The following is a 111818-nucleotide window of genomic DNA, read 5'->3' as shown; positions in this document are numbered from 1 at the left end:
CGCGGCCAGCGCGACCTACCTCACCGAGGCCTCGGCCCGGAACCGGCGCGGCTTCGGCTCGTCCTTCCAGTACGTGTCGATGACGGCCGGTCAGCTGCTGGGCCTGGCGGTCCTGATCGTCCTCCAGCACGTGCTGACCGACGCCCAGTTGCACACGTGGGGCTGGCGCGTTCCCTTCGCCCTGGGCGCGGTCTTCGCGGTGGTGGTCTTCTGGATCCGGCGCAGCCTGGAGGAGACCGACGCCTTCGCCGAGGAGGCCGGGTCCGGGGACGACGCCCGGGGCTCGCTCCGGCTGCTGTGGGAGCACCGGCGCCAGGCGCTCCTGGTCATGGCGCTCACCCTGGGCGGCACCGTCGCCTACTACACGTACACGACCTACCTCACCAAGTACCTGATCGGCAGCGCCGGCATGGCCAAGAACACCGCCACCCTGGTGAGCTTCACCGCGCTGTCCGTCTTCGCGCTGCTCCAGCCCCTGGCGGGGGCGCTCTCCGACCGGATCGGCCGCAGGCCGCTGCTGATCACCTTCGCGGTGGGGTGCACCCTCGGCACTTACCCGATCATGACGGCGCTCGGCTCGGCCTCCTCGTACTGGCCCGCGCTCGGGCTCACGCTGGCGGCGCTCGTCATGGTCACGGGCTACACCTCGATCAACGCCGCCGTGAAGGCCGAGTTGTTCCCCACCCGGGTGCGGGCGCTGGGCGTGGCGCTGCCGTACGCGGTCGCCAACGCGCTGTTCGGCGGCACCGCCGAGTACGTGGCCCTGTGGTTCAAGGACGCGGGCCACGAGTCGGCCTTCTTCTGGTACGTGTCGGCGTGCGCGTTCGTCTCCCTCGTCACGTACGTCCTCATGCCCGACACCAGGAACGCGGCGCTCAGCCGCGCCGAGGAGACGCCCGACGACCGCGAGCCCCGGACCGCCCGCTCCCCGGCCGACGGAGTGGTGCCGCAGGCGTAGGCCGGGGCGGCGCGTCATGGTGACGCCGGTCATGCGTGCGGTGGGGTCCGGGCGGCCGCCATGCGGCGCCACGATGCCGGGGACACGCCGTAGGTCGCGCGGAAGACCCGGCTGAAGTGTGCCGGGCCGGCGAAACCCCGCCGCCGCGCGATCGTCTCCACCGTCAGTCCCGCCAGTTCGGGACGCGTGAGGTCGTCGAGGCCCGCCTCCAGCCGCTGACGGCGGATCGACCGGCCGACGGTCAGGTCCTCGTCCTGGAACAGCTTGTGCAGGTAGCGCACGGAGACGTGGTGGGCGGCCGCGATCAGGGCCGGGGAGAGATCCGGATCATTGAGGTGCGTCCTGATGTAGCCGCGGACGAGTAGCCGCAGTGTCTCCTCCGCGGTCGGCGAGACATCGGCGCCGAGCCGCCCCTCGTGCGCCCCCAGCGCGGTGAGGACGTCGACCATCCCCCGCTCCAAGTAGTGGTGCGTACCCGACAGGCAGGCGTTGGACTCCGCCGCCAGGGCGAGCCTGCTCACGAACGAGGCGAGGATGCCGCCGATGTCGTGCGTCGCCGGGTACGCCCGGCCGATGACCCGGGCCAGGTACGCGTCGGGGACGTCCAGCATCTCCAGGGGTATCGCGGCGATGTTCTGCCGGAAACCGCCGGGAAAGTCGCGGAGGAAGGGCCGTCGTGAGTCGACGAGGACGATCTCACCGGGCGTGAGGAGCGTCTCCCGGCCGTCCTGGGCCACGACGCTGTTCCCCGCTTCCTGCAGGCTCACGATGAGCGCGGCACTGGAGTCGTTGGCGATGGTCCCCCGCGTCCGGGTCATCCGCTGGGGACCGGCCTCGACGTGGCCTATGTGGACGGCGCCCACAGACGCCAGCCAGAGGGATCCGCGTACCGCCCCCTCGTCGTGGGTCCGGATCTCGAACCGGGTGAAGGCCTGCTGGACGGCGTCCCGCCAGTACTCCGCCCGCTCGTCGGGGGGAAGTGCCTCGGTGTCGAATGCCTTGTGCCATGGCGTCAGTTGGAGTGCACGGGGCCGCGGGGCCTCCTGCGCACACGACCATCGGATCATCTGATACGTCCGACATTCGCACCATAAATCCCCGCGGCACGGTCCGGGAGCCGAGGGCCGGAATATTGCGGGCTGTTTGCCCGCCGGGGCGCGCCCCGCGCCCCGCTCAGCGGCCGAGACCGCGCAGCACCATGTCCGCGTAGCGGTGCCAGACCGCCGGGTCACGTTCCTCGAGCCGCACCAACTGGAGGGCCGCGCCGCACAGGAGCACCCGCAGATCCAGAGGGGTGGCGTCCTGGCGCAGCGCCCCCGCCGCCCGGGCGGACTCCATGGCACCGGTCAGCGACTCCAGGACCGACACGGCGGCCGGCGAGGCGCCGTCCGCCAGCCGTTCGGCGAGCAGGCGGTCGTGGGCCAGCACGTCGAAAAGGGCGAGGACGTGCCGCCGGAAGCTCTCGTCGGGGCCGGGCGCGTCCTGGGCCGCCGCGGTGCGCCGCCCGAGCTCCTCCAGGCTCAGCCGGGTGACCGTCTCCAGCAGGTCCTCCTTGGTGGGGAAACTGCGGTAGACCGTCGCCTTGCCGACCTCGGCCCGGGCCGCGATCTGGGGGACGGTGGCCAGGGTGCCGCGTTCGCGGAAGACGTCCACCGCGGCGGCGACCACCCGTTCGTGGTTGCGGCGGGCGTCCGCCCGTCGTGGTGGGGCGGACGCCGGCCGGGCGGGGTCGGGGTCGGGGGAGGGGGTGGGGGTGGGCGAGGGGCTCATGGGGCGGGCGGCCTGTCTGCGGTCGGTGGGGGTTCGGTCTCCCCGCTGGGGTGCCCCATCGTAGCGGACCTCAAGGTCCGCTTTCCGGTGCGTGCGCCGAACGCTGGGTGCACCAGCGGCAGTTCCGCCGACACGGAACGTGTGCGCACGGCAGGGTCAGACCATCAGACCATGGGGCGGAGCCTGCCGCGGCGGGACGCCGCCGTGGCCACCGCGGTCATGCACGGGGTGCAGTACTCGTCGCGGCAGTCGTCGTCATCAGGGGCGGGGACGGACCTGGCGGCGAGCGCACGGCCGCACAAGGCGCTTCCGTCAAGCCGGAGAACATGCCACAACTGGGCGGATCCGGTTTCCGTCGCTATGGGTTCGGCGCGCATGTCGTACATCGGCGACCTCCCACTCGAACGCGGATGCGGTCGCGTCCAGGAGACGCCGGTCGCCCCGCAACCGCGACCAAGAGGCCGCCGAACGGGTGAATCGCGCGGAGTGACGACCGGGTGCCGGACGCGTCAGGCCGCCGGGACGGGCTCCAGGGTCTGCTCGGCCCAGATGGTCTTGCCGGCCAGGGCGTACCGGGTGCCCCAGCGGTGCGAGCACTGCGCCACCAGGAAGAGCCCGCGGCCGCCCTCGTCGGTGGTGGCCGCCCGGCGGATGTGCGGCGAGGTGCTCGCCGTGTCGCTGACCTCGCAGATGAGCGTGCGGTCCAGGATCAGCCGCAGCCGGATCGGGTCCTGCCCGTGGCGGATCGCGTTGGTGATCAGCTCGCTGACGATGAGTTCGGTGGAGAAGGCCAGGTGCTCCAGCCCCCACTGGCCGAGCTGCCGCAGCACCAGGGACCGCATGTCGCCGACGGCCGCCGGGACCGGAGGCACGGTCCAGGTGGCCAGCTTCCCCGGGTCCAGGGGGTGGGTGCGGGCGAGCAGCAGGGCCAGGCCGTCCTCCACCGTGAGGTGGGCGGCGACCAGGTCGGAGATGGCGCGGCAGATCTCCTCGATCGGGCGGCCCCGGTCGGCGACGACGGTGCTGAGCCTGGCGGCGAGCGTCTCGGAGGTGTCCGTGGGGCGCTGGAGGCTGTGGCTGGAGAACACCAGGGTGCTGCCTTCCGGCAGTTCCAGGTCCAGCGGCTCGAACACCGGGTCCCCCAGGCCGAGGGGGTTGTTGACCGGCACCTCGGGGATCAGCACGTCCCCGGTCCTTCCGACGACCGCGGGCGGCGGATGCCCGGCGCTCGCCATGACGCACCGCCGCGTGACGGGGTCGTAGACGGCGTACAGGCAGGTCGACCCCTTCAGGGCCTCCACCACCGGAGCGGACCCGGTGGCGTGTTCGCGTTCCAGGAGCCGCGGCACCATGTCGTCGATCTGGCCCAGCAACTCATCGGGCGTCAGATCCACCTGGGCGAGGGTGCGGATCGCGGAGCAGATGGTCCCCATGCACGCGGCCGCCTGGAAACCCGTGCCCGGCACCGCGCCCACCACCAGCGCCACCCTGGCCCCCGACAGCGGGATCACGTCGAACCAGTCGCCGCTGACCCCCGCGTGGACGCGCGACGGCCGGTAGTGCTGCGCCACCTCGACCGCGCTCTGGTCCGGGACGCTGCGCGGCAGCATGCTCGCGTGGAGGGTGAGCGCGGCCGTGTGCTCGTTGGTGTAGCGGCGGGCGTTGTCGAGGCACACCGCGGCACGCGCGACGATGTCCTGGGCGAGCACGAGGTCGTCCGCTTCGAAGGGCTCCGTTTCGCGTCCCCGGTACAGGTGCACCAGGCCCAGCGTCGCGTCCCGCGCGCGCAGCGGCACGAGGATCAGGGAGTCGGTCCCGTGCCCGGGCATCGCCCCGACCTCGCGGTCGGCGGTGTCCCGCAGCCAGCCGGCCTCGGGGCCCACCGCGGGGATCAGCCGCGGCCGGCCGTCGGCGAGGCTCTGCACGTGCGGCGAGTCCGTGGGGTAGTCCTGCAGTTCCCCGGGCCGCCGGAGCCCGGCGACGACGTCCGGGTCGACGGCCGTGCGGGCCAGCGACCGCAGCGCGACGGGCCCCGAGCCCATCGGTTCCGGTTCCGCGCCCTCCATGACGTCGTCGAGGAGGTCGATCGTCGCCACGTCGGCGAGCCGGGGCACGAGCACGTCCACCAGTTCCTCCGCGGTGCGCCGCACGTCCAGCGTGGTGCCGATGCGCATCCCGGCCTCGTCGAGGAGCGCGAGGCGCTCCTTGGTCCGGTGGCGGTCGGTGATGTCGATGATCAGATCGGTGACCCCGAGGACGTCGCCGTCCGGTGCCGTGAGCACGACCGAGGAGACGTGCCAGACGTGGTCCCGGTCCGGGTCGGCGGGGGTGCGACCCTGGTGGACGGCGTTGACGACCGGACGGCCGCTGTCCATGACCCCCTTCAGCCTGCGCTCGATCGCCATGGCGTCGAGCCCCGGCAGCACCTCGCTGACGGGACGGCCGAGGGCACTGTCACCGGGGAACCCGTGGATGCGTTCCAGGGCGGCGTTGATCCGTACGAAGCGCAGGTCCCGGTCGTAGACGGCGATGCCGATGGGCGCCTGGGTGAAGAGGGCCTCCAGGATCGCCTGTCCCTCGGCCGTGGCATGCGCCGCCGGGACCACGACGACCAGTGTGCCCCCGGTGTCCTGGCCGCCCGGGCCCAGCAACCGCGACAGGTCGAGGACGACGTCGGCGTGCTCCCCGTCCCGCCGGGTCAGCAGGGCGCGCCGTCCCCCGTCGTACGGCTGTGCGGCGGCGTCCCCCGTGCGTCCGGCGAAGGCCTCCGGCCACAGCGCGGCCGCCGGGCGTCCGACGACGTCCGCGGGCCCGAAGCCGAGGAGCCGCTCGGCCGCGGCACTCCACGCCGAGACGACGCCTTCGTCGTCCAGCACAAAACCGGCGACGTCCTCGTCGCCGGACGCTCCCGTGAAGTGCCGTCCGAAGGGAGCCTGTGAGGGATTGCCCATGCTCAGTCCTGTCACGCAAGGTGACGATCCCGGTCGCCCCGGGATGCCGGGGCGCCTGTGAGGCGGCTGCCGTCGCGGCGCCCGCGGCTGGACCGCCTCATGGCCGTACCACCCTTCAGGCTACCGAGACCCACAGGCTCTTGCCCGGCCTCCGCGGGCGCCCCCGTACGGACGCCGACCGCGGGAACGCGACCCGCGGGAACGAACACGACCCGCGGAGACGAAGAACCCGGCGGCGGGGCGGCGCGGGCATCGGCCGAAAGTCGTAGCGCACCGTGAAGACGTCCGACTTCCGCCCGAAGCGGGCGGCCGGGGTGGCTTCGTAGCGTCCTTGCCATGAGCTCCACGCCACGTACCGGAACCACGCGCACCCTGTGCCCCGGCCACCGGTCCTGGCCCCCGGCACCCACTCAGGCGTGGGCCGCTCCCCACTTCCGTCCCGGTGACGCCTCGTGTCCGCCCGGCCCCCGGGGGGCCGGTCCGACCGCGACACCCGAAGGGCCTCCCATGCTGTGCGCACCACTGACCGATCCCGTCGTCCGCCTCGTCGGCCCGCCCCCGCCCCCGCCACCGCCGCCGCCACCCGGCGGCACCACGGGCCCGGAGCTGGGCGTCGACCTGGCGGCGGTCGTCGCGAACACCCGCCTCCTCGCCGCCCGCGCGGCTCGACTGATGGCGGTGGTCAAGGCCGACGGCTTTGGCCACGGCGCGGCCGGCGTGGCCCGTGCCGCGCTGGGCGCGGGTGCGACCTCCCTGGGCGTCACCTCCGTCGAGGAGGCACTGTTCCTCAGGCACGCGGGATTCCGGGTCCCGATCCTGAGCTGGCTCAACCCGGTGGACGCCGCCTTCGACGAGGCCCTGCGGGCCGACGTCTCGGTGGCCGTACCCGGCCGCGAGCACCTGGCCGCGGTGGCCCGCGCCGCGTCGCGGACCGGACGGCCCGCGCGGGTGCACCTGCACCTGGACACCGGCATGGCCCGGGACGGCGCCGACCCCCGCCAGTGGCCCGACCTGTGCCTGCGGGCCCGTGAGGCGGAGCGGGCCGGCCTGGTCCGGGTGACCGGCGTCATGGGCCACCTCGGCTGCGCGGACACCCCCGGGGACCCGTGCACCGACCGCGCGCTCGACCTCTTCCGGACGGCGTCGGCGACCGCGGTACGGGCCGGGCTGCGCCCGGACGTCCGGCACCTGGCCGCCACCTCGGCGACCCTCACCGACCCGCGGACCCGCTTCGACCTCAGCCGCGTCGGCGCCGGCCTCTACGGCATCGACCCGACGCGCACCACCCGGCTCCGCCCCGCACTCACGCTCAGGGCGCCCGTCGTGTCCGTCCGCACGGTGCCGGCCGGCGCCGGAGCCGGTTACGGGCACGCGTGGACCGCCCCGCGGCCCACCCGCCTGGCCCTGCTCGCCGTCGGCTACGCGGACGGCCTGCCCCGCGCGGCGTCCGGCCGCGCGGAGGTGCTGCTCGGCGGCCGCCGCTGCCCCGTCGTCGGACGCGTCTCCATGGACCAGGCGATCGTGGACTGCGGCGAACACCCGGCCGCACCCGGCGACGTCGCCACCGTCTTCGGCACGGGCGACGCCGGCGAGCCCACCGTCCGGGACTGGGCCCGGTGGTCCGGGACCATCGAGCACGAGATCGTGACGGGGCTGGGCGCACGCCTGCGCCGCACGGCGCACGGCCCGGCGGTGGCCGCATGACCGACCACGGGAACGCCCCCCGCATCCGCGTCGCCGTGCTCGGCGGCGGCCGCAGCACCGAGCACGAGGTCTCCCTCGCCTCCGCCGCGTCCGTCGGCTCGGCGCTCGACCCGGCCGTCCACGACGTCGTCGCCCTCACCATCGGACGCGACGGGGTGTGGCGGGACGCCGCCGGGCGGCCCCTGGCGGGCTCCCCGGCGGAGAGCCTGTCCGCGGCGCTCGGCGTGCTGGCGGGCTGCGACGTCGTCTTCCCGGCCCTGCACGGCCCGCTGGGCGAGGACGGCACGCTCGCGGCGCTGCTGGACCTGGCAGGGCTCCCCTACGTCGGCGCGGGCGTCCGGGCCGGCGCCCTGGCGATGGACAAGTGGGCGACGAAACTGGTGGCCGAGGCCGTGGGCATCGCCGTCGCCCCGGGATTCCTGGTCACCGCGGACACCGCCGACCAGGTGCGCTTCGACGGCCCGGTCGTGGTCAAGCCGGTCGCCGCGGGGTCCAGCCACGGCGTGTCACTCGTCACCGACGAGACGGACCTCGCGCCGGCGATCGCCGCCGCGCTGCGGATCGACGGCAGGGTCCTGGTGGAGCACCTCGTGACCGGCCGCGAGGTGGACCTCGCCGTTCTGCGGCGCGCGGACGGCCGCCTCGTGGCCGGGCCCCCGCTGGAGATCGTCCTGGACGACGGGCGCCTCTTCGACACCGAGCGAAAGTACGACGGCGGAGCCCGGTTCCTGATCCCCGCCCCGCTCTCCGCCCGGGAGCACGACCGGCTCGTCGAGGCCTCCCTCGCCCTCTTCACGGCGCTCGGCTGCCGCGGAGTGGCGCGCTGCGACTTCTTCCTCACCCCCGACGGCCCTGTCCTCAACGAGGTGAACACCATGCCCGGCATGACCGCGCAGTCCCAGGTCCCCAAGATGTTCGAGCACCAGGGGCTGACGTACCCCGCGCTGCTCGGCGAACTCGTCCAGGGCGCCCTCGCCGACGGCCCGGCCACCGGGCAGGTGCGACGGTGACCGGGGCGCACGGTGGCGGCGACGGGCCCGTCCCGTCCACGGCGCCGCACGCCGGCACCCCCGGGGAACCCCCGATGCAGCGCCTGCTGCGCACCGCCCGCGTCTACGCCCAGGCCGTCCTCGACGTGGTGGTGCTGGGCGCGGGAACGGACGGCTCGGACGGCTCGGACGACAGGGACGCGGACCGGGGGAGGGCCGCGCGCCCCGACGGCACCGGCCCGCCCCCGGCGCGGGGAAGCGGGCCCGGGTCCTCCGCGGCGGATCGGTGACACTGGACAGGGCACCCGGAGCGGCCTCCGCCCGGTCGGTGAGCGGAAGCGGAGATGACGGGAACGTGGGGAACAGGGCTGAGGGCCTCTTCGAGCGGCTGGTCCAGGGCATCGGCTGGGTGGCCGCCCTCGTGGCGCTGCTGGTCCTGGGCACCCTGGACGTGACGGTGAACGCCGCCCACCCGCCCACCGTGCTGCTGGCCATGGTCGTCGCCGTGCTGATGCCGCGCCTGAACGCCGCGGCACTGGGCACCGCCGCCTCCGTCCTGGGAGCGGCCCTGGTGCTGGTGACCTTCGTGGCGCCGCCGGTCTCCTACCAGGTCGTGCCCTTCGGGTTCACCGTCTCCGTCGTGGGCGTCGTCCTGGTCGGACTGGCCGCGTGGCGGGCCGAACCGGTACGCGCCGGCTTCGCGGTACCGCTGCTGCTGGCGGGCCTGGTGCTCCAGCCGACACGGCTGGTGAACCAGCGAGCGGCGTTGGTCCTCGCCCTCATCCTCGCACTGGGCGGCGTCATCTTCGCTGCGGCGGGGCTCTACCTGCGCATGTTCCAGACCAGCCGGCAACGCCGGATGATCGCGGCCCAGCAGGCGCAGCGGACGGGCATCGCCTCCGATCTGCACGACTACGTCGCCCACCACGTCACGGGCATCGTCGTGCTGGCCCAGGCCGCCCGGACCGTGGCGGCGAGCAAGCCGGAGGCCGTGCTCCCCGCCCTGGAACGGATCGAGGAGGCCGGCGACGAGGCGATGACCGCCATCCGCCGCATGGTCACCCTGCTGCGCGAGCCCGACGCCCACGCCCGGCTCTCGCCCACGGGCACGATCGCCGACATCAGGTCCCTGGCCGGGCACTTCACCTCCGACAGCGGCCTGGAGGTGAGGCTGCGCATCGAGGGCGAGGTCGACGTGGTCCCCATCGACGTCCAGTCGGCCGTGCACCGGGTGGTCATGGAGGCCCTCACCAACGTGCGCAAGCACGCCGGCGACGCCCGCTCGCTCGACATCCTCGTCCGCCGTCACGGCCGGCCCGACGCGGTGACGGTCGAGGTGTCCGACGACGGCCGCGGCCGGGCCGGGCACACGGCGGGAGGCGGCTACGGCCTCAAGGGCCTGCGGGAGCGCACGGCGGCGCTCGGCGGCTCCCTCACCGCCGGCCCGAGGTCCCCCGAGGGCTGGCGCGTACAGGCGCGCATACCGACCAGGGGTGCCCGATGACGATCCGTGTCCTGCTGGCCGACGACCAGACCATGGTCCGCACCGGCTTCTCGCTGATCCTCGGCGTCGAGGACGACATCGAGGTGGTCGGTGAGGCCAAGGACGGCGTCCAGGCCCTGGAACTGGCCCGCGCGCTCGAGCCCGACGTCGTCCTCATGGACATCCGCATGCCGCGGATGGACGGCCTGCAGGCCCTGCGCGAACTCAACCGGCCCGGCGCCGGGAGCTCCCCGAAGGTGGTCGTCGTCACGACCTTCGACGACGACGAGTACGTGTACGACGCCCTGAACAGCGGCGCCTGCGGTTTCCTGCTCAAGGACTCCGGCCCGGCCCTGCTGACCGAGGCGGTGCGCGCGGCGCACTCCGGGGAGGCCCTGGTCAGTCCGGCGATCACCATCCGCCTGCTGCGGGGGCTGAGGACGCCGCGGACCGCCGCCCCGTCGGGACCGGGGCTTTCCTCACGGGAGACCGAGGTCACCCGTCTCGTCGCCGAGGGACGGACCAACGCGGAGATAGCGGCCGCACTCTTCGTGTCCCTGGGAACGGTGAAGACCCACATGGGCAACATCCAGACCAAGCTCTCCGCCCGCAACCGCGTCGAGATCGCCCTGTGGGCGTGGCGCTCCGGCCTGGCGGAACGCTAGCCGGCCGCCCCGACGCGCCGCCGGCCTACCGGGTCCCGCCCGTGTCCGGCGTCTGCCGCGCGGTGGGGAGGCGGACGGTGACGCTGAGGCCGCCGGTGGGGCGGGGGGCGAGGTGGAGGGTTCCGTGGTGGGCGCGGACGATGCTGTGGACGATGGCGAGGCCGAGCCCGACGCCGGGGTGTTCGTCGCTGCGGATGCGCTGGGTTCCGCGTTGGAACGGTTCGGTGAGGGTGGGGACGAGGCCGGGGGGCAGCGGCGGGCCGGTGTTCTCGACCCGCAGGAGGCTGGTGTGGTGGTGGGTTTCGGTGTGGACGGTGACGGTGCCGTCGGTGGGGTGGTTGTGGACGACGGCGTTCTGGACAAGGTTCGTTGTCATGCGCAGGAGGAGTTCGACGGAGCCGCGGGTGGGGGCGGTGCCGCCGGTGACGTGGAGGGTGATGCGTCGTCGTTCGGCGTGGGGGAGCAGGGTTTCGGAGGTCTCCTCGGCGAGGAGGGAGAGGTCGACGGTCTCGCGGGGGAGGTGGGCGCTGTTGCCCCGGCTGAGCAGGAGGAGCGCTTCCGTCAGGTCGATGGCGCGGGTGTTGACGGCGTGGAGGCGGTGGATGAGCTCGGTGTGGTCGCGGGTGGGGTCGGTCCGGGCGACGTCGAGGAGGGCCTTGGAGATGGCGAGGGGGGTGCGCAGTTCGTGGGAGGCGTTGGCGGCGAAGCGTTGTTGTTCGGCGACGTGGGATTCGAGTTGCTCGAGCATGGTGTCGAACGCGTCGGAGAGTTCGCGGAACTCGTCGTGGCGGCCTTCCATGCGGATGCGGTGGGACAGCGATCCGTTGCCGGCGGTTCGTGCGGCGGCGGTGATCCGGGTGAGGGGTGCGAGCATCCGGCCGGCCAGCAGCCATCCTCCGAGCAGCCCGAACAGCAGCAGGAAGACCAGTGCCGCCGCGGCGGCGGGGGCGAAGACGTGCAGGAGGACGGTCCGGTTGGGCGAGATCCCGAGCAGGCCCCTGCTGTTGTCGGGCACGTAGCGCAGCAGGAACGCCCAGACCACGGCCAGCAGCAGGCCGCCGGAGAGCAGGACGAACCCGGCATAGCTGAGGGTGAGCTTCAGCCGGGCGCTGAGCCCCGGGCGCCTGCGCAGGGGTGCCGCCGGTGCCGCCGGGCGGGGACCGTCATGGACGTTCCCGGCCGGCTCGGACTCGTCCTCCACGATCGGTGCGCGCATCCCCGAAGCCTAGGCAGCACCGCGTATCGCCCGCGTAGGGGACCGGCACTCGGCCGAAAGTCGCAGTGACCGCGGGACGGGTCGGACTTCTGCCCGAAGCGGGGTACCCCGCCGAGTTCGTAGCGTGACGTACAGGAGCCCTTCCCCGGAACGGGCCCGCGGGCAGCCCGCACCCGGGCTGCGGCGCGGTCCGCGTCCAAGGCACGACGGGCTCACCTTCCACCGTCACAGGAGGCCCGCGATGTCCACTTTCCTGCACCAGTTGCTGCGTTCCGCCCGGGTCTACGCGCGGACGGCCCTCGAAGTCGCCGTCCTCGGCGCGGACGCCGACCTGATGGACCGGGAAACCGCGGTCCCGCGGCCCACCGCCCCGATGCGGCGCGCGCCCGGCGCCGACGCCTCGGTGGAACCCGTGTGAACGGTGCGGTGCAGCGCGCCCGCGGGCGTGCCGGCGTGGTGCGCCGACCGGTGACGGAGGGCCGTGACCCGGTCCGGGACGACGGGCGGAGCAGACGGATAAGGTGATGGGCTGCCGCAGGGCGCGGTGGAGAACCCGCCACCGGAACGGCCGCCGGCCCAGGGTCCGCAGTCGCAGTGCACGATCTGCTCGGCGGCGTGCCGACGCGTGGGGCCGCGAGGACAGGGGGAACCCGGGAAATGCCGGATTTCGTGTGTGAGGGGCGGCTGTTCCGCGTGGTCAGCTTCGCGCCGTCGCACCGGGTGCTGCTGCTGCGCAGCGACGCCACCGCGGTCGACAACACGAACACCCGCGTCGAGGTGTACTTCGGCCACGTAACGCTCATGCTGCTCAAGCCCATCTACGAGAAGGGTATTCACCTTCGGCGGGCGACCGGGGCCGAGTTCGCGGTGCTGCGGGAGCGCCATCATCTCCCTGCGGACGATGCGGTCTTCACGTGGATGATCGAGTCCGACGGGGACAGCTTCGTCGTCTCCGGTAATCCCTCGTGGCGCGAGGCGGACCGCAAGTTCGAGGACCCGTCGCTGTTCGACTTCAGCCGGCCGTGGCCCCCCGACTTCCCCGTGGAGTACGGCGAAGTCGACTGACGCGGACGGCATGCCGAGTGCGGCCCCTGCCGCAGGGGGCGCCCTCAGCCGTCCAGGCCGGCCGGCCCCCCGGAGGACGCTGGTACCGCGAGTCCCAGGAAAACGGGACGACTGCCTGCCCGTCCCGTCCCGCCGCAACCTGGGGGTGTCGGAGAACGAACACCTGAGACGGGAGCCACACCATGACCACCACACTGATCACCGGGGGCAACAAGGGGCTGGGGTACGAGACCGCGCGCCGCCTGGTCGCCGAGGGCCACACCGTGTGGATCGGGGCCCGCGACCCCGAGCGGGGGAGCGCGGCCGCCGAGCGGCTGGGGGCGTCCTTCGTCCGGCTCGACGTGACGGACGACGACTCGGTCGCCGCCGCCGCCCGCACGGTCGGGGAACGGGGCAGCCTGGACGTGCTGGTCAACAACGCCGGCATCGAGGTGCGCCGGGTGGACAACAGCGTCGTCCCCACCGTGGAGACCACCGCCGACGCGATGCGGCGGACCTTCGAGACCAACGTCTTCGGTGTCGTGCGCGTGCTGCACGCTTTCCTGCCGCTGCTCCGCGGGTCCGCCGCCCCCGTCGTGGTCAACGTCGGCAGCGGCCTGGGGTCGCTGCACCACGTCACGGACCCCGACCAGCCGGCCCACCTGTTCCCGGGCCTGGACTACCCGGCGTCGAAGCTGGCGGTGAACATGATCACCGTGCAGTACGCGAAGGCGCTGCCGGGCTTCCGGATCAACTCGGTGGAGCCGGGCTTCACGAAGACCGACCTCAACGGCAACACCGGCTTCCAGACCGTCGAGCAGGGCGCCGAGATCATCGTCCGCATGGCGCTCGTCGGCGCCGACGGACCGACCGGCGGCTACTTCGACCGCGACGGCGCGCTCCCCTGGTGACGACCGGGACCGGCCGTCGGCGGACGCGCGCCGCCGGGGTTACGCGTCTCAGGCGCGGAAGCTGAACATGGGGCCGAGGGACTTCCAGGAATGGAGGTTGCCCGCGGGTTCGGTCGTCGAGGGGCCCGTGCAGTCCGTGTTCTTGTAGAACGTGACGGGGCGGTCCGTCATGTTGATGTTCGCGAGGATCCCAAACGGCGCTGTGACGCACCCGGCGTCGACCTCCCGGTAGAGCGCCGAGCGTCCCGTGAACCACTCCGTCTCGTAGACGCAGAGACTGCCCGCGGTGGCGCACCCGGAGTCCCCGGCGTCGCCCGCGGCGACCGGACCGGTCGTCGCCGACGCCGGGGCGGGGGCGGTGGCCAGCAGGATTCCGGCGGCCGCTGCCGCCACGGCCGCCGCGGCGCGCCGGTACCCGAAACGGTGCATGACTCTCCTTCGTGGTGTTCGTAGGTGCTGCGATGGCGTCTTGAGGCACCTCCAGCCTGACCGGCCCACGCGGAGGTGGTCAACGATTCAACTAGATATGGCCGGTTCCGTGCCCGCCCCCTTGACGCGGTACGGGGCGGCCGCGGTCTCCGGTGCCCGGCGGGCGACCGCCCGGCAAATCGGTGGCGCGTCCGGGCCGTCACCGGCCACCATGCGGGGCATGAGCGACCGAGCGACGCGATGGACCAGGGCGACCGTCTACCCCGACATGTGGGCCGACCCGGACGACGACCCCCGCAACAGTGACGGCCCGAGTCCGGACGGTGAACTCGCCACCCTCCAGGACTACCTGACGAGCTATCGCATGACGCTGCGGATGAAGTGCCAGGACCTGGAACCGGAGCAGCTGGCCCGCCGTTCGGTCCCGCCGTCGACGATGTCGCTGCTCGGCCTGGTCCGGCACCTCGCCGAGGTGGAGCGGGACTGGCGCAACTGGATCAGCGACGGCGAACCGCTGCCGAAGCTGTACGGCCCGCGCGACGCGGACTTCGACGGCGCCGTCGCCGACCGGGACGTGGTCGACGCCGCGTTCGCCGACCTGGAGCGCGAACAGGCCGCGACCGACGCGGCACTGGCCGCGCACCCGGACCTGGGCGCGCGCGTGGGCAAGGACGGGATCGCGGTCCGCGAGCTGCTGGTGCACCGGGTCGAGGAGTACGCCCGGCACTGCGGGCACGCGGACCTGTTGCGCGAGTGCGTCGACGGCAGAGTGGGTCAGTGACGCGGACCGGGGACCTCGCGCCCCGGCCCGCCGGCCCCGGGCGGACGCCCGCCCGGGGCCGCGCTCAGCCCACGCTCCGGTCCCGCCCCGCGAGCAGGCCGGCGGCCAGCTGGGCCACCATCAGGACGGCCAGCAGGGCGAGCGGGACACGCCAGCCGTCGGTGCGCTCGTACAGCGCGCCGACCAGGAACGGCACGGGGATCGACAGCAGGTAGCCCGCGCTCTGGGCGAAGGCGGAGAGCCGCACCACCGTCGTGCTGTCGCGGCCGCGCAGCCCGATCATCGTCAGCGCGAGCGGGAACGAGCAGTTGGCGACGCCCAGCAGTACCGCCCACACCCAGGGCGCGGCGGCCGGTGCCGCCCACAGGCCCGCGTACCCGGCCAGTCCGAACGCACCGAGCGTGACCGCGATGCCGCTCTGCTGCCGGAGCCGCCCCGCGAGGGCGGACAGGGCGTAGGACAGCGGCACCCCCAGCAGCGAGGTGACGGCGAACAGCAGACCCGCCGTCCCGGCCGACAGCCCCGCGTCCCGGAACATCTGGGGCAGCCAGCCGATCACGACGTAGGCGGCACCGGCCTGCAGCCCGAAGTACCCGGCCAGCGCCCAGGCGGTGGGGGAGCGCGTCATCCGGACCCCGGACCCGTGGCCCGGCCCCGGCCCGGCACCGGGCGGGGGCACGGGCTCCGGTTCCGGCGCCCGGTCCGCCATACGCAGGCGCGCCAGGACGAGCCACGGGGGCACGGCGAGGGCCGCGACCACGCCCCAGGAGCCCAGCCCCCACCGCCAGTCGCCGCCGAACGCCCCGGACAGCGGCACGGTGGCGGCCGCCGCGACGGCGGCACCCAGGTTGAGCGCCATGGAGTACAGGCCCGTCATCCGGCCGACCCGGTCGGGGAAGCGCTGCTTGACCACCACCGGCAGCAGCACGTTGGCCACCGCGATCCCGGCGAGCGCCACGGCGCTGAGCGCGAGGAACAGCGCGGTGCCGCCGGCCAGCGGCCGGAGCACCAGCCCCACCGCGACCACGGCCGTACCCGCCGCGACGACCGCCGACGGCCCGTGCCGCCGGGCCAGCCGGGGCGCGGCGACGCCGACCAGGGCGAAGCACAGCGCCGGCACGGAGGTGAGCAGCCCGGCCACGGCGCCGCTCATCCCCAGCGCGGACCGCGCCTCGGCCAGGACCGGCCCGAGGCTGGTGACGGCGGGGCGGAGGTTGAACGCCACCAGCAGCAGCGCCACCACCGCGAGACCGCCGGTACGGGCACGCGGCCGCGCCGGGTTCCGCCGTTCCGCGGACCTGGACCGTCCCGGGACCCTCCGGCGTATAATCATGGGATGAGTCTACGTCCCGTGTCCCGTCCTTCCGGGCTCTACGAGCAGGTGGTGTCCGGACTGCGCCGCCAGATCACCTCCGGGGCCTGGCCGGTCGGCTCGCGCATCCCGACCGAGCCGGAACTCGTGCGGCAGCTGGGCGTGGCCCGCAACACGGTCCGCGAGGCCGTACGCGCGCTGGCCCACAACGGCCTGCTGGACATACGCCACGGCTCGGGCACCTACGTCGCCGCGACCAGCGAGCTCGCCGGGGTGATGCGGCGCCGCTTCGCGGAGGCCCGGCAGCGGGACGTGACCGAGGTGCGCGGCACCTTGGAGTCGTCCGCGGCGGGACTCGCCGCGACGCGCCGCACGGACGAGGACCTCGCCCGCCTCGACACGCTGCTGGAGCGGCGGGAAGGGGCCTGGGCCTCGGGCGACCGGGACGCCTTCGTGGACGCGGACAGCGCCTTCCACCTGGCGGTCGTGGCCGCCTCGCACAACGAGGTGCTGGCCGAGCTCTACGCGGACCTCGGCCAGGTGATCAGGGACTCGCTCAAGGAGCACTTCGGCGCCCCCGTCCTGCGCCCCGAGGACCGCATGGACCACACCCGCCTGCTGGAGGCGATCCGCGCCGGGGACGCGGCCGCGGCGGCCGGGGAGGCCGCCTCCCACACCTCCGGCTGCCGGTTCGTCGGCTGAGCCCGGCGGGCCCGCGGTCCGGCGGTCACCCCGGCAGGGCGCCCGACCGTACGGCGTCCTCCCTGAGCCGCGCGGCGGTCCCGGTGACGTCGTAACCGGGTCCGACGCCGTCCACGAGGACGACGTCACCGTCCAGACGGCGGGTGCGGAGCGGAAGGATCTCCTGGTAGGCGGGCGACCGGTACCAGGCGCGCGCCCGGTCCAGGTCGGGGAACCCGATCAGGACGACCGTCCCCGGCCACCGCCCCTCCACGACCTCCACGGTCGCGCCGTGGGCGACGAAGTGTCCGCCGAAGGGGTCCAGCGTGTCCTGGATGCGCTCCATGTAGGCGAAGACCTCTTCGTGCGGCGGTCCGGGACGAAGGTGGGCGACGGCGTAGGCGGTCATGGCTGCTCCCTCGGATCGGGGTGTGCGGTGTCCGGTCCCTCCGTGCTGCCGGACGTCCTCGATCCTGCCGGGACGCGTGCGTGCGGTCGATGACGCCGGAGGTCATGGCGGGCGTGCGAGCTTCATCACATTCGGGTCATATCGCCACGCTTCGGGCATGGGTGCGCGGCCGGGCGCGGGAACCCGTTCCGGAAGGCCGCGCCGGCCCGGGCGGGGCCCGGACCGCCGGGCGGTGACGGCGCCCCGCGACCGCCGCCTCCGGTGCGCCGCCCGATCGCCAAGGTCTGCTCGGCGGGCGTGACTTGGGGTGTCCGGACTACCGCCGCGGGGGAGCGGAGCGGCCGCGCGCCGCGACCATGCGAGGGCCGCCCGAGCGTGCCCCGGTGACCCGTCGGCCCGCCCCGGGACCGTGCCGCGCCGGGCCCGGCGGAGCGCCCGCCGACCCGTCGCGACGTAGTGGACGTCACATCCCGTCCGGCCCAACCGTCCACCGACACTGGGCAGTCAGCCCGGTCGGCAGCAACCCGATGGACGGAGTGACATGGGTCATACGCGAATATCCCGGCGAGCCATGGCGGCGGCGGTCGTCGCGGGGGTGGCGGTCCCCGTGGCCGCCGGCGCCGCGACCGCGCAGGCCGCCGCCGCGACACCCCGGGTCAGCTGCAGCTCGGCGGCACCCGCACTGGCCGCGGCGCTGCAGCGGGACATCACCAAGGCCCTGGAGGGCGGCACCGCCCGTACCGCGGTGTCCGTGCACGACCGCACGACCGGCACGTCGTGCACGCTGCGCGCGGACCAGCACTTCGACTCCGCCAGCACGGTCAAGGTCACCGTCCTCGCGACCCTCCTGCGGGACGTGCGGCAGCACCACCGCCACCTCACCGACCGCGAGGCCGCGCTCGCCACCGCCATGATCACGAAGTCGGACAACGACGCCACGACCGCGCTGTGGAAGCAGCTCGGCGTCGCCAAGGTCAACGACTTCCTGGCCGCCGCCGGGATGCGCCACACCGTGCCGGACGGCGCCGGGGCCTGGGGGCTCACCCGGATCACCGCCGCGGACGAGCAGAAGCTGATGGACCTGCTCACGGCGCCGAACGGAGTGCTCGGCGACGACGCGCGCGCCTACGCCCTGAAGCTGATGGGCGAGGTCGAGCCCTCCCAGCGCTGGGGCACCCCCGCGGGCGCGCCGCGATCGGCGGGCGTCCACGTCAAGAACGGCTGGCTCTCCCGTGCCACCCACGGCTGGCGGGTGCACAGCCTCGGCGCCTTCACCGGCGGCGGGCACGACTACAGCATCACCGTCCTCACCGACGACGACCGGACGATGGCCTCCGGCATCGCCACCATCGAGGCGGTCTCCCGCGTGGTCCACCGGGACCTCGACGCGGCGTAGCGGAGCTCCCCCGGCGCCCCGGGTCCGAGTGGGCTGGACTGTGCGTCCAGTCTGGACGTACAGTCCAGCCATGGAGAAGGCGCGCGTCGACGAGAACGACCCCCGGGTACGGCAGTGGGCCCCGGTGTGCCAGGCCGTGGCCCTGCTGCTGAGCCCGTACGCCGAGGTCGTCCTGCACGACGTGGCGGACGACCGGGTGCTCGGCATCTGGAACCCGATGACCCGGCGCACCGCGGGCGATCCCTCGCTGCTCGGCGAACTGGACGGGCTGGACCCGTCGGCGCACGACGTCTACGGCCCGTACGAGAAGCTGCTCGGTGACGGGCGCAGGCTCTCCTCCGTCAGCGCCGTCCTGCGGGACGCCGGCGGCGAGCCCTCGGCGGTGCTGTGCGTCAACCTCGACCGGACGCCGCTGGAGCAGGCCGCCTCGGTGCTCGCCGCCTTCGGCGCGCCCACCGTGCCGCGCCCCGAGCCGCTCTTCGAGCAGGACTGGACCGAGCACGTCCAGCGGACCGTCGGCACCTACACCCGTGACCGGGGCTGCCCGGTGGAACGCCTCGGCCGTGAGGACCGCCTCGCGATCCTCGAGGAACTCGACCGGGCCGGGGTGTTCGCGATGCGCCGCGCCGTACCGGTCGTGGCCGGCGCGCTGCAGGCGTCCCGCTCCACCGTCTACGCCCTGCTCGCCGATCTCAAAGCACAGAGGAAGCACCCGTGAGCCGACTGCCCGACTTCCGGCTGGAAACCTACTTCTCCCGCTGGGAGTTCACCGCTCGTCACCACCTGACCGCCTCCGACGCGGAGACGATGACCCTCCCCGAGCTGCTGGAACTCGCCGGCACCGAGGACCGGCACGCCTGGGAGACGCTCTCCTTCGGCTACACGCGGACGCACGGCGACCCCGGGCTGCGCGAGGCGATCGCCGCGACGTACGAGCGGGCCGGCGCCGACGACGTCATCTGCTTCGCCGGCGCCGAGGAGGCCCTCTACCTGGCGATGCAGGTGCTCCTCGGCCCGGACGACCACGCGGTCGTCGTCACCCCCAACTACCAGGCCGCCGAGACCGTGCCCCTCTCCCTGTGCGAGGTGACGGGCGTCGCGCTCGACCCCGGGCGGGACTGGGCCCTGGACGTGGACCGGGTGGCGGCGGCGCTCCGCCCGAACACCCGCGTGGTCTCGGTCAACTTCCCCAACAACCCGACCGGCAAGGTCATCGGCGCCGCCGACTTCGCGCGCCTGGTCGAACTCTGCGACGAGCGCGGCATCCACCTGTTCAGCGACGAGGTCTACCGCGGTCTCGAACGCGACCCGGCCCGGACCCTGCCGCAGGCCGCCGACCTCTCGGAACGGGCGCTGTCGCTGAACGTCACGTCCAAGTCGCTCGGCCTGCCCGGGCTGCGGATCGGCTGGATCGCCTGCCGGGACCGGGAGTTGCGTTCCCGGCTGGAGCGCGCCAAGCACTACACCACCATCTGCAACGCCGCGCCCAGCGAGGTGCTCGCCCGGATCGCCCTCAAGGCCCGCGACCGGATCCTGGAGCGCAACCGCGCCCTGATCGCCGCCAACATCCCGCTCTTCGACGCCTTCTTCGCCGGGTTCGACAACCTGTTCACGTGGCGGGCCCCGGACGGCGGCTGCGTCGCCTACCCCCGCTACCTCGGCGCCGAGGGCGTGGAGCGCTTCTGCACCGAACTCGTCGAGCAGGCCGGGGTGCTGCTGCTGCCCGCGAGCATCTACCGCTCCGAGCTGACCGACACGCCCGCCGACCGCTTCCGCGTCGGCATCGGCCGCCGCGACCCCGCCCCCGCGCTGGACGCCCTCGCCGGCTGGCTGCGAGCACGCCGATGAGCGTCCCCGTCCTGGGCCCGGAGGAGATCGAGGCCGCCGCGCGGCCCGGGCTGGTGCTGGACGCCGTCCGCACCGCGCTGATCGCCCACGCGGCCGGCCGCACCACGGTCCCGCCACCGACGCACCTGACCTTCCCCGCCGCGGACGGCGACTGCCACGTGAAGACGGGCTGGATCGACGGCTCCGACGACTTCACCGTGAAGATCGCCTCCGGCTTCTACCGCAACCCCGACCGCGGCGAACCCGTCAACCACGGGCTGGTCTGCGTCATCAGCGCCCACACCGGCCGGGTCCGGGCCGTCCTCGACGACGGCGGACGCCTCACCGCCTGGCGCACCGCGGCCGCGGGGGCGCTCGCCGGCCACGCGCTGGCCCGCCCGGGCGCCCGCAGCGTCGGGGTGTTCGGCACCGGAGAGCAGGCGCGGCTGCAGGTGCGGTGGCTGGCGATGCTGCGTCCCGTCGGCCGGGTGCACGTCCACGGCCGCGACGCACGCCGGACCGGTGCCCTCTGCGAGCACCTCGCCGCGCACGGGCTGGACGCCGTCCCCGCCACCGCGGCGGAGGCCGCGGCCGCCGACGTCGTCGTCACCGCCACACCGGCCACCGCCCCGGTGCTGGACGCCGCCGCGGTCCGCCCCGGCGCGCACGTCACGGCCGTCGGCGCCGACATGCCGCACAAGAACGAGCTGCCGCCCGCGCTGTTCTCGCGCGCCGCCGTCATCGCCACCGACGACCACGAGCAGTGCCTCCACCACGGTGACCTCGCCCACGCCGTCCGTGCGGGCGCGGTCCGGGCGGACGCCGACGTCCCCCTCGGCGCCCTGCTCGTGACCCCGCCGGAGCGCGCTGACGCGGCCGTGACGATCGCCGACCTGACGGGCGTGGGCGCCCTCGACGCGGCCGTCGCCTCCGCGGTGGCCGCGGAACTCCTGGGCTGAGCCGAGGCCCGGGGCCGGGCGCCCCGCCGGCTCCCGGCCCCGCCGCTCACCTGCGCGGGGCCACGAACAGGCTCTGCACGCCGCGCCCGATGGGGCCCTGCTCGTCGTGGAGGGCGGTCTCCGCCATGCCCACCCCGTACGGGTCGACGGTGGTGCGGGCGTCGAGGCACACCCACTCGCCCGCCGGGTGGCGGTGGAGGTGGACGGTGAGGTCGGGGTTGACGAAGAGGTGCGTGGCGAAGTCCAGCACGTTGCTCACGCCGTTGCCGGAGTCCGCGGCGACCAGGACGCGGTCCAGGGGAGCGGTCTTCTCGCCCGCGACGAGCGGGACGCGCATCCGCAGCCAGCAGGTCGCGGGTCCGCGGTCGAGGAAGGAGCCGGCGGCGAACCGGGCCTCCACGGCCGTGTGGTAGCCGGTGTCCCACGGCACGGGGAAGAACGGCTCGGGACGGGCCTGCCGGGGCCCGGGAACCGGGGGCTCGGGCGAGGCGGCGCCGGGGTCCGCGTCGGGACCGGTGCCCGGGGCCGCGGCGGGCCCCGCGGCCGGGACGGTGCCGGGCGCGGTGCGGATGCGCAGGGCCCGCGCCCGCATGACCTCCGCGCCCCCGTCGGGAGTCAGGGCGGCCTCGACCAGTTCGACGCTGCGCCCCTCGCGCAGCACGCGGGTGGTCACGGTCAGCGGGGCGAGCGGCACGGGGCTGTGGATCTCGAAGGTGATCCGGGTCAGGCGCATGTCCTCGCGGGCGCCCGGACGCGTCTGCACCGCGCGGCCGAGCAGGGCCGCCGGCGGCCCGGCGTGCTGGCTCGCGGCGTCCCAGGGGCCGCGTGTGTACCCGGTCGGGAGGAAGCGCTCGTCCGCCACCCGCTCGAAGAAGGCCTCGACTGAACTGTGGTCCGGCACGCTCACCGCTGCTCTCCCGCCCGCTGACGACGGAACAGAGGCTACTGGCGGGTAGCCGCCGTGTCACGGGGGCGCCCGCCCGTCCCCTCAGGCGGCGGCCACCGTCAGCTCGAACCACGTCGTCTTGCCCGTCGCCGTCCGGTCGGAGCCCCAGGCGTCGCTGAGCAGGTCGAGGATCTCCATGCCGCGCCCGCCCTCCGCCTCGCTGTCGGCGACGCGCCGGACGGCGGCCCGGGGGCTGACGTCCTCGACCTCGCACCGCAGACGTGCCTCCTGGACGCGCAGGTTCAGCCGGACCGGGCCGCGCGCGTGTCGCAGCGCGTTGGTGACCAGCTCGCTGACCAGCAGCTCCACGGTGTCGGCGAGATCGCCGAGGCCCCACTCGGCGGTCCGCGCGGTGACCAGCCCGCGGGCGCGGCCGACGGAGGTCAGCTCGCGCTCCAGCGGCCAGGAGGAGCCCAGGGTGGTGGTGCGTCCCGCCGGAGCGTGCAGGGGGCGCACGGGTTCCAGGACCCGCGACCACAGCCTGAACTGCCTGGCGAGCCAGGACGCGGGGGTGCTTGCCTCGTCCGTGCCGACGGCCTCGACGGCCATGGCGATCATTCCCTTCGGTGTCGGTGTCCCTCCGGCGGCAGCGGCTCGGAGCCCGGCGGCCATTCCTGTAGCAGTCGCTACACCTACCGAATATACATGTAGCGGGTGCTACGGTAAACAAACCGGCAAAGCAGATTAAACAGACGAATCATCCACCGGAGGTCGCGATGCCACGACGGGCCGATCCCGCCAAACGGCGGGAACTCCTCGACCGCGTAAGGGAGTACGTGGTGACGCACGGTCTGGCGGACCTGTCCCTGCGGCCGATGGCCAAGGCGCTGGGCACCAGCGACCGGATGCTCCTCTACTACTTCGGCAGCAAGGAACGCCTGGTCGCCGAGGCGCTGGCGCTGGACGCCGACCGCCCGATCCTGCGCTTCCAGCGGGTCCTCGCCGTCATCGGCACCCCCCGGGACGCGACCGCCGTGCGGCGCCTGGCGGAGGCGCTGTGGCGGGACATCCGCAGCCCGGAGCGGCGGGCGCTGCTGCCGCTGTACTTCCAGGTGATGGCCTCCTCGATGCTCAACCCCGAGCGGCACGGCCCCTACCTGGGCGGTCTGGTCGCCGAGTGGACCGATCTCCTCGTCCCGGTCTTCGAGGGCCTGGGCATGGACGGGGAACACGCCCGGATCGAGGCCCGCCTGCTGGTGAACGGCTCCTTCGGCACGCTCGTCGCGCTCCTCGCCGACGGCGAAGAGGAGCGGGCGGACGTCTCCTTCCGCGCGCTCCTCGACCGCCTCGAAACCGGCTGGCGCGCCCGGGACCGTACGCCCGGGGGCGCCGCGGCTACGTGAGCCCGGGCCGGGTTCACGCCCTGGCCAGTGCCTCCTCGGCCGCCTCGAGCGCCGTCTCGCGGTCGGCCGGGACGAGACCGACGCGTGTGCGCCGGTCGAGCAGGTCGCCGGTGTCGAGCGCGCCCTCGTGGCGGACGGCCCACACCAGTTCCGCGCGCGTGACGGGGTGGCCGGGGACGACGGGCTCCCGCAGGGCGGGGTCGGCGGCACCGAGGGCGTGGACGGCGGGGGCCTCGGTGCCGTAGCGCTGCACCAGGCGGCGCGGGGCCTTGAGCGCGGTGAGCACGTGCGGTGCGGCGGCGCCCACGAGGGGGAGCGACGCGGTGCGGCAGGGCCCGGCGCCGAGGCCGCGGGCGGTGACGGCCGCGTCGACGGCGTCCTGGGCCATGCGGCGGTAGGTGGTGAGCTTGCCGCCGACGACGGTCACGACGCCCTCCGCCGAGGTGAGCACCGCGTGCTTGCGCGAGATGTCGGCGGTGCGGCCCGAGCCGTCGGCGGAGGTGTCGAGCAGCGGGCGCAGCCCGGCGAACGCGCCCACCACGTCGTCCCGGTGCACGGGGACGTCGAGCGCCGTGCCGAGCACGTTGAGCAGGAAGCCGATGTCCGTCTCGGGCACCTCCGGCACGTCGGGCACCGCACCCTCGACCGGCTCGTCGGTGAGCCCCACGTACACCCGGCCGTCGCCCTGCGGCAGCACGAGCACAAAGCGGTTGGCCTGGCCGGGGACCGGTATGTGCAGCCCCGCGGGCAGCCCCCCGAGGCCGTCGGCGCGCAGGACCAGGTGCGTGCCGCGGGACGGCCGCAGCCGTACGCCGTCGACCAGGCCGCCCGCCCACACACCGGAGGCGTTGACCACCGCGCGGGCCCGGATCGTGTGCTCCTCGCCGGTCAGTTCGTCGCGTACGACGGCGCCCGAACCGCTGAGCGAGACCGCGCGCACCCGGGTCAGGACCCGGGCCCCGTGCGCCGCCGCGGTCCGGGCGATCGCCGTCACCAGACGGGCGTCGTCGGCGAGTTGGCCGTCCCACGACAGCAGGCCGCCGCGCAGCCCCGACACGCGGAGGGCGGGGGCGAGGTGGCGGGTCTCGACCGCGGACAGCCGGCGCGGCGCCGGGAGCGTGGCCCGCGCCGTCCGCGCCGACAGGCGCAGCGCGTCGCCGGCCCGGAAGCCCGACCAGGCCAGCGCGGCCTGGCCGCGCGAGACCAGCGGGGTCAGCGGCAGCACGAAGGGCTGGGGGCGGACGAGGTGGGGCGCGGTGCGCTCCATCAGCACGCCGCGTTCCACCGCGCTCTCGTACGCAACGTTCAACTGGCCCGAGGCCAGGTAGCGCAGACCGCCGTGGATCAGCTTGGAACTCCACCGCGAGGTGCCGAAGGCCAGGTCGTGGGCGTCGATCGCGGCGACCGACAGCCCCCGGGACGCCGCGTCGAGGGCCGCGCCCGCGCCGGTGGCGCCGAGGCCCACGACCAGGACGTCCACCTGCTCGCCGGCGGCGAGCAGGGCCAGCTCGCGGGCGCGCCGCGCGGCGGTGAGCGAGGAGGCGGGAGAGGGCGCGGGGGAAGCGGCCCGGGCACTCGTGGGACTCGTGCCGCTCATGGGGCTCATGGGGCTCATGGGGTGAGGATCCTCTCCAGGATGTCCCGCAGCTCCCCGAGGAAGGCCGCGGAGTTCAGGTCGGGGTCGTCCTCGGCGGTCATGGTGCGCAGCGAGAGCGCGAACGACTGGACGACGAGCATCACCGAACGGGCCTGCAGGACGAGGTGCCCGGCGCGGACCGAGCCGTCCGCGTGGCCCTCCTCCAGGGCGCCGGCGACGAGCTCCAGCAGCGCGTCCTGGCTGGCCCCCCGGCGGTCGAGCACGTAGGGGAGCAGCAGTTCGGGGTCGACGTCGAGGATCTTGACGAACAGCGGGTGGGCGCGGAGGGCGCGGACCACCTCCACCAGCCCCTCGACCATGTGCGTCCGGGTGCTGGCGCCCGGGCGCCGCTCGGGCATCGCCTCCACCGCGACCGAGACCCACTCGCGGGTCATCAGGTCACCGACGAGCGTGCGCACGTCGGGCCACCGCCGGTAGAGCGTCATGCGGGAGACGCCGGCGCGGCGGGCCACGTCGGTCAGGGTCGTGCGGCGGACACCGACGGCCAGGACGCAGTCGCAGACCGCGTCGAGCACCGGATCGCTGTCCGAGGTGTTGTGACGAATAGGCGTCATGTGTCACAGTGTAACGCCCTGTAAGGGGCGCGGGGACGACACCCCGGGAACGAACACCCAGAGACGACCGACCGGTGAGGACGAGCCCGTGGACATGTTGTGGAGCGGCTGGGGCGAACCGGCCGAAGCGGCCCCGCTGCCCGACACCGTGACCGGCCTGCTGCGCGACCTGCTGGGCGTCAAGCCCCGCGGCGCGGAACCGGCCGCCCTGGAGGACCTCGCCGTACCCGGCTCCCCGCTCACCGAAGCGGCCCGGATGGACCTCGCCGACTGCCTCGGCGACCCGGCCCACGTGCGCACGGACGCCGAGTCCCGGATCCGCCACACACGCGGCAAGTCCACCCCGGACCTGCTGCGCATCCGCGGCGGCGACGTCGAGGACACCCCGGCGGCCGTCGTGCTGCCCGCCGGCCACGACGAGGTCCTGGCCGTCCTCGCGGTCTGCGCCGAACACGGCCTCGCCGTCGTCCCCTTCGGCGGCGGCACCTCCGTCGTCGGCGGCCTCGCCCCGCACGGGCCGCGCCCCTTCGTCGCCCTGGACCTGCGCCGCATGAACCGGCTGCTCTCGCTGGACGCCGTCTCACGGACCGCGATCCTCCAGCCGGGGCTGCGCGCCCCCGAGGCCGAGGCACTCCTGGCCGAACAGGGCTTCACCCTCGGCCACTTCCCCCAGTCCTACGAGTGGGCCACCATCGGCGGGTTCGCCGCCGCCCGCTCCAGCGGCCAGGCCTCCGCCGGCTACGGGCGCTTCGACGAGATGGTGCTCGGCCTGACCGTCGCCACCCCGCGGGGCACCCTCGACGCCGGCCGCGCCCCCCGTTCCGCGGCCGGACCCGACCTGCGCCAGCTCGTCCTGGGTTCCGAGGGCGCCCTCGGCGTCATCACCTCCGTGACGGTGCGGATCCGCCCGCTTCCCGAGGTCAAGGTCTACGAGGGCTGGCGGTTCGCCTCCTTCGCCGAGGGCGCCGCGGCGCTGCGCCGGCTCGCCCAGGACGGACCCCGCCCGACGGTGCTGCGCCTGTCCGACGAGACCGAGACGATGGTCGGCCTCGCCCAGCCCGACGCCATCGGCGCGGAAGGGGCCGCGACCGCCGGCTGCACGGCGATCGCGGGCTACGAGGGCACCGCGCAGGACACCGCGCTGCGCCGGGAGCAGGCCGCGGCCGTACTGCGCGAGTGCGGCGGCGAGTACCTGGGCGAGGAGCCCGGCGAGCGCTGGGCCCACGGCCGCTTCTCCGCCCCCTACCTGCGGGACGCGCTCCTCGACGCGGGCGCCTTCGCCGAGACCCTGGAGACCGCGACCTTCTGGTCCCGGATCGCCGAACTGTACGACGCCGTGCGCGAGGCGCTCACCACGACGCTGACGGAGGCCGGGACCCCGCCGCTGGTGATGTGCCACATCTCGCACGTCTACGAGAACGGCGCCTCCCTCTACTTCACCGTCGTCTCGGCGCAGGGCGAGGACCCCGTGGCGCACTGGACCCCCGCCAAGGAGGCCGCCAACGAGGCGATCCTCGCCGCGGGCGGCACCATCACCCACCACCACGGCGTGGGCACCGACCACCGCGACTGGTACGTACGGGAAGCGGGCCCGCTCGGCATCGCGGCACTGCGCGCCGTCAAGGAGGCGCTCGACCCCGACGGGCTGCTCAACCCCGGTGTCCTGCTGCCCGTCCGCTGACCGGCCGCCGACCACCCGCCCCGCGTACACCCGCCGCCCACCCGCCCCCGCACCGCACCGACCCGCACCGGAGGCACGCCCATGCGCCCGTTCACGGCCGTCGTCAATCCCACCGCCGGGGGTTCCACCGGGGCGGCGGCGCTCCTCCCGGTGGCGAAGCTGCTGCGGGAGGCGGGCGCCGAGCTGGAGACCGCGTACAGCGACAGCCTCCGGCACGCGCAGGACCTGGCGCGCCGGGCGGGGGAACGCGGCCACGTCGTCCTCGCCGTCGGCGGGGACGGCATCGTGGGCGGCATCGGCGGCGCCCTCAGCGGCACCGGCACCGTCCTCGGCCTCGTCCCCGCCGGCCGCGGCAACGACTTCGCGCGTGCCCTCGGCCTGCCCTCCGGGCCCGCCGAACTCGCCCGCGTCCTGCTGCGGAACGAGCCGCGCGCCGTCGACACCATCGAGGTCGAGTCGGCGGTGCACGACCGGACCGTCGTCCTCGGCAGCGTCTACGCCGGTGTCGACGCCGTCGCCAACCACCACGCCAACACCGCCCGGCTGCTGCGCGGTCCGGCCTCCTACTACGCGGGCGGGCTGCGCGCGGTGGCCGGCTGGCGCGCTGCCGCCTATCGCGTCACCGTCGACGGCGTCGTCCACGAACGCCGCGGCTACACCGTCGTCGCCGCCAACTCCGGCTACTACGGCTCCGGCCGCGCCATCGCGCCCGCCGCCCGGGTCGACGACGGGCTGCTCGACGTCGTCATGATCCACGACGCGCCGCGCCGCCTCTTCTTCGCGCTGATGAACGAACTCAGGACGGGCGCGCACGTCGAGCGCCCCGAGGTCGAGATCGTGCGCGGAAAGGAGATCCGCATCGAGGCCGACCGCGCGGTGCCCTACGGCGCCGACGGAGAGGTGGAGGCCGCCCTCCCGGTCACCGCGCGGATCCTCCCGGGGGCGTTGCGGGTGCTGTGCTGACCCCGCGCGCTGAGTAGGCTCGCCCGGTGCCCGAACACGCCTACCTCGCCGCGGTCCGGCAGTCGTACGACACCGTCGCGGAGGACTACGCCGCCCGGGTCAGCACCCCGGACGCCCTGGATCCGCTCTCCCGCGCCATGCTGGCCGCCTTCGCCGAGACCGTCCGCACGGCGGGCCGCGGCCCGCTGGCGGACCTGGGATGCGGCCCGGGCCACGTGACGGCGCACCTGGCCGCACTGGGGGTGCCCGCGCACGGCGTCGACCTCTCGCCGCGGATGGTCGAACTGGCCCGGGCGGCCCACCCGCACCTGCGCTTCGCCGTGGGCTCCATGACCGCGCTCGACATCGGCGACGGCGAACTCGGCGGAGCCCTCGCCTACTACTCCACCCACCACACGCCGCCCGAGCTGCTGCCGGTCGCCCTCGCCGAGGTCCACCGCGTCCTGGCACCCGGCGGTCACCTGATGCTCGCCGGCTGGGTGGGTGAGGACGAGCACCTCCACCCGGAGCACGCCTACGGCGGCCACCCCGTCTCGTACGCGCTGCACATGCTCCCGGCCCCGCGCATCGCCGCACTCCTCGCGGAGGCGGGCCTCACCGTCACGGCCCACCTCGTCCAGGAACCCGACGCGGGAACGAAGCGCCCCGTCGCCACCTTCCTCGCCCAGAAGCCCGAACACCCCGGAGGGGCGGGCCCGGCGTTATCCGGGGAGCACGCCGGTGTCCGGACCTCGCCGGCGCAGTCGAACACCACGCGACCCGGACCGATCCCGCGCGGCGGGCTTGAACCGGCCGTAACGGAAGGTCATAGCGTTGTCGGCGTGATCGGGAACGACGACGACCGGCAGCTGTGGAGCATCGGCGAGGTGGCCCGCGCCACCGGGACGACCGTCCGCACGCTGCGCCACTACGACGAGATCGGCCTGCTCGGGGCGAGCGCACGCACCGCCTCCGGACACCGCCGCTACACCGCCGGGGACGTGCGGCGGCTCTACCGGGTGCGGGCACTGCGCGGGCTCGGGCTGCCCCTGGACGAGATCCAGCGCGTCCTCGCCGACACCGCGGAGGACCTCGGTTCGATGCGGGACCTGCTCGCCGCCCAGCTGTCCGCCATGGAGGCGCACGCCGGGCGGATCCAGCAGCTCACCGCGCAGCTCCGCGGGCTCCTCGGGCGCATGGAGACGTCGCTGCCCGATCCCGAACAGTTCATGACGACCCTGGAGATGATGTCCGTGTTCGAGACCCACTTCACCACCGAGCAGCAGGAGCAACTGGCCGCGCGCCGGGCCGAGATCGGCCCGGAGGGCGTCGAGGCCGCGAGGACCGAGTGGGCCGGGCTCGTGGAGGCGCTGCTCTCGCACGCCGAGGCGGGCACCCCCGCCGGTGACCCCGAGGTCAGGGACCTGGTCGCCCGCTGGGACGCCCTGGGCGGCCGCTTCCACGCCGGGGGAGAGGACGGCGAGGCGACCAGGGCCGCCGCACGGCGGCTCTGGGACGAGCGCGGCGAGGAACTCGCGCGGAACCTGCCGTGGTCCCCGGACCGGATGAGGGCCCTGGTGCGGTACGTGGAGGAGGTGCGCGCGGCCGGCTGACCCGCGCCGTCCGGGGCGCCGGGGCGGCCCGTCCGGGACCTCGGCGCCTCCCCGGGGCCCGGTTGCCCGCCCCGGGCACCGCGCGCCCGGGCGGGCCGTCCGCCCTCCGGACGCGTTTCCGGGGCGCCGCGCCGACGTCGTAGCATCCGCTGGAGGGGGACGACAGCGGAAGGGAGCCGATGGACCCGCACGAATCCGTGGCGGCGCGCGCCGAGGACGTGGTGCTCACCCGGGCCGCACAGGCCGGTGACGTCGCGGCGCTCGGCGTGCTCCTGGAACGTCACCGGGCCGGCATGCGGGCCGTCGCGCTGAGCGTCCTGGGCCCCGGGCCCGATGTGGACGACGTGCTGCAGGACGCGGCGCTGACGGCACTGCGCCGCGTGGGCGACGTCCGCGACCCCGCCGCGGTCGGGCCGTGGCTGCGGATGGTCGTCCGCAACGGCGCCCGTTCCCTGCTGCGCGGCGCGGTCCCCACCGCGCCCGTCGACGACCTGGTGCTGCGCGCGGCGGACTCCGGCCCCGAGCGGTGGCTGGAGAGCAACGCCCTGCGGGACTGGATCTGGGAGGCCATCGAGCAGCTGTCCCCCACGCTGCGACTGCCGCTCGTCCTGCGCCACTTCACCACCGGTGTCAGCTCGTACGAGCAGATCGCCACGGCCTGCGGGCTGCCCGTCGGCACCGTCCGCAGCCGGCTGAGCCAGGCCCGGGCCAAGCTGGCCCAGGCGCTCGCCGACACCGCGGACGGCGCCCACGACGACACCGTCCGGCGCACCAGGGCCAGCAGGACCGAGGCCCACGAGACCCTGGCCGCGGCCGAACGCGGCCACTTCGCCGACCTCCTGCGCGAACGCTGGTCCCCCGAGGTCGCCCTGCTCAGCGGGAAGGAGCGGGTGGGGGACCGGGGGCTGCTGATCCGCGGCATGGAGTGCGACCTGACCGCCGGCATCCGCCAGCGCCTCGTCCACGCCGTCGCCGGGCGCTCGCTGACCGTCTGGGAGATGGACATCGTCAACCCGCCGGACAACCCGGACCACTGCCCGCCCTCCGTCGCGTGGCTGATGACCCACGACTCCGCGGGCCGGGTGGACCGCCTCCGCCTGCACCACCCCCGCCCCGTGCCCCTCCCCGGCGCCGCGGCCGCCTGAGCGGAGCGGTGCGGAGGGCAGCGGGCGTACGGGGCGGGGGTGGCCGCTCCTCAGCCGTGGAAGCGGACGTAGCCGTCACCGTCGGCGTCCGAGCCGCGCTTGGTGTACGCGTGGACGTCCGAACGGCTGCCGGACGGCTTGTAGAGGTAGACCGTGTCCCGGTCGTTGTTCCACAGGAAGTTGCAGTTGTCGCGGTAGACCACGTTGCCCTTGTCGGAGTCCGTTCCGTGGCCCCCGCGGAGCTTCACGAAGTCCCCGGGCTGCAGGCGGTGGCTCGCGGTGAAGACGAAGCGGTTGCCCGTGGCGTCCTTGACGACGTAGCCCTTGAGGTCGACCGTCGCCGAGGCCGAGTAGTTCTTGATCGTCAGGTACTCCCCGCGGGTGTTGCCCGAGGAGCAGCTGTTGGAGTCCCGCCCGGGCGCGTCGTACTGCGCCCCGCGGACCTTGAGGGCCGAGCTGTACTCGGCGGCCTGCGCCTGGGTGGGTATGAGGACGGCGGTCGCGCAGACCGCGGCGAACGCGGCCGCACCGATGCGGATGTGCCGGGACATGGGAATCCCCCCTGCCGGGATCGGGCCGCGCGCGGGTCGTGCGCGCGGCGGAAGCGGAACGTCACATCGGACCGGGTCACGGTGCCGCCAGGACGACGAGCGTGGTGACGACGAGCGTGGTGACGACGGGCGCGGTGACGGCGAGCGTGGTGACGGCGGGCCACACGTGGGTGCGGCCACGTCCGTTCACGGCCGCGTTCCCCCGCCCGGTGCCCGGTCGATGCCGACGCCGGCTCCGCCGGGCGCGCGGGGAACACGTCACCCCGCCTGCCCGTGCCGGGTCCCCCGCCCCCGCCGGCGTCTTGCGAGGTATCAAACCACTCCAGGTGAAGCGGAGTCGGGCTTTCCGGAAGTTGGCTTCCCAAGCGAAGCAACCGGTCGGCAACGGGCTCATACCGCCAGGTCCGCACTATGGCGACGCGTGCACCACCGCGTCGCCGGGCTGTCAGGATGTGGGCATGAACGAGAACGATCAGGGGCGGGACGAGCTGCTGGCGGCCGCGGTGGGGCTGCGCGAGCGCGGGGAGGCGGAGGCGTCGAGGGAGCGGCTGGTCGCCCTGGCGCAGCAGTTCCCGGGGGACGCGGAGGTGGCCTACCAGGCGGCGTGGGCGCACGACGTGCTGGGCCTGGAGGCGGAGGCGGTGCCCTTCTACGAGCAGGCCCTGCGCGGGACGGGACTGTCGGAGGACGACCGGCGCGGCGCGCTGCTGGGCCTGGGCAGCACCTACCGGATCCTCGGCCGCTACGACGAGGCGGTCCGGCTGCTGCGCGCGGCCATGATGGACTTCCCCCGCGACGGCGCGCTGCGCACCTTCCTCGCGATGGCCCTGTACAACACCGGCGGGCACCGCGAGGCGATGCGGATCCTGCTGACGCTGCTGGCGGAGAGCAGCACCGACCCGGACGTCGCCCGCTACCGGCAGGCCGTCGCGTACTACGCGGAGGACCTCGACGCCACGCTGTGACCCCGCTCGGTGCCCGGACCGCCGCCCGCGCCACGCGTCGGGCCGGACGCATGGCCGCGGGCCTGCGGCACGGCGCGGGAACCGGCAGAAGCGCCGCTTATGGCCCCCTTCGGGGGCGCGCATGGCCGCCCGCTTGGGCTCGGGCGGCCCGCGAGGTTGCCTGGGAGGAAGGGGCGTACGTCCCTCCCGCTCGTGCGCGATCCCGTGAGGAGAGGGCCATGGACACCAGCGACCTGCGACTGGCGGCGATGCACACGGTCTCGCGGCGCCTGGGCGACACCGTCGGCTCTCTCACCGGCGACGAGCTGCTCCACCCGTCGTTCGCCGACGGCTGGAGCCTCGCGCAGGTGCTGGTCCACCTGGGCACGGGCGCCGAGTTGTGCGCCGCGGCCGTGCGCCGAGGCCTCACCGGGGACCTCACCAGGCCGTCCCGGGACGAGATCGCGGACGTGTCCGAGCAGTGGATCCCGCTCAGGCCCGCCGCGCAACGCGACGCCTGGCAGGAGGCGGAGGCCGGGCTGCTGGGACTGCTGGACTCCCTCGACGCCGGGGTGCGCGCGTCGCTGACGGTGCCGTACTTCACCGGGCCCGTGGGCTTCACGGACTTCACCGGCTACTGGCTGTCCGAGCAGTCCGTGCACACCTGGGACGTGGCGGTGGGACTGGACGGGACCGCGACGATCCCCGCCCCCGAGGTGGCGCTGCTGTGGGACCGGATCGACATGGTCGCCTCGATGAGCCGCGACGGGGACACGCTCACCCGGCTCGGCCCGCGCCAGATCGCGGTGGAGCTCACCGACCCCGAGCGCCTGCTGTGCCTGGCCCTCGGCTCGGAGGTGCACATCCTCCCCTGCGAGGGGGCCGAACCCGCAGGGACGGTGTCCGGACCGGCCGAGGCCGTGCTGCGCCTGGTGTACGGCCGCAACCGTCCCGAGGACGGCGTGACCGCGCGCGACGGCGTCACCCTGGACGACCTCCGCGCGCTCTTCCCCGGCTACTGAGCCGGACCGTCGCCGAGCGCGACGAGGCCGGCGCCGGTCGGCACGAACCCGCAGGCGTCCACGTAGAACTCGCGCAACCCGTCCTCGAAGTCGACGTGCAGCCACGCGCATCCGGCCGCCCGCGCCCGCCGGACCGCCTCGGCCACGAGCCCGGCCCCGATCCCGGAGCGGCGGGAGTGCGCGGCGACCACGGTGTCCAGGACGAAGGCGTGGGCGCCGCCGTCCCACGCGACGTTCACGAAACCGACGAGCTCACCCTCCCGGTGCGCGCAGACCCAACCGAGGCTGTGGCGGCGCACCCGGGCCGTCCAGTCGACCTCCGCGCCCCCACCGCCGAACCCCTCCGCGTGGAGCGCGTTCACGGCCGCGTCGTCGAACGTGCCGCGCCACGCGTACGAGATCGTCATGGCGCGAGCCTACGCGGCCGCTCCGAAGCCACCCCCGGCCCGCAGCGCACGTGGCCGGCCCGCGGGTTCAGTCCCCAAGGCGCAGGATGACCGGGTTGGTCAGCGCGGCCATCGGGCCCCACTGCAGGTCGGGACCCATCGTGTTGCCCCGGCCGGGCGTGCCGTCGGCCTTCGGGTGGCGCACCTCGGCCCGCACGTACGCGGCGAGCGAGGCGGTGGTGCGCCAGAGGACGGTGCCCGATCCGGCCGCGTCCAGCGACTCCTGGTGCATCTGGCCCTCGTCGGTGATGAACCGGACGGTGCCGTCCGGGACCCCGGAGACCTCCAGGCGCACGTCGACCGGCGCGTCCGCGCGGAGCTTCAGCGTCTCGCCGATCCCGGCCTGCCGGCCGCCGCCGGTCGCGGTGAGGGCGAGGGTCACGGAGGAGGACTCGGCGACGTAGGTCCGGCCCTCGCGGATGCCGTTCAGCACGGCCTTGCGGTTGAGGTCCTCCGCGTACACCACGGTCTGCGGCAGGCCGATGACCTGCGGGACGCTGTGGGCGTCGCTGTTGCCCACGGCCGGCAGCCAGTCGTTGCCGGTGCGCATCGCGGTGCCGAGCATGGCGTCCCAGGTGTCGACCGCCGACTCGTCGTCGTAGGTCCAGGGGCCGTTCCACACCTCGACGGCGTCGGCGTCCTCGTAGCCGAACTTCCACTGGCAGGCCACGTACGGGCAGTACGGGTGGGCCGGGACGACCAGCCCGCCCTGGCGGTGGACCTGGCGGGCGAAGCGGGAGAACGCGTCGTCGCGGGCCCGGTATCGCCAGTCGATCCACGCGCCCGGCTCCAGGCCCAGCGCCAGCCAGTGGCCGTTGCGGGTGGTGACCTCCTCGCCGGTGACGACCAGCAGGTCGGGACCCGCGTGGTCGCCCCACACGCCGTGCGCCGAGGAGGTGTTGTGGTCGGTGGAGACGATGAAGTCCAGCCCGGCCTCGCGCGCCCCGGCGGCCACCTCCGAGGGCAGCCGCTTGCCGTCGGAGTGCACGGTGTGCAGGTGCGCGTCGCCCCGGTACCAGGCCCGGCCGCGGCCCTTGGCGCGCTCGGCGGGGTAGGACGGCACGAAGCGCGCCCCGGGCGCGCCGTACCGCAGGGTCACGCTGACCGAGTAGTCCATGCCCTGCGGGGCGACCTGGTACGGGCCCAGCACGATGTGCCACGTTCCGTGGTTCACCGGCCCCGGCAGGTAACCCGGCGTGGCGCTCTCGCTGTTGACGGTGAACGAGGTGCGCGCCCCGCCGGACCAGCCGCGGAAGCCCGGGCCGCCGAGCGCGGTGCCGCGTTCGTCGAACACGCCGATGTCGCAGGAGTTGCCCGGGGTGCCGGCAAGGACGGGCGGCTTGTCGTAGCCGTAGGACACCGAGATCTGGTTGACGCCGCGCGGGACCTCGACCGGCAGGTACACGAAGTCGCTGACACCGGTGTCCAGATGACCGGTGATCACCTTGGTGACCTCGCCGCCCTCCGGCGTACCGGCCTCGGCCGCCTCGGCGAAGGTCACCGGCGTGAGCGTCAGGATGCCCGCCGCGCCGACGATCCCGCTCGCCATCAGCAGGGCCCGCCTACCCGGGCCGGACGCCTCCGCGGCCGCCGCCGGCGGCACCCGGGGCGGTTCGTGGCTGTCTTCACAGGTTCCAGGCTGGCACACGGCGGTTCTCCTGAACGGGTGGTGTGTGCACGGACCCCCGGTACGCTCCTCCGCCCGGGTGAACGCCGGGCAGAGCGCGGGGAACCCCCGGCAACGCCTGCCTGAATCCCGTGCCGCCCGGCGTCCCGGCGGCGGAACGGGGTTCCGCCGCCGGGGAGGCGGAGGTCAGCGGCGCAGGAGGCGGCGGCTGACGGCGGCGCAGATCGCGACGAGCACCGCGGCGAAACCGAGGAGTGCCAGGCGCTGGGAGACGTACAGTGTGCCGACGCCGAGCCCGAGGACGGGCACCGACAGGCCGATGTACGCGGCCAGGAACAGGCCCGCGAGGGCCTCGCCGCGGCGGTGCGGCTCCGCGAGGGAGACCACCGTGGACACGGTGCCCTTGAAGAGCACCCCGGCACCGGCACCCGCCGCCATGCCGCCCGCCACGAACAGGCCGAGGCTCGGCAGCCACACGGCCGCCGTCACCGCGGCCAGGCCGGCCACCATCAAGGCCAGGCCGGTCGCCATCTGGCCCCGGGCGGAGACCCGCAGCAGCAGCGCCTGGGCGCCGGCCGCGGTCCCGAAGATCAGGAACGGGACGAGGCCGGCCAGCGCGCGCGACGGATGGTGCAGCGTGCCTGAGACGAACGCGGGCCCCAGTGAGGTGAACAGGCCCAGCACCGCGAAGGCCGCCAGCGTCGCCCCGGAAGCGGCGAAGAACGCCGGGCGCGTCGCCGAGGGCACCGAGACGCGCTGCGGCCAGTAGGCGGGGCGCTCCTCGGCCAGTTCCACGGTCTCCGGCACGAGCGCCACCCCGGCGGCGGCGATCAGCAGCAGTCCCAGGAAGACCAGGTAGGGGGTGCGCAGCGGCGCGCCGACGTACTGGGCGAGCAGTCCGGAGACCAGCGGGCCCACGGCGAAGCCGCCCATGTTGGCGGTGGTGGAGATCAGGTCGGAGCGGCCCCGGCCCGCGTGCGGCCGCGCGGCGGCGTGCAGTTCCGACAGGTGTGCGGTGGCGGTGGCCGTGATCATCCCGACGCCCAGGCCGGAGACGACACGGGCGGCGATCAGGACGCCGAGCGAGGTGGACGTCAGGAACATCACCGCCGACAGGGCCTCGACGATCACGGCGGGCAGCAGGACGCGGCGCCGGCCGAGCCAGTCCGAGACGTGCCCGGCGAGGAACAGGCTCACGACGACCCCGAGCGCGTACGCGGCGAAGGCGACCGTGACCATGAAGGTCGAGAACCCCTCGCGGGCCTGGTAGAGCGTCCACAGCGGGGCCGGGACGGCGGCGAAGGCCATGGCCGCGAAGAAGGCGAAGGCGATGACCCAGAAGCCGGAGCCGTGCCCGAGGGGGCTCCGGCGGGTGGAACGGACGGGAGGACGGGCGGTGGCGCCGGCGTGGGAGGCGGACCTGGTGGCGCGGCGTGCGGTGGCCGTCTGCGGGGACACATCTTCTCCTGGGCGGACGAAATGATTGAACCCTCAAAGAGTGTGCCGGGCGGTAGCATCTCGTCCAACGATGATTCGTGCTCGGATCGATCCGCCTGATGGATGGTCAGCCATGGAACTCCGTCACCTGGAGTACTTCCTCGCCGTCGCCGAGGAGCTGAACTTCACCCGCGCCGCCCGCCGGCTGCACGTCGTGCAGTCCGGGGTGTCCGCGGCCGTCCGGGCCCTGGAGCGGGAGCTCGGGGCGCCGCTGTTCGAGCGCACGTCCAAGCAGGTCGCCCTCACCGCCGCCGGCGACGCGCTGCTCCCCGAGGCGCGGGCCACGCTGGCCGCCGCGCAGGCCGCCCGGGACGCCGTCGGCCAGGTCGCCGGAGGGCTGCGCGGCACCCTGCGGGTCGGCACGATGACCTCGATCGCCATCCTCGACCTGCCGGGACTCTTCGGACGCTTCCACGCCGACCACCCCCAGGTCGGCATCCGCCTCATCGCACCGATCGGCGGTTCCGTGGGCCTTGCCCAGGCCCTGGCCGACGGGGAGCTGGACGTCGCGTTCGTCTCGCTGCCCGGCAGGCCGCCGGCCGGACTGACCGTCCGGTCGCTGGCCACGGTGCCGCTGGTGGCGGTCCTGCCCGCCGGCCACCCGGCGGGGAGCGGGTCCGTCGTGGACCTCGCCGACCTGGCGGGGGAGCCCTTTATCGACTCGCCGGTCGGCTTCGGCAACCGCCTGGTCGTCGACCGGGCCTTCGCCGCCGCCGGGCTGGAGCGCTTCGTCGTCATCGAGGTCACGGACATCACCACGACCGCCGACTACGTCCGGCAGGGCCTTGGCGTGGCCGTCATGCCGTCCTTCGCGGTCGCCGCAGGCGACCCCGGCGTACGCGTGCGCCCCGTCGCGGGCACGCCCCTGGAATGGTCGATGGGCGTCGCCTACTCCTCGGTGCGCCGCCCCGGCGCCGCGCTCACGGCGCTGCTGGCCCTCATCGCGGAATACGTACGCGTCCCGCCCGGAGCCCTGTGAGGACGGCGGTCGTGACCAGGGCGTACGCCACGTGCGGCACGACGTCGGAGATCCAGTCCGAGCGCGACCAGGTGCGCGGATCGGTCACCCGCAGCACGGTCATCGGCCCGTTGGTCCCGATCAGCGCGCCCACGGTCGCCGTCGCCGTCAGCAGCACGGTCTGCGGCCGCCAGCCGCAGGCCAGCGCCAGGCCCAGCGTCGCGCCCATGCCGGCCCCGGCCGCGATGCCGGTGAGGGCGCCCAGGGACGAGGTGCGGTTGCGGCGGGCGCCGTCGTCGCCCGGGATCCGCACGTGCGTGGTCTCGGAGAGCCGCTCGACGGTCGTCTCCGGGGCGGTGCTGGCGGCGCGGCCGCGCAGCAGCATGTCCAGGTAGCCCACGGTGTTGAGCGCCGTCGTGCCCGCCGCACCCGCGGCCGCCCCGCAGAGCACGCCGTGCGCGGGCCCGAAGCCGTCGCGGCGCGTCACGGGAACACCCTGCCGCGGGGAGGCGTGCCGTCGGACCGGGGGGCGGGAGTGCGGGTCGTCGCCTGCATGTCTTCCAGTAACGCGCCGGACCGCTCGCCTCGCCACCGGGAGCCGGGGGCGGCCGCGGGGAGCGGCGGCGGTCATCCGAGGGCGGGGTCCAGGCCGGTGAGCAGCCGCGCCACGCCCAGGCCCGCGGTCAGGTACTCGACGAAGGTCCCGTTGTTGAGCGCCCACGGCGAGCGCCGCTCGCGGACGAGCGCGACGGCGGCGGTCACTTTTAGACCCCCCTCGACCAGCGCCTGCGCGACGACCAGCCCGGAACGGTTGTAGCCGGAGTGGCAGCGCACCAGCGTGCGGCGCCCGTCCCGCACGGCCCCGGCGACCGTGCGGGCCATCCCCTGCACCGTCTCGATCTGCCCCGGGGTGAGCGGGCCGTCCGGGATCTCGGCCACGAGGTGCTCCACGCCGGGCGCCGGGCCGTGCCCGGAGCGCGTGAACAGACTGACGACGAGGTCGAACTCGTCGGCCACCACGGCCGGTTGCGGTGCGCCCCGCGGGTCCGTCCAGTCGTGCCCGCCCATCCACAACGCCGGCGCGACCTCGTTCCAGGCCGCATCCGGCCCGGGGAGGTCACGATCCCTTTGACGCGTCCTCATGGCACACCCCTCCGATTCCCCCAACGGCCCCCGCCCGGAGAGGGTTTCTTGTTTTTCGGGGCCGACTGCATGAACCCGTCGCGTCCGGGAACCCGAGCAGTACGGCCGCGCCAGCGACTACCCACCCCCCCCCCGGTCGCCGGCGCGGCCTTCACCTGCGCGTGCTCAGCCGGCCGCCTGGAAGACGCGGCCAGCGGGAGTGGTGTGGGTGCCGTCGGTGAACAGGCCGCTGCTGGGTTCGGCCGGGTCGGCACCCAGGCCGAACCAGGCGTAGCGCTGCACGTAGGGCAGTTGCTCCAGCGCCTTGGTGGACGCGGTGACGAACGCGGCCTGCTGCTCCGGGGTGGGGAAGCGGGTGCCGTGGGAGAAGTCGATCAGGGCGTACTCGGTGAGCCAGATCGGCTTGTGGTAGCGCTGGTGGACCTCCTCCAGGTAGGACGTCAGCTGGGACACGGCCTCCGCGGTGCGGAAGTCGCCGCCGTACCAGTGGAGCGTGACGAAGTCGACGCGGTAGCCCTTGGCCGCGGCGCCCGACATGAAGCGGTCGAGCCACCCGCCGGGGGTGGCCCCGTTCCTGGCGACGGCCGGGCTGCCGACGATCCGGCCGGCGTCCGTCAACTTCGGCCACAGCGACAGGGCCTGCTCCACCGACATGTTCGACTGCTGCGCCATGTCTGGCTCGTTGAAGCCGAGCAGGTACGGGCCCTGCGCCTTCGCCTGGGCCAGGTTCTGCGGGGTGACGGAGGCGGGCCCCCAGATCATCGGGACGAACCGGCCCGACGGCGGCGAGGCGACGTCCTGGTGCCCCGTGGACCAGGTGTAGTACCAGCTCGCACCCGACGAGGCGAGGGCCTTGCCCACCCCCGGGAAGGTCCACACCCCGACGCCCTTCTTGCCGGTCGAGGCGACCTGGACCACGGGGGCCTTCCGGGTCGGCTTCGGTGACGGGGCCTTCTTCGTGGGCTTCTTCGACGGGCTCGGCGAGGGGGACGGGCTGGGGGAGGGGCGCGAGGGCGTGGCCGCCGCCGTGGCGGCGGGTGAGGAGACGGCAGGGAGTGCGTCCGCCTCCGGCGCCGCCGACGGACCGTTCATGACGTGGGCGGCCAGCAGCGCCGTGGCCACCACCGCCGCGACGGCCGCGGCGCCCAGGACCGGGGTCCGCGCTCCGCGTGACGTGGCCCGGCCGGCGGCCCGGTGGGCACCGCGCCCGGCCGGTCGCGGCGCCCGTGCGGGGCCGGAGGCGGCGTGCCCGTGCGTCGCCGGCCCCGGGAAGGTCTGCCCGGGCCCGGTGTGCGTGGTCAGGCCGTGTTCGTTCAGGCCGTGTTCGTTCAGACCGTGCCCGGTCAGGCCGGGCTCGTTCAGGCCGGTTTCGTTCAGACCGTGCCCGGTCACTTCGGCGACCACCCGCCCCGGGTCCAGCGCCGGGGGCAGCGCGAGCAGCGGCAGCCCGCTGAGCAGCCGGTCCATGGGGAGCAGACCCTCCTCCATCCCGACGCAGGCTCCGCACCCCCTGATGTGCCGCGCGAACCGCTTGCGCCACAGCGGACTCGGCACGCCGTCCCAGGTGGCGGCCGTCGCCCGCAACTCGCCGCAGCCGGGCGCGGCGGCCAGCGCTCGGACGACGACGCGGGACGCCTCCATCTGCTTCTTCATGCGCTGCACCCGCACCGCCGCGTGCCGGTCCGACAGGCCCAGCGCGGCGGCCAGTTCGGCCCGGTCCAGTTCCCCGGTCTCCTCGAGCCACCACAGCGCCAGCAGCTCGCGGTCGTCCTCGTCGAGCCACCGGGTGGCCTCGGCGACCTCACGGCGCTGCTCGGTGAGCCCGAGACGCAGGATCGTCAGCCCCGCGAAGTCCAGGGCCGGGTCCGGTATGCGCTCGGCGTCCTCCAGCTCCGCGCTGCGGTGCCGCGCCACGGTGCGGTCCCGCTCACGGTCGCGGACCTGCCGGATCGTGATCGCCACCAGCCAGGACCGGAACGCCGCCGGGTCCCGCAGCTCCGACAGCCCCCGCACCATGCGCAACAGCGTCTCCTGAACGACGTCGTCCACGTCGGCATGGCCGTTCAGCGCCCGGCCGACGATGTTGTAGACCAGCGGCAGGCACTCCGCCACCAGCCGGTCGAGGGCCCGCCGGTCGCCCGAGCGTGCCGCCGCCACCACCCCGGCGCCCGGTCCGCTCCGGTGCGTCTTGCGCATGTGGCCTCTTCCCTACTCGGTCTCGCTGTCCACGACCGCGCGGCCGCCCGGCGACCGCGCTGCCTCCACGAACAGGAGACGGCCCGCCCGCGCCCGGACAACACAAATCCCGTGCGGTCCGCGTGCGGATGTGTGTGGTCCCCCGGTGGCCCCGGCGGTCCCCGGCTCAGGCTCACGCGCCGGGCGAGGACGAGGAAGGCACAAGGATGGCACGACCCGGCCGGAACGGAAGCGGCCCACGGCCGCGGCTCCGGGCCGAGGGCGCGGCGAGGGCCGGGCGAGGGCGGCGGGGTGGCGGTACCGTGAGTGGGTGCTAAGTTCGAAGTCATAACTTCTGTTCTAGCAGTGACCCCGGAGCGCAGTGTGAGCATCACCCCGAACGAATCACTGGCCGGCCGTCGTGCCCTGGTCACCGGAGGCACAAAGGGTGTCGGCGCGGCCATCGCCCGTCGGCTGGCCGCGGCCGGCGCGACGGTCCTGGTGACGGCCCGCCACGAGCCGGCGGACGCCGACCCGAAGACCTTCGTCGCGGCCGACCTGACCACTCCCGAGGGGGCGGCCGCCGTCGTCGGCGAGGTGACAGAGCGGGTGGGCGGGCTGGACGTCCTCGTCAACAACCTCGGTCACTCCGAGGCGCCCGCCGGGGGCTTCGCGGCACTGGGCGAGGGCGACTGGGCGAAGGAGCTGAACACCAACCTGCTCGCCGCCGTCCGCCTCGACCGCGGTTTCCTCCCCGGCATGATCGGCTCCGGCGGGGGTGCCGTCGTCCACGTCACCTCCATCCAGCGCCGCATGCCGCTGTGGAACGGCACCCTCGCCTACGCGGCGGCCAAGGCCGCCCTGGCGACCTATAGCAAGGGCCTGGCCAACGAGGTCGCCCCGCACGGCGTCCGCGTCAACTCCGTCTCCCCGGGCTTCGTCCGCACGGCGGCCGCCGACGCCCTCGTCGACCGCATCGCCCGCGAGGCGGGCATCACGACCGACGCGGCCCTCGGGCGCCTGATGGACTCCCTCGGCGGCATCCCCCTCGGCCGCCCCAACGAACCCGAGGAGGTCGCCGAACTGGTGGCCTTCCTCGTCTCCGACCGCGCGTCGGCCATCGTCGGAGCCGAGCACGTCATCGACGGCGGCACCGTCCCCACCCTCCTTCCACCCCGAACACCCCGACCCCGAAAGGCAGGACCCGCCATGAGCACCACCGGCCCGCAGTCCATCCCCACCACCGGCCTCCCCGAGGTGATCACCCGTTACCTGGCCGCCCACCGCGTCCGTGACACCGCCACCGCCGTCTCGGCCTTCACCGCCGACGCGGTCGTGACCGACGAGGGCGCGACCCGTTACGGCACCGCGGCGATCGGGGAATGGCTGGAGACCGCCGCGAGCGAGTACACGTACACGACGGAACTCGTCGGCGCCGAGCAGGCCGACGAGCGCCACTACGTCGCCGTCCAGCACCTGGAGGGGGATTTCCCGGGCGGAACGGTCGACCTGCGCTACCGGTTCACCCTGCGCGACGGCCTCATCGAGCGCCTGGTGATCGAGGTCTGAGCCCCGGGCGGTGGGCGGGCGGGCGGTGCCAGGGTTGCTGCTAACATGAAAGCGACGGCGTGCATCGACCCTGGCACCAACCCCGCGGAGGTGGTCGACATGGTGAGCCGCATCCGGCTGGAAGACCGTGAGTGCCCGCTGTCGACGACCGTCGGGCACGTCGGCGAGTGGTGGACGCTGCTCATCCTGCACGACGCCTTCGACGGCTACACGCGCTTCGACCAGTTCCAGGAGAACCTCGGCATCTCGTCGAGCATGCTCACCACCCGCCTCAAGACCCTCGTGGCGGACGGGTTGCTGGAACGGCGGCCGTACCAGACCGGCCCGACCCGTTACGAGTACCTGCTCACCGACCTCGGACGCTCACTGCGCCCGGTCGTCGTGGCCCTCGCCGCGTGGGGCAACGCCCGCCTCACGCCCCAGGAACGCAGCATGATCCTCGTCGACGCGGAGACGGGCGAGGAGGTCGAGCCGGTCGTGGTCGACGCCGCCACGGGCCGCCGGCTCGACGACAGCGAGGCCTTCGTCTACGCGGCGGGCCCCGCCGCGAGCCCGCTCATGCGCGCCCGCTACGCCGACCGCGACCGCGCCTGAGGCCCGCGGGGCCCGGCAGTCAGGCTCCACCTCCGGATATTTCTAGAGATACCCACCACCGTCGACGTACTTATTTCGCCTCTTAAATTGCCGCTTCCGCCTACGCCATGGCCGCGAGAAGGGAGTCGAAGGAGCCTGACTTGCGGGCCGGGCCGCTATGGTATTGTCGCGAGTGTGACCGACGGTAATTTGGATCCATCTGCGATTGTTGATCTCGTCGGGTGGGCTGATCTCGAAAATGCCGATGGCTCCGCCTTCCCTGATACTCCGGCCAAGCTTCGCGACTTGATGTCGGGTGAAATTGTGGCGGTAACGAGTTCTCTCGATCACCTTTACAGCGCCCTTCTGAATGATGAGGTGGTGTATTCTGCAACCGTGCCGGCTTTCAGGTATGTTGCCGCGCTTTTGGGTGGCCGGTCGAGTCGAGCGGCACTTGCTCCTCTGTGGGAAGTGGGGAAATTTCCACTTCGAGCCAAACTTCTCAGGTGGCTGGCCGACGTGGCCTTTTGTGTCAATAGCGGTCGGGAGCAGTTCGTTCGGGAGTGGGGGAACCGTGCACCGGATGAGCCGTTTTATGATTTCATCGGAATAAGGAATATGTACCCGGAGGCTTTTTCGAGTGTCGCGTCCTACTTTGACGACCCTGATTCGAAAGTGGTAGGGGCGGCCGTTGTTGCCGGCGTTCGATTTTTGGAGTCACCGGAATTGGCGATGCACCAGGAAAGGTTGACTCCTTTGGTGGAGAACGTTCTGGCGAAAAGTCTCAATGTGCAGCACAGGCGTCTGGCCTCTGAGGCATTGAAGGCTTGGGGGCAAGGGCGCATATTGAGTGAGTCTTATGGTGATCCACTCCACTCCGAGGGGCTTCGTAGCGCGCAGGGAAAATGGGGATCGGCTGACGAGCCGCCTTTTTAGGCTGTGTTATATTGCCCAGTCGCCCTGTCGGGTCAATCAATTTCACGATCAGGAGCCGCACAGCGATCAAGGCGACCTGGCGCACCAAATAGGACGCGATGGGATCGGGGAACTCGCCGCGATCGTAGTGCTCGACCGTTTGCTGGTCAGCCTGCTCGAACAATCGCCGACCCGAACCGACACGAACCGACAAGGAACCGGAGGAAGACGCCCGTGCCCACCGCGGACGAACTGCTCGGCCCCGCCGCCGTCACCGGACTCGCCGACTGCCTGGCCGCCGCCGGCGCGGCACCGATGGCCGCCGCGGTGCGCGACACCCTGCCGGCGCTCGACGGACTGGCACTGCGCGAGCGCAGCGACCTTCTGCGGGACGCGATGCTCGCCTCCGGCCCGGCGGATCCCGCGGGCCTCGAGGCCGTCGTACGGGCCGCGCTGCCCGATCCGCGCTTCACCGGCTGGATGATCTGGCCGGTCACCGAGGCCGTGGCCGCCCTCGCCTCCGGCACCTCCGAGGGCACCGCCTTCGAGGACGGGCTCCACCTGCTGGCGGAGCTGACGCCGCGCCTGACCGCCGAGTTCGCCATCCGCCGCATGCTCAACGCCGACCTCGACCGGGCGCTCGCCGTCGTCACCGCGTGGACCGCGCACCCGGACGAGCACGTGCGCCGCCTGGCCAGCGAAGGGACCCGCCCTCGCCTGCCGTGGGCGGTGCGCGTACCGGCGATCCTCGCCCGGCCCGAGGCGACCCTGCCGATCCTGGGCGAGCTCTACAAGGACCCTTCGGAGTACGTCCGCAGGTCCGTCGCCAACCACGTCAACGACATCAGCCACGCCCGGGTGGACCTGGCCGTCGAGACGGCCCGGCGGTGGTCGGCCGCGCCCGACGCCCGGACCCCCCGGCTCGTCCGCCACGCGCTCCGCACCGCCGTCAAGCGCGGCGACCGGGGAGCCCTGGCGCTGCTGGGGTTCGAGCCCGCGACCGGGCTGACCGTCGAAGGGCCCTCCGTGGCCGCGCCCGTCGTCACCGTGGGCGGTGAACTGCGCTTCGACTTCACCCTGGAGAACCACGGCGACGAGCCGCTCCGCCTCGTCGTCGACTACGTCGTGCACTACCGCAAGGCCAACGGCAGCACGGCGCCCAAGGTCTACAAGCTGACGACCCGCACCCTCCAGCCGGGGGAGCGGAGCGAGCACACCGGCACGCGCTCCTTCAAGCCGATCAGCACCCGGGTCTTCCACCCCGGCGGGCATGCCCTCGAACTGCAGGTCAACGGTGAGCCGCGCGGCAAGGTGCCCTTCGAGGTCGTCACCGTGTGACACGACGCTCGATACGCTGTGGCGCGTGAAGAGCAAGCAGGTGCCCGCCGACCAGCCGACCCTGGACGCGGTCGCGGAGACGGCGATCTCCGTCATCGACGAGGACGGTCCCGCGGGGCTCAGCTTCCGTGTCGTGGCCCAGCGCCTCGGCGTCTCGCACGCCACCGTCTTCCGCCGCTGCGGCGACCTCGACGGGCTGCTGAGCGCCTGCGCCGACCACCTCGCCGCCTCGCTCCCCCTGGTGCCGCCGGCCGGCGACTGGGCCGCGGCGACGGAGACCCGCTTCACCGGCCTGTACCGCCTGCTCAGCCGGCACCCCGGCCTGGTGGCGCTGCGCGCCGGGCGTTCCTGGCTCGGCCCGCAGATGCTGGGCCGGCTCGTCGAGCCGCAGATGGCGCACAGCATCGCCGCCGGCATGGACGCGGACACGGCCATCCGCGTCTACCGCAGGCTCTACCTGCTCACCCTCGGCGCGGTCGCATTCGGCGACCACCGCGACGAGAAGAAGGTCCTCGCCTCCGCCCGCACGGCCCTGGCCGCGCTCGACCCCGAGGACTTCCCCACGCTCACCGGCGCGATGAACGTGGTCCTCCCCGTCCTGGTCGACCACGAGGTCTACTACGAGGCGCTGCGCGCCCTCATCCACGCCGCCCGCGCCGACCACCTCCCGGCCGCCCCCCGCTGACGCTGCGCGACCGCGGGGCAGGTGTACGCGGGGCGCCTTGCGCGCATGTGCCGCCTCGTCCGGATCGCACCGTCGGTGGGCCGACAGCCGGGACAGGGCCTCGTCCCGCTGCTCCACGGCGTCGTGCGCCGGCGACCGGTCCGGCATGGCGGCGGCCCACGGAACACCTCCCGTGGGCCGGTCGATCACCCCCGCGCCCTCAGGAAGCGCGGACCAGGTCGGAGGGGTCCGTGTTGGCCCCGCAGACGACGACGGCGACGCGCTCGCCGGGGGCGGGGCGGTGGGCGCCGGAGGTGAGGGCGGCGAGCGCCGTCGCGGCGCCGTGCTCGACGGCGAGGCGGCGGTGGTCCCACAGGGTGCGGCGGGCCGCGACGATCGCCTCGTCGGGGACGAGGACGGAACGTACGCCGTCCTTGAGCGCCCACTCCAGGGCCGTGCCGGAGGCGCGTCGCGCGCCCAGGGAGTCGGCCGCGACGGACCGCACGGGTACGTCCACCACCTCGCCGGCCGCGACCGCGGCGTGCAGCGCGCACGAGCCCTCGGGTTCGACCGCGACGACCCGCACCCCGTGCTCCAGCGCGGACGCCGCGACCCCGGCGAACAGCCCGCCGCCCCCGACCGCGACGACCACCGTGTCCAGTCCGGGGAGCGCCGCGGCGATCTCCTCCATCAGGGTCCCCGCCCCGGCCGCGATGAGCGGATGGTCGTAGGCGTGGGACTCCAGCGCACCGCTCTCGGCGGCGTACTTCTGCGAGGCCTCCAGGGCCTCGGCGTACTCGCTGCCGGCTTGGCGCACGGCGGCGCCCAGCTCGCGCAGCTTCGCGACCTTCACCGCGGGCGCCGTCTCGGGGACGAAGACCGTGGCGGCCACGCCGTGCCGGGCCGCGGCCCAGGCGCAGGCCAGGCCCCCGTTGCCGCCGGAGGCTATGACCACGCCCGCCTCGGGCATGGCGTCCCGCTCGACGTGGCTCCGTACGAAGTTGAATGCGCCGCGGGCCTTGAAGGACCCCGTGTGCTGCATGGACTCCAGCGCCAGCCAGCCCTGTACGGCGGCGCCGAACGCCCCCGGGTCCACCGGGGTGAGCGTGACGGGGCGGGTGTGCCCGGCGATGCGGGCGGCCGCGGCCCGTACGTCGGCGTGGGTGATGGTCACGGTGTGCTCCGGGCTGATGGGCGAGTCCGGAGAAACAGTGTAACAACCACTGTTCCGGCGGACCGGACTTCGCGTACTCAGGTCCACGGCCTCCGGTCAGCGGCTCCGGTCAGCGGCTCCGTCAGCGGACGACGAGCCGGTGCTCACCCGCCGGGACCAGCTCCCCGACGACCGGCGCGCCCGGCACCTCGCCGGCCACCAGCAGGCCCCCCGACGTCTGGGCGTCCGCCAGCAGCAGCCGGGTCAGTTCGTCCGCGCCGCCGAAGTCGGTGTGCGGGGCGACCCAGGCGAGGTTGCGGCGGGTGCCGCCGCTCACGTGGCCCGCAGCCGCGGCCTCCCTGGCCCCGTCGAGGTAGGGGACCGCCGAGGCGTGGACCACGGCGCTCACCCCGGAGGCGCGGGCGAGCTTGTACAGGTGGCCCAGGAGCCCGAAGCCGGTCACGTCGGTCGCGCACACCGCGCCCGCCGCCAGCGCCCGTTCGGCGGCGTCCCGGTTGAGCGTGGTCATGGTCTCCACGGCCTGCGGGAAGACCTCCCCGGTCGTCTTGTGGCGGTTGTTGAGCACGCCCAGCCCCAGGGGCTTGGTCAGCGACAGCGGCACGCCCGCCCGTCCCGCGTCGTTGCGCAGCAGGCGGTCAGGGTCGGCGGTGCCGGTGACGGCCATCCCGTACTTCGGCTCCGGGTCGTCGACGCTGTGGCCGCCTCCCACGACGCAGCCCGCCAGGGTGGCGACGTCCAGCCCGCCCCGCAGCACCTCCCGGGCCAGTTCCAGCGGCAGCAGGTCCCGCGGCCAGCTCAGCAGGTTGACCGCAACGAGCGGGGTGCCGCCCATCGCGTACACGTCGGAGAGGGCGTTGGCGGCGGCGATCCGGCCCCAGTCGTAGGGGTCGTCCACCACCGGGGTGAAGAAGTCCGCGGTGGTCACCACCGCCGGCCCGCCGGGCCCGCCGGGCAGCCGGACGACGGCCGCGTCGTCACCGGTGTCCAGGCCGACGAGCAGGTCACCGCCCGGGGGGCCCGCCGGGCTCCCGGGGGTCAGCCCGGCCACCATCTCCTCCAGCTCCCCCGGGGGGATCTTGCAGGCGCAGCCGCCGCCGTGGGCGTACTGCGTCAGCCGCACGCTGTCCTGCCGGACGCCGGTTCCGGTTCCTGTCATGGTCGCTGTGGTCCTTCCGCGGTGGGCGCCGGCACGGCGGTCGCCCGGCTCCGGGCGACGCCGCCGTGTGGCGCGTTGACTTGGGCTGGGGCCGGAGGTTCCATGGGCATCCGGCACGGCAGGGAGACGTCAGGGTGCCTGGTGGCCCTCCCGGTCTTCAAAACCGAGGTGTCCGAGCAACTCGGGCAGGCGGGTTCGATTCCCGTCCGTCTCCGCCGGCCGGCCCGCCGCCCCCGTACGCCGGCGCCGCTCACGTCGCGCTCCCCGGGGACCGCGCGCAGCGCCGGAGCGCGCCGTCCAGGCGTACGGTGCGGCCCTGCCGGTCGAGGTGCTCCAGGAGCGGGATGACGACCCGGCGGGTGGTGTCCAGCGCCCGGCGCGCCTCGCTCGCGGTGAACGGCTGCTCCAGTCCCGCCAGTACGGCCGCCGCCCGCGCGTCCGCGCCCGGCAGCAGCACGATGCCCTCGCCGATCCTCAGCAGCGCCCCCGCCGCCTCGGCCGCCGCGAGCAGCTTCGGGGTCAGCCCGAGCTGCTCCAGCCGTTCGGCCTCCGGCGCACGGAACGGCGTACGCGCCAGGTCGGCCCGTACCGCCTCGACGCCGGCCCGGGCGCCGGGCGGCAGCGTCGGGCGCGTGTGGCTCCCGTACAGCCGTCCGTCGCCCTGCCGCAGGCCCGGTACGGACCCGGCGAGTGCCTCCACCAGGGTGCGGTCCGGCAGGCCGAGGGCCTGGCGGGCCGCCTCCAGGGGCATGCCCGGCTCCAGGGGGTTGCGTACGGCGTGCTCCTCGACCGCCTCGCACAACCGGTCGCGCAGCGCGGCCCAGTGGCCCGGGTCCGCCAGCCAGTCGCCCGCCACCGCCCCGCCCGGCGGCCGGACGCCCATGGCGAGCAGTTCGGTGCGCCGGACCAGCCCCCGGCGGCGCAGTTCCGCCGCACCGTCCGCGACGTCGGGCAGGGAGCTCAGCTCACCGGCGCGGGCCGCGGCCGCGCCACGGCGGGTCAGCCGGGGCGGACGCACGTCGAGCACGGTGAGTCCCGCCGGGACGCGGTGCCGCCCCGGGTCGCGCAACAGGGCGGTGTCGGCGACCCTCAGGGGCAGCGCCGACGCCAGCCGCAGGCGCGCGCTGTCGTCGCCGAGCGGACGGACCGTCACCGGCACCGCCGCCGAACCGGCGTGCAGCATGAGCTCGCGGGGCAGGTCACCGGCGGCGTCGCCGCGCAGCCGCACGTCGACGAGGTCGGTGGTCAGCCAGCGGTCCGGGGTCAGCAGCGCGTCGCCGCGCCGTACGGAACCGGCGCCGGGGCCCGTCACGTTGACCGCCACCCGGGCCACCGCGGCGGCCTCCTGCCGCGGCTCCTTCAGGGACTCCAGCCCCCGTACGCGCAACGGCCGCCCGTCGCGGGCGAGGAGCAGCCGGTCGCCGACCCGTACGGTCCCCGCGCCGAGCGTCCCGGTGACGACGGTGCCGCGACCCCGCACCGTGAAGGCGCGATCGACCCACAGCCGTACGTCCGCCGCCGGATCGGGCGGCGGCAGCGTGCCCGCCAGCCGGACCAGGGCCGCCCGCAGCTCGTCGAGGCCGGCGCCCGTGACGGGGCTGACGGCCACGCACTCCACCTCGCCGAGGGAGGACTCGGCGATGCGGGCCGCCGCCTCCTTCCGCGCCGGGCCGGGGTCGGCCAGGTCGCAGCGCGAGACGGCGAGGACGCCGTGCCGCACGCCGAGGGCGTCCAGGACGGCCAGGTGCTCCTCGGACTGCGGCTGCCAGCCCTGGTCGGCGGCGACCACGAACAGCACCGCGGGGACCGGGCCGACACCGGCCAGCATGTTGCCCACCAGGCGCTCGTGCCCGGGTACGTCCACGAAGGCGAAGTCCCCGGCGCCGGGGAGCCGCGTCCACACGAACCCGAGGTCGAGCGTCATGCCGCGCCGCCGTTCCTCCGCCCACCGGTCGGGCTCCATGCCCGTCAGGGCCCGCAGCAGCGCCGACTTGCCGTGGTCGACGTGGCCCGCGGTGGCGACGACGTACACGTCAGCCCCCGGTCCCCGGCAGGACGCCGGCCCGGCGCACGGCCACCGCCAGCTCCTCGTCCGCCTCCTCCGGCACGGCCCGCAGGTCGAGCAGGCACCGGCCGTCCTCCACGCGGGCCAGCACCGCCGGATCGGCCCGCCGCAGCAGCGCGGCGTACCCGGCGGGCAGCGACACGGCGGCGCTGGGCAGCGTGACGCCGGGCGCCCCGCCGCCGCCGACGACCGCCTGCGTGTCGCACGCCGTGCTGTCGAAGCCGTGCGCGCGCAGTTCGGCGGCGAGGCGTCCGGCGCGGTCCCGCAGCCGTGCGGGGTCGGCGTGCAGGGCCGCCCGGGTCGGGGTCTCGGGGCCGTGTACGGTCGCCTCCAGCGCCGCCAGTGTCAATTTGTCGACGCGCAGCGCGCGGGCCAGCGGATGCCGGGCGAGCCGCCGCACCAGGTCGGTGCGGCCCAGCAGCAGGCCGCACTGCGGACCCCCCAGCAGCTTGTCGCCGCTCGCGGTGACCAGGGAGGCCCCCGCGCGCAGCCACCCGGTCGCGTCGGGTTCGTCCGGCAGCACCGGGTCGGGGACGAGCAGCCCCGAACCGATGTCGGCCACCACGGGCACGCCGAGCCGCGCCAACTCCGCGACGGGCACCTCGCGGGTAAAGCCGGTGATGCGGAAGTTGGAGGGGTGCACCTTCAGGACGAACCCGGTGTCCGGCCCCACGGCCGCGGCGTAGTCCTCCGGCGAGGTCCGGTTGGTCGTCCCCACCTCGCGCAGCCGGGCGCCCGTCGAGACCAGCAGGTCGGGCAGCCGGAAACCGTCCCCGATCTCCACCAGCTCACCGCGGCTGACGACGATCTCGCGCCCCCGCGCCAGCGCCGTCGCCGCGAGCACCAGCGCCGCGGCGCCGTTGTTGACCACGTGCGCCGCCTCGGCGGCGGGCACCTGGCGCAGCAGCGCCGCCAGTGCGGACCGGCCCCTGCGGGAGCGCGCGCCGGTCTCCAGATCCAGCTCCACGTCCGTGGTCCCGGAGGCGGCGAGCACGGCGTCCCGGGCCGCCCGCGACAGCGGGGCCCGACCGAGGTTGGTGTGCAGCAGCACCCCGGTGGCGTTGAGCACCGGACGCAGCCCCGCGGCGGTCGCCGGGAGCGCGGCGACGGCGAGTTCGGCGAGCCCGTCGACGGGCACCTCACCGGCCCGCGCCCGCTCCTGCACCCGGGCCACCGCCTCCTTCACCACGGCTCGCCCGAGCCGCTCCGCCGCCGCGGTCAGCCGGGGATCCGCCAGCAGCGCGTCCGTGCGGGGCACGTGCCTGCGTGCGTCGGCGGCGGACGGGGAGGGAGCGGTGGAGGTCTGGTCGCGGTCCATCAGCAGCACCTTCGCTCTGGCCTGGATGCCGCCCAGGGTACGGCGGCGGCGGCCCGGGGGTGCTCCCGCCACACCGGGCGCGGCTTCCCGGGGGCCCGGCATGCCGAGTCCGGGGCTCGCGGTTGCCGCAGCGGCGACTTCCACCGTCCTGACCAGGGCCGGAGGGGCCGGCCCGAGGAAGCGGTCGTGAGGGAGCGGCGATGGAGTGGCCGACCGCGGAGGTCGCCCGGATGCCGGGCGTGACCGCCCGGACCCCGCGGCACCACGACGAGACCGGACTGCTGTCGCCCGCCAGGGCGGGCACCGGAGGTCTCCGCTCCTACGGGGAGGCGAGACTCCTGCGGCTGCAGCAGATCCTCGTCCCACGGACGCCGGGTCTCGGCCTGCCCGAGATCGGCCGGGTCCTCGCCCGGCAGGTCGACGAGGTGGAGGCGCCGCGCGGGCACCACCGGCGCCTGCTCGCCGGGCGGGACCCGATCGAGGGCGTCGGTCCGTCTTCCCCGAGCACGCGGACGCGGTCGCCCGCAGGGCGGCCGCCATGACCGCGGCCGAGATCGGCGCGGGCCTATGCGGTGCCCGCCCAGGCCGAGCCCGACGCCCCGTACCGGGCGCTCACCGCGACGCGCCCCGTCACCGCGGACGCGTACCGGGCCTGGCCGCCTGTCGGCGGGACGTCGACGCGGCCAGGTCGGCCACGGCACCGCCGCCGCCTGACCTCGTGCCAACCTCGACGTCCGGCGCCGGGGTGCATCGTGCGGCGTGACCCAACCGGCTGTCACCCCCCGCCGGGGCCCCCGTCGGCCTCGGCGCGTGCCTCGGCGCGTGCCTCGAGGCGTTCGCGCTGCGGCTTCACCACGTACGCCGGGTCCTTCGTGGACACCACGCCCGCCTCGAACGTGCCGAAGCGCTGCAGCACACTGCCCGCCATCAGGGCGAGGCCGCCCACGGCCGCCGCGGCGCGGTTGCGGCGGGCGAGGGTCAGGGCGGTGAGCGCGCCGCCGAGGGTGAGGCACTCGGAGGCGCGGCGCAGCCGGTGCGGGAGGCCGGTGGTGTAGGCCTCGGTCACCAGGCCGGGGCGGCGGTCGATGAGCCGCGCCGCGACGAGTTCGGCCGCCGCGCCGAGCACGCCGAGCCGCCGGGCGGGGCCCGCCTCGGCCACCGGGGCCAGCAGCATGCCCAGGCCCGCGCCGCTCGCCGCCGCGGAGCCGGTGAAGACGAAGGGCAGTTCGCGGCGGGCGTCGTGCCACGCCGGGACCGCCGTCTGCGACAGGAGCGTCGCCGTGTACGAGGCGACTCCCGGGGCGAGGAGGGCGGCCGACAGCCCCGCCGGGCGCGCGGCGACGCGCAGCAGTCTCCCAAGGAGTGTGCCGCGCACGCCCGCGGGCAGCACCTCGGCCGCGGCCGCCAGCGCGCTGCCGGGACCGTAGGCGACGAGGATCCAGGTGCCCACCGACATCGGCGAACTCGGCTTGGCCACCCGCAGCATGTGGAGGAAGCGCTCCGGCCGTCCGAGGTCCGCGACCAGCAGGTACATGCTCACCAGCAGGGCACCGAAGCCGCCGACCCGGCCCGCCCTGGCCAGCGCGGGACGCCGCGTCAGGTCCGCGCCCGCCGCGAGCAGGGCAGCGCCGGCCGACAGACCGCCGGTGAACAGGTACGCCGGGATCTTCCACTCCCACACGGGCGGCTTGAGCACCGGACGCCCGTAGTAGGAGCGGAACGTCGCCTTCGGCACCATGGGGCGCTCGCGGCTCCCGTCGTCGTCGCGGCCGCCCCGGCCACCGCGCCCGGCCCCGTCGCGGGTCACCGCCGCACCCCGCCGAGGAACACCGCGGCCGAGGCCGCCAGCAGCGCCGACGCCGCCACGCCCGCGTGCTTCCACATCGACGCCAGGTCGCGGGTCGGCACGACCGGGTCCGGCGGCAGCCCGTACACCTCCGGGTCGTCCAGCAGCAGGAAGAACGCGCCGTCCCCGCCCACCCCGTCGTCCGGGTCGCGGCCGTAGAGCTGCGCCTCGGCGACCCCGGCCTCGTGCAGCTGCGCCAGGCGCCGGTCGGCGCGCTCGCGCAGTTCGTCGAGCGGGCCGAACTGGATGGAGTCGGTGGGGCAGGCCTTGGCGCAGGCCGGTTCCAGGTCGCCCCGGAGCCGGTCGTAGCACATCGTGCACTTCCACGCCCGGCCGTCGTCGGGCCGCCGGTCGATGACGCCGTAGGGGCAGCCGGACACGCAGTAGCCGCACCCGTTGCAGATGTCGGGCTGGACGACGACCGTGCCGAACTCGGTGCGGAACAGTGCGCCTGTGGGGCACACGTCCAGGCAGCCGGCGTGCGTGCAGTGCTTGCACACGTCGGAGGACATCAGCCAGCGGAAGTCGGTGCGGGCCTCGGCGCCCGTCCCCGCGCCGGGCAGGTCGAAGGAGGGGAAGCCCAGGTCCACCGGGGCGGTGCCGAGGTCGCCGCCGCCCCGCTTGGCGACCTCCAGGGCGTCGGCCACCACCTCGGCCGTCCCTTCCGTGCTGGACGGGCCGACGGGCAGGTCGGCCAGCCCCGCGTCCTGCCGGCCGAGCGGGCGCTGCTGCTCGATGAAGGCGACGTGCCGCCACGAACTCGCACCCAGCATCCCGGTGTTGTCGAACGACATGCCCAGCAGGTCGATGCCGTCCTCCGGGATGGCGTTCCACTCCTTGCAGGCCACCTCGCACGCCTTGCAGCCGATGCACACGGAGGTGTCGGTGAAGAAGCCCACCCGCGGCGGGTGGTCGCTGTGCCCGGCGTTGCCCGCGGGGTCCGCGAGCGGCCCGTAGAAGCTGTTGTCCTGCGTCATGACGGCTCCTCCGGCCGGTCCGGTTCGATGTGCGCCCGCTCGGCGTGGCCGCCGGCCGTCGCTATGCGGGTGCCGGTCTCCGCCGTGATGCCGGCGCGGCGGCGGTAGTCCTCGACGTACGCGAGCAGTTCGGGCCCCCGCGGGCGCCGCCCGGGTCGGACGTCGCAGGTCAGCACCTTGCTCTCCTGGATGAACACGTTCGGGTCGGCCACCACGCCGATGAGGTCGTTGACCACGTCGCCCTTGGTGAGCCCGGTCTGGCCCCAGTGGTACGGCATCCAGACCTGGTGCACGACCCGTCCGTCGACGCGCAGCGGCGCCATCCGGTCGGTCACCATCACACGCGCGTCGACCGCGGTCCTGCTGGTGATCACATGCGCCCAGTCCAGGTGGCGCAGCCCCCGCTCGGCCGCCAGCTCCGGCGAGACCTCCACGAACAACTCCGGCTGGAGTTCCGCCAGATAGGGCAGCTGTCGACTCATCGCGCCCGCCGTGTGGTGCTCGGTCAGCCGGGCCGCGGTGAACACATAGGGGAACACCTCGGAGTGCGCCTCCGGCGGCGCGGGGTTGGACGGGTTGTCGGGGCGGCCGTAGACCTTGCGCACCGGGTTGCCCTGCTGGCCGTAGAGCAGATTGCGCATCGGCGACTCGTGCGGCTCGTAGTGCGTGGGCAGCGGGCCGTCCGCGAGCCCGGTCGGGGCGAACAGCCAGCCCTTCCCGTCGCGCATCATGATGAACGGGTCGTCGCCGTCGAGCGCCTCGACGCCCGACGCGCCCCTTGGCGCCCGGTAGTCCGGCGGCTTGTGCTTCTCGAAGTCCGGGGTGTCGCGGCCGGTCCACTCACCCGCCGCCGTGTCCCACCAGACCAGCTTCTTCCGCTCGCTCCAGGGCCGTCCCTGCGGGTCGGCGGAGGCGCGGTTGTACAGCACCCTGCGGTTGAGGGGCCATGTCCAGCCCCATTCGGCGTCGTACGGGCCCGTCTCGAAGCGGGAGGTCCGGCGCCGCGACTGGTTGGTCTCGTTCGCGTAGACGCCGCTGTAGATCCAGCAGCCGCAGGCGGTGGTGCCGTCGGCCTTCAGGTCGAGGTAGCCGTCGACCGTCCGGCCGGTGCGCAGGTCGATGCCGTTGATGTGGCGCAGCACGTCCGCCGCGGAAGGCTCCTCGCCCTCCGTCTCGTAGTCCCAGGCCAGGTCCAGCAGGGGTCGGTCGCGCTCGTCGGCCGAGCCGGCCAGCTTCTCCTTCAGCAGCACGCCCAGCCGGTGGAAGAACCACAGCTCCGACCGCTGGTCCCCGGACGGTTCGACCGCCTGGTCGCGCCACTGGAGCATGCGCTGCGTCTGCGTGAAGGTGCCGGCCTTCTCCACGTGCGAGGCCGCGGGGAAGAAGAACACCTCGGTGCGGCACTCCTCGGTGACGATCTCCCCGGTCTCGATCTCCGGCGCGTCCTTCCAGAAGGTGGCGCTCTCGATCATGGTGAGGTCGCGCACGACCAGCCAGTCGAGGTTCGCCATGCCCAGGCGCTGCAGCCGGCCGTGCGCCGAGCCGACCGCGGGGTTCTGCCCGAGCAGGAAGTAGCCGAAGACCTTGCCGCCGTCGACCATGTCCATCACGGTGCGGTAGGTGCCGTGGTCGCCGTTGATCCGGGGCAGGTAGTCGAAGCAGTAGTCGTTCTCGGCGGTCGCGGCGTCGCCCCAGTACTCCTTGAGCAGCGAGACGGTGTAGGCGTCGGCGGCGCCCCAGAAGCCTTTCTGCCCCCGGCCGCGGACCCCGTCCAGGTAGGTGGCCAGGTCCTCGTGGGTGATGTCGGGCATCGGCAGGTAGCCCGGCAGCAGGTTGAAGAGGGTGGGCACGTCCGTGGAGCCCTGGATGCTGGCATGGCCGCGCAGGGCGAAGATCCCGCCGCCCGGGCGGCCGATGTTGCCCAGCAGCAGCTGGATGATCGACGCGGCCCGGATGTACTGGACGCCCACCGAGTGCTGGGTCCATCCGACGCTGTACACCAGCGCGGCGGTGCGCTCCCGGCCGGAGTTCTCCGTCCAGGCGCGGCAGACCTCCAGGAACAGCTCGCGCGGGACCCCGCAGATCCGCTCCACCATCTCGGGGGTGTAGCGGGAGAAGTGCCGCTTGAGCACCTGGAACACGCAGCGCGGGTGCTCCAGTGCGGGGTCGGACTCGATCCCGCCCTCGGCCCCCTCGATGAACGGGCCGCCCGCGCCGTGCTGGAAGGGGGCGGACACCTCCTTCAGGTGGTGGCCGGGCCGCTCCTCCACGGGGACGCTCGCGTATGTCCAGCTCGACGCGTCGTACGCGGCGGTGTGCGGGTCGTAGCCGCTGAACAGCCCGTCCAGGTCCTCGGTGTCCTGGTAGCGCTCGCTCAGCAGGAAGGGCGCGTTGGTGTACGCCGCCACGTACTCCCGGAAGTCGAGGCCGTGCGTGAGGATGTGGTTGATCACGCCGCCGAGGAACGCGATGTCGGTGCCGGCCCGGATGGTGACGTGCTGGTCCGCGAGCGCGCTCGTCCGCGTGAACCGCGGGTCGATGTGGATGACCCTGGCGCCGCGCGCCTTGGCCTCCATGACCCACTGGAACCCGACCGGATGGGCCTCGGCCATGTTGGAGCCCATGATGACGATGCAGTCGGAGTTGATGAGGTCCTGCTGGTAGTCCGTGGCGCCGCCACGTCCGAACGAGGCTCCCAGACCGGGAACCGTGGCGGAGTGTCAAATACGCGCCTGGTTCTCGATCTGCAGGGCGCCGAGGGCGGTGAACAACTTCTTGATGAGGTAGTTCTCCTCGTTGTCCAGCGTCGCCCCGCCCAGACTGGCCAGGCCCATCGTGCGGCGCAGCCGCCGCCCGTCCTCGTCGGTGTCCTGCCAGCCCTTGCGCCGTGCGTCGAGCACCCGGTCGGTGACCATGTCCATGGCCGTGTCCAGGTCGAGTTCCTGCCAGGCGGTGCCGTACGGCGGGCGGTAGAGCACCCGCTGCTCCCGCTGCGGGCCGGTGACGAGCTGCTTGCTGGCCGAGCCCTTGGGGCACAGGCGGCCGCGCGAGATGGGACTGTCCGGGTTGCCCTCGATCTGGACGACCTTGCCGTCCTTGACGAAGACGCGCTGCGCGCAGCCCACGGCGCAGTAGGGGCACACCGAGCCGACCACCCGGTCGGCGCTGTCCGTGCGGGACCCGAGCCCGGCCGAGCGGGCCGACTGCGCGGCCTTGCCCCGGCCCAGCGGGTCCGTACCGGTGAGCTGCCGGTACACCGGCCAGGCGTCGATCCACCGTTTCACGCCCATCCGCCTGCTCCTTCGTGCGGTGGTCCCACCTCCTGTCGACGCTACCGGGCGGGGGGCCGCTCGCAAGTCCGGCGGCGGCGCGCCCGGCGGGCACGGTCAGGCGGGGTCAGGCGGGTGAGCCGGAGCGCGTGGCGAGGGCGCGGGCGGCCGAGGTGAGCAGTGCGGCCGCCAGGTCGACGTCGTCCGCGGTGGTCCAGCGGCCGACCGACAGCCGTACGGCGCTCAGGGCGCGGTCGTCGTCCAGGCCCATGGCCCGCAGGACGGGGGAGGGTGCGCGGCTGCCGCTGTGGCAGGCGGAACCGGTGGAGGCCGCGATCCGGGGCACCGCGGCGAGCAGCTCGTGGCCGGGGACGCCGTCGACGGCGACGTTCAGCGTGGTGGGCAGGCGGTGGCGGGCGGACCCGTTGACGTGGACGCGCCCCGGCAGTGCCCGGGTCAGGGCCCCGTACAGCCGGTCGCGGAGGTCCGCGGCGCGCTCGCCCGCGCCGTCGGCGAGTTCCGCGGCCGCCAGCCCGGCGGCCTCCCCCAGGGCCACGGCGAGGGCGACGTTCTCGGTGCCGGCCCGCAGCCCGCCCTCCTGTCCGCCCCCGTACACCAGGGGCTCCAGGCGCAGCCCCGGGCGCACGTACAGGGCGGCGATCCCCTTCGGGGCGTACATCTTGTGCCCCACCACCGTCAGCAGGTCCACCCCGAGCGCGGCCACGTCCAACGGGACCTTCCCGGCGGCCTGGGCGGCGTCGCAGTGGAAGAGGGCGCCCCGTGCGCGGGCCAGCCGGGCGACTTCCGCCACGGGCTGCAGCGTGCCGGTCTCGTTGTTGGCCGCCATGACGGAGACGAGCACGGTGTCCGGGGTGAGGGCGGCGGCCAGCACGGCCGGGTCCAGACGGCCCTCCCGGTCCACCGGCAGGCAGGTCACCCGCACCCCGTGCAGCCGCCCCAGCGCGCGGCACGTCTCCAGCACCGAGGGATGCTCGGTCACCTGGGTGATCACCCGCGGGCGGTCGGCACCGGCGGCGAGCACCGCGCCGCGCAGCGCCAGGTTGTTCGCCTCGGACCCGGACCCGGTGAACACGATCCCCTCCGCCGTCGCCCCGACGAGCGCCGCGACCAGGCGGCGGGCCCGCGCCAGCGCCGCGGCGGGCTCAGCCGCCCAGGCGTGCCCGCTGGAGGGGTTGCCGAACCCGGTCGTGAGGCAGGGGCCCATCGCCTCCGCGACCCTCGGGTCGACGGGTGTGGTGGCGTTGTGGTCGAGGTAGACGGTGTTCCCGTCGAGGCCGGGATGCGGCGGCACCTTCACGGGGCGGGTCCCTTTCGGTTCTGCGGAGCGGACGCGGACGCGGACACGGACGCGGGCCGGTGCGGCGGGCGGCGGCCCCCGCCGTCAGCCGATCGCCCGCTGCCCGCCGTACACGTCGAGGACGGCGCCGGTGATGTAGCCGGCGCGGTCCGAGGCCAGGAAGACGACCGCCTCGACGATCTCGTCGAGCTCGGCCACCCGGTCCAGGGCGGTGCCGTGCGCGACGGTCGCCAGCGCGTCCTCGCCCATCTCCGCCGTGCCGGGGGTGCGGACCGGGCCGGAGGCCACGGCGTTCACGCGCACCCCGCGGGCCCCGAACTCGTCGGCCCACACGCGGGTCATCAGCTCCAGCGCCGCCTTGGACGCCCCGTAGACGGCTCCCCGCCGCGTCGGGACGCGCGCCGCCAGGGTGCTCAGGTTGACGACCGCACCGCGGCCCCGCGCGGCCATGGCCGGTACGAGGGCCCCGACCAGCAGCAGGGGCGCCCGGGCGTTGACCGCCATGTGGAGGTCGAACATCCCGGCCGTGGAGTCCGCGGCGCCCGCGAACCGGTAGACGCCGGCGTTGTTGACCAGCACGTCCACCGCGCCCGCCGCCTCGGGGAGGCGCAGCACATCACGGGGGTCGGACAGGTCGGCGGCGACGAACCGGGCCCGCCCGCCCGCGTCCTCCGCCTCCGCCACGACCCGCGCACCGCGCCCCGGGTCCCGTCCGTGGACGACGACCTCGGCGCCCAGCGCCGCCAGCCGTAGCGCCACCCCCCGCCCGATCCCTGCGGTGGCCCCGGTGACGAGGGCGGTGGATCCGGAGAACTCCTGGTGCACGGCTGGCTCCTCGGGGCGGCGCGATCCACGGACCCGCACGGTCCGTGTCAGCGTTGGTTGTCTACCTCACGTACGGTCACCCCCGAAGTCGGCTCGCCGCCGCGGCGGCCGTTCGGGGCGGCACTCGTCCCGCGTCCCCTCCCGCGCCGCCGGGACGCCGCGCCGCTCCTTCAGGCCCCTGCTTCCGGCGGGACCGAGAAGTGCCGGAACCCCCTGCGGTCCCGGTGCGCCGACCACAGGGCGGCCGCCAGCACGGCGGGATCGTTCCTGGGATGCCCCGCGGCGATGACGCCCGGCACGATCAGCTGCGCGACGTGGATGTCCTCGGCGGCCAGCGTGTCGTGCAGCATCCGGGCGTAGGCGCTCTCCGCCGCGAACGCCACGGAGGTCCCCGCGCGGGTGGGCAGTGGCCGCACCGCGCTGCCGCCGTTGACGAAGAGGATCGTGCCGCGTCCCAGGAAGCGCATGTCGGGCAGCACCGCGTGGACGGCGGTGACCGCGCCGTACAGGGAGAACTCCAGGGGCCCCGCGAAGTCGGCGGCGGTCGTCTCCAGGAGGGGCCTCATGAAGTCCCTGTGCGGCGCCGGACTGTACTGCAGCACCTCGATCGGCCCGAGCGCGGCCGCGGCGGCGTCCAGCGCGGCGCCGAGGCCGAGCGGGTCGCGGACGTCGGCTGCGAACCCCTGCGCGTTGACGCCGTCCTTGTCCAGCGCGGCCGCGAGGGTGTCCAGGCGGTCCTGGTCGCGGGCGACGAGCGCGACGTCGAAGCCGTCGCTGCCGAACTGGCGCGCCACCGCGGCGCCCAGACCGCGCCCCGCACCGACGATGACCATGGTCGTCATGTCCGTCCCGTGTTCCGCTGTGCGGCCGCGCTCAGCGCGGGACGAGTTCGAGCGTCGCGGCGCGCGCGGTGCCGGCCACCATGGGCTCGGCGCGGACCACCCGGACGGTGGAGGGCGGGTCCAGGGTGCCGGGGTCGCGCCGGGGCGCGCCGGAGAGCTCGTAGGCGTGCTCGATGCGGTCCAGTTCGTCCTTCGTCCACGTCGTCATCGGCGCGACTCCTCGGCGGTGTCGGGAACCAGTTCCGTGCGTCCTGCCGCAATGATCGACATTTTCGGCCCCGGCCTGAAGCCGCGTGGGCCAGACGGGTCCACGGCCCGGCGCCCGGCGGAGCACCGTGGGGGCCGGTTCACTCCGGGGGAGGGCCTGAGGTGGCCGCGGGGGCGATTGCCGGGGAGCGTGAGGGGATCGCCAGCGGGAGAGACCGGGAGGGTGCGTGGGGAGGGCCGATGACGAGGGCTTCGGCGGCGCCGCCGACGTGGCCTGGTACATCCGCCTGCTCCCGGTCGTGGTCCTGGTCGGCGGGCTGTGCGTGGACCTCGTCACCCCGACGCAGTACACGAGCGCCGCCTTCTACTCCGTCGCGCCGGTGCTCGCGGCGCCGCTGCTGTCGATGCGGGCGACCATGGTGGTCGGCCTGGCGGCGATCACCGCGGACACCTGGATCCTGGCCCACTTCGGGCGGCTGCGGGGGCTGAGCGGGATGAGCGAGCTGCTGACCGTCTCGCTGGTCGCCGTGGTCGCGGTGTTCATCAACCGGCTGCTGGAGGCACGCGAGTCCCGGTTGCGTTCCGCCCGCTCGGTCACCGCGACCGTGCAGCGCGCGGTGCTCCCCGAACCGCCCGCGCGCGTCGGCGACCTGAGGATCGCGGCGCGCTACGAGGCCGCCGAGGAGGAGGCCGAGATCGGCGGGGACCTCTACGCGGTCCAGGACACCTCGTACGGGCTGCGCTGCATCGTGGGGGACGTGCGGGGCAAGGGCCTGGACGCCGTGGAGGCGGCGACGCTCGTCCTCGGGAGCTTCCGGATGGCGGCCGACGAGCAGGCGACCCTCGCGGACGTGGCGCGGCAGATGCTGCGGGCCCTCATTCGGGAGGTCGGCCGGCGGGAGGACGGCGAGCGGCTGGAGTGGTTCGCCACCGCGGTGCTGGCCGAGTTCCCGCACGGCGGCGACCACGTCCGGCTGGTGAACCTCGGCCACCCGGCGCCGCTGCTGCTGCGGGGCGGACGGGTGCGCGCGGCCGATCCGTCGGAGAACGGGCTGCTCCTGGTGGAGGGGCTGGGGGAGGTGGACGCGGTGGTGGACACGGTGCCGTTCCCCGCGGGTTCGACGCTGCTGCTGTGCACCGACGGCGTCACCGAGGCCCGCGACGTCAAGGGCCGCTTCTACGACCTGGCGGGACGGCTGGCGGGGGTGCGGCGCGGAGGTCCGGCCGAACTGCTGGACGCGCTGCTCGAGGACGTGCACCGGCACGCGGGCGGGCCGACCGACGACGACATGGCGCTCCTCGCGGTGACCCGGGACCGCTAGGCGTATTGCGCTGTGAGGTCGCCGGCTCCCGGACGGCTCCTCGGTCCCCGTCTTCGGGGGGCGGCGCATGACGGCCGACATGCGGTCACCCGGCCACGGAGCGAGGCGGCGCCCTGGCGTCCGCCCCCGGGGCGTCGTCTGCCCGGTGGGCGCGGGGCCGGGGCGGCCCGGCGAAATGCGGTGGAGCGGAACGGAACGCGCTTCTAGGGTCGGCGCATGAGCACCCGCACCTTCCGCGTCACCGTTCGCGGCGTCTTCGACGGACTCACCGCCGAGCAGCGCGCCGAACTCCTCGCCCACGCGGCGGAACACGACGTCCTGCGCGCCGCCTTCACCCCCGAGGGCCACCTCACCTACGACATCGCCGCGCGGCCCGCCTTCACCTTCCGGTTCCTCGACTCCGGGGAGGCGGAGGAGGACATCCTGGAGGCCGCCGAACGCGCCGAGGCGGCGGCCCGGGCCTGGCTGGGCGAGCGCGGGTACGGCCACAAGAACCTCAGGTCCCAGGCCGAGGACCTCTCCCAGGCGCCGCTGGGCAAGCGGCAGCGCCGGGCCGCCGCGCAGGGCGGCGCCTGACACCCCGGCCCCGGCCACCCCGGCCCGCAGTTCCGGCCGTCAACTCGGGTTGACACGTCCGTGCCTGTCAACGTAAATTGACAGACATGACCGAGGCAACCGATCTCGCCGAGCGGGCGGGTGACCGCGACCCGAGGGTCGGGCTGCGGGCCGTCGCCGCGCTGCGGCGGCTGCTGGAGCAGCTGGAGACCGTACAAGTCAGGAGCGCGCGGGCGCAGGGGTGGTCGTGGCAGGAGATCGCCCACGAACTCGGCGTCAGCAGGCAGGCCGTGCACAAGAAGTACGGGAGGCATTGAGGATGTTCGAGAGGTTCACCAAGAGCGCGCGCGAGGTCGTCGAGGGCGCGGTCGGGCACGCCGAACGCGCCGCCGACCCGGCCGTCACCGAGGACCACCTGCTGCTGTCGCTGCTCGACCGGCGCGGCACCCGGGCCTCCGCGGCCCTGGCCGCACTGGGCGTCGACCGGCGCCGTGAGGCCCTGGAGGAGGCGCTGGGGGAGAGCCGCCGGCGCGGCGGGGTCTCGCGGGCCGATGCCGCGGCGCTGGCCGGACTCGGCATCGACGTCGCCGAGATCGTCGCCCGCGTGGAGGACGCGCACGGCTCCGGCGTCCTCGCCGCCGGCTCCGGGCCGCGGCGCCGGCGGCCCTCGGGGCGGCGGCCGTTCGGCCGCGGCGCCAAGGGCGTGCTGGAACGTTCCCTGCGGTCCGCGGTGGCCCGGGGCGACCGTCACATCGGTGACGAGCACATCCTGCTGGCCCTGACGGCCGGCCCCGGTGTGGTCGCGGACGTCCTGGCCGAGCACGGGGCCTCGTGGGCCGACGTCGAGCGCGTGCTCGCCGCGGAGGGCGGGGGCCGGGCCGAGGCGAGCTGAACGCCCGCCCGGCGGCGGGCAATCCGGTTGATCGGTCCCCGACGGACGTGTTAACCCTGTCGGGTTCCACGACCACGATCACGACGACCCGGAGGGGGCCGCCCCATGGTGCCCGGACGACTGGTGACACTGCGCCCGATGGAGCCCTCGGACGCCGAGGCGCTGTGGCGCTGGAACCACGACCCCGAGGTCATGCGCTGGATGGACGACGGTTACGCCCAGCCCCTCGCCCAGGTGAGGAAGCGCATGGAGGAGCGGCCCCGCAACGCCTACGGCGACGTGCTCCACGGCATTCAGGTGCGGGACGACGGCCGGCTCATCGGCCTGGTGCGGCTGCGCGACGCCGAGCCCGAGACCGGCTGCGCCGAACTCGACATCTACATCGGCGAGAAGGAGTACTGGGGCCGCGGCTACGCCACCGACGCCATGCGGACCATGTGCCGCTACGGCTTCGAGAAGATGCGCCTGCACAAGATCTCGCTCACCGTCGTGACCGAGAACGAGGCGGCGCACCACGTCTACCGGAAGGTCGGCTTCGTCGACGAGGGCCGGCTGCGGCAGGTCTTCCGGCGCGACGGCCGGTGGTACGACATGTTCACCATGGGCCTCCTGGAGGGCGAACTCCGCGACTGACCCTCGGCGGCACCCGCGTGCGCCCTGCCCGGCCGCTGATCGCGCCGGGCAGCGGGTTGACGTAGCCTGGGGCGTCCGGAAGCAGCGATCCGCAGAAGGCGCAGGTGGCCCGCGTGACAACAGCAGCGTGTACCGATCTGGAGCAGGCCCCGGCCGACGTCGCGGCCGCGCCGCCGGAGGACGGCTGTGCCGACTGCCTGGCCGCCGGACACCGCGACTGGGTCCATCTGCGGCTGTGCCTGAGCTGCGGCCACGTCGGATGCTGCGACAGTTCCCCGGGGCGGCACGCCACCGCGCACTACGGGGCCACCGGCCACCCGGTGATCCGCTCCTACCAGCCGGGCGAGACCTGGCGCTGGTGCTTCGTCCACGAGTCCATGGGCTGAGGCCGGGGCCCCCGTCCCCCCGTCCGGCGCTATTCGCGCTGCAGCGCCGCCTCCTCCAGGTCCAGTTCGCGCATGACGTGGCGCAGCACCTCGTCGTCGATGAGCCGTTCGTCGCGGAAGCGCACGAACTCCTGCCGCTCGGCGTCGAGCATGGCGCGGCGCAGCCGCCGGTAGGCCACACTCGGCGGCTCGGCGCCCCCGCCGGTCGGGCCGCCCAGCCGTTCCCAGGCGGCGTTGCGGCGGGCCTCCGCGGTCTGCCGCAGGGTCTCCAGCACGGCCTGGTGGGAGCCCTTGTCCCCGGCCAGCTCCTCCAGGCGCGCCAGTGCCGCCCGGGCGGCACTGTGCTGGGCGTTCGCCTCGGCCAGGGCGTCCTCGTACGCCTCCTTGTTGCAGATGCCGAGCCGCCGGATGAGCGGGGGCAGCGTCATCCCGTGCAGCAGCAGCGTGCCGACCGTGACGAAGAAGGTCAGGAACAGGATCTCGTCGCGCCCGGGGAACTGCGCGCCGCTGTCGGTGGTCTCCGGCAGCGCGAAGGCCGCGGCCAGCGAGACCACGCCGCGCATGCCCGCCCAGGAGAGGACGACCGGGTACTGCCACGGGGGATAGGGGTCGCGGGCCCGGATCCGCGGGAACATCAGCCGTGGCAGGTAGGTCGCGGGGTAGACCCACACGGCGCGCGCCAGGACGGTCACCGCCGTCAGCGCGGTACCGGCCGCGACCAGTTGCCACACGCCCGTGTCGACCGTGTCGACGATGCCCCGCACCTGCAGGCCGATCAACGCGAAGACGAGGGCCTCCAGCACGGTGTCGAGGGCGCTCCACACCGCGTACACCTGCAGCCGGGAGGTCGCCTCCGTGTCGGGGGAGCGGTGTCCCAGGTAGAGCCCGGCCACGACCACGGCCAGCACTCCCGACGTGTGCGCCTCCTCGCCGACGAGGTAGGCGAGGAACGGCACGAGCAGACCGAGCGCGCTGGCCAGGTCCCCGGGCAGGAACCGGTGCCCGAGGCGGGCCAGCCAGCCGATCGCCAGACCGATCAGTGAGCCCCCCACGGCCGCCATCAGGAAGACGCCGACGCCCTGCAGCAGGGTGTAGCCGGCGCCGGCCACGGACGCGACGGCCACGCGGTAGGCCGTGAGCGCGGTCGCGTCGTTCACCAGGCTCTCGCCGCCGAGCACGGTCAGCAGCCGGCGCGGCAGGCCCAGCCGGCGTCCGATGGAGGTCGCCGCGACCGCGTCGGGCGGCGACAGGACCGCGCCGAGCACCAGTGCCGAGCCCAGCGGCAGCCCCGGCACCAGCCAGGACGCGGCGTAGCCGATCACCACCGTGGTGAACAGCACCAGCCCCACGGCCAGCAGTCCGATGGGGCGCAGGTTCTCCCGGAAGCGCAGGTAGGAACTCTCCCGTGCCGAGGAGTACAGCAGCGGGGGCAGGACCAGCACCATCACCAGTTCGGGCTCGATGGCGTAGGCGGGGATCCCCGGCACGAAGGATGCGCACAGGCCGACGGCGACCAGCAGCAGCGGGGGCGACACCCCCAGTCGGCGGGCGACAGCGGTGACCAGCACCGCACCGGCCATGAGCGTGACGAGCGCCAGCCCCTCCACGGACGTCTCCTCCACCCCTGTGGCGGCAGACGCCGCACGTGTGGCTCGACTGTACTGGCGACGCGGCGAGCTCTCAGCCCTCGGTGGTGGCCGGTCCGGGTACGGCGTCGGGGAGGCCGATGAACATCGTCCGGTGCAGTACCCGGACGTGGCCCTCGGCGACCGCGGCCGCCGCGGCGCGGTCACCGCGGCGCAGGGCGCGGACCAGCTCGCGGTGCTCGGCGTTGGAGGCGCGCAGCGCGTCGAGCGGGTAGGGCAGGTAGTAGCGGTAGAGCTCGCGGACGACGGCCGCGTAGGGGACGACGACCGAGGGCGTCCCGGTGGCGGACGCGACCGCGAGGTGGAACTCCTCGTCGTGGCGGTGGAACTCGGCCCAGCTGGTCACCCGGTCCATCAGGTCGACCAGGCCATCCAGTTCGCGCAGCGCGGCGTCGTCGGCGTGGCCGGCGGCGAGGTGGGCGATGCCGCACTCCAGCACCAGCCGGTGGTCGATCAGCCGGCGCACCGCGTCGGTGTCGGAGCGGTAGCTGCCCACGGCGCTGACCGAGCCCTTCGCCGGGTGCCTGGCGACCAGCGTGCCGCCGTTGCGGCCGCGGCGGCGCTCCAGCAGCCCGTCGTCGCACAGCGCCACCAGGGCCCGGCGCACCGTGATCTCGCCGACGTCCAGTGCCGCGGCGATCTCCGCCGCCGCGGGCAGCCGCTCCCCGGGGGCGAGCAGGCCCAGGTCGACGGCCATGGCTATGCGGGCGCGCACGGTGTCGAGTGCGGACAGCCGGCGGATGCCGCCCAGGGCCGGGGTGCTCAGCGGCGGGCCGGCGGCGAGGGGCGCGGCCTGGCCGGTCCGCTTCTCCGTGTCGGGCATGGGACCGACTGTAGTACCGGAAAACATCTCACCTTGAGCACTCTTGTTTATCTGATCAGAATGCTCTAATTTCCACAGCATTCGAACGAAGCAGGTGAACCATGTCCCGACCCCTTCCCGTGACCCTCGCCCAGGCCGGGCCGCGCCCGGCGGGGGCGCCGGTCTCCGGCTTCGCGGACGAGGCCGGGACGCTGCTGGCACGTTTCCCGCAGACCCGGCTGATGGCCTTCCCCGAGCTGCACCTGTTCGGCGTGGACGGGGGCCCGGAGGACGCCGAGCGGCGACTGCGGGACTCCGCGGAGCCGCTGGACGGACGCCTCGTACGGGAGCTCGGCGAGATCGCCGGGGACCTGGGCGTCTGGCTGCTGCCCGGCAGCATCTGCGAACGCGGCCCGGACGGCGAGCTGTTCAACACGGCGCTCGCCTTCTCCCCCGAGGGCCGGCTCGCCGCGCACTACCGCAAGGTCTTCCCCTGGCGGCCCCGCGAGCCCTACACGCCGGGTGACCGGTTCGTGGTCTTCGACGTCCCCGGGGCCGGCCGCGTCGGCTTCTCCATCTGCTACGACGCCTGGTTCCCCGAGGTCGCCCGGCACCTGGCCTGGATGGGCGCCGAGGTCATCGTCAACCCCGTCATGACCACGACCGGCGACCGCGCCCAGGAACTCGTCCTGGCCCGCGCCAACGCCATCACCAACCAGGTCTACGTGGTCAGCGTCAACACGGCCGGGCCGCAGGGCACCGGCCGCAGCCTCGTCGTCGACCCCGAGGGGCGCGTGCGCACCGAGGCGCCCGACAGCTCCGCCACCGCGCTCACCGACGTCCTGGACCTGGACGACGTCACCCGGGTGCGCACCTACGGGACGGCCGGCCTCAACCGCATGTGGTCCCAGTTCACCGACACCGACCGCCCCCTCGAACTCCCCCTGTACGACGGGCGCATAGACCCTCGCAGCTGGCGCCCCGCCTGCCGCGGCTGACCCATCCCCGGAGCCCCACGATGACCGACAACGCCGCGCGCTCCGCCACCACGGCCCCCGCGCTGTCCCGCACCCTCGGACTCAGAGCCGTCGTCTCCTTCGGCCTGGCCTACATGACCCCGCTGATCGTGCTCGGCACCTTCGGCGTCGTCGCGGAGAAGACCGGCGGCGCGGTGCCCACCGCGTACGCCCTGGCGCTGGTCGCCATGCTCTTCACCGCTTACAGCTACGGGAAGATGGCAGCCGAGCACCCCGTCGCCGGCTCCGCCTACACCTACGTGCGGCGCTCCATCGACGGGCGGGCCGGCTTCCTCGTCGGCTGGGCGACCCTCCTGGACTACTTCTTCCTGCCGATGGTCATCTGGCTGATCGGCGGCGCCTACCTCCAGGCCGAGTGGCCCGGCGTGCCGATGTGGGTGTGGATCCTCGCCTTCGTCCTCAGCACCACCGCGCTCAACCTGCTCGGCATCCAGGCCGCGGACCGGGCCAACTCCCTGCTGATGGCGTTCCAGATCCTGGTCATCGCCATCTTCGCGCTGCTCTCGCTGCGGCACGTCTTCCACGCCGACGGCGCCGGCGGGCTGCTGAGCGCGTCGCCGTTCCACAACGACGCCACCACGCTGGCCGGGATCTCCGGCGGCGCGGCCATCGCGGCGTACTCCTTCCTCGGCTTCGACGCCGTCACCACGCTCACCGAGGAGACCGTCGAGCCCCGCAGGACCATGCCGCGCGCCATCCTGCTCACCGCACTCATCGGCGGCGGCATCTTCATCGTGCTCGCCTACACCACCCAGCTCGCCCATCCGGGCAGCGACTTCGACGACCCCAGCTCCGCCGCCTTCGAGATCGCCAGGACCATCGGCGGCGACCTCTTCTCGTCGGTGTTCCTCGCGGGCCTCGTCGTCGCCCAGTTCGCGTCGGGGGTCGCCGCCCAGGCCAGCACCTCGCGCCTGCTCTACGCCATGGGCCGCGACAATGTGCTGCCCCGCAAGGTCTTCGGCTACATCCACCCCCGCCACCTGACGCCGGCCTTCAACATCCTGCTGACCGGCCTGGTCGGCCTCGTCGCCCTCCGCCTGGACGTCGCCACCTCCACGTCCTTCATCAACTTCGGCGCCTTCACCGCCTTCACCTTCGTCAACCTCAGCGTGATCGCGACCTTCCTGCGCAAGCGCCGCGCGGGCGAGCCCGCCGGTGTCCTCGCCTGGGCCGTCGTCCCGGCCGTCGGCGCCCTGATCGACCTCTGGCTCCTGCTCCACCTCGACGGCAAGGCACTCACCCTCGGGGTCATCTGGCTCGCCCTCGGCGTCGCCTACCTCGCCTACCTGACGCGCGGCTTCCGCACCCCGCCGCCCGAGCTCACCTTCGACGAGCGGCACGGCACCCCGGGCTCCGCGTGATGCCCGGGCGGGGGCGGTCGTCGGGGGGACGCCCCGGGGCGTGGCCGCCCCTCGCGCCCGAGCCGCCCGGGTCAGGACGCGGCACGGAGCCGGGCGAGGGTGCGCAGGCCGCGGGCGAGGACTTCCGGATCGCCCTCGGCCGCGCCGTAGGCGACGCCCGAGACCGCGTCGAGGGCGGAGTCGACGGCCAGGCGCTCCTCCTCGAGCGGGGTGGGCCGGCGCCCGTAGCCGGTCAGGAACGCCTCGTGGAGGTCGGGCCGGCCGGCCCAGGCGTCGGAGAGCCGTACGAGGTCCCGGAGAGCGGGTTGCGCCTCGCTGCGCTCGAAGTCGATCACGGCGAGCCGGCCGGACCACAGCAGGTTGCGCAACTGGAAGTCGCCGTGCGTGGGGACCGGTTCGAGCGGAGGAAGGGCGGCTGACCGGGCCGCCAGCGCCAGGACGAACTCCTCGTCGCCGGGGGCCAGGTGGGCACGGGCGCCGTCCAGGTGCCGGTCGAGCTTCCGCACGGGCGGTCCCTCGTCCTCGCAGGAGGGCCGGGCCGGCGCGCTGCCGTGGATGGCGGCGGCGAGCGCGCCGATGCGGACGAAGAGGGCGCGTTCCTCGTCCGGGGCGCGCCGGGTGCCGTCGCTGAGGGGGCGGCCGGGGACGGCGGTCACGACGACCGCCCCCAGCCGTGCGTCGGCCGCGACGAGCCGCGGTGCGGCGGCTCCCAGGCCCGGTACCCACGTCCGGTAGGCGGTCACCTCCCGGCCGTGGAAGCGGTCGTTCAGGTGGACCTTGACGTAGCTGACGAGGCCGTCCGCGGCGTCGGCCCGCCACACCCGGCTGCCCCGGCGGGGCCAGGAGGTGTCCGTCCAGCGCACGACCGGTCCGACCGCGCGCTCCGCGAAGCGGCGCACCCCGGGTTCCGGTGCGCCCGGGGTGGGGGTCATGTCCAGCCCGACTCGGTGTAGGGGCGGCCCGCGCGGATGGCCTCGATCGCGGCCCGGGTGTACGGCACGAGGCGTTCGGGGAGGGCGTCCGGGTGCCACCAGCGCCATGCGAGGCACTTGTCGGGCTCACGGACCACCGGTTCGCCCTGCCAGCGGCGTACGCGGAAGACCAGTTGCAGCCGGGGCGGGCCACCACCCGTGTCCACGAGGTGGACGGCGTGCGCGAACGCGGCGTCCTCCGGCCTGATCCGCAGACCGGCTTCCTCGTCCGCCTCCCGGACCAGGCAGGCGACGGCGCTCTCCCTCTCGCAGTGCCCGGCGGGGAAGTGCCACTCGCCGCCTGCGAAGGCGGAGTCGGGGTGGCGGAGTCCGAGCAGGACCTCGCCGCCGGGGTTCTCCAGGTACAAGTGCGCGCCGACGACGTGCAGCACGCTCCGTCCGCCCGCCGGGGCCCGGGTGCCGGGAACGGCGGCCGGGCCGGCGTGCCGGCGGACGAGGTCCAGGGTCGCGTGGCCCAACCGGAGCCGCGGCATGACCTCGGGCCGGAACCACCGGAACACGACGCCCTCGGCCGCCTCCGGGGCGTCGGGGTCACCGTTCCAGCGGGCGGTGAACACCTGGACCGGCAGGCGCGACCCGTCCGGATCGTGGACGTGCTCCACCGCGAAGGCACGCAGCACGGGCAGGTCGAGTCCGGCCCCCTCGCGCAGCTCGCGCCGGGCCGTGGCCTCCAGCGACGCGTCGTCCGGCGCACGGCCGCCGCCGAGCAGCGACCAGGTGCCCGGGTTCCGGACGTCCGGACGGCGGCCGCGCAGGTGCAGCAGGTACTCGCCCCGGTCGTTGTGGACGAGCACCGAGGTGTCGCGCGGTTCACCGGCGGCCGGTTCGGCGTCGCGGTTCGAGGTCAAGTGGGCCTCCAGGGCGGTCCCGGGATGTGTGGTCACCAGGGTCAACGACCGGGGACGGCCGACGGGAGGGCCCGTTCGGGCCTTTCTGCGCCGCCTGCTGCGAGGACCGCCCCGGGGAGCCCCGCGGAGTGGCACCAACTGGCCGTTTCACCAGCTAAGTTGTGTGCTGATCAGATCGCGTATCCGAGTCCCAGGGGATGGCCATGACCAGCGGCAGCGACGCTCCCAACGACTACGACTCCGCCGAGCAGCTCCGCAGGCGGATCGACACCACCAAGGCGCATCCGGCGCGCGTCTACGACGTCTTCCTCGGGGGCAAGGACAACTACCCCGTGGACCGCGACGCGGCCGCGGCCGCGCTGGCCGCCAATCCGCGCGGCTACCTGGACGTGCGGCACAACCGCGACTTCCTGCGCCGCGCGGTGAACCACATCGCGGGCGAGACCGGCATCCGCCAGTTCCTCGACATCGGCACCGGGCTGCCCACCCAGGAGAACGTGCACCAGATCGCCCAGCGCCTCGTCCCCGGGGCGCGGGTCGTGTACGTCGACAACGACCCCGTCGTCCTGGCCCACGCGCGCGCCCTGCTGACCAGCGGCCCCGAGGGCCGGACCGACTACATCGACGCGGACCTGCGCGACCCCGCCGCGATCCTGCGCGACGCGGCCGGCACGCTGGACCTCACCGAGCCCGTCGCGCTCGTCCTCGTCGCCGTCCTGCACTTCGTCGAGGACGACGAGGCGTACGGCATCGTCAAGCACCTGGTCGACGCGCTGCCCTCGGGCAGCCACGTCGTGCTGAGCCACCTCACCTCCGACCTCAACGCCGAGCAGATCGCCAAGGTCGCCAAGACCTACCAGGACCGCGGCTTCTCCTTCGTGCTCCGCGGGCACGCCGAGGTCCTGCGGTTCGTCACGGATAACGGCCTGGAGATCGTGGAGCCGGGTCTCGTCCCCGTGCACCACTGGCGCCCGGACGGCGTCGACGACACCCTCGCCGCCCACGCCGACGCCTCCCCGGAGTTCGTCGAGGGCCTGGAGGACATCGACAAGATCCGCTACCGGAGCATCACCGACGTCACGGACGCGGACATCAACGTCTACGCCGTGGTGGCGCGCAAGCCCTGACGCCGCGGCACCCGGCGCCGCCCTCCCCGAGGACGGGGGCGGCGGCGCCCGGCGTCAGTCGCGGCGGTAGATCGTGATCGAGTGCCCCACCTCGTCGACCGGCACGCTGCCGGCGATGAGTTCGGCCAGCCGGCCCTCCGCCTTGGCGACCGCCGAGTCCGACACCACGAGCAGCCCGTGGACCTGGTCCGCGGGGACCTCGCGCGGGTCGGCGGCGTGGATGCCGTAGTACGCGGGGACCCCGCTGCCCTTGTAGACCAGCCACACCCGCTCGCCGGGGTGGCGTTCGCGGAGCCGGTCCGCGAGGAGGCCCAGGTCCTGGCCCCAGTCGACGTTGGAGTCGTGCAGCCGCAGATGGGTCTTCGACGTGCCGCCGAACGCCTCGTTGGAGTACTGCAGGTAGTACGGGAAGGTCCGCAGTGAACTGACGGCGACGAGGACGGCGAGCGCCGCGGCCGCCGGCCCCGCCCAGCGCCGTGCCACGAGGGCCACGCAGGCCGCCGCCACCGCCCCGAACATCGGCAGGAAGACGACGTAGCGGACGCCGAAGTCCCGGGAGCCGGTCATGGCGGCGGCCGTCAGCACGGCCGCGGGGACGAGCAGGTACGGGGCGGCGGGGCGCAGCCGGGGCAGGGCGAGCAGCGCGGCGGCGCCGGCGAGCCACAGGGCGAGCATGCCGAGCGGGGTCTTCACCAGCACCGCGGCCGGCAGGTAGTACCAGAGCGCCCCGCGGTAGTGGCGGCCGAAGAGGAAGCCCTCGAAGGTCGAGTCCTCGAAGCCGAACTGGACCGCCATCCCGTCGCGGTACGCCCGGGGGAGCGGGAGCGCTTCCACGGCCGGGCCCCGCAGACCGTGCAGGGCCGGCAGGGTGTCGGGCGCCGTCCAGCGCAGCCGGGGGTCGACGAGGAGGTAGGAGGCCCACACCACCGCGACGGCGACGAGCCCGACCCCGCCCGCCGCCACCGCGGCGCGCCGCAGGGACCGGGCGGTACCGGCCCGCCCTGCACCGCTCCCAGCCGTGCCCCGCCCACCCGCGTGCCACACCGACAGGGCGGCGAGGAGCAGCAGGACCGGCACCGCGGGAAGCGCGCTCATGCGCGTGGCGAGCGCCGCGCCCAACGCCGCGCCGGCGAGCGGCAGGTGGCGTCCCGGACGCTCCTGCGCCCGCCACAGCGCCCACACCGACGTGAGCAGGAAACCGGCCGCCGGGACGTCGAGGGTGGCGAGGGAGCCGTGTGCGACGACGTCCGGCGAGAAGGCGTAGAGGGCGAGGGCGAGCAGCCCTCCGGCGGGGCCGGTGAGATCGCGCGCGAAGGCGAGCACGACCAGTCCGAACAGCAGCGTCAGTACGATCATCGGCAGCCGGGCCGCAAGCATCAGGCGCCACGGATCGTTGCCGGACTCGTAGAGCACGCTGCGGCCGAGCTGCGTCTGGTCGCCCTCGAAGTCCGGGTCGAGGCGCGGGTGGGCGAACACCAGCCCACTGGCGATGACCAGCTTGCCGAGCGGCGGGTGCTCGGGGTTGAACCGCAGGCTGTGCTCGCGCAGGTAGACCGTCGCCGTGCCCACGTACACCGGCTCGTCGATGGTGGGCGTCTGCCGGACGGCGGTGGTGACCATCGCGCACGCCATCTGCGCGAGGAGCGCCAGCACGGCCAGGACGTACAGCGGACGGCGGTGCCGTGGCGCGGGGGCCGGGAAGCGGCGCACCGGAGCGGTGGTGACGGCGGCGGGCGTCGCCGGTTCGGGGGACAGCGCGGCGGGCGAGGGCCGTTCCTGCGTCATGGTGCGCTTACCCCGTCGCCCGTCCCTGTGGCGCCGTGTCCCCGCGCCGGCGCCCTCCCGGTGGGCGCCGCGGGACACACTAGCCCCGTGGCCGGGCGGGCGCGTGGGGTTCGGGGTGTTGCGCGGGCCGCGCGGCGGACGTCGTACCGTGGGCGCATGGCAGTTCCCGAGCTGATCCGCATCGTCTCCCGCTCCTCCCCGATGGCGCTCGCCCAGGTCGAGCGCGTCCGCGCGGAGCTGGCCGCGCTCCACCCCGGCATCCGGACGGAGGTCGTGCCCGTCACCACCTCCGGTGACCGCTGGATGGGCGACCTCGCGCGGCTGGGCGGCAAGGGCGCGTTCACCAAGGAGGTCGACGCCGCGCTGCTGGAGGGCCGGGCCGACCTGGCCGTCCACTGCGTGAAGGACGTCCCCGCCGACCGGCCGCTGCCCGCCGGGACGGTCTTCGCCGCGTTCCTCAAGCGGGACGACATCCGTGACGCCCTGGTGCACCCCGGCGGCCTCACCCTCGACCGGCTCCCGCCGGGCACGCGCATCGGCACCTCGTCCGTGCGCCGCATCGCGCAGATCACGGCCTCGCACCCGCACCTGACCTGCGTCCCCATGCGCGGCAACGCCAACCGCCGGCTGGAGAAGCTCGCGGCGGGCGAGGCGGACGCGCTGCTCCTGGCCGTGTCCGGGCTGGAGCGGATCGGCAGGACCGAGGTCATCAGCGAGGTGCTGCCGGTGGAGACGATGATCCCGCCGATCGGCGCGGGCGTCCTCGCCCTGCAGTGCCGGGAGGGCGACGCCGAGACGATCGACGTCGTCAGCGACCTCGGCGACCCGGCCGCGCACCGGGAGACCACGGCCGAGCGGATGTTCCTGCACGTCCTGCAGGGCCACTGCAACAGCCCGATCGCGGGCTACGCCCATGCCGAACGCGACGGCCGGCTCTCGCTGCGGGCGCGGGTCTTCTCGCCGGACGGCAAGACCGTCCTGGACGCCCACGAATGGGCGGGTCCCCTCGACCCGGCCACGCTCGGCACGTCGGTCGCGGTGGCGCTGCTGCGGCAGGGTGCCCGCGAGCTGATCGACAGCATCGGGCACTGACGGGCCGGGGCCGCCGCGTGCGCCGTGGCGGCGCCGGGGACACTGGTGGCGGCCGCTCGCCGTCCGTCACCGCCCTGGAGGGCCGATTGTCCCGCCGCGACCCCTGTGTGCTCGTCTACACCCGCACCACCGCCTACCGGCACGACTCGATCCCGGACGGCGTCCGGGCCCTCACCGAACTGGGCGCCGGGCACGGTTTCCGGGTCGACGCCACCGAACGCCCCGAGGACTTCGAGGGGACCCGTCTGCGCGCCTACGACGCCGTGGTGTTCCTGTCCACCAGCGGGGAGGTGCTCGGCGACGCCGGCCGGGCCGCCCTCGTGGCGCACCACGCGGACGGCGCCGGGTTCATGGGCGTCCACGCCGCGGCCTGCACGGAGTACGACTGGCCGTACTACGGGGAGCTGCTGGGCGCGCGCTTCACGGGGCATCCGCCCCTGCAGGCGGGCACGGTCCTGGTCGAGGACACCGCCCACCCGGCCACCGCGCACCTGGGCGCGACCTGGAAGGTCACCGACGAGTGGTACGACTTCGACCGCAGCCCCCGTCCCGGCGTGCGCGTGCTGGCCTCCGCCGACGAGTCCTCGTACGCGGGCGGCTCGATGGGCACCGACCATCCGCTGGCCTGGTGCCACGAGTACGGCGGGGGACCCGTCTTCTACACGGCGCTGGGGCACTCCGCACAGGCCTACCGGGACGCTGCCTTCCGGGCCCATCTGCTGGGCGGGCTGCGGTCGGTGCTGCCCGGGGCGGCGGACTGAGAGGGGGCGGCGGGTCCGGGTTCAGAGGCGTCGCAGCACGGCGACCACCTTGCCCAGGATGACCGCCTCCTCGCCGGGGATCGGGTCATAGGCGGGGTTGTGCGGCATGAGCCAGACCCGGTCGCCGTCGTGCTTGAGCCGCTTGACGGTGGCCTCCCCGTCGATCATCGCGGCCACGATGTCGCCGTGGTCGGCGGCGTCCTGACTGCGCACCGTGACCCAGTCGCCGTCGCAGATCGCGACACCCGTCATCGAGTCGCCGACCACCTTGAGGGCGAACAGCTCGCCCGCGCCGACGATCTGCCGGGGGAGCACGAAGACCTCGTCGACCTGCTCCTCCGCGAGGATCGGGGTGCCCGCCGCGATCCGGCCTATCACCGGCACGCGCGCGGACGGGGAGGCGCTGACGGGCTCGGAGCCCGGCTCGGACGCGTGCTGCGACGGCCAGGAGCACCGCACGCGGTAGGCGCGCGGCCGGTGCGGATCCTGCTCGAGCACGCCCTTGCGCTGCAGCACGGCCAGTTGGTGGGCGACCGAGGAGGTGCTGGCCAGGCCCACGGCCTCACCGATCTCGCGCATCGACGGCGGGAAACCGCGGTTCTCCACCGAGCTCAGGATCGCCTCGACGATGCGGGACTGACGGTTGGTCAGCCCGTCGGGGCCGGGGTTGTCCGAGCCCTGGGGTCGCCCACGGCGCACTGTCGTAGTGGTGGGCTCCATGCCCCGTCCCTCCCTGTGCGGATGCTGCTGCAATACGTAACGTTACCCTGTTCCACGGCATTTTTGGAACGCGTGTGCGAAATTCGGTGAAGATCCGCGCACACATCGCGCGGACCCGGCCGGGACGGCCCTTTGAATCCGGCAGTCACAAACGGATCCGCTGCCCGGTCTTCTTTGGGGGTCACGTGCGCCTGCGGGCCGGAAGGACCGGCAGGGAACCGGAATGCGGCAGGAATGCGACGGGAATTCGCCGCCCTGAGGAACGCACGACACAAGGGAGACGCCGTCCCGCACCACCGGGACCCGGCCCGGGCGCCGAGCGCCCCCCGGCCCGGGGGAAATCGCCCTCTGTGTACGCTGGAACGAGCAGGCGGCCCGAATGTGACGGTGGAGGAAAACGCGACGATGCAGCAAGGGGACGCGGAGCACGACGGCTCGCTCGACGAGGCCGCGAAGGTGTTCACGGCCCTGCGCCCCCGATTGTTCGGCATCGCCTACCGGATGCTCGGCAGTGCCGCGGAGGCCGAGGACGTCGTCCAGGACGTCTGGTTGCGATGGCAGGCGGCGGACCGCGACGTCGTGGAGAACCCGACCGCGTTCCTCACCACCGCGACGACCCGGCTGGCGATCAACGTCACCCAGTCCGCCCGGGTCCGGCGCGAGGGCTACGTCGGCCCCTGGCTGCCCGAACCCGTCGACACCCGCGCCGACCCGGCGCTGGGCGCCGAACGCGGCGAGGCGGTGGAGATCGCGGTGCTCTTCCTGCTGGAGCGTCTGACGCCCACCGAGCGCGCGGCATACGTGCTGCGCGAGGCGTTCGACTACCCGTACCGGGAGATCGCCGCCGTGCTCGACCTGAGCGAGGCCAACTCCCGCCAGCTCGTCAGCCGCGCCCGCAAGCACATCGCCGCCGGCCGCCGCGAGCAGGTGGACACGGCGGAGCACCGCCGGCTCCTCGAGGCGTTCGTGGCGGCGGCCAGGGCGGGCGACATGGCCGGCCTGGAGAAGCTGCTCGCCAGCGACGTGGTCAACTACGGCGACGGCGGTGGCGCCGTGCGCAACGCGGCCAAAATCCCCGTTTCCGGCGTCGCAAAGGTGGCGAAGTTCCTCGCCGCCTTCGCGCCGCGCTTCTGGCCCGACACCGAGGTGGTGTGGGTCGAGGCGAACGGCCGGCCCGCGGCGCTCGTCGTCCATGGCGGCGCGCCGATGGCGCTGCTGGCCATCAGCGCCACCGAACAGGGCATCGACCAGCTCATGTGGGTGCTCAACCCGGCGAAGCTGACCGGCTTCAGCGCCGTGGCGGCGGGCTCGGGCGCGCCGTCCGCCTGAGGCCGGCTCCGGGCGTCCTTCCTGTCCGTACGGGCCGGTGCCCTCCGTCGGGCATTGGAGATCAGCCGTCGGCCGCGGCGCGGCCCGGGGCTGCGTCGCCCGCGCGCAGCAGCCGCAGGAAGGCCTTCAGGCCCGTGATGATCTCCTCGTTGTCCGTGAGCCGGTCGATCGTGGCCTCGAACTCCCGCGCCAGCGCGGTGATCCGGCGGTCGGCGTCCTCGGCCCGCTCGTACACCGACACCCCCAGCGCGTCCACCGTGCGCCGCAGTTCGGCCAGGGCCCGGTACTGCTCCTCGGCCTTCCCCTCCAGGACCTTGACGCCGCTGTCCGTGCGCTCGACACGCTGCTTCAGCCCCACGACGTCGTCACGCGGATAGGTGACGTCCTTCAGTAGGGCGCCCAGCCGCCCGCGCAGCTGCCCGAACCACGCGCCCGCCGGGCGGAACACCGTGCTCAGCAGGAAGAACGCGGCGATCCAGTACCCCGCGCCGTGGCCGGTCGCCACCGTGACCGCCACCACCCCCGCCGCCGTGAGCAGATGGCCCGCCAGGGCGACCCGCAGCATCGTCCGGGCGATGCGCGTGGCCTCGGCGTCCCGCGCCTGCGGGACCGTCAGCCCCTTCCCCCGGCTCACCGAGATCTCGGCCAGCACCGTTTGCGCCCGGAAGTAGACGTTCCACGGCACCGTGAGCAGGACGAGCAGCCACAGCAGGCAGAGCACCCCGGCTCCCACGCCCAGGACCACCGGCAGCGGCGCCCCCACCGCGTAGACCAGGGCCAGCGCCCCCGCGGTCACCGCCAACGCCAGCACCGCGCCCAGGAATCTCCCCATGCCCGCCTCCAACCTCCCTCTCCGGCCGATCCGTTGGCTCCATCGTCCCGGCCGGCCGCGATGCGGGCATGAGTACGCCTACTCACTCCGCCTGCGCCCCGGTGCGGCGCTGTGCGGTGACGCACCGGCCGCCGTTCCGTACGCGGAAGGCGGCACCCGGTGCGCGGGCAACCGCGTGAATCCGCGCCCCCGCGACGCCCCCGTCGTGCTCCTGCCGCACGGCTTCCCCGCCGGCTCCCACGTGTTCCGGCACCTCATCCCGCTGCTCGCCGACCCCTACCGGGTGCTCGCCCGCCCTCGCCGACGTCACGGCCGCCCTGCTGGACCGGTTCGGCGTCGACCGGCACGCGCCGTACGCCCACGGCCACGCGGAGGCCAGCGGCCGGTGCCTGGCGCTGCGCGCCCCGGCGCGGATCACCGGGATCGTGACGCAGAACGGCAACGCGTGCCCGGACCGCTGCCGGCCGTGTGGGGTGCGGACGACGAGGTCTACGCCCCGGCCGGGGCCCGCGGCTTCCTCGGCCGCGTCGCGTCCCGACCCCCGTCCGCCCGGACGGGCGCTCAGCGGGGGCGGGTGATCGTCCGGTGCACGACGTACCCCTCGAGCCCGGTCGTCGCGTCCATGCCCGTCGCGGTCCCGTTGACGGGCACGGCGCCCGTGCGCAGCCGGCGCGCGACGGCGACGGCGCGCTCGGGGTCGGCGGACCACACGCCGCCGGAGAGGCGGTACTCCGAGTCGTTGGCCATCCGCACGGCGTCGTCGTCGCCGTCGTGGGCGATGACCGTGAGGACCGGGCCGGAGATCTCGTCCTGGGCGATGCGCATGCGGTGGTCGACGTCGGCGAGGACGGTCGGCGTCACGTAGTAGCCGTCCTCAAGGCCGGCGGGGGGCCGGGAGCCTCCGGTCACCAGGCGGGCGCCCTCCTCGACGCCGAGGTCGATGTACGACATCAGGCGCTGCTGCCGCTCCGGGCCTGCCCTCGGCCCGATCGAGGTGTCCGGGTCCGCGGGGTCGCCCACCTTCAGCGTCCCGACGGCGTCCGCGACGGCCGTGACGACCTCCTCGTACCGGCGGCGGGGCGCGAGGACGCGGGTCCGCGCGGCGCACATCCTGCCGTTGTCGCCGAGCGAGGCGAACAGCCCCCGCACCGTGCGCCCGAGGTCGGCGTCCTCCAGGACGATCGCGGCCGTCTTGCCGCCGAGTTCCAGGCGGACCGGCTTGAGTTGCTCCCCGGCGAGCGAGGCGACACGGCGCCCGGCCGCGGTGGAACCGGTGAAGGCGATCTCGTCCACGTCCGGGTGGGTCACCAGGTACTCGCCCGTGTCGCGGTCGGCGGGCAGCACGCTCAGCGTGCCCTCGGGCAGCCCCGCCTCCGCGTACAGCTCGGCCAGCAGCCCGACGGCCAGTGAGGTCTCCGGCGCGACCTTCAGGATGACGGTGTTGCCCGCCAGGAGGGCGGGCGTCAGCCGCGCCGTGGCGGTCGAGAACGGGCACTGCAGCGGGATCACCGCGGCGACGACGCCCACGGCCTCGCGCCGCACGATGGTGTCGTGGCCGGGGGTGGGGTCGCAGGGACGGACGGTCTCGTCCCAGCCCAGCTCCTCGGCGGCCTTGAGACAGGCGTCGACCCGGCGCGTGAGGGAGGCCTGCTCCGCGTCCGTGAACCGGCGGGGCGTCCCGGTCGCGGCGGACACCCGCGCGGCCGCCTCCGCCGCGCGTTCCTCGCGCAGCGCGTTCACCCGGCGGACGACCTCCTGCCGCTCCTTGGGGTCCGTGTGCGGCCACGGCCCGCTGTTGAAGGCCGCGCGCGCCGTGGCGACGGCGACATCGGCGTCACCGGGTGCGGCCTGGGCGGCGCGCCCGAGCAGGGAGCGGTCGTGGGGGGAGCGGATGTCCAGGGGGCCGGGATGCGCGGGCGCGGTCCAGACACCACCGATGAACAGCCTGTCGTACACGATCATCGAGTTTCCCTTCCGGTGTCCGGTGCTCCCTGTGTCCGGTGCGATGCGCCGGATCTCGCGGACTTCGCGCGGGTACGAAGAACGGAAGCCGCGCCCACCGGTCTCCCGTGGGCGCGGCTTCCGCTTCCGTGAGGTGCGCGACCGCCGAAACGCTGGTCAGAAGCCTGCTGCGGCCGGTCGCAGATTGTCCTGCTGGTACCGGGGAACGGTTGTGGACCGCTCCCTGGTGGAGGTGTTACCGGCCTCCGCCGCCGCCGCCACCGTGGCCGCCGCCACCGCCGCCGCCGTGGCCTCCGCCGCCACCGCCGTGACCGCCGCCGCCACCACCGTGGCCGCCGCCGCCACCACCGTGACCGCCACCGCCGCCACCCCAGCCGTAGTCGCTGTAGCCGCGGTCGTAACCGCCGCCCCAGCCGCCACCGTGGTCGCCGCCGCGGTCGTAACCGCCGTAGCCGCCGCCGCCGTAGCCGCCACCACCGTGACCGCCACCGCCGCCGCCGTGGCCACCGCCACCGCCGCCGCCACCGCCGTGCTCGGCGTAGCTGACCGCCGCTGAGGCCGGTGAGCTCGTCGGTGCCGCGACGGCCGAGGAGGCCGCACCCCCAAGGGCGAGCGCGAGGCCTGCCACTGCGGCGAGGGGCCACTTGGAAATACGCATGAGAACTCTCCTAGCCAGGTCGGTTCCTGGGCGTGGACGCGGTTCAAAGGCCACTGCGCCGCACGTTCCGGCCGGCGCCCCACCCCCGCCCGCGGACTGTGACGTCCTTCGGTCAAGTGGTGATGTTCGAAATGTTGCCTTTGCCACTATTTGTCCACAGCCCCCACGCTGCGACCGCCAGGTCGTGACGTCAAGGAGCGAGCCTGGTAGTGCCACTACCAGGCTCAGCGTTCAGCGGGCGGGAGGCCGACGGCCCGGGAGGCCGTACCGGCTCAGTCGCTCGGCGAGTCGTCGTCGAAGGGCTCGTCGCTCCACCGGAACCAGGCCTGGTCGTCCTCGATGTGCAGGAGGAACTCCGCCACGGGCCCCGAGGGCGAGGAGAGCGTGACCGCGCGCCGTACCTCCGCGTACGCCGCCTCCCACGCGGCCCAGGGCTCGTCATCCTCGGCCGGCGCGGTCATCGCGGTCTGCATCAGGTCCAGTTCGCGGGCGAACAGCGGCCCCACCCGGGCGAACGCCGGGGCGGGTGTGAACCGCCCCGACAGCCACGGGAAGTCGGCCTCCTCGACCGTGATGTCACCGACGGGCTCGCCGTCGCTCAGCACCCGCCAGGTCTCGCCAACGAAGCCCATCGTGTCCTCACCGGATCTCAGTGGCCCCCGGTGCCGGCCTGTGCCGGCTCCTCGTGCAGCGCCGAGTCGGCCGCGCCCCGCGTGAATCCGGTGAAGGCAACCCGCAGACCGGCACGTTCGGGGGAGCAGCAGAACGGTCCCGCGCCGGCGGCGGCGTCCGGGGCGAGCGGCGCGAGCCGTACCAGCCGCCAGGGGCCGTCGTCGCGGCGCGCGCGGATCGTCACCGCGTCCCCGGAACGGCTGGCGCGTACGGTGACGGAGCGCCCGGCCCAGTCCGGCACCGGCGCCAGCGACCAGTCGGAGACCCCGCGGGTGACGACCGCGCCGAGGTGCGGCACGCCGTCGGACATCTCGATCCCGGCCTTGATCCACGTCTCGGCGTCGACCCGGATCATCAGCCCGGCCTGGTCGTACAGCGTGTCGAAGTCCGCGCGGAAGGTCACCTCCACCGACGAGTCCGCCGGGAAGGCGGCGAGCAGGGCGTGGCCGTCGTCGCGGACGAAGCCGTAGCCGGTGGTGCGCCAGAAGTCGCTGCGGTCCCGGGTGGTGACCAGCAACCCGTATCCGTCCGCCTCGGCGTGCTGCGGGGCGTTGAGCCACGTGGCCTCGTCCCAGTCGATCGGGCGCTGCTCGTTCATGGACCGTCCTTCCGGTGGGGCGGGCCCCTGGGCGTGATGCCACGGGGCCGCCGCTGGCGTGGGCGGGCCCAGCGTAGATCAGCGCTCCGGCGGCGGAACACGGGCGGGGACGCCGGGACGCGGGGAGAGGTCATTCCCGTTCGGAGCCGAAGGGCGGCACGCGCGTGGAGGAACCGGGGTCGGGCCCCCCGGACAGGGCCGACGGCCCGTCGACCGCCGGCGGTCCGTGCGACAGCCCGATGCCCGCCGGCTCCCGGCACACGGTGATCAGCGCGGCGTCGTCCCCGAGCCGTCCACCGCTGTAGGCGAGGAGGTCCTCGCGCACGTGCCGCACCAGGTCCTCGGGGGTCCGGCGGCCCTGCCAGGACGCCACGCGCTCGGCGAGGGGGTAGAAGCGCCCCGACGGGTCACGCGCCTCCGTCACGCCGTCGGTGTACAGCAGCAGGACGTCGCCGGGGCCGAAGGCGAAGGTGTCCACGCCGGGGTGCGAGGGCTGCAGCAGGCCCAGGCCGATTGGCGGCGCCGGCTGGGTCGGGTCGAGCGCGGCGAGACCGTCCTCGGCCAGCCGCAGTGGCGACGGGTGGCCGCAGTTGAGGATGCGGACCTCGGGACGGTCGTCGGGGAAGTCGACCAGGATCGCGGTGATGAACGACTCGACCGCAGCGTCCTCCTGCAGCCCGTCGCCGCAGCCCTGCGCGGCCTTCCAGGACACCGTCGCCTCCAGGTGCGCGTACATCGCCGGCAGCGGCGGGGCGCGGTAGGCGACGCTGCGGAACGCCCCGAGCAGCAGGGAGGCGTCGCCGATCGCCGGCAGGCCCTTGCCGCGGACGTCCCCGATGAGCAGCCGGGTGCCGCCGGGCGTGCGCACCGCCGCGTACAGGTCGCCGCCGATCCGGGCCTGGTCCTCGGCGGCCTGGTAGTCGAAGGCGATCCGTAGCGGGCCGATGCGCTCCGGCAGGGGCTGCAGGACGACCTGCTGCGCGGCCTCCGCCACCGAGCGCACCTGCTGCAGCTCGGCCTGGTGCCGTTCGCGCAGCCTGACGAAGAGCACGGTGAAGGCGGAGACGAGGACCAGCGCGATGATCTCGCTCTGGCGGTACGAGGTGGTGATGGTGCCGTCGGCCACCGACACCACGGTGAGCGACGCCACCGCCAGCCCGCCGATCAGGGCGGTGAGCCGGAGCCCGCCGAACGACGCGGTCAGCGCCGGTGCCACGACCAGGAGCGGACCCAGGTGGCCCTCCGTGGGGATCACCAGGTCGCTGATGACGATCGCCACGATCAGCAGCACCGGGACCGCTATCAGGGCGGGATTCCGCTCCACGGACCAGTACGTGCGTGCGCGTGGTGCTGCAAGACGCATACCTCTTGCTTACACCTCTCCCGCCGACCCCGCCCGTGGCGGTACGTCGGCGGGAACGGGCAGCAGCAGCGCCGTCACGTTGTCGTGGCCGCCGGCGTCGAGCGCGTGACCGACCAGGGAACGGGCGCCGTCCAGCGACGTCGCGCCGGCCCCGGAGGCGGGCGTCGCGGTCAGCCCGGCGCGCAGTTCCTCCGCGCCGGGGAGGTACCGCCACAGCCCGTCGGTGCACAGCAGCAAGTGGCCGGGGACGGCCGGGCGGCCGCTGCGCACCCTTGGTACGGGGTCGCCGTTCCCGGCGCCGAGCCAGCCGGTCAGGGCCTCCAGCTCGCCCGTGTCGTCGTCGGTCAGCGCGAGGGCCAGGCCCTCGTCCGGCAGCCAGTACGCCCGGCTGTCACCGATCCACGCGCACCACAGCCCGCCGGGACCGGTGACGCCCGCGACGAAGGTGCAGGCCGGTGCCTCGTCCGGGGTGACGGCGAGTGCGGCGACCGCGCGTCCCGCGCGCCGCGTCGCGTCCTCCAGCGCGACCTCGGGCACGGTACCCGCGAGCAAGGCCGACGCCAGCGCGCCCGAGGCGACCTCCGCGGCGAGCCGTGCCGCCCGCTCGGAGCGCGGGGACATGGACACCCCGTCGCACACCACGCCGATCGTCCAGGCCCCGGCCGTGGTAACGGCCATCGCGTCGGCGTTCACCTCACGCCGCTTCCCCCGGTCGGTGACCCCGGCCGCGCCTCCCGCGACGGCCTCCACCCGCGACCTGTACCCGCTCTGAGCGACGCCGCAGTCCCAGCAGTGACCGTCCGGGGCCACCGTCCCACCGCACCGCTCGCACCCCGGCGTACCGCCCCCCTGTCGTCCGTCCATGGCAGGACCCTACGAGGGCGCCGCGGCGGGAGGGAACCCCGGGCGGGGGCAAGATCAGGACGGTGTACGGCGCAGTGGCGCCAGCGCGTCGCTCCAGGCCAGGACCTCGTCGAGGACGACCTCCAGCTCACCCGCCCGGCGCGGGCCGGGCTCGAAGCGGCTCATGTCGGCGAAGTCGCGGAAGAGGGAGAGCGCCACCTGCGCGCGGACGGTGGCCACCCGCAGCTCGGCCATCACCAGCCGCAGGTGCTCCACCGCGCGGGTCCCGCCGACACTGCCGTAGGCGACGAAGCCCGCCGCCTTGTTGTTCCACTCGGCGAAGAGGTAGTCGATGGCGTTCTTGAGCGCTCCGGGGATGGAGTGGTTGTACTCGGCCGTCACGAAGACGTAGCCGTCGAAGGAGCCGATCTTCTCCGCCCACGCGAAGGTGTGCGGACGGCTGTACTGCCCCATCGACGGCGGCACCGGCTCGTCGAGCAGCGGGAGGTCGTAGTCGTCGATGTCGACCAGTTCGTACTCGGCGTCGCCGCGCAGCGCGGCGTGTTCGTACACCCATTGCGCGACGGCCTCGCCGAGGCGCCGGGGGCGTGTGCTGCCGAGGATGACGGCGATCCTGGTCATGGTGCTGCTCCTGGACGGTCCTGTTCCGGTGGCCGGGCGGGGCGCCGGAAAGGCGGTCCGGCGCGTGAGGCACCTTCCATGCGCGCCCGGCGGTGAACCGGGCGGGCCGGGGGGTTCACCCGATCGCCGTCACGGCCGTGGAGCCGCGTGCCTCAGCGGACCCGGGGCTCCAGGGAGACGCGGACGGTGATCCGCTTGCCCACCGGCTGGCGCTGCACGTCGTAGCCCTCGCACAGCGCGAGGATGATCTCCAGGCCGTGCTGGCCGATCCGTCCCGGCTCGGCGGCGCGGGCCAGCGGGAGGGTGCTGCTGGTGTCCCACACGGACACCAGCAGGGTCGCCGTGTCGACGTCCACCTCGAGGTCGAGCAGGCCGGGGCCGGGTGCGTACTTGCAGGTGTTGGTGACCAGCTCGCTGACGACGAGCTGCGCGGTCTCGACCGTCTCGACCGGTACCGGGACGCCGTGCTCACCCTGGACGCGGGCGAGGAAGTCGGCGGCGAACCTGCGCGCCGCGGAGATCGCCTCCGAGTCGCCCTCGTGCGCGAATCCGGCGTGGATGCAGGGCCAGTCGGCCAAGTGGGCGGGGCGGCCGTCCAGCCTCGGTTCCATGGTGGTGCCTTTCGTACTGCTTCCCGGCCGGCCGCGCTCAGGCGCGGCCAGCCGTCCGTCTACCCCGTTTTCCGCCGGTGACTCATCGGCTCCCGGCCGGTTTCACCGGCGGGGCAGTTTGGTGACGGTGTCCAGGTAGAAGGCGTCGATGCTGTGCACGGCCCGCTCGAAGTCGTCCAGGTTGACGGGCTTGGTCACGTACGCGTTGGCGTGCTGCCGGTAGGCGCCGGTCACGTCGTCGGGCGCGGCCGAGGTGGTGAGCACGACCACGGGGATCGCGCGCAGTTCCTCGTCGCTCTTGAGGATGGCCAGCAGTTCGTGGCCGTTCATCCGCGGCATGTTGAGGTCCAGGACGATCAGGTCGGGCAGCCGGTTGGCCGGGTCGCGCAGGTACTCCAGCGCCGCGAGGCCGTCCTCGACCTGGGTGAGGTTGCGGGCGCCGCGCTCCGCGAGGGCGTCGCCGATGAGCATGGCGTCCGCGGGGTCGTCCTCGACCAGCAGCACGTCGTGGGGGCGGGCGGGGGCGATCATCATCATTGGCTCCGGGTCCGGTCGGTGCGCCGCGAAGGACGGTGGGGGGTGTCGCTGGTCACCAGGCCGGGCCAGCGGCGGCGGGCGCCCTGGCGGCTGATGTTGCAGGCTCGGCCGATCTGGGGGTATCCGGCACCTGCGGCGGCCGCCTGCTCGGCCGCGAGGTCCTCCAGGTGTGCGATCGCCTGCTGGAGGAGGTTGAGCATGTGCAGGTACGCCAGGGCCTCACCGCGGGCTTCGGTACCGTCGTCCGCGGTGGTCCCGGGGACGGTGAGCGGGCGGAGGGCACGGCGGGCCAGGCGCCCGGCGAGGTCGTCGACCGCGCCGATCGCCAGTGCGGCGAGTTCCTCCTCCGACAGGCGCGGAGCGAAGTGGGTGCCAGGCATGGCCCCCACCTTAGGACCTGCCACATCGCACGACAACAAGTGTTGTCGGGTGGCCGTTACAGTGGGTTCCGCCTTCGGGCGTCCGAACGGCGGAGAGGGAAGCGGAGGGTGTGCAGCGTGGCAACGGGCGAGGCGATCGTGCAGGGGGCCGGCGGCGGACCGGAGGCGGCGGCGCACGTCCCCGACGACGCCCGCGGCCCGGGCCGGATGTCGGCCTGGACCACCCGCCGGTGGCTCCGCGTCGGCGTCAGCCTCGCCCTCGCGGTGCTGGCCGCGCTGGGCGCGCTCGGGATATGGGCGCTGGACCGCAGCACCGCGCTGACCGACCAGCTGGTGGACCAGCGCTCCCCGGCGCTGGTCAACGCCATCCGGCTGGAGGCCGCGCTGGTGAACCAGGAGACCGGCGTCCGCGGCTACGGGCTGAGCGGGCAGCGGCAGTTCCTCGATCCGTACACCCAGGGCCTGACCGACGAGCGGACCGCCCTCGAGCGGCTGCGTCCCCTCGTCGAGGACGACCCGCGGGCGCGCGCCGACCTCGACGGCGTGGTGGACGCCGCCGAGGCCTGGCAGGGACTGATCGCGCGGCCCGTCGCCGCCGTCTCCGCCACGCCGGGGCAGCCGGTGCCGCTCGCCACCGAGCGGGCCGACGAGGGCAGGGCCGCCTTCGACCGGGTCCGCGGCGCCCTGAGCGGCCAGCAGGAGCACCTGCGGCAGGCCCGCGTCACCGCCGGTACCCAGCTCGACGCCGCCGTGCGGCTGCGCAACGGGGTGTTCACCGCCATCGCCGCGGTCATCGTGCTGCTGGCCGTCCTCGTCTTCGAGGGACTGCGCCGCGGCATCAACGGGCCGCTGGAGCGGCTCGGCAACGAGGTCCGGCACGTGACGCGCGGCCGCTTCGACCACCCCATCACCGCGACCGGCCCGGCGGACCTGCGGCGCCTGGGCGGCGACGTGGAGGCCATGCGCGGCAGGCTCGCGGAAGAGCTCTCCTTCGCCGAGCGGGCCCGGCGGATGCTCGACGAGCAGTCCGCCGAGCTGAAGCGCTCCAACGCCGAGCTGGAGCAGTTCGCCTACGTCGCCTCGCACGACCTCCAGGAACCGCTGCGGAAGGTGTCGAGCTTCACCCAGCTCCTGCAGCGCCGCTACGGGGACCAGCTGGACGAGCGCGCCGACCAGTACATCGCGTTCGCCGTCGACGGCGCCAACCGCATGCAGACCCTCATCAACGACCTGCTGGCCTTCTCCCGGGTGGGCCGGGTCCACAACCAGCAGAGCACCGTGGACCTCGAGCGGATCGCCGAGGACACGGAGGATGTGCTGAGCGTCGCCCTGGAGGAGTCCGGCGCCGGGATCACCCGCGACCCGCTGCCGACCGTCGTCGGCGACACCACGCAGCTGGGCATGCTCTGGCAGAACCTGATCTCCAACGCGGTGAAGTTCCGCCACCCCGAACGGGCGCCGCGGATCCACGTCGCGGCCCGGCGCGACGGCGACCTGTGGCGGTTCTCCGTCACGGACAACGGCATCGGCATCGACCCCGAGTTCGCCGAGAAGGTCTTCGTGATCTTCCAGCGGCTGCACACCAAGGACGCCTATCCCGGCAACGGCATCGGGCTGGCCATGTGCAAGAAGATCGTCGAGTTCCACGGCGGCACCATCGCCATCGACCCGGAGTACGGCCCCGGCACCCGCATCGCCTTCACCCTCCCCGCACAGCAGCAGCCCGACCCCGGGCTCGAGTCCGAGACCGTGCCCGAGACCGGGCCCGGGACCGCCACGGCGGATACCGACGGGGGCGCGGGGGAGCCCCGACCGTGACGACACCCCCCACCCCGCTCGCACCGGTCACGCACCACAGGATCCTGCTCGTCGAGGACGACGCCGGGGACGCCCTGCTGGTGACGGAACTGCTCGCCGACACCTCACTGCGGTACACCCTCGTCTGGCACAAGACCCTCGCCGACGCCTGCTTCGAGCTGTCCCAGCGGGCGGCCGACTGCGTACTGCTCGACCTGCACCTGCCCGATGCCACGGGCCTCGGCGCCGTCGCCGAGATCCAGCGCGCCGACCCCGGCACCGCGGTCATCGTGCTGACCGGCCTCGCGGAGGGGCAGGCCGGTTCCGGGGCCCTCGCCACCGGCGCCCAGGACTACCTCGTCAAGGGCAAGGTCGAGCCGGAACTCCTGCAGCGCGCCGTGCGCTACGCCGTGCAGCGCAAGCAGGTCGAACGGGCCGGGGCCGACCTGCAGGCCGGCCGGCTGCGGGCGCAGGAGAACGCCCGCCTCGAACGGGGCCTGCTGCCGCAGCCGCTGCTCACCACCCCCGCCGTCACCGCCACCAGCCGCTACCTCCCGGGACGGGAGAGCGCCCTGCTGGGCGGCGACTTCCTGGACGTGGTGCAGACCGACGACGGGCGCGTCCACGCCGTGATCGGCGACGTCAGCGGCCACGGCCCGGACGCCGCGGCACTGGGCGTCTGCCTGCGCATCGCCTGGCGCGCGCTGACCCTGGGCGGCCACCGCGGCCCGGAACTCCTGCGCCTGCTGGAGCGGATGCTCGTCGCGGAACGCTCGCACCCCGACCTGTTCACCACGTGCACGCTGCTCACCCTGGACCTCGCCGCTTCCCGGGCCACGGTGCACCTCGCCGGCCACCACGAGCCCCTGCTGACCACCGGCGGCGTGACGCGGCCGGCGGAGGCGGTGCACGGCGTCGCCCTCGGCATCGCCCCCGGCCTGGACCAGTGGCCCGCCACCGTGCTGGACCTGCCGGAGCGCGGCACCCTGACCCTCTACACCGACGGCCTCATCGAGGGCCACGCCGGCCCCGGCGGTGAGCGGCTCGGCTCGGAGGGGCTGCTGGGGCTGCTCGCCCGCACCCCCGTGACGGGGCCCGACGCCCACCTCGACGCGCTGATCCGGCAGGTCCGCGACCTCAACGAGGAACGCCACACCGACGACCTGGCGGTCCTGCGCCTGGACTGGGACGTCACGGCGGCCGCCGGCGCCGGGACGGGCGGGCCCCCGCGGACCGGCGACAGCTGACGCGGGAGCCCCGGGCCCGCCGGCCCCTTCAGACGGCGCGGTGGCGGCCGGCCGGGGCCGGCGACTCCAGGCGCTCCAGGAGCAGCCCCTCGCGGGTGGACCACGGGCAGATCTCCACGCTGTCCACCCCGCACATCTCCATCAGCGTCTCGGCCACCAGCGCCCCCGCCAGCGACTGACCGGCGCGGTGCCGGGAGATGCCCGGGAGCTTGGCGCGCCCCGCCGGGCCCATGGCCGCGAGCACCGGCACGATCTCCCGGACCTGCCGCAGCGACAGGCGGTCCGGGCCCTCGTCCGACACGCCGCGGGCGGCCGCGAGCCGCGCCAGCTGGGTGAACGTCTTCGAGGAGGCCAGCACCCGTCCGTCGCGCGGTGCCCGCGGCAGGGTGTCGCCGAGCTCGCCGACCGACGCGCGTAGACGGTCCCGGACCTCGTGCAGTCGCCGCTTCGAGCCGACGGCCTCCACCAGGTCCCACCGCCGGTTGACGGCGCGGGCCCCGAGGGGGAAGGAGTGGACCGCGCGGGGCTGCTGCCCGGTGCCGTCCGCGATCTCCACCGTGCCGCCGCCGATGTCCAGCACCAGCAGCGGCAGTCCTTCCTCCCCGGCCCAGCGGCGGGCGGCCACATAGGCGAGCCGGGCCTCCTCCTCGCCCGAGAGCACCCGCAGCCGTGTGCCGGTGGTCCGGGCGACCTGGGCGATGACCTCGTCACGGTTCGGCGCGTCCCGGATGACGGAGGTGGCGAACGCGTACACCGAGGGCAGCGAACGCCCACCGTCCGCCGCCAGGGTCCGGGCCACCGCGTGCTGGACGCTGCGCACCCCCGACCGGTCGAGCCGTCCCGCGGCGTCGAGCGTCTCGTGCAGCCGCAGCCGCACCTTGCGCGCCAGCACCGGCTCCAGCGGCGAGTCCTCCCGCCGCTCCACGATCGTCAGCAGGGCGCTGTGGCACCCGACGTCGAGCACTCCAGTTCTGCGTACCTTCCGTTGTGTCTTCAATCCGTACCTCCACCCCGTTGTGGCATCGCACCTTCCTCATTCCCCGGAGACGGCTGTTCCTCCCGGGGACGGGCAGCGCGCCGTCCTATTCACGGCCCGGCGCGCCGCCAAGTCAAGATCTTTTGACGAGATCGTTGCGCAGAGCACACAGCCGCTCACGGCACCTGACGGGGCGCCGGAGCGGGTGGAACGGCCAATTCCGCCCCGGTGGGGGGCCCTTGGTCCGTCACCTGAGCCGCGCCCGCCAGCTGGACCAGGGCCGCCGCTGTCAGCGCGGTGACGCCCGCCGGGACGGCGAGCCGGGGATCGGGACGGAACGCGGGGGAGTGGTTCGGCGGCAGCGCCGCCATCCTGGCCGCGGCGCCCGCACCCGGGGTCCGCGCCCACTGCTCCGGGCCGACGCACCCCAGCATCCAGTAGGCGGTGCGTACGTCGCCCACGCCGTGCAGCGCCGCCCCCGCCGGGCCGTACAGCGGGAAGTCCTCGGTGGCCGTGGACGCGGGCCAGACCGCCACCCGCCCCGCGCCGAGGGCCCGCTCGTGCGCCCGCCGCACGGCGGCGGCCGTACCGGGGTCCGCGAGCGTCGGATGCGACCGCGCGAGGACCCGGACGGAGGGTTCGCGGGGGCAGCCGGAGGCGGCGCACTCGGCGGTCACGATGCGGTGCACGGCCGCGGTCACCCGTTCCAGCGCCTCCTTGCCGAACGCGCGCACGGCGGTGCCCGGGGGAACCCGCCGCGAGGCGGTCCGTTGCGGCAGGGGGCGTACAGATGCGAGGACCCGGCGTAAAAACGCCCTGCATCGGGTAAAGAGGGCTCCGTGGCCGTCTCCGGCAGGAGACGACCGCGGGTCACGCAGTCGGCGTGGCTCTTCAGCTGGCACGTGAAGGATGGACGCGGTGGCGACAGGCGTCGTGAAGTGGTTCAACTCGGAAAAGGGCTTCGGCTTCATCGCACAGGACGGAGGTGGCCCCGATGTGTTCGCGCACTACTCGAACATCGCCGGCAACGGCTACCGCGAACTGGTCGAGGGTGAGGCCGTGACGTTCGACGTCACCCAGGGGCAGAAGGGCCCGCAGGCGGAGAACATCATCCGCAACTGATGGTCCGCGACCGGGGTGGCCGGGTCGTCGCCGGCAGCGCTCTCACCGCTGCCGGGGAGGCCCGGCCACCCCGTCTCCGTGTCCGGCCCCCGCCCTTCGCTGCCCCGCCCCACTTCCTGCGGGGCCCGCCGCCGGGCCCGGGCCAGGGGCGAGGACACTGGGCCGGTATGACGCACTGGTACGAGCAACGCGACGTCGAGGACGGCCTCGTCCGGATCAGCGAGCCCCGCGTCCACCAGATCGTGAAGGCCAACGTGTGGTGGCTGCGCGGCTCCGAGCGCGACCTCGTCGTCGACGCCGGGCTCGGGGTGGTGCCGCTGCGCCGGGAGATCCCGGACGTCCTCGCGCGCGACCCGCTGCTGCTCCTCACCCACGCGCACCTCGACCACGTCGGCGGGGCCCACGAGTTCACCGACCGTGCCGCCCACACCGCGGACGCCGCCGCCCTGGCGCGCGGGGTGCCGGCCAGCCTGTACGGGCCCGAACTCGCCGAGCGTCTGGGCGCCGAGGAGGTGGGCGACTCCTTCCCGGACCTGCTCCTGGACGCCCTGCCCGACCCCGGGTACGACCCCGGCGGCTACGGAATCGGCCCGGTGACGCTCACCCGCACCGTGAGCGGGGACGACCGGATCGACCTCGGCGACCGCGTCCTCACCGTCGTCCACCTGCCCGGCCACACGCCCGGCTCCGTCGGCCTGCTGGAGGAGCGCACCGGGGTGCTGTTCTCCGGCGACGCCGTCTACGACGGCCATCTCATCGACGACCTGCCCGAGTCCGACGTGCCGTCCTACCGGCGCACGGCGGCGTTCCTCGCCGGGCTCGACGTCTCCGTCGTCCACCCCGGCCACGGGCGCAGCTTCGGCCGTGACCGGCTGCGCGAGGTGGCGGAACGCTACCTGCGCCGCAGCGCGCCCGCGGACCGCTCCTGAGGCGCCGGCCGGGGCGGTCGGGGTTCAGGGCAGGCGCAGGGTGACGTAGGCGATGGTGTCGCCGGGCAGCACATAGCGTTCGACCTCGACGAAGCCCCGGGCCTCGGCGAAGCGCAACCCCGCGGTGTTGGACGCCAGGACGACGGTCTCCACCACCGCCGCGCCCATCTCGCGCGCCCGGTCCAGGCCCCGGGTGTAGAGCCGGGTGCCGAAGCCCCGTTGCCGGTGGGCGGGCAGCACGCGGGCGATGACCGTGGCCGTGGCGTCCTCGCCGGCGGGCGGCCGCACGGTGGTGCAGCCCACGACGGCGTCATCGAGGTACGCGACCTCCAGGTGGTTGCGCCGCGAGCGCTCCCGTACGTCGTCGAGGGAGAGCGGGCCGGTGGGGATGATCGTGTTGTGGACGAACCGCCAGTCCTCGAGCATGGCGTCGCCGTGGGGCCGTTCGATGCGAAGGGTCGACATCGCAGCAGGAAACCGGTGCACGGCGAGGGGCGTCAACCGCATTTGCCGGAGCCCGGCCGTGGCGCCGACGCGTCGTGCGGCCCGGCGGGGGCGGGCAGCGGTTAGCGTGGGCCGGGATCCGGAGGAGAGGCCTGGTGCAGACCACCCTTGCCGTGCTGTTCGCGCTGCTCGCGGCGGTCAGCAACGCCCTGGCCACCGTGCTCCAGCGCTACGCCGCCCGCACGGTGCCGCTCGCGGTGGGCCTGCGTCCGGCGCTCCTCGGCGAACTGCTGCGCAAGCCCGTCTGGCTGGCCGGGTTCGGCGCGGTGGTCGCGGCCGCCGCGTTCCAGGCCCTCGCGCTGCTGAACGGCGCGCTCTCGCTCGTCCAGCCGCTGTTCGTGCTGGAGTTGCCCTTCGCCCTGTTCATCGGCGGTCTGGTGCTGCGCCGCCGGCTCCCGCCGCGGGGCTGGGCCGCGGTCGCCGCCACGGTGGTGGGGCTGGGTGTGGGGCTGTGGGCCGCGGCGCCCAGCGGCGGGGTGGACCGGCCGCACACCGGTACGTGGGCCCTGGCGCTGCCCAGTTGTGCAGCCGCCGTCCTGGTGCTGGTCGGCACCGCCGTACGGCGTCCCGCGGGCCGGGTTCGCGCCGCCTGCTTCGGGCTCTCGGCGGCCGTCTGCTACGCGCTCACCGCCGGGCTGCTCAAGGACGCCACGCAGACGTGGGACACCGAGGGGCCGGCCGCCTTCTTCACCGCGTGGCAGACGTACGGCTTCGCCCTCGCCGGGGTCGCGGCCGTCTTCCTCCTGCAGAACGCCATGCAGTCCGGGCCCCTGGTGGCCTCCCAGCCCGCGCTGACGCTGGGGGACGCGGCCCTGAGCCTCACGCTGGGTGTGACGGTGTTCGAGGAGCACCTGCGCGGCGGCTGGTGGCGGGCGCCGATGATGGTGGGTGCGCTCCTGGTCGTGGCGGGGGCGTTCGTCCTGGTCCGGGTCCCGTTGGTGCGGACGCTGGTGGCGCCGGACGCGCCCCGCTGAGCGGCACCGGTCGGGCGCGTGGCGTTCACCCGCCGGGAACCCGCGATTCCGACCATGCTCCTGTCAACCGACTGTACTGGCCGCCATGAGCGGACACCACGCCGACACGGCGCACACGCACGCGCACGGACCCAGCCGACGTTCCCTCCTCGCCGGTGCGGGCGGCCTGCTGATCGCGGCCTCCCTGCCCGGCACCGCCCTCGCCGCGGGCACCCGTACCGCCGCGGACACCCCCGCCACCAACCGGCGCGGGGCGTCCCGCGCCTCGCTCGTCACCGAGGGCACCAGACTCGTCCACGCCGACCTGCACAACCACACCCTGATGTCGGACGGAGACGGTGACCCCGCCCTCGCGTTCGCCTCCATGCGGGACGCCGGGCTCGACGTGGCGGCGCTCACCGACCACACCACCCTCCTGTCGATCAACGGCCTCTCCAAGGGCGAGTGGGACCGCACCCGGCAGCTCGCCGACGCCGCGAACGTCCCCGGCGCCTACACCGCGATCCGCGGCTTCGAGTGGTCGCACCCGCTCCTCGGCCACGCCAACGTGTGGTTCACCGACCAGTAGGTCGACCTGGGCGGGGCCAGTTCGATGGGCTCCCTCTACAACTGGATCGCCGGCCGTGACGCCGTGGCGGGCTTCAACCACCCCGGCCGCGAGATCGGGCGCTTCAACGACTTCGCCTACTCGGCCGCCGTGCGCGACAAGATGGTCAGCGTCGAGATGTTCAACCGCGGCGACGACTACCTCTTCGACGGCTGGTCGGACCGCAAGTCCTCGCACCTCAACGCCGTCCTCAACGCCGGGTGGCGCACCGGGATCACCGGCTTGAGCGACCACCACGGAACCGAGTGGGGCAAGGTCGAGGGCGTCGGCCGCGCCGGGCTCTGGGTCACCGAGAACACCCGGGCCGGCGTGCTGGAGGCCATGCGCGCCCGCCGCTTCTTCGCCACCCGCTTCTCCGGGCTGCGGCTGGACGCCACCGCGGACGGCGTCCAGATGGGCGGCGTCCTGCCGCTCGCCGCCGGCGACGTCCGCTTCGCCGTGGACCTCGACCGCGGTCCCGACTGGCTGGGCAAGCCCCTGAACATCCAGGTGCTCCGCCCCGGTTCCAACGCGCCGACCGTGGTCGAGGTCGTCCCGGCCACGTCCGGCAGCCTGGCCGAGTTCACCGTGCCGCTCGACGCCGAGGACGGCGCCTGGGTGGTGCTGCGCGTCTCCGACCCCTCGCAGCCCAACGGGCAGCCGGGGCCGTCCGGACACCCCTGCAACGACCTGGGCGTCGCCTACTCCAGCCCCTGGTGGCTGCAGCCCTGACGGCGCACCGCGCCCGCCGTGCCTCCGGCCCGGCGGGCGCGACGCTCAGTCGAAGCCGAGGTCCCGCAGGTTGGTCCTCGCCAGCTCCACGATTTCGTCCGCCCGGCCCGAGAGGATCGTCCGCGTCGCGAAGAGCGTGAACCCCTTGATCTGGCCGTAGGTGATCTTCGGGGGCAGCGACAGCTCGTGGCGTGCGGTGCGCGCGTCGACCAGGGCCGGGCCGTCGTGCTCGAGCGCGGCCGGGAGCACCTCCTCCAGCTGCCCCGGCCGTTCGGCCCTGGCGCCGAACAGCCCCGCCGCACGCGCGACCTCAGCGTAGTCCGCCTCGCCCAGGTCGGTGCCGAAGTTGACGATGCCCGCGGCCTTCATCTCCAGCTCGACGAAGGACAGCGCGGTGTTGTTGAAGACCACGATCTTGACCGGCAGGTCCAGCCGGCGCAGCGTCAGCAGCTCGCCCATCAGCATGCTCAGGCCGCCGTCCCCGCACAGGGCCACGACCTGCCGCCCCGGATGGGCGGCCTGGACGCCGATGGCGTGCGGCAGCGCGTTGGCCATCGTGCCGTGGTTGAACGAACCGATCAGCCGCCTGCGGCCGTTCATCGTCAGGTAGCGCGCCGCCCACACGGTGGGGGTGCCGACGTCGGCCGTGAAGACGGCGTCCTCGGTGGCGAGCTTGTCGACGGCGGCGGCCACGTGCTGCGGGTGCATGGGGGAGTGCGACGGCCCGGCGGCCGCGAGGTGGTCGAGACGGCCGCGGACCTTGCGGTAGTGCCCGGTCATCCGGTCGGCGAACGACCGGTCGGTGCGCGGCCGCAGCAGCGGGAGCAGCGCGGCGGCGGTGTCCTTGACGGTGCCGACCAGCGGGACGTCGACATCGGTGCGCCGCCCGATGTGCTCACCGCGTACGTCGACCTGGACGACCGGCACGTCGGGACCCGGGTAGAACTGGCGGTAGGGGAAGTCGGTGCCCAGCATCAGCAGGGCGTCGCAGTGCTCCATCGCCCGGTAGCCGGAGCTGTAGCCGATCAGGCCGGTCAGTCCCACGTCGTAGGGGTTGTCGTGCTCCAGGAACTCCTTGCCGCGCAGGGCGTGCACCATCGGCGCCTTCAGCGCGTCGGCCAGCGCCACCGCCTCGTCGTGCGAGTCGTGGCAGCCCGCGCCGCCGAGGACGGTCACCCGTTCCGCCCGGTTGAGGACCTCCGCGGCGCGCGCCAGGTCCGCGTCGCCGGGCCGTACGTGCGAGGACGCCGCGACGACCGGCCGGGGCGGCACGGGCAGGTCGGCGTCGGCCAGGAACAGCTCGCCCGGGACGACCAGCACCGCGACGCCCCTGCGCTCCAGCGCCGAGCGCATCGCGATCCGCAGCAGCCGGGGGACCTGCTCCGGCAGGCTCGCCATCTCGCGGTAGACGCTGCACTCGCGGAACAGCTCCTGCGGGTGCGTCTCCTGGAAGTACTCGCCGCCGATCTCGGCCCGCGGGATGTGCGCGGCCACCGCCAGCACCGGCACGCGGCTGCGCTGGGCGTCGAACAGCCCGTTGATGAGGTGGAGGTTGCCCGGCCCGCAGCTGCCCGCCGCCACCGCGAGCCGCCCGGTGATCGCGGCTTCGCCCGCCGCGGCGAAGGCGGCGGTCTCCTCGTGCCGTACGTGGACCCACGAAACGGCCCCGTTGCGCCGCAGCGCGTCGGTGAAGCCGTTGAGCGAGTCCCCCGGCAGGCCGTACACCCGCTGTACGCCGGAGGCCGCGAGGGCCGCGACCATGACATCTGCGACGGTGGTACCCAAGAGGACTCCCTGGCGGCTCGTCGTCGGAACGCCTGCGGTGCCCGCGGCACCCCGGACATTTTGTGACATCCCGCTGGGTCCGGGGCAAGCGACACGGCGCGCGGTGCGTCACCGCGGCCCCGGTGGGGCCCCGGTGGACCGGCCTGACGCCGGACGCCCGACGCCGGCCGCACCGCGCCTCGGCAAGGTCACACGCGGATCGCCCACAGCGTGCCGCCGCCGTCGAGGACCGCGACGAAGTCGCCGCTCGCGGCGGGCGCGGGGACGGCGGCGCTGTCGAACTGCCCTGACCAGAGTGTGCCGCCGTGCTCCACCTCGACGACCCGTACGCTGCTCCAGCGCTGGAAGAGCCGTGCCCGCCCCGTCCCGGAGAGCAGGGCGTACGCGCCGGTGGTCTGCACCCGCCGCGGCTCGGCGTGCCAGCGTTCCGCGCCGTCCTCGGCGGCCAGGCACAACGATCCCGATCCCGTGGGCAGGACGAACCCGCCCGCGACGCTCCTGGTCGCCCGCTCCTCCAGACCGGCCGCCCGGTACGTGCCGCCCCAGGTCCAGGCGGGCTCGCCGGTGAGCCCGTTCAGCGCGGTCGGCTCCCGGCGGGAGCCGGCGGCCAGCGGGAGGAACACCGTGGTGCCCGACACCAGCTCGTCGAGCGACTGGTAGGCCCCGACGACGTAGGCCTCCGGCTTCGTCTTCTGGAACGGGCTCCGCCACATCACCTCGCCCGACTCCGCCGTGCGGCAGACGAGGTCGACCGGGTCCGTCCGGCCGGCCTCGTAGCAGAGCAGGCCCTTCCCCAGGGGCCGCGCCGAGTCGCCCTGCGGCTCGAAGTCCTTGCGTGTCCACACCTTCTCGCCGGTCCTGCCGGACAGGGCGATCCCGCGGCTGCACAGGATCAGGTCGCCGGCCAGGATCCAGGTGGCGGTGTACGGGGAGAACACGTCGGTCGACCAGCGCTCCTCGCCGGTGCGCGGATCGGTTCCGGTCACGTAACCGTCCTCACCGCTGATCAGCAGGCCGCTGGGGCGGTGCACATCCAGTCCCATGGCGCCGTAGGTCACCGACCTCCCCCACCGGCGCTCGCCGGTGGCGGCGTCGAAGGCGTCCACCCGTCCGCCCTTGCCGGCGGGGTCGCCGGTCAGGGCCAGCAGAGTGCCGCCGACGACCGTGAAGCGCGCCTCGCGGGACCAGGCCGACTCGAGGGACACGTTCCACAAAGGCCTGCCGGTGGCGAGGTCGAAGGTGTGGAGCGCGGCCGTGTTCTTCCAGTAGTGGCCCGCGGCCACATGGCACCGGCCGTCGGCCAGGACGACGTCGGGACCGTCGGAGTTGATCAGGTCGACGTTCGGGATCCGCTGCGACCAGGCGACCGGGTCCCGCTTCGGGTCGCCGGTCAGGTACATCGCCGCCGCCCCTCCGGCGACCGCTACCGCGGCGACGCCCGCGCCGCCCCGGAGGAGGGTGCGCCGGCTCATGGGCGCGCCGGCCGCCGGCCCCGCGGGCGCCAGGGGCATGGTCGCCGCCGCGTGCCCCTCCCGGTCGACGGCGGTGGGGGTGTACTGCCTGCGGGCGGCGGGTGCGGCCTGCCGCGCACCGCCCAGACGCCGCAGTTCGTCGGCGAGCACGGCGGCCGAATCGTGCCGCTCGCCCGGGTCCTTGGCCAGCAGCCGCCCGATCAGGCGGTCCCACGGAGCGGAGACGCCGGACATGAGACTGCTCGGCGCGGGGGGCGGGTCGTGAAGGTGGGCCGTGACGTAGCCGAGGGTGTCCGGGGCGTCGAACGGCAGCCGTCCGGTGAGCAGTTCGAACAGCACGCAGCCGAGGGAGTACAGGTCGCTGCGCTGCTCGGGACGCCCGCGGGCCTGCTCCGGGGCCATGTACGCGGCCGTGCCCACCATGAACCCGGTGTGGGTCAGCCGGTCACCGGTGGCCGAGGGGTCGGCGGCGCGGGCGATCCCGAAGTCCAGCACCTTCAGGCTGCCGGAGGCCGTGACGAACAGGTTCGCGGGCTTGATGTCGCGGTGCAGGACGCCGGCGCCGTGCGCCTCGGTCAGCGCGTCGCACACCTGCGCCCCCCACCGCGCCGCGTCCTCCTCGCCGACGGGCCCGCGCCGGACGACGGCGTCCAGGCCCTCGCCCCGCAGCAGTTCCATCACGAGGAACGGCGTGGTGCCCTCCTCGGTGGCCGCCTCACCGAGGTCGTGGACGGTCACGATGTGGGGGTGCTGGAGCGCGGCGGTGATCCGCGCCTCCCGCAGGAACCGGGCGCGCGCCTCGTCGGCGCGGCTGCCGCCGCCCGCGAGCACCGAGATCACCTTGACGGCGACCGGCCGCCGCAGGCTGACGTCCTGTGCCTCCCACACCTCCCCCATGCCGCCGCGCCCCAGCGGGCGCACCAGGCGGTAGCGGTCGGCGAGTATCGGATCCCGGTCGTCCACGGCCCCATGTCCCCCGGAGGTAAGCGGTCTTCACTCGGCAGCGTTGATCGTAGACCGTGCTCTCCGGGCGACACGGGCCCCCGTGGAGCGGCGGGGCCGTTCCTCACCGGTCCTTCACCGTCGCGCCGCCCCGACCTGTCAGATCCACCCGCGTCGGGTGGCCTCCATGGCGATCTGGAAACGCGTCTGCGCGCCGAAGCGCTGCATGAGCCGGGTGACATGGCGCTGGACGGTTCGTTCGCTCCAGCCCAGGGCGCGGCCGGCGGACTTGTCGGTGGCGCCCGCGGCGAGCAGCGTCAGGAGTTTCGCCTCCTCGGCGGTCAGCTCGTCGGGCGCCTGCTCCAGCCGCACCGAGGAGGCACCGGTCGCCGGCAGGCGCACCTGGACGCTGCGCTCCCACAGCGTCTCGAAGAGGGCGATGAGCGCGTCGAGCAGAGGCGAGGGGTGGATCAGGTAGGAGGCCGTCACCGCGTGGTCGCCGGGGCGCAGCAGGGGGATGATGGCGAGCCGGTCGTCGGAGATCGCCAGCTTCATCGGCAGGCCCGCCGCGACCCTGGCCTGCTCCCCGTGCCGGACGCCGACGGTGACGTCCGCGAGCCAGCCGGGCAGGGCGAGCACGGTGCTGTCGTAGATGACGCGGTAGGCGACGCCGCGCTTGAGCAGTTCGAGCTCGACCGGGTTGGGCTCGGTGTGTTCCTCGTGCGAGGCGTACGGCGGCCGGTCGAAGCCCCGCACCTGCGTGCGTGTGCTCTGCTGCAGCTGCGCCCAGCGGCGGTTGACATCGTCGCGTCCCGAGACGACCTCGACCAGCTCGCCGGGGTTCACGAAGCGCGTGCCCGCGCGGTAGAGGTCCATCAGGCCCGCGACATGGGAGCGCACGTCGTTCAACGCCCGTTCCCTGTCGCGCAGTACGGCCTCCAGCGCGCTGTCCGGGGAGACCGCGGCGTAGGTGACCGGGCGTCCCGTGGAGCGCACGGCGAGCCCGAGGGAGACCAGCGACCGCACGCTGCGGCGCGTCGCGGGAGCGGGCAGCCGGCAGTCGTGCGCCAGGTCCGCGACCGTGGCGTGCACCCTGCGCACGAGGGCCTCGTACACCGATTCGTCCTGCCGGCTCAGGCCGATGGATTCGAGCATGGTCCGTGGTCCGCCTTCGCGCTCTCTTCACGTGTCGTACTCCCGTCACCTGACGGGAAGTCGCCCTGCGATCATCTTGTCATTCCGGCGAAGCGGATGTCAGTGTTCCCCGCGGTACTTCGTCATTCCGGGTCCGCGTCCGCGGGCGGCGCCGTGCGCGGTGCGCGGTGCGCCGTGGTCCTGCTCGCGGACGCGGTCGAGCAGCGCAGTACGGTTCCGCGTCCGGGCCGGGCACGACGTTCGCGTCGACCTCACCGTGCGCCGGGGGACGGCCGGCACGGCGGCCTCCCGGGCGCGCGACCACCTTGCGGCCCGGCGATCGCCGGCGCCGCGCCTCGACCGCACCGGCCGGCCACCCTGTTCGGCCCGCCGGTCCGCGCCTCCGCGCGGCACCGGCGGAGCTGGCTCAGCAGGGCTGTTCGGCCCAGATGGTCTTGCCGTCCTCGGTGTGGCGGCAGCCCCAGCGCTGGGTGAGCTGGGCGACGATGAACAGCCCCCGGCCGCTCTCGTCGAGGGTGCGGGCCCGCCGCAGGTGCGGGGTGGTGCTGCTGCTGTCGGAGACCTCGCAGGTCAGCCCGTTGTCGTGGCGGATCAGGCGCAGCCGGAACGGCGGATGGGCGTAGCGGATGGCGTTGGTGACGAGTTCGCTGACGATGAGCTCGGTCGTCTGGGCCGCGTCCGGAAGGCCCCAGGCGGCGAGCTTGCCCGCCACGTGCTTGCGCGCGTTGGCGACCGCGGCGGGGTCGGGCGTCAGGTCCCAGGTGGCGACGGCGCCGCTGCCGAAGGTGCGGGTACGCGCGGCGAGGACCGCGGCGCCGGGCCGGTCGGCCTCGGGCAGGGCGCGCAGGACGGTGTGGCAGACGGTCTCGAGGGAGGGGAGGTCCTCCCCGGTGCGGGCGAGGCTGCTCAGGAGGGCCTCGTCGGCAGGCTCGCCCGGGCGGGTCCCGGTGTGCACCAGCAGGAGGCTGCCGGCGGGGAGTTCCACCTCGGTGGCCCCGGAGGAGGGCCGTGCCTTGCCCAGCGGCCGGGACGGCGGGAGCGCGATGGTCGTGACCTCGCCGTCGGGGCTGACGACGATGGGCGCCGGGTGCCCCGCGGCGGCGAGCGAACACCGGCCGGACACCGGGTCGTAGACCGCGTACAGGCAGGCGGCGCTGACCCCGGTGCCCGCGGGCCGCAGCCGCCCGAGCACGTCGTCGAGGTGGGTGAGCAGCTCCTCCGGCTGGAGGTCGATGTCGGCCAGCGTGCGCACCGCCGCCCGCAGTTCGGCGGCCGCCGCGCCCGTCACCGTCCCGACCTCCGCGGAGACCGAGCCCGCCACGAGCGCGACCCGGGCGCCGGGCAGCGGAATGGCGTCGAGCCAGTGGGCGCTGGGCCCGGAGTGGTCGCACGGGGTGGTGCAGCGCCCGACGACCTCCACGGCGGCCGACCCCGGCAGGGCCGTCACCAGCAGGTCGCCGGGGGCCGTCGGGGCGTTCATGCCGCCGCCCTCGAAGGGGTGCGCCGTGGTCGTGGCGTCGGGATCCCCGGTGAAGCAGGCGCCGGCCGCCGCGCACTGTCTGCGCTGCAGCCACAGCCGCGCCCGGCACAGCACGAGGCTGAGGGCGACGGAGAGCACGGCCGCCAGGATGACGACCGTCCGGCCGCCCGCCGACACCCCGCGGATCGCGAAGCCGTAGATCACCACGCTGGCGACGAGCGTCGCGGCGCCGATGACGAGGGTGCGCCGGACGGGCAGCAGAGCGGCGGCCACGAGGGGAGCGAACTCCGAGTACGGCGACCAGCGGACCAGTCCGCCCTCGGACGCCTCCAGCTGCACCGCGCAGACCGCGCCGAGGTAGCACAGCAGCAGCAGGGGGCCGAGGCCCCACGGGACGTGGAGCGAGATCATGCTCGCCAGCGTCCTTCCGTGACCGGTGCGTCCCTCCGGCGCCGCCGCGCGCCCGCCGTTCACGGGGCGGCCTCCGCCGGATGGGGCGACCGCGGGGAGGGCGGGCCCTGGCCGCTGCCCGGCACCGAGGGGCGCTGCACCGCGACCATCGCGAGGTCGTCGTCGAGGCGCCGTCCGGTGTGGGCGTCCAGGTCGTCGCCGACCTGCCGGAGCAGCTCTTCGGGACCCTCCCAGTCCCAGGTGCCGGCCCGTTCGCACAGGGGGTAGAAGCCGCCCGAGGCGTCGCGGGCCTCGATGGCGCCGTCGGTGTAGAGGAGGAGAGTGTCCCCGGCGCCGAAGTCGAAGGTGTCGAGGTGGAAGTCGTCCGGGGTGTCGCCCGCCAGCCCGAAGGGCGGTGCGGGGCGGTGTGCCTCCAGGGCGGTGACCCGGCCGTCGTGCCGGACCAGCGGCGGCGGATGACCGCAGCTGACCACCCGCACGGCGTCGGTGCCGTCGGGCACCTCCACCAGGAGGGCGGTGATGAAGCGTTCACCGGCCTCCGGGTCGGCCTCGGTCAGCTGGGCCAGGTGCCTTTGGACGCTGCGCTCCAGGGAGGCCGCCAGCTCCGTCAGCGTGTCGTGGTGGTGGGCGGCCTCGCGGAAGGCGCCCAGCAGTGCGGAGGCGTCCTCCACGGCCGGCAGCCCCTTGCCGCGCACGTCGCCGATGAGGAACCGCGTCGCGTGGTCGGTCCGGGTGGCGCCGAACAGGTCCCCGCCCACCAGGGCGTGCGCGGCGGCCGCGCGGTAGACGGAGGCGATGCGCAGCGGCCCCATGCGGGCCGGGATCGGCCGCAGCAGCACCCGTTGCGCCGCCTCGGACACCGCCCGCACCTCGTTGAGTTCCCTCAGGTCACGGTCGTGCAGGGTGCGCGCGGCGATGACGAAACCGGAGACCGCCAGCAGCGCGCCGATGTGGATGGGCAGGACGGACGAGTGCAGCAGCCCGTCGTGGCGGTCGACGAGCAGCATCGCCGCGCTGGCGACCAGGGCGACGCACGCGGTGAACCGGGCGCGGGCGAACGCGGCCGTTGAGGTGGGGGCGGCCACCAGCAGTGGTGACAGGTGGATGGCCACGGGCGCAAACGCCCCGGCCAGGGTGATCGCCGCGATCAGTCCGGCCGGGAGGGACATCTGCGTGCGGATGCCCGCCCTCGGGACGCGTTCGCCGGCCCGGCCGGCGTGCCGTAGGTGCCTCCCCCGTCCGCCGGTGAGGCGCGCTCCCGAGGGGCGGACGTGGTGCCCTGCCCGCGCTGCTGCCGGGACGGGGGAAGAGAAGAGGTTCATGGGGGGTCCTGCGGGTGGTCGTACGCCGGGCGCAGACGGTACGCGTGCGGTACGCGTGCGCCCTCCGGCACGGTGGGAACGCCTGACCACGCACCTGCGGACGGACGGGACGTCACCCGGCCCGGTGGGGATCCGGCCGGTCGGCCGGAACGTTCAGGGGCGGCCTGCGCTGGGGGCCCGGGACACGGCCGCCGTCGCGGAACCGTGCGGGGTGGGCGGTAACACCGGCTGCCGCCGGTACGTGACGGGGCGTCCGGCATCGCCGGGTGCCAGGGGCGCCGGAGCAGGTCCGGCACCGGTTGCGTCCAGGCGCCGGGTGGTGCGCGGACTCGTGTGGATCATGGCTCCACCGTCCTCACCTTGCCGCATCGTGGAAGCCATTGCCGCAATGCGGTATCCACTGTGCGACCCGCATTCGGCATCGTCAAGGCAACCGGGTCGACGCCGGGACGCGGGGACGGTAATGCGCGACGCGGTCGCGCTCGTCGAACGGCCTCCGGGCCCGGCGGCAGGGTGCGCGCGCCGCGCGGGCCGGTCCGCGGCGCCGGGCGTCGGGCCGGTCCGAGGATGCGGCCCGGGCCGTGCCGTCACCCGGGCTCCCCGGTTCGCGCCGGGAGGTGCCCCCACCGTCCCGGAGGGCGGGCCCGGTGGCTCCCCTGGATGACGCCGTGGGCAGGTGACGACACGGCCCGGCTAGGCACGGCCACGCCACATCCGGCCCTCCGCGATGGCCAACGCGCACTCCATCGCCTGGGCGGCGAGGTCCTTGGCCCGGGCGGGGGTCAGGCGGTGGGACGGCCCCCCGACGCTGACCGCGGCGATCACCCGGCCGTCGCCCGAGCGGACCGGGACGGCCAACGAGTTCAGGCCCGGTTCGAGCTCCTGCTCGGAGAACGCCCAGCCCTGCTCCCTGACCTCCTCGAGCTGCCCGCGCAGCACCGCCGGGTCCACCACGGTCCGCGGGGTCCTGGCCGTCAGGCCCTCGTCCAGGACGCGGGCCAGCACCTCCGGGTCGAAGGCCATGAAGACCTTGCCCGCCGCGCTGGGCTGCAGGGGCATGACCTGGCCCTCGTGGCCCCGGTAGACGATCGAGTGCGTCGACTGCGCCCAGATCACGGTGATCCGCCTGCCGTCCTGCCGGACCTGCAGGCCGCAGCACTCGCCGCAGTGGTCGCGCAGCGCCGTCACGACGGGTCTCGCCCTGGCGATCAGGTCCGACGCGGCGGTGGCCGCCGCGGACCAGGCGATCACCCGCAGGCCGATGCTGTAGGCGGTCCCCTCGCGCTGGAGGAGGTTCTCCCGGACGAGCGTGCGCAGGATGCGCGCGACGGTGGAGGACGGCAGGCCGGTCCTGCGGACGATCTCCGAGGCCTGGAGGCGGGGGGTGGTCACCGAGAAGCAGTCCAGGATCTGGGCCGACTTCTGGACCACCTGGACGGAACCGTTGGCCGCCCCGTTGCGATCAGCGGTCATGGCCGCATCGCCTTCTCTCGTCCTCGCGCGGCGGGAAGCGCTCCCGCAGCGGCACCTCACCACTGTCGGTGGCGTGCCGCGAGGGGTCAAGCAAGGCGGCCCTTGCCGTACGGGGCGGTGGCGCCGCAGGTCATGACCGGTCGAAGGTCGGGGGCACCGGCAGCGTGGACCACCGCGGCACCGGCCAGGCGACGACGAAGGCGCGGCCGACGACGTCGTCCAGCGGCACGAAACCGCCGCCCGGTTCCTGGACATGGGCACGCGAGTCCCGCGAGGCGTCGCGGTGGTCGCCCATCACCCACAGGTGGTCCGCGGGGACGGTGACCTTCCCGACCGGCAGGTCGTCGCACGGCGTCGCGCCGGGGTAGACGTACGGCTCGTCCAGCGGCTTCCCGTTCACCGTCACCGGCTTGCCGCTCTCGCAGTCCACGGTGTCGCCGCCGACCGCGATCACGCGCTTGATGAGGTCCCGCTCGTCGGAGGAGGGCGCCAGTCCGACGAACGCGAGCGCCTTCGTGATCACGTTGCCGCCGGTCGGCTGCGGCTGGTCGTCCAGCCAGTTGCCCGGGTCGCGGAAGACGACCACCTCGCCGCGCTGCGGCGTCGCCCCGAACCACGGGGTGAGCTTGTCGACCAGCACCCGGTCGCCCACCTGCAGGGTGTTCTGCATCGAGCCCGAGGGGATGGAGAAGGCCTGCACGAGGAAGGTCTTGATCCCCAGGGCCATGACCAGCGCCACGACGACGAGGATCGGCAGCTCCTGCCACCAGGGGCGCTGCCCGCGGGTCCTCCGGGGCCGTCCACGGCGGGCCGCCGTCCCCGGCGCGTCCTCCCCGGCGTCGCGGACACCCGTCCGGCCGTCCTCCCCAGCGGTCATGGCTGCTCCTTCACGGTGTCGGTACGTCGGGCGCGTTACGTGCCCGTACACCTGAACGATCAGGAGTTCCCGCCCTCACCTTCCCGCGGCCGGGGGTCCCGGACCGGGGGGCGTGGAACCGGAGCGCCTGCTCGCGCGTGGTCACAGGACATGATCGGGAAGAAGGACGCCACCGCCGTGGGCGGGCATCTGGCGGCGGTCTGGCTGGCGGGCTGCGCCCTGACCGCCGTGCAGTTCCAGGTGGTGCTCGTCGCGCTGTTCCTCGGCAGGCCGGTGGTCCTGGCCGCCGCGCTCGCGTGCACCACGGCACTTGCGGCGGCGCTGCTCGCCGCGCTGGGCAGGGCCGCCCGCAGCGTCGTGCCGCTCACCCGCCGGACGGCGGGCCTGGCGGTCTGGACGGCCGGGGTCCACGCGTTCGGCACCGCCGGGGCGTTCGCCGTGGTGGTGGTGCTCCACCACGTCGGCGAACTCGGGTACCAGGTGCTCCTCCCCGCCGGGGGTACCTGTCACGCACTCGCGGCCGCGTTCTTCCTGCCCGGCGCCAGGGCCCGGCTCACCGCTCTGGGCGCGGCCGTCGTCCTCGCGGCGGGCGGCGCGTACGCCGCCTGGGACGCCGCACGCCCGCCCACCCTCGACGAGTGGCTGAGCGCCAACCGCGTGGACCACGCCCTGCTGCGCGTCGGCGACGCGCCGCCCGGTTACGTACTGCGCGTCGGGGGCGCGAGCGCCGACGGCTTCGGCGCCCGCTACGAGAGCGCCGCCCACGAGGGCGGCTCGGCGGCCCTCGGCCTCCGGGTCGAACGCGCCGGATACGACACCCGGCGCGTCGACGCGCGCGGCTGCCCCGTCCCGTTCGGCCAGGAGATCCAGTGCCGTGACGACGGCGGCGGGCGCCTGCTCGTCCTCTACGGCGGCGACCACCCCACCCGTGAACTGCGGCTGCCCCGCGACGGCCTGGTCGTCACCGTGTACCTGCAGGGGTCCGGCGAGGCCGGGCTCCCGGCCGCCCGCCACGTCCTTTCCACGCTGCGGCCGGCGACCCGCGCCGAACTCGCCGGCCTGGTCGAACTGCCGATGCCGCGCTGACGGAGCCCGAGCCGGGCGTGCGGGTGGGCCGGGCCGGAGTCCAGGACCCCGGCCCGGCCCACCCGGCGTACGGTCAGCCGCAGTCACCCGCCGGGCGGGAGCGGGTCACCAGGTCGAAGGACGTGGTGGTCGTGTCCAGCCAGAGCACCCGGCCGCCGGTGGCGGCCACCGCGTAGGTCTGCCGGCCCGGAGCGCACGAGACGCGGCCCAGCGGGGCACCCTTCGACGTGAACTGGACGAGCCTGGTGTCCAGGTACGGCAGGTCCGTCGGGGACAGCGGGTCGACGGTGAGGGTGACGGCCGTGTCCGACGCGGTCAGGGTCCAGGCCCCGAGGGCCGCGGTCGAGGTCTCCGGGATCACGTCCTTCGTGCCCGAGCCGTCGAGGCCGCTCCGGCGCAGGGCCGGCTGCCCCGCGTCGTAGGGGTCCGCGTCGGCGAGCCAGTACACCCCGGAGCCGGTCGCCACGGGCCGGCTGGTCCACACCGCGCGGCTCGGGGTGCCGAGCGAGGTCCTGCCCGTGCGGGTGTCGAAGACGTCGACGGCGGCGCGCCGGTGGTCCGGGTCGTCGCCCCACCAGCCGCTGACCGTGTAGGCGATGCGCCCGTCCTTCACGGAGGGGAACTCGGCCCGGACGTCGGCGCCGGCGGTGGTGGCGTCGGGGCGGTGCAGCGGGACCGTGTGCGGGACGGGGTCGGACCCCTGGAGGTACCGCAGGGTGGTGCGGCCCTCGTCGCCGTTCTCGTACCAGGCGACGGTGTCGCCGTCCATGCTCAGGCTGCCGATCCAGGCGGAGGAGGTGCTGTAGAGCCGCTTCGCGGGGCCGCCGGTCACGGGGGCGGACATGAGGTCGTAGGTGTCGCCGACGGCGAGCCACACCACGCGCCTGCCGTCGGTGACGGGGCTGAGGTGGTAGCGCCCGTCCTCCGGGGAGACCTGACGGGCCTTGCCCTTCCCGTCCAGTCGCCCGGTCCACACCGAGTACGGGGCCGCGCTGTCGGCGCTGGAGCGGGGGACCGCCCACCAGCCGCCGCCCGTGGCCGGACCGATGTCGTTGGCGACGCCGGTCTCCAGGGTGCCGAGGCGGCCGAGCAGGACGTCGCTGTCCAGGTTGAGGGCCTTTTCCCAGCCGGGGACGATGCCGTGCGCCTCGAAGGCGTGCTTGACCTTCGCCATGCGGTCGCCCTTGACGTGCAGCGACTTGGCGGCGGCGAGGACCGCGTCACGGCCTTCGGTGAAGCCGTCGAGGGGGGTGAGGTAGGAGGTGAGCGCCTTGTGGACGATCTTGTCGGCGAGTTCGCCGCCCAGGCTCTCGCGGATGTCCCACAGCGCGCCGCCGAAGATGTGCGAGTTGAGGTGGACGCCTCCCTGGTCGCTGCGCGACCCGAGCGGCATGCTGATGAAGTCCCCCGTGTCGGCGCCGTCGTTGAGGTCGCGGAAGGCGCAGTCCTTCGGCGCCAGCGTGCGGCAGAGGTCGCCGCCGATCAGGCCGGCGTCGGGGTCGGTCATCGGGGTGCGGTTGACGGTGACGTCGATGGCGTTGCCGAAGTAGTCGGCGATGGCCTCGTTCATGGCGCCGGACTGGCCGGCGTAGACCAGGTCGGCGGTGTGCTCGACCACGCCGTGGGTCATCTCGTGGCCGACGACGTCCAGGTCGGAGGCGAGCGAGCGGTACTCGTCGTCCCCGGTGCCGTAGACCATCTTGCTGCCGTCCCAGAAGGCGTTCACCCAGGGGTAGCCGAGTTCCGCGGTGACGCCGACGAGGGAGTTGAGGGCCATGCCCTTGTCGTCGAGGCTGTCGCGGTGGAAGGTGCCGCGGTAGAACTCGTAGACCTTCCCGGCCGCCCAGTGGGCGTCGACCGCGCCGCTGTCGGTCATCTCCTGCGGCGCCTTCGTGGTCGGCATCGCGAACGGCACGGCGCCCTCGGGCCACCGCTCGTCGAGGTCCATCCACCAGAGGCTGGAGCCGTCCCAGGTCTGGATGACGTTGTGGCTCCTGCTGCCGGCCATGTGCGCGCTGTCGCGCAGCAGGTACTGGCCGGTGGCGGCGTCCTTGGTGAGGTTCAGGGGCACCGTCGCGCCGTTCAGCAGCCTCCCGCTGCCGGTGACCTCCGTCGATCCGCCCGCGGGAGCGGCGGGCGTGCCGGACGCCGGCGAAGTCCCCCTCCCCGCAGCGCTGTTGACGGCCGCCGCGGCCGTGAGGGTGCGCAGCGCCCCGGCCTCGTAGCGGAGCACCCCGGTGGCGGCGTCGACGTATACCTCCTGGACCACGGGCGCGCCGGTGGCCGGGTCGGTGCCGCGCACGGTGACGTGGCGGGCCAGCACGCCCTTGCCGTTGGGCAGCACGGTCAGCCCGCGGTCCGTGCCGGTCAGGCCGGCCCCGTCCGCCGGACGGGAGGACGCGGCGGCCCCGCCGCCGGCGGTGACGCGCGGGCCGCGGGCGAGCGAGTCCTCGACCTGCCGTACGGCACGCTCCACGGCTGTGGGGGCGGGGAGGGTGGGGTGGGTGGTGTCGAGGTCGAGGGCGGTGAAGTAGGTGCCGGAGGTGCCGGTGACGGTGCGTTGGCCGTTCTTGTGGGTCATGCGGACGATGTACTGGGCGCCCAGGACGGGGATGCCGTGGTACTTCTGGGCGAGGCGGACGGTCTCGGTGCCGTCGGGGTCGGTGGTGACGGTGTCGGTGGCCAGGTCGCGGTCGGGGGCGGGGATGCGGTAGCGGTCCTGGTGGCCGGCGAGGTGGGCGCGGGCGGCGGTGGCGGCGGGTACGGAGGCGTCGGCG

General features: G+C 74.4%; 105 protein-coding genes, 1 tRNA gene and 2 pseudogenes (1 of these 108 running past the window's edge). 52 read left to right on the top strand and 56 right to left on the bottom strand.

The annotated features are described in order from the left end of the window. Window positions 1–958: the 3' portion of an MFS transporter gene (locus ACFZAU_RS32195; RefSeq protein ID WP_500555083.1), read on the top strand. 446 nt of this gene lie to the left of the window's left edge; 958 of the gene's 1404 nt are visible here — the last part of the coding sequence; its start codon lies beyond the left edge, outside the window; the stop codon is at window positions 956–958. A gap of 29 nt (window positions 959–987) precedes the next feature. Here ACFZAU_RS32195 and ACFZAU_RS32190 read toward each other — a convergent pair whose 3' ends face one another. The 3 genes from ACFZAU_RS32190 to ACFZAU_RS32180 form a co-directional block, all read right to left on the bottom strand. Then, window positions 988–2025, bottom strand: a complete 1038-nt coding sequence (locus ACFZAU_RS32190; RefSeq protein ID WP_500555082.1) for an AraC-like ligand-binding domain-containing protein — start codon at window positions 2023–2025, stop codon at window positions 988–990. Window positions 2026–2131: 106 nt separating this feature from the next. Next, window positions 2132–2728 carry a TetR/AcrR family transcriptional regulator gene (locus ACFZAU_RS32185; protein WP_500555081.1) on the bottom strand — a complete coding sequence of 199 codons (597 nt, stop codon included), beginning with the start codon at window positions 2726–2728 and terminating at the stop codon, window positions 2132–2134. Window positions 2729–3237: 509 nt separating this feature from the next. Beyond that, on the bottom strand, window positions 3238–5679 hold the full coding sequence (locus ACFZAU_RS32180) for a SpoIIE family protein phosphatase (RefSeq protein WP_500555080.1): 2442 nt from the start codon (window positions 5677–5679) through the stop codon (window positions 3238–3240). 507 nt (window positions 5680–6186) lie between these two features. On the opposite strand from ACFZAU_RS32180, the gene alr reads away from it, so the two are divergent. The 5 genes from alr to ACFZAU_RS32155 all read left to right on the top strand — a co-directional run bounded on the left by alr (window position 6187) and on the right by ACFZAU_RS32155 (window position 10520). Continuing rightward, complete coding sequence (gene alr / locus ACFZAU_RS32175; protein ID WP_500555079.1) at window positions 6187–7383, top strand: alanine racemase; 1197 nt, start codon at window positions 6187–6189, stop codon at window positions 7381–7383. Then, window positions 7380–8393: a D-alanine--D-alanine ligase family protein gene (locus ACFZAU_RS32170; RefSeq protein ID WP_500555078.1), complete on the top strand. Its 1014-nt coding sequence runs from the start codon at window positions 7380–7382 to the stop codon at window positions 8391–8393. Before alr ends, ACFZAU_RS32170 begins: the two co-directional genes overlap by 4 nt. After that, window positions 8390–8662 (top strand): hypothetical protein, encoded by a 273-nt coding sequence (locus ACFZAU_RS32165; protein ID WP_500555077.1) that lies wholly within the window; start codon window positions 8390–8392, stop codon window positions 8660–8662. Before ACFZAU_RS32170 ends, ACFZAU_RS32165 begins: the two co-directional genes overlap by 4 nt. Before the next feature lie 65 nt (window positions 8663–8727). Continuing rightward, entirely contained in the window at window positions 8728–9876 is a 1149-nt protein-coding gene (locus ACFZAU_RS32160; protein WP_500555076.1) for a sensor histidine kinase, read from the top strand. Beyond that, on the top strand, window positions 9873–10520 hold the full coding sequence (locus ACFZAU_RS32155) for a response regulator (RefSeq protein ID WP_500555075.1): 648 nt from the start codon (window positions 9873–9875) through the stop codon (window positions 10518–10520). The genes ACFZAU_RS32160 and ACFZAU_RS32155 overlap by 4 nt, the downstream gene beginning before the upstream one ends. A 25-nt stretch (window positions 10521–10545) precedes the next feature. On the opposite strand, the gene ACFZAU_RS32150 is transcribed toward ACFZAU_RS32155, so the two are convergent. Next, the gene (locus ACFZAU_RS32150; RefSeq protein ID WP_500555097.1) at window positions 10546–11652 is read right to left on the bottom strand and encodes a sensor histidine kinase; all 1107 of its coding nucleotides are present in this window, start codon (window positions 11650–11652) and stop codon (window positions 10546–10548) included. A 325-nt stretch (window positions 11653–11977) separates the two neighbouring features. Between ACFZAU_RS32150 and ACFZAU_RS32145 the strand changes: the two genes are divergently transcribed. The 3 genes from ACFZAU_RS32145 to ACFZAU_RS32135 all read left to right on the top strand — a co-directional run bounded on the left by ACFZAU_RS32145 (window position 11978) and on the right by ACFZAU_RS32135 (window position 13691). Beyond that, window positions 11978–12154 (top strand): hypothetical protein, encoded by a 177-nt coding sequence (locus ACFZAU_RS32145; protein WP_499608315.1) that lies wholly within the window; start codon window positions 11978–11980, stop codon window positions 12152–12154. Window positions 12155–12330: 176 nt separating this feature from the next. Further along, window positions 12331–12801 (top strand): hypothetical protein, encoded by a 471-nt coding sequence (locus tag ACFZAU_RS32140; RefSeq protein WP_500555074.1) that lies wholly within the window; start codon window positions 12331–12333, stop codon window positions 12799–12801. Between the two features lie 182 nt (window positions 12802–12983). Then, complete coding sequence (locus tag ACFZAU_RS32135) at window positions 12984–13691, top strand: SDR family oxidoreductase (protein ID WP_500555073.1); 708 nt, start codon at window positions 12984–12986, stop codon at window positions 13689–13691. Window positions 13692–13739: 48 nt separating this feature from the next. On the opposite strand, the gene ACFZAU_RS32130 is transcribed toward ACFZAU_RS32135, so the two are convergent. Further along, complete coding sequence (locus tag ACFZAU_RS32130; RefSeq protein WP_500555072.1) at window positions 13740–14120, bottom strand: hypothetical protein; 381 nt, start codon at window positions 14118–14120, stop codon at window positions 13740–13742. A gap of 211 nt (window positions 14121–14331) precedes the next feature. On the opposite strand from ACFZAU_RS32130, the gene ACFZAU_RS32125 reads away from it, so the two are divergent. Then, window positions 14332–14901: a mycothiol transferase gene (locus ACFZAU_RS32125; protein ID WP_500555096.1), complete on the top strand. Its 570-nt coding sequence runs from the start codon at window positions 14332–14334 to the stop codon at window positions 14899–14901. 64 nt (window positions 14902–14965) lie between these two features. Here the strand turns inward: ACFZAU_RS32125 and ACFZAU_RS32120 are convergent, their stop codons facing one another. Beyond that, a complete protein-coding gene (locus ACFZAU_RS32120) occupies window positions 14966–16234 on the bottom strand; it encodes an MFS transporter (RefSeq protein WP_500555071.1) in 1269 nt (422 codons plus the stop codon). Window positions 16235–16237: 3 nt separating this feature from the next. Between ACFZAU_RS32120 and ACFZAU_RS32115 the strand changes: the two genes are divergently transcribed. Beyond that, a complete protein-coding gene (locus ACFZAU_RS32115) occupies window positions 16238–16915 on the top strand; it encodes a FadR/GntR family transcriptional regulator (protein WP_500555070.1) in 678 nt (225 codons plus the stop codon). A gap of 25 nt (window positions 16916–16940) precedes the next feature. On the opposite strand, the gene ACFZAU_RS32110 is transcribed toward ACFZAU_RS32115, so the two are convergent. Then, window positions 16941–17303 carry a DUF1330 domain-containing protein gene (locus ACFZAU_RS32110; protein WP_500555069.1) on the bottom strand — a complete coding sequence of 121 codons (363 nt, stop codon included), beginning with the start codon at window positions 17301–17303 and terminating at the stop codon, window positions 16941–16943. A gap of 541 nt (window positions 17304–17844) precedes the next feature. Here ACFZAU_RS32110 and ACFZAU_RS32105 point away from each other — a divergent pair. The 4 genes from ACFZAU_RS32105 to ACFZAU_RS32090 all read left to right on the top strand — a co-directional run bounded on the left by ACFZAU_RS32105 (window position 17845) and on the right by ACFZAU_RS32090 (window position 21485). Continuing rightward, entirely contained in the window at window positions 17845–18699 is an 855-nt protein-coding gene (locus ACFZAU_RS32105) for a serine hydrolase (protein WP_500555068.1), read from the top strand. 70 nt (window positions 18700–18769) lie between these two features. Continuing rightward, window positions 18770–19417: a helix-turn-helix transcriptional regulator gene (locus ACFZAU_RS32100; RefSeq protein ID WP_500555067.1), complete on the top strand. Its 648-nt coding sequence runs from the start codon at window positions 18770–18772 to the stop codon at window positions 19415–19417. Beyond that, the gene (locus tag ACFZAU_RS32095; RefSeq protein ID WP_500555066.1) at window positions 19414–20547 is read left to right on the top strand and encodes an aminotransferase class I/II-fold pyridoxal phosphate-dependent enzyme; all 1134 of its coding nucleotides are present in this window, start codon (window positions 19414–19416) and stop codon (window positions 20545–20547) included. Before ACFZAU_RS32100 ends, ACFZAU_RS32095 begins: the two co-directional genes overlap by 4 nt. Then, window positions 20544–21485: an ornithine cyclodeaminase family protein gene (locus ACFZAU_RS32090; protein WP_499608338.1), complete on the top strand. Its 942-nt coding sequence runs from the start codon at window positions 20544–20546 to the stop codon at window positions 21483–21485. Before ACFZAU_RS32095 ends, ACFZAU_RS32090 begins: the two co-directional genes overlap by 4 nt. Before the next feature lie 46 nt (window positions 21486–21531). On the opposite strand, the gene ACFZAU_RS32085 is transcribed toward ACFZAU_RS32090, so the two are convergent. Next, a complete protein-coding gene (locus ACFZAU_RS32085; RefSeq protein WP_500555065.1) occupies window positions 21532–22392 on the bottom strand; it encodes a thioesterase family protein in 861 nt (286 codons plus the stop codon). A gap of 81 nt (window positions 22393–22473) precedes the next feature. Beyond that, complete coding sequence (locus ACFZAU_RS32080) at window positions 22474–22980, bottom strand: ATP-binding protein (protein WP_500555064.1); 507 nt, start codon at window positions 22978–22980, stop codon at window positions 22474–22476. A 230-nt stretch (window positions 22981–23210) separates the two neighbouring features. On the opposite strand from ACFZAU_RS32080, the gene ACFZAU_RS32075 reads away from it, so the two are divergent. After that, window positions 23211–23774, top strand: coding sequence for a TetR family transcriptional regulator (locus ACFZAU_RS32075; RefSeq protein ID WP_500555063.1), 564 nt, complete (start codon window positions 23211–23213; stop codon window positions 23772–23774). Between the two features lie 13 nt (window positions 23775–23787). On the opposite strand, the gene ACFZAU_RS32070 is transcribed toward ACFZAU_RS32075, so the two are convergent. Both ACFZAU_RS32070 and ACFZAU_RS32065 read right to left on the bottom strand, forming a co-directional pair. Continuing rightward, window positions 23788–25371 carry a glycerol-3-phosphate dehydrogenase/oxidase gene (locus tag ACFZAU_RS32070; RefSeq protein ID WP_500555095.1) on the bottom strand — a complete coding sequence of 528 codons (1584 nt, stop codon included), beginning with the start codon at window positions 25369–25371 and terminating at the stop codon, window positions 23788–23790. 14 nt (window positions 25372–25385) lie between these two features. After that, window positions 25386–25985, bottom strand: a complete 600-nt coding sequence (locus ACFZAU_RS32065) for a TetR/AcrR family transcriptional regulator (protein WP_500555062.1) — start codon at window positions 25983–25985, stop codon at window positions 25386–25388. A gap of 88 nt (window positions 25986–26073) precedes the next feature. Between ACFZAU_RS32065 and ACFZAU_RS32060 the strand changes: the two genes are divergently transcribed. The 5 genes and pseudogenes from ACFZAU_RS32060 to ACFZAU_RS32040 all read left to right on the top strand — a co-directional run bounded on the left by ACFZAU_RS32060 (window position 26074) and on the right by ACFZAU_RS32040 (window position 31366). After that, entirely contained in the window at window positions 26074–27666 is a 1593-nt protein-coding gene (locus tag ACFZAU_RS32060) for an FAD-binding oxidoreductase (protein WP_500555061.1), read from the top strand. An 81-nt stretch (window positions 27667–27747) separates the two neighbouring features. After that, window positions 27748–28629: a YegS/Rv2252/BmrU family lipid kinase gene (locus ACFZAU_RS32055; RefSeq protein ID WP_500555060.1), complete on the top strand. Its 882-nt coding sequence runs from the start codon at window positions 27748–27750 to the stop codon at window positions 28627–28629. A gap of 26 nt (window positions 28630–28655) precedes the next feature. Continuing rightward, window positions 28656–29312, top strand: a pseudogene (locus ACFZAU_RS32050) (class I SAM-dependent DNA methyltransferase); the annotation flags it as partial. A gap of 138 nt (window positions 29313–29450) precedes the next feature. Beyond that, window positions 29451–30221 (top strand): MerR family transcriptional regulator, encoded by a 771-nt coding sequence (locus tag ACFZAU_RS32045; protein WP_500555094.1) that lies wholly within the window; start codon window positions 29451–29453, stop codon window positions 30219–30221. A gap of 179 nt (window positions 30222–30400) precedes the next feature. Next, on the top strand, window positions 30401–31366 hold the full coding sequence (locus ACFZAU_RS32040; RefSeq protein WP_500555059.1) for an RNA polymerase sigma factor: 966 nt from the start codon (window positions 30401–30403) through the stop codon (window positions 31364–31366). A gap of 50 nt (window positions 31367–31416) precedes the next feature. On the opposite strand, the gene ACFZAU_RS32035 is transcribed toward ACFZAU_RS32040, so the two are convergent. Next, complete coding sequence (locus tag ACFZAU_RS32035; protein ID WP_500555058.1) at window positions 31417–31917, bottom strand: lamin tail domain-containing protein; 501 nt, start codon at window positions 31915–31917, stop codon at window positions 31417–31419. 458 nt (window positions 31918–32375) lie between these two features. Here ACFZAU_RS32035 and ACFZAU_RS32030 point away from each other — a divergent pair, with 458 nt between their 5' ends. Together ACFZAU_RS32030 and ACFZAU_RS32025 are read left to right on the top strand one after the other, a co-directional pair. Continuing rightward, complete coding sequence (locus ACFZAU_RS32030) at window positions 32376–32882, top strand: tetratricopeptide repeat protein (protein WP_499608364.1); 507 nt, start codon at window positions 32376–32378, stop codon at window positions 32880–32882. 218 nt (window positions 32883–33100) lie between these two features. After that, window positions 33101–33883 carry a maleylpyruvate isomerase N-terminal domain-containing protein gene (locus tag ACFZAU_RS32025; protein WP_500555057.1) on the top strand — a complete coding sequence of 261 codons (783 nt, stop codon included), beginning with the start codon at window positions 33101–33103 and terminating at the stop codon, window positions 33881–33883. Here ACFZAU_RS32025 and ACFZAU_RS32020 read toward each other — a convergent pair. The 3 genes from ACFZAU_RS32020 to ACFZAU_RS32010 form a co-directional block, all read right to left on the bottom strand. Next, window positions 33877–34290 carry a GNAT family N-acetyltransferase gene (locus ACFZAU_RS32020; RefSeq protein ID WP_500555056.1) on the bottom strand — a complete coding sequence of 138 codons (414 nt, stop codon included), beginning with the start codon at window positions 34288–34290 and terminating at the stop codon, window positions 33877–33879. The genes ACFZAU_RS32025 and ACFZAU_RS32020 overlap by 7 nt on opposite strands. Window positions 34291–34357: 67 nt before the next feature. Then, on the bottom strand, window positions 34358–35878 hold the full coding sequence (locus tag ACFZAU_RS32015; protein ID WP_500555055.1) for a CehA/McbA family metallohydrolase: 1521 nt from the start codon (window positions 35876–35878) through the stop codon (window positions 34358–34360). 264 nt (window positions 35879–36142) lie between these two features. Next, window positions 36143–37414, bottom strand: a complete 1272-nt coding sequence (locus ACFZAU_RS32010) for an MFS transporter (protein WP_500555054.1) — start codon at window positions 37412–37414, stop codon at window positions 36143–36145. 112 nt (window positions 37415–37526) lie between these two features. On the opposite strand from ACFZAU_RS32010, the gene ACFZAU_RS32005 reads away from it, so the two are divergent. Next, on the top strand, window positions 37527–38432 hold the full coding sequence (locus ACFZAU_RS32005) for a LysR family transcriptional regulator (protein WP_500555053.1): 906 nt from the start codon (window positions 37527–37529) through the stop codon (window positions 38430–38432). On the opposite strand, the gene ACFZAU_RS32000 is transcribed toward ACFZAU_RS32005, so the two are convergent. The 3 genes from ACFZAU_RS32000 to ACFZAU_RS31990 all read right to left on the bottom strand — a co-directional run bounded on the left by ACFZAU_RS32000 (window position 38392) and on the right by ACFZAU_RS31990 (window position 41750). Then, window positions 38392–38898, bottom strand: a complete 507-nt coding sequence (locus ACFZAU_RS32000; protein ID WP_500555052.1) for a hypothetical protein — start codon at window positions 38896–38898, stop codon at window positions 38392–38394. The genes ACFZAU_RS32005 and ACFZAU_RS32000 overlap by 41 nt on opposite strands. A 140-nt stretch (window positions 38899–39038) precedes the next feature. Further along, window positions 39039–39554 carry a protein-tyrosine phosphatase family protein gene (locus ACFZAU_RS31995; RefSeq protein WP_500555051.1) on the bottom strand — a complete coding sequence of 172 codons (516 nt, stop codon included), beginning with the start codon at window positions 39552–39554 and terminating at the stop codon, window positions 39039–39041. Between the two features lie 165 nt (window positions 39555–39719). Beyond that, the gene (locus ACFZAU_RS31990; protein WP_500555050.1) at window positions 39720–41750 is read right to left on the bottom strand and encodes a sigma-70 family RNA polymerase sigma factor; all 2031 of its coding nucleotides are present in this window, start codon (window positions 41748–41750) and stop codon (window positions 39720–39722) included. Window positions 41751–42113: 363 nt separating this feature from the next. On the opposite strand from ACFZAU_RS31990, the pseudogene ACFZAU_RS31985 reads away from it, so the two are divergent. The 5 genes and pseudogenes from ACFZAU_RS31985 to ACFZAU_RS31965 form a co-directional block, all read left to right on the top strand. After that, window positions 42114–42896: pseudogene (locus tag ACFZAU_RS31985) on the top strand (SDR family oxidoreductase); the annotation flags it as partial. Between the two features lie 501 nt (window positions 42897–43397). Next, window positions 43398–43892: a winged helix-turn-helix transcriptional regulator gene (locus ACFZAU_RS31980; RefSeq protein ID WP_500462620.1), complete on the top strand. Its 495-nt coding sequence runs from the start codon at window positions 43398–43400 to the stop codon at window positions 43890–43892. A gap of 174 nt (window positions 43893–44066) precedes the next feature. Continuing rightward, on the top strand, window positions 44067–44807 hold the full coding sequence (locus ACFZAU_RS31975) for a hypothetical protein (protein ID WP_500555049.1): 741 nt from the start codon (window positions 44067–44069) through the stop codon (window positions 44805–44807). A gap of 213 nt (window positions 44808–45020) precedes the next feature. Then, window positions 45021–46124, top strand: coding sequence for a DNA alkylation repair protein (locus ACFZAU_RS31970; RefSeq protein WP_500555048.1), 1104 nt, complete (start codon window positions 45021–45023; stop codon window positions 46122–46124). A 25-nt stretch (window positions 46125–46149) separates the two neighbouring features. After that, the gene (locus tag ACFZAU_RS31965; RefSeq protein ID WP_499608398.1) at window positions 46150–46809 is read left to right on the top strand and encodes a TetR/AcrR family transcriptional regulator; all 660 of its coding nucleotides are present in this window, start codon (window positions 46150–46152) and stop codon (window positions 46807–46809) included. A 199-nt stretch (window positions 46810–47008) separates the two neighbouring features. Here the strand turns inward: ACFZAU_RS31965 and ACFZAU_RS31960 are convergent, their stop codons facing one another. Both ACFZAU_RS31960 and selD read right to left on the bottom strand, forming a co-directional pair. After that, window positions 47009–47962 (bottom strand): threonine/serine dehydratase, encoded by a 954-nt coding sequence (locus ACFZAU_RS31960; protein WP_500462560.1) that lies wholly within the window; start codon window positions 47960–47962, stop codon window positions 47009–47011. A 121-nt stretch (window positions 47963–48083) separates the two neighbouring features. After that, window positions 48084–49118 carry a selenide, water dikinase SelD gene (gene selD, locus ACFZAU_RS31955; protein ID WP_500555047.1) on the bottom strand — a complete coding sequence of 345 codons (1035 nt, stop codon included), beginning with the start codon at window positions 49116–49118 and terminating at the stop codon, window positions 48084–48086. A 122-nt stretch (window positions 49119–49240) separates the two neighbouring features. Here selD and ACFZAU_RS31950 point away from each other — a divergent pair. After that, a tRNA-Sec gene (locus ACFZAU_RS31950) sits at window positions 49241–49333 on the top strand. Window positions 49334–49368: 35 nt separating this feature from the next. Here the strand turns inward: ACFZAU_RS31950 and ACFZAU_RS31945 are convergent. Both ACFZAU_RS31945 and selA read right to left on the bottom strand, forming a co-directional pair. Beyond that, window positions 49369–51150 (bottom strand): SelB domain-containing protein, encoded by a 1782-nt coding sequence (locus tag ACFZAU_RS31945; RefSeq protein WP_500555046.1) that lies wholly within the window; start codon window positions 51148–51150, stop codon window positions 49369–49371. A gap of 1 nt (window position 51151) precedes the next feature. Then, a complete protein-coding gene (gene selA / locus ACFZAU_RS31940; RefSeq protein ID WP_500555093.1) occupies window positions 51152–52501 on the bottom strand; it encodes an L-seryl-tRNA(Sec) selenium transferase in 1350 nt (449 codons plus the stop codon). Between the two features lie 200 nt (window positions 52502–52701). Here selA and ACFZAU_RS31935 point away from each other — a divergent pair, with 200 nt between their 5' ends. After that, complete coding sequence (locus ACFZAU_RS31935) at window positions 52702–53043, top strand: MerR family transcriptional regulator (protein WP_500555045.1); 342 nt, start codon at window positions 52702–52704, stop codon at window positions 53041–53043. 233 nt (window positions 53044–53276) lie between these two features. Here ACFZAU_RS31935 and nrfD read toward each other — a convergent pair whose 3' ends face one another. The 7 genes from nrfD to ACFZAU_RS31900 form a co-directional block, all read right to left on the bottom strand. After that, complete coding sequence (gene nrfD, locus ACFZAU_RS31930) at window positions 53277–54308, bottom strand: NrfD/PsrC family molybdoenzyme membrane anchor subunit (protein ID WP_500555044.1); 1032 nt, start codon at window positions 54306–54308, stop codon at window positions 53277–53279. Then, complete coding sequence (locus ACFZAU_RS31925) at window positions 54305–55324, bottom strand: 4Fe-4S dicluster domain-containing protein (RefSeq protein WP_500555043.1); 1020 nt, start codon at window positions 55322–55324, stop codon at window positions 54305–54307. The genes nrfD and ACFZAU_RS31925 overlap by 4 nt, the downstream gene beginning before the upstream one ends. Beyond that, complete coding sequence (fdh, locus tag ACFZAU_RS31920; RefSeq protein WP_500555042.1) at window positions 55321–58614, bottom strand: formate dehydrogenase; 3294 nt, start codon at window positions 58612–58614, stop codon at window positions 55321–55323. Before fdh ends, ACFZAU_RS31925 begins: the two co-directional genes overlap by 4 nt. Before the next feature lie 106 nt (window positions 58615–58720). Further along, on the bottom strand, window positions 58721–59911 hold the full coding sequence (locus tag ACFZAU_RS31915; protein ID WP_500555041.1) for a cysteine desulfurase family protein: 1191 nt from the start codon (window positions 59909–59911) through the stop codon (window positions 58721–58723). 84 nt (window positions 59912–59995) lie between these two features. Continuing rightward, on the bottom strand, window positions 59996–60736 hold the full coding sequence (locus ACFZAU_RS31910) for an SDR family NAD(P)-dependent oxidoreductase (protein WP_500555040.1): 741 nt from the start codon (window positions 60734–60736) through the stop codon (window positions 59996–59998). Window positions 60737–60906: 170 nt separating this feature from the next. Then, window positions 60907–61578, bottom strand: coding sequence for an SDR family NAD(P)-dependent oxidoreductase (locus tag ACFZAU_RS31905; RefSeq protein WP_500555039.1), 672 nt, complete (start codon window positions 61576–61578; stop codon window positions 60907–60909). Window positions 61579–61609: 31 nt separating this feature from the next. Continuing rightward, window positions 61610–61786, bottom strand: coding sequence for a hypothetical protein (locus tag ACFZAU_RS31900; protein WP_500555038.1), 177 nt, complete (start codon window positions 61784–61786; stop codon window positions 61610–61612). Window positions 61787–62012: 226 nt separating this feature from the next. Between ACFZAU_RS31900 and ACFZAU_RS31895 the strand changes: the two genes are divergently transcribed. The 6 genes from ACFZAU_RS31895 (at window position 62013) to ACFZAU_RS31870 (ending at window position 65573) form a co-directional block, all read left to right on the top strand. Further along, window positions 62013–63107 (top strand): PP2C family protein-serine/threonine phosphatase, encoded by a 1095-nt coding sequence (locus tag ACFZAU_RS31895; protein ID WP_500555037.1) that lies wholly within the window; start codon window positions 62013–62015, stop codon window positions 63105–63107. 216 nt (window positions 63108–63323) lie between these two features. Further along, the gene (locus ACFZAU_RS31890; RefSeq protein WP_500555036.1) at window positions 63324–63683 is read left to right on the top strand and encodes a DUF6204 family protein; all 360 of its coding nucleotides are present in this window, start codon (window positions 63324–63326) and stop codon (window positions 63681–63683) included. 86 nt (window positions 63684–63769) lie between these two features. Further along, window positions 63770–63979, top strand: a complete 210-nt coding sequence (locus ACFZAU_RS31885; RefSeq protein WP_018557908.1) for an HTH domain-containing protein — start codon at window positions 63770–63772, stop codon at window positions 63977–63979. Between the two features lie 2 nt (window positions 63980–63981). Beyond that, window positions 63982–64554 carry a Clp protease N-terminal domain-containing protein gene (locus ACFZAU_RS31880; RefSeq protein ID WP_500555035.1) on the top strand — a complete coding sequence of 191 codons (573 nt, stop codon included), beginning with the start codon at window positions 63982–63984 and terminating at the stop codon, window positions 64552–64554. Window positions 64555–64659: 105 nt separating this feature from the next. After that, window positions 64660–65187, top strand: coding sequence for a GNAT family N-acetyltransferase (locus ACFZAU_RS31875; protein ID WP_500555034.1), 528 nt, complete (start codon window positions 64660–64662; stop codon window positions 65185–65187). Window positions 65188–65324: 137 nt separating this feature from the next. Further along, entirely contained in the window at window positions 65325–65573 is a 249-nt protein-coding gene (locus ACFZAU_RS31870) for a UBP-type zinc finger domain-containing protein (protein ID WP_499608540.1), read from the top strand. 29 nt (window positions 65574–65602) lie between these two features. Here ACFZAU_RS31870 and ACFZAU_RS31865 read toward each other — a convergent pair whose 3' ends face one another. Beyond that, entirely contained in the window at window positions 65603–67180 is a 1578-nt protein-coding gene (locus ACFZAU_RS31865; protein ID WP_500555033.1) for a Na+/H+ antiporter, read from the bottom strand. Window positions 67181–67253: 73 nt separating this feature from the next. Next, window positions 67254–68042, bottom strand: a complete 789-nt coding sequence (locus ACFZAU_RS31860; RefSeq protein WP_500555032.1) for a FadR/GntR family transcriptional regulator — start codon at window positions 68040–68042, stop codon at window positions 67254–67256. Between the two features lie 101 nt (window positions 68043–68143). On the opposite strand from ACFZAU_RS31860, the gene ACFZAU_RS31855 reads away from it, so the two are divergent. Both ACFZAU_RS31855 and ACFZAU_RS31850 read left to right on the top strand, forming a co-directional pair. Next, window positions 68144–69019 (top strand): carbon-nitrogen hydrolase family protein, encoded by an 876-nt coding sequence (locus tag ACFZAU_RS31855; protein WP_500555031.1) that lies wholly within the window; start codon window positions 68144–68146, stop codon window positions 69017–69019. A gap of 20 nt (window positions 69020–69039) precedes the next feature. Beyond that, window positions 69040–70419, top strand: coding sequence for an APC family permease (locus tag ACFZAU_RS31850; RefSeq protein ID WP_500555030.1), 1380 nt, complete (start codon window positions 69040–69042; stop codon window positions 70417–70419). A 71-nt stretch (window positions 70420–70490) separates the two neighbouring features. Here the strand turns inward: ACFZAU_RS31850 and ACFZAU_RS31845 are convergent, their stop codons facing one another. Both ACFZAU_RS31845 and ACFZAU_RS31840 read right to left on the bottom strand, forming a co-directional pair. After that, window positions 70491–71351 carry a phosphotransferase family protein gene (locus ACFZAU_RS31845; protein WP_500555029.1) on the bottom strand — a complete coding sequence of 287 codons (861 nt, stop codon included), beginning with the start codon at window positions 71349–71351 and terminating at the stop codon, window positions 70491–70493. Further along, a complete protein-coding gene (locus ACFZAU_RS31840) occupies window positions 71348–72259 on the bottom strand; it encodes an NUDIX hydrolase (protein ID WP_500555028.1) in 912 nt (303 codons plus the stop codon). The genes ACFZAU_RS31845 and ACFZAU_RS31840 overlap by 4 nt, the downstream gene beginning before the upstream one ends. A gap of 203 nt (window positions 72260–72462) precedes the next feature. Here ACFZAU_RS31840 and ACFZAU_RS31835 point away from each other — a divergent pair, with 203 nt between their 5' ends. Further along, complete coding sequence (locus ACFZAU_RS31835) at window positions 72463–73386, top strand: SAM-dependent methyltransferase (RefSeq protein ID WP_500555027.1); 924 nt, start codon at window positions 72463–72465, stop codon at window positions 73384–73386. Window positions 73387–73440: 54 nt separating this feature from the next. Here ACFZAU_RS31835 and ACFZAU_RS31830 read toward each other — a convergent pair whose 3' ends face one another. Continuing rightward, complete coding sequence (locus ACFZAU_RS31830; RefSeq protein WP_500555026.1) at window positions 73441–75171, bottom strand: ArnT family glycosyltransferase; 1731 nt, start codon at window positions 75169–75171, stop codon at window positions 73441–73443. A 156-nt stretch (window positions 75172–75327) separates the two neighbouring features. Here ACFZAU_RS31830 and hemC point away from each other — a divergent pair, with 156 nt between their 5' ends. Further along, on the top strand, window positions 75328–76263 hold the full coding sequence (hemC, locus tag ACFZAU_RS31825) for a hydroxymethylbilane synthase (RefSeq protein ID WP_500555025.1): 936 nt from the start codon (window positions 75328–75330) through the stop codon (window positions 76261–76263). Between the two features lie 86 nt (window positions 76264–76349). Continuing rightward, on the top strand, window positions 76350–77024 hold the full coding sequence (locus ACFZAU_RS31820; RefSeq protein ID WP_500555024.1) for a ThuA domain-containing protein: 675 nt from the start codon (window positions 76350–76352) through the stop codon (window positions 77022–77024). A 21-nt stretch (window positions 77025–77045) separates the two neighbouring features. Here ACFZAU_RS31820 and lexA read toward each other — a convergent pair whose 3' ends face one another. Further along, window positions 77046–77744, bottom strand: coding sequence for a transcriptional repressor LexA (gene lexA, locus ACFZAU_RS31815; protein ID WP_500462584.1), 699 nt, complete (start codon window positions 77742–77744; stop codon window positions 77046–77048). A gap of 405 nt (window positions 77745–78149) precedes the next feature. Between lexA and ACFZAU_RS31810 the strand changes: the two genes are divergently transcribed. After that, a complete protein-coding gene (locus tag ACFZAU_RS31810; protein WP_500555023.1) occupies window positions 78150–79073 on the top strand; it encodes an RNA polymerase sigma-70 factor in 924 nt (307 codons plus the stop codon). Between the two features lie 61 nt (window positions 79074–79134). Here the strand turns inward: ACFZAU_RS31810 and ACFZAU_RS31805 are convergent, their stop codons facing one another. Both ACFZAU_RS31805 and ACFZAU_RS31800 read right to left on the bottom strand, forming a co-directional pair. Next, window positions 79135–79905, bottom strand: coding sequence for a hypothetical protein (locus ACFZAU_RS31805; RefSeq protein ID WP_500555022.1), 771 nt, complete (start codon window positions 79903–79905; stop codon window positions 79135–79137). A gap of 561 nt (window positions 79906–80466) precedes the next feature. Beyond that, complete coding sequence (locus tag ACFZAU_RS31800; RefSeq protein WP_500555021.1) at window positions 80467–81867, bottom strand: aldehyde dehydrogenase family protein; 1401 nt, start codon at window positions 81865–81867, stop codon at window positions 80467–80469. Between the two features lie 211 nt (window positions 81868–82078). On the opposite strand from ACFZAU_RS31800, the gene ACFZAU_RS31795 reads away from it, so the two are divergent. Beyond that, window positions 82079–82423 carry a hypothetical protein gene (locus tag ACFZAU_RS31795; protein WP_500555020.1) on the top strand — a complete coding sequence of 115 codons (345 nt, stop codon included), beginning with the start codon at window positions 82079–82081 and terminating at the stop codon, window positions 82421–82423. Between the two features lie 374 nt (window positions 82424–82797). Here the strand turns inward: ACFZAU_RS31795 and ACFZAU_RS31790 are convergent, their stop codons facing one another. From ACFZAU_RS31790 to ACFZAU_RS31755, 8 genes are all read right to left on the bottom strand, one after another. Further along, window positions 82798–83157: a hypothetical protein gene (locus tag ACFZAU_RS31790; RefSeq protein WP_500555019.1), complete on the bottom strand. Its 360-nt coding sequence runs from the start codon at window positions 83155–83157 to the stop codon at window positions 82798–82800. Between the two features lie 17 nt (window positions 83158–83174). Then, entirely contained in the window at window positions 83175–83795 is a 621-nt protein-coding gene (locus tag ACFZAU_RS31785) for a DUF1349 domain-containing protein (protein WP_500555018.1), read from the bottom strand. 130 nt (window positions 83796–83925) lie between these two features. After that, the gene (locus ACFZAU_RS31780) at window positions 83926–85119 is read right to left on the bottom strand and encodes a PP2C family protein-serine/threonine phosphatase (RefSeq protein WP_500555017.1); all 1194 of its coding nucleotides are present in this window, start codon (window positions 85117–85119) and stop codon (window positions 83926–83928) included. Window positions 85120–85167: 48 nt separating this feature from the next. Further along, a complete protein-coding gene (locus ACFZAU_RS31775; RefSeq protein WP_500555016.1) occupies window positions 85168–86022 on the bottom strand; it encodes a PP2C family protein-serine/threonine phosphatase in 855 nt (284 codons plus the stop codon). Window positions 86023–86076: 54 nt separating this feature from the next. Beyond that, on the bottom strand, window positions 86077–86643 hold the full coding sequence (locus ACFZAU_RS31770; protein ID WP_499608476.1) for an NADPH-dependent FMN reductase: 567 nt from the start codon (window positions 86641–86643) through the stop codon (window positions 86077–86079). A gap of 152 nt (window positions 86644–86795) precedes the next feature. Next, the gene (locus tag ACFZAU_RS31765; protein ID WP_499608479.1) at window positions 86796–87254 is read right to left on the bottom strand and encodes an ATP-binding protein; all 459 of its coding nucleotides are present in this window, start codon (window positions 87252–87254) and stop codon (window positions 86796–86798) included. Between the two features lie 102 nt (window positions 87255–87356). Further along, window positions 87357–87788 carry a response regulator gene (locus ACFZAU_RS31760; RefSeq protein WP_500462594.1) on the bottom strand — a complete coding sequence of 144 codons (432 nt, stop codon included), beginning with the start codon at window positions 87786–87788 and terminating at the stop codon, window positions 87357–87359. Further along, window positions 87788–88171 carry a hypothetical protein gene (locus ACFZAU_RS31755; RefSeq protein ID WP_500462595.1) on the bottom strand — a complete coding sequence of 128 codons (384 nt, stop codon included), beginning with the start codon at window positions 88169–88171 and terminating at the stop codon, window positions 87788–87790. The genes ACFZAU_RS31760 and ACFZAU_RS31755 overlap by 1 nt, the downstream gene beginning before the upstream one ends. 207 nt (window positions 88172–88378) lie before the next feature. On the opposite strand from ACFZAU_RS31755, the gene ACFZAU_RS31750 reads away from it, so the two are divergent. Further along, entirely contained in the window at window positions 88379–89989 is a 1611-nt protein-coding gene (locus ACFZAU_RS31750) for a sensor histidine kinase (protein WP_500555092.1), read from the top strand. After that, window positions 89986–91215 (top strand): PP2C family protein-serine/threonine phosphatase, encoded by a 1230-nt coding sequence (locus ACFZAU_RS31745; protein WP_500555015.1) that lies wholly within the window; start codon window positions 89986–89988, stop codon window positions 91213–91215. Before ACFZAU_RS31750 ends, ACFZAU_RS31745 begins: the two co-directional genes overlap by 4 nt. 28 nt (window positions 91216–91243) lie before the next feature. Here the strand turns inward: ACFZAU_RS31745 and ACFZAU_RS31740 are convergent, their stop codons facing one another. Together ACFZAU_RS31740 and ACFZAU_RS31735 are read right to left on the bottom strand one after the other, a co-directional pair. Continuing rightward, window positions 91244–92179 carry a Ppx/GppA phosphatase family protein gene (locus tag ACFZAU_RS31740; RefSeq protein WP_500555014.1) on the bottom strand — a complete coding sequence of 312 codons (936 nt, stop codon included), beginning with the start codon at window positions 92177–92179 and terminating at the stop codon, window positions 91244–91246. A gap of 188 nt (window positions 92180–92367) precedes the next feature. After that, the gene (locus ACFZAU_RS31735) at window positions 92368–92925 is read right to left on the bottom strand and encodes a zinc-binding metallopeptidase family protein (protein ID WP_500555013.1); all 558 of its coding nucleotides are present in this window, start codon (window positions 92923–92925) and stop codon (window positions 92368–92370) included. 184 nt (window positions 92926–93109) lie between these two features. Between ACFZAU_RS31735 and ACFZAU_RS31730 the strand changes: the two genes are divergently transcribed. Then, on the top strand, window positions 93110–93313 hold the full coding sequence (locus ACFZAU_RS31730; RefSeq protein ID WP_018557881.1) for a cold-shock protein: 204 nt from the start codon (window positions 93110–93112) through the stop codon (window positions 93311–93313). Window positions 93314–93480: 167 nt separating this feature from the next. Further along, window positions 93481–94242, top strand: a complete 762-nt coding sequence (locus ACFZAU_RS31725; protein WP_500555012.1) for an MBL fold metallo-hydrolase — start codon at window positions 93481–93483, stop codon at window positions 94240–94242. A gap of 24 nt (window positions 94243–94266) precedes the next feature. Here ACFZAU_RS31725 and ACFZAU_RS31720 read toward each other — a convergent pair whose 3' ends face one another. Next, complete coding sequence (locus ACFZAU_RS31720) at window positions 94267–94707, bottom strand: GNAT family N-acetyltransferase (RefSeq protein ID WP_500555011.1); 441 nt, start codon at window positions 94705–94707, stop codon at window positions 94267–94269. Window positions 94708–94841: 134 nt separating this feature from the next. Here ACFZAU_RS31720 and ACFZAU_RS31715 point away from each other — a divergent pair, with 134 nt between their 5' ends. From ACFZAU_RS31715 to ACFZAU_RS31705, 3 genes are all read left to right on the top strand, one after another. Next, on the top strand, window positions 94842–95720 hold the full coding sequence (locus tag ACFZAU_RS31715; RefSeq protein WP_500555010.1) for a DMT family transporter: 879 nt from the start codon (window positions 94842–94844) through the stop codon (window positions 95718–95720). A gap of 85 nt (window positions 95721–95805) precedes the next feature. After that, window positions 95806–96288, top strand: coding sequence for a DUF3604 domain-containing protein (locus tag ACFZAU_RS31710; RefSeq protein WP_500555009.1), 483 nt, complete (start codon window positions 95806–95808; stop codon window positions 96286–96288). A 24-nt stretch (window positions 96289–96312) separates the two neighbouring features. Further along, window positions 96313–97038: a CehA/McbA family metallohydrolase domain-containing protein gene (locus ACFZAU_RS31705; protein WP_500555008.1), complete on the top strand. Its 726-nt coding sequence runs from the start codon at window positions 96313–96315 to the stop codon at window positions 97036–97038. Window positions 97039–97083: 45 nt separating this feature from the next. Here the strand turns inward: ACFZAU_RS31705 and poxB are convergent, their stop codons facing one another. The 7 genes from poxB to lepB form a co-directional block, all read right to left on the bottom strand. Beyond that, entirely contained in the window at window positions 97084–98823 is a 1740-nt protein-coding gene (poxB, locus tag ACFZAU_RS31700) for a ubiquinone-dependent pyruvate dehydrogenase (RefSeq protein WP_500555007.1), read from the bottom strand. 188 nt (window positions 98824–99011) lie between these two features. Continuing rightward, complete coding sequence (locus ACFZAU_RS31695; protein WP_500555006.1) at window positions 99012–101258, bottom strand: protein kinase domain-containing protein; 2247 nt, start codon at window positions 101256–101258, stop codon at window positions 99012–99014. 138 nt (window positions 101259–101396) lie between these two features. After that, window positions 101397–102392: a helix-turn-helix transcriptional regulator gene (locus tag ACFZAU_RS31690; RefSeq protein WP_500555005.1), complete on the bottom strand. Its 996-nt coding sequence runs from the start codon at window positions 102390–102392 to the stop codon at window positions 101397–101399. Between the two features lie 406 nt (window positions 102393–102798). Further along, window positions 102799–104283: a SpoIIE family protein phosphatase gene (locus ACFZAU_RS31685; protein ID WP_500555004.1), complete on the bottom strand. Its 1485-nt coding sequence runs from the start codon at window positions 104281–104283 to the stop codon at window positions 102799–102801. Between the two features lie 59 nt (window positions 104284–104342). Then, the gene (locus ACFZAU_RS31680) at window positions 104343–105452 is read right to left on the bottom strand and encodes a PP2C family protein-serine/threonine phosphatase (RefSeq protein WP_500555003.1); all 1110 of its coding nucleotides are present in this window, start codon (window positions 105450–105452) and stop codon (window positions 104343–104345) included. Between the two features lie 846 nt (window positions 105453–106298). Next, window positions 106299–107078 (bottom strand): IclR family transcriptional regulator, encoded by a 780-nt coding sequence (locus ACFZAU_RS31675; protein ID WP_500555002.1) that lies wholly within the window; start codon window positions 107076–107078, stop codon window positions 106299–106301. Window positions 107079–107208: 130 nt separating this feature from the next. Further along, window positions 107209–107955: a signal peptidase I gene (gene lepB, locus ACFZAU_RS31670; protein WP_500555001.1), complete on the bottom strand. Its 747-nt coding sequence runs from the start codon at window positions 107953–107955 to the stop codon at window positions 107209–107211. Between the two features lie 150 nt (window positions 107956–108105). Between lepB and ACFZAU_RS31665 the strand changes: the two genes are divergently transcribed. Next, window positions 108106–109041, top strand: coding sequence for a hypothetical protein (locus ACFZAU_RS31665; protein WP_500555000.1), 936 nt, complete (start codon window positions 108106–108108; stop codon window positions 109039–109041). A gap of 73 nt (window positions 109042–109114) precedes the next feature. Here the strand turns inward: ACFZAU_RS31665 and ACFZAU_RS31660 are convergent. Then, window positions 109115–111818, bottom strand: a 2704-nt coding sequence (locus ACFZAU_RS31660) for a M4 family metallopeptidase (RefSeq protein WP_500554999.1), incomplete at its 5' end; no start/stop codon positions are given.

It is taken from the genome of Streptomyces sp. NPDC008238 (assembly GCF_042956445.1).
Classification (GTDB): Bacteria; Actinomycetota; Actinomycetes; order Streptomycetales; family Streptomycetaceae; genus Actinacidiphila.
The sequence above is the reverse complement of the archived record's forward strand: the minus strand, read 5'-3'. Positions and strand labels throughout refer to the sequence as shown.

Excerpts from the sequence above, each read along its gene's own strand:
- ACFZAU_RS32190 (WP_500555082.1), bottom strand. The coding sequence starts at position 2,025 with ATGATCCGATGGTCGTGTGCGCAGGAGGCCCCGCGGCCCCGTGCACTC.
- ACFZAU_RS32185 (WP_500555081.1), bottom strand. The coding sequence starts at position 2,728 with ATGAGCCCCTCGCCCACCCCCACCCCCTCCCCCGACCCCGACCCCGCC.
- ACFZAU_RS32180 (WP_500555080.1), bottom strand. The coding sequence starts at position 5,679 with ATGGGCAATCCCTCACAGGCTCCCTTCGGACGGCACTTCACGGGAGCG.
- alr (WP_500555079.1), top strand. The coding sequence starts at position 6,187 with ATGCTGTGCGCACCACTGACCGATCCCGTCGTCCGCCTCGTCGGCCCG.
- ACFZAU_RS32170 (WP_500555078.1), top strand. The coding sequence starts at position 7,380 with ATGACCGACCACGGGAACGCCCCCCGCATCCGCGTCGCCGTGCTCGGC.
- ACFZAU_RS32155 (WP_500555075.1), top strand. The coding sequence starts at position 9,873 with ATGACGATCCGTGTCCTGCTGGCCGACGACCAGACCATGGTCCGCACC.
- ACFZAU_RS32145 (WP_499608315.1), top strand. The coding sequence starts at position 11,978 with ATGTCCACTTTCCTGCACCAGTTGCTGCGTTCCGCCCGGGTCTACGCG.
- ACFZAU_RS32135 (WP_500555073.1), top strand. The coding sequence starts at position 12,984 with ATGACCACCACACTGATCACCGGGGGCAACAAGGGGCTGGGGTACGAG.
- ACFZAU_RS32130 (WP_500555072.1), bottom strand. The coding sequence starts at position 14,120 with ATGCACCGTTTCGGGTACCGGCGCGCCGCGGCGGCCGTGGCGGCAGCG.
- ACFZAU_RS32125 (WP_500555096.1), top strand. The coding sequence starts at position 14,332 with ATGCGGGGCATGAGCGACCGAGCGACGCGATGGACCAGGGCGACCGTC.
- ACFZAU_RS32120 (WP_500555071.1), bottom strand. The coding sequence starts at position 16,234 with ATGATTATACGCCGGAGGGTCCCGGGACGGTCCAGGTCCGCGGAACGG.
- ACFZAU_RS32115 (WP_500555070.1), top strand. The coding sequence starts at position 16,238 with ATGAGTCTACGTCCCGTGTCCCGTCCTTCCGGGCTCTACGAGCAGGTG.
- ACFZAU_RS32110 (WP_500555069.1), bottom strand. The coding sequence starts at position 17,303 with ATGACCGCCTACGCCGTCGCCCACCTTCGTCCCGGACCGCCGCACGAA.
- ACFZAU_RS32105 (WP_500555068.1), top strand. The coding sequence starts at position 17,845 with ATGGGTCATACGCGAATATCCCGGCGAGCCATGGCGGCGGCGGTCGTC.
- ACFZAU_RS32100 (WP_500555067.1), top strand. The coding sequence starts at position 18,770 with ATGGAGAAGGCGCGCGTCGACGAGAACGACCCCCGGGTACGGCAGTGG.
- ACFZAU_RS32090 (WP_499608338.1), top strand. The coding sequence starts at position 20,544 with ATGAGCGTCCCCGTCCTGGGCCCGGAGGAGATCGAGGCCGCCGCGCGG.
- ACFZAU_RS32080 (WP_500555064.1), bottom strand. The coding sequence starts at position 22,980 with ATGGCCGTCGAGGCCGTCGGCACGGACGAGGCAAGCACCCCCGCGTCC.
- ACFZAU_RS32070 (WP_500555095.1), bottom strand. The coding sequence starts at position 25,371 with ATGAGCGGCACGAGTCCCACGAGTGCCCGGGCCGCTTCCCCCGCGCCC.
- ACFZAU_RS32065 (WP_500555062.1), bottom strand. The coding sequence starts at position 25,985 with ATGACGCCTATTCGTCACAACACCTCGGACAGCGATCCGGTGCTCGAC.
- ACFZAU_RS32055 (WP_500555060.1), top strand. The coding sequence starts at position 27,748 with ATGCGCCCGTTCACGGCCGTCGTCAATCCCACCGCCGGGGGTTCCACC.
- ACFZAU_RS32040 (WP_500555059.1), top strand. The coding sequence starts at position 30,401 with ATGGACCCGCACGAATCCGTGGCGGCGCGCGCCGAGGACGTGGTGCTC.
- ACFZAU_RS32035 (WP_500555058.1), bottom strand. The coding sequence starts at position 31,917 with ATGTCCCGGCACATCCGCATCGGTGCGGCCGCGTTCGCCGCGGTCTGC.
- ACFZAU_RS32030 (WP_499608364.1), top strand. The coding sequence starts at position 32,376 with ATGAACGAGAACGATCAGGGGCGGGACGAGCTGCTGGCGGCCGCGGTG.
- ACFZAU_RS32025 (WP_500555057.1), top strand. The coding sequence starts at position 33,101 with ATGGACACCAGCGACCTGCGACTGGCGGCGATGCACACGGTCTCGCGG.
- ACFZAU_RS32020 (WP_500555056.1), bottom strand. The coding sequence starts at position 34,290 with ATGACGATCTCGTACGCGTGGCGCGGCACGTTCGACGACGCGGCCGTG.
- ACFZAU_RS32015 (WP_500555055.1), bottom strand. The coding sequence starts at position 35,878 with ATGGCGAGCGGGATCGTCGGCGCGGCGGGCATCCTGACGCTCACGCCG.
- ACFZAU_RS32005 (WP_500555053.1), top strand. The coding sequence starts at position 37,527 with ATGGAACTCCGTCACCTGGAGTACTTCCTCGCCGTCGCCGAGGAGCTG.
- ACFZAU_RS31995 (WP_500555051.1), bottom strand. The coding sequence starts at position 39,554 with ATGAGGACGCGTCAAAGGGATCGTGACCTCCCCGGGCCGGATGCGGCC.
- ACFZAU_RS31990 (WP_500555050.1), bottom strand. The coding sequence starts at position 41,750 with ATGCGCAAGACGCACCGGAGCGGACCGGGCGCCGGGGTGGTGGCGGCG.
- ACFZAU_RS31980 (WP_500462620.1), top strand. The coding sequence starts at position 43,398 with ATGGTGAGCCGCATCCGGCTGGAAGACCGTGAGTGCCCGCTGTCGACG.
- selD (WP_500555047.1), bottom strand. The coding sequence starts at position 49,118 with ATGACAGGAACCGGAACCGGCGTCCGGCAGGACAGCGTGCGGCTGACG.
- selA (WP_500555093.1), bottom strand. The coding sequence starts at position 52,501 with ATGGACCGCGACCAGACCTCCACCGCTCCCTCCCCGTCCGCCGCCGAC.
- ACFZAU_RS31935 (WP_500555045.1), top strand. The coding sequence starts at position 52,702 with ATGGAGTGGCCGACCGCGGAGGTCGCCCGGATGCCGGGCGTGACCGCC.
- ACFZAU_RS31925 (WP_500555043.1), bottom strand. The coding sequence starts at position 55,324 with ATGACGCAGGACAACAGCTTCTACGGGCCGCTCGCGGACCCCGCGGGC.
- ACFZAU_RS31905 (WP_500555039.1), bottom strand. The coding sequence starts at position 61,578 with ATGACGACCATGGTCATCGTCGGTGCGGGGCGCGGTCTGGGCGCCGCG.
- ACFZAU_RS31900 (WP_500555038.1), bottom strand. The coding sequence starts at position 61,786 with ATGACGACGTGGACGAAGGACGAACTGGACCGCATCGAGCACGCCTAC.
- ACFZAU_RS31890 (WP_500555036.1), top strand. The coding sequence starts at position 63,324 with ATGAGCACCCGCACCTTCCGCGTCACCGTTCGCGGCGTCTTCGACGGA.
- ACFZAU_RS31885 (WP_018557908.1), top strand. The coding sequence starts at position 63,770 with ATGACCGAGGCAACCGATCTCGCCGAGCGGGCGGGTGACCGCGACCCG.
- ACFZAU_RS31880 (WP_500555035.1), top strand. The coding sequence starts at position 63,982 with ATGTTCGAGAGGTTCACCAAGAGCGCGCGCGAGGTCGTCGAGGGCGCG.
- ACFZAU_RS31875 (WP_500555034.1), top strand. The coding sequence starts at position 64,660 with ATGGTGCCCGGACGACTGGTGACACTGCGCCCGATGGAGCCCTCGGAC.
- ACFZAU_RS31860 (WP_500555032.1), bottom strand. The coding sequence starts at position 68,042 with ATGCCCGACACGGAGAAGCGGACCGGCCAGGCCGCGCCCCTCGCCGCC.
- ACFZAU_RS31855 (WP_500555031.1), top strand. The coding sequence starts at position 68,144 with ATGTCCCGACCCCTTCCCGTGACCCTCGCCCAGGCCGGGCCGCGCCCG.
- ACFZAU_RS31850 (WP_500555030.1), top strand. The coding sequence starts at position 69,040 with ATGACCGACAACGCCGCGCGCTCCGCCACCACGGCCCCCGCGCTGTCC.
- ACFZAU_RS31845 (WP_500555029.1), bottom strand. The coding sequence starts at position 71,351 with ATGACCCCCACCCCGGGCGCACCGGAACCCGGGGTGCGCCGCTTCGCG.
- ACFZAU_RS31835 (WP_500555027.1), top strand. The coding sequence starts at position 72,463 with ATGACCAGCGGCAGCGACGCTCCCAACGACTACGACTCCGCCGAGCAG.
- ACFZAU_RS31830 (WP_500555026.1), bottom strand. The coding sequence starts at position 75,171 with ATGACGCAGGAACGGCCCTCGCCCGCCGCGCTGTCCCCCGAACCGGCG.
- hemC (WP_500555025.1), top strand. The coding sequence starts at position 75,328 with ATGGCAGTTCCCGAGCTGATCCGCATCGTCTCCCGCTCCTCCCCGATG.
- lexA (WP_500462584.1), bottom strand. The coding sequence starts at position 77,744 with ATGGAGCCCACCACTACGACAGTGCGCCGTGGGCGACCCCAGGGCTCG.
- ACFZAU_RS31810 (WP_500555023.1), top strand. The coding sequence starts at position 78,150 with ATGCAGCAAGGGGACGCGGAGCACGACGGCTCGCTCGACGAGGCCGCG.
- ACFZAU_RS31805 (WP_500555022.1), bottom strand. The coding sequence starts at position 79,905 with ATGGGGAGATTCCTGGGCGCGGTGCTGGCGTTGGCGGTGACCGCGGGG.
- ACFZAU_RS31800 (WP_500555021.1), bottom strand. The coding sequence starts at position 81,867 with ATGATCGTGTACGACAGGCTGTTCATCGGTGGTGTCTGGACCGCGCCC.
- ACFZAU_RS31790 (WP_500555019.1), bottom strand. The coding sequence starts at position 83,157 with ATGGGCTTCGTTGGCGAGACCTGGCGGGTGCTGAGCGACGGCGAGCCC.
- ACFZAU_RS31785 (WP_500555018.1), bottom strand. The coding sequence starts at position 83,795 with ATGAACGAGCAGCGCCCGATCGACTGGGACGAGGCCACGTGGCTCAAC.
- ACFZAU_RS31775 (WP_500555016.1), bottom strand. The coding sequence starts at position 86,022 with ATGGACGGACGACAGGGGGGCGGTACGCCGGGGTGCGAGCGGTGCGGT.
- ACFZAU_RS31770 (WP_499608476.1), bottom strand. The coding sequence starts at position 86,643 with ATGACCAGGATCGCCGTCATCCTCGGCAGCACACGCCCCCGGCGCCTC.
- ACFZAU_RS31765 (WP_499608479.1), bottom strand. The coding sequence starts at position 87,254 with ATGGAACCGAGGCTGGACGGCCGCCCCGCCCACTTGGCCGACTGGCCC.
- ACFZAU_RS31760 (WP_500462594.1), bottom strand. The coding sequence starts at position 87,788 with ATGATGATCGCCCCCGCCCGCCCCCACGACGTGCTGCTGGTCGAGGAC.
- ACFZAU_RS31755 (WP_500462595.1), bottom strand. The coding sequence starts at position 88,171 with ATGCCTGGCACCCACTTCGCTCCGCGCCTGTCGGAGGAGGAACTCGCC.
- ACFZAU_RS31750 (WP_500555092.1), top strand. The coding sequence starts at position 88,379 with ATGTCGGCCTGGACCACCCGCCGGTGGCTCCGCGTCGGCGTCAGCCTC.
- ACFZAU_RS31725 (WP_500555012.1), top strand. The coding sequence starts at position 93,481 with ATGACGCACTGGTACGAGCAACGCGACGTCGAGGACGGCCTCGTCCGG.
- ACFZAU_RS31720 (WP_500555011.1), bottom strand. The coding sequence starts at position 94,707 with ATGTCGACCCTTCGCATCGAACGGCCCCACGGCGACGCCATGCTCGAG.
- ACFZAU_RS31710 (WP_500555009.1), top strand. The coding sequence starts at position 95,806 with ATGAGCGGACACCACGCCGACACGGCGCACACGCACGCGCACGGACCC.
- ACFZAU_RS31705 (WP_500555008.1), top strand. The coding sequence starts at position 96,313 with ATGGGCTCCCTCTACAACTGGATCGCCGGCCGTGACGCCGTGGCGGGC.
- ACFZAU_RS31690 (WP_500555005.1), bottom strand. The coding sequence starts at position 102,392 with ATGCTCGAATCCATCGGCCTGAGCCGGCAGGACGAATCGGTGTACGAG.
- ACFZAU_RS31685 (WP_500555004.1), bottom strand. The coding sequence starts at position 104,283 with ATGATCTCGCTCCACGTCCCGTGGGGCCTCGGCCCCCTGCTGCTGCTG.
- ACFZAU_RS31680 (WP_500555003.1), bottom strand. The coding sequence starts at position 105,452 with ATGTCCCTCCCGGCCGGACTGATCGCGGCGATCACCCTGGCCGGGGCG.
- ACFZAU_RS31675 (WP_500555002.1), bottom strand. The coding sequence starts at position 107,078 with ATGACCGCTGATCGCAACGGGGCGGCCAACGGTTCCGTCCAGGTGGTC.
- lepB (WP_500555001.1), bottom strand. The coding sequence starts at position 107,955 with ATGACCGCTGGGGAGGACGGCCGGACGGGTGTCCGCGACGCCGGGGAG.
- ACFZAU_RS31665 (WP_500555000.1), top strand. The coding sequence starts at position 108,106 with ATGATCGGGAAGAAGGACGCCACCGCCGTGGGCGGGCATCTGGCGGCG.